The sequence below is a fragment of the Lysobacter sp. 5GHs7-4 genome, assembly GCF_021284765.1.
Classification (GTDB): Bacteria; Pseudomonadota; Gammaproteobacteria; order Xanthomonadales; family Xanthomonadaceae; genus Lysobacter.
The window spans coordinates 4,545,215-4,660,557 of record NZ_CP089924.1 but is presented as its reverse complement, the minus strand read 5'-3'; the positions used below and the strand labels follow the sequence as shown (position 1 = coordinate 4,660,557).

The 115,343-nt window shown below is 67.9% G+C and carries 93 protein-coding genes and 1 tRNA gene (2 of these 94 running past the window's edge); 48 read left to right on the top strand and 46 right to left on the bottom strand.

From position 1 onward, the window contains the following. The 9 genes from LVB77_RS21040 to LVB77_RS21000 form a co-directional block, all read right to left on the bottom strand. Window positions 1-610: the 5' portion of a DUF4124 domain-containing protein gene (locus LVB77_RS21040; RefSeq protein WP_232908143.1), read on the bottom strand. The gene continues 65 nt to the left of window position 1, outside the view; only the first 610 of its 675 coding nucleotides appear in the window; the start codon lies at window positions 608-610; its stop codon lies off the left edge, out of view. Window positions 611-684: 74 nt separating this feature from the next. Continuing rightward, window positions 685-1,251: a Sua5/YciO/YrdC/YwlC family protein gene (locus tag LVB77_RS21035; RefSeq protein ID WP_232908142.1), complete on the bottom strand. Its 567-nt coding sequence runs from the start codon at window positions 1,249-1,251 to the stop codon at window positions 685-687. 301 nt (window positions 1,252-1,552) lie between these two features. Next, window positions 1,553-2,632: a lytic polysaccharide monooxygenase gene (locus LVB77_RS21030; RefSeq protein ID WP_232910394.1), complete on the bottom strand. Its 1,080-nt coding sequence runs from the start codon at window positions 2,630-2,632 to the stop codon at window positions 1,553-1,555. 397 nt (window positions 2,633-3,029) lie between these two features. Further along, the gene (locus tag LVB77_RS21025) at window positions 3,030-5,564 is read right to left on the bottom strand and encodes a DNA topoisomerase I (protein ID WP_232908141.1); all 2,535 of its coding nucleotides are present in this window, start codon (window positions 5,562-5,564) and stop codon (window positions 3,030-3,032) included. A gap of 203 nt (window positions 5,565-5,767) precedes the next feature. Beyond that, window positions 5,768-6,700, bottom strand: a complete 933-nt coding sequence (locus tag LVB77_RS21020; protein ID WP_232908140.1) for an RDD family protein — start codon at window positions 6,698-6,700, stop codon at window positions 5,768-5,770. 6 nt (window positions 6,701-6,706) lie between these two features. Beyond that, window positions 6,707-7,498 (bottom strand): pilin, encoded by a 792-nt coding sequence (locus LVB77_RS21015; protein ID WP_232908139.1) that lies wholly within the window; start codon window positions 7,496-7,498, stop codon window positions 6,707-6,709. Between the two features lie 96 nt (window positions 7,499-7,594). Continuing rightward, window positions 7,595-8,083 (bottom strand): DUF494 family protein, encoded by a 489-nt coding sequence (locus LVB77_RS21010; RefSeq protein ID WP_232908138.1) that lies wholly within the window; start codon window positions 8,081-8,083, stop codon window positions 7,595-7,597. Between the two features lie 77 nt (window positions 8,084-8,160). Continuing rightward, window positions 8,161-9,303 (bottom strand): DNA-processing protein DprA, encoded by a 1,143-nt coding sequence (dprA, locus tag LVB77_RS21005; protein ID WP_232908137.1) that lies wholly within the window; start codon window positions 9,301-9,303, stop codon window positions 8,161-8,163. Window positions 9,304-9,398: 95 nt separating this feature from the next. Then, the gene (locus tag LVB77_RS21000; protein ID WP_232908136.1) at window positions 9,399-10,562 is read right to left on the bottom strand and encodes a LysM peptidoglycan-binding domain-containing protein; all 1,164 of its coding nucleotides are present in this window, start codon (window positions 10,560-10,562) and stop codon (window positions 9,399-9,401) included. A 161-nt stretch (window positions 10,563-10,723) separates the two neighbouring features. On the opposite strand from LVB77_RS21000, the gene def reads away from it, so the two are divergent. The 6 genes from def to LVB77_RS20970 all read left to right on the top strand — a co-directional run bounded on the left by def (window position 10,724) and on the right by LVB77_RS20970 (window position 16,866). Beyond that, the gene (gene def, locus LVB77_RS20995) at window positions 10,724-11,245 is read left to right on the top strand and encodes a peptide deformylase (RefSeq protein ID WP_232908135.1); all 522 of its coding nucleotides are present in this window, start codon (window positions 10,724-10,726) and stop codon (window positions 11,243-11,245) included. Between the two features lie 20 nt (window positions 11,246-11,265). After that, complete coding sequence (locus tag LVB77_RS20990) at window positions 11,266-11,598, top strand: hypothetical protein (RefSeq protein ID WP_232908134.1); 333 nt, start codon at window positions 11,266-11,268, stop codon at window positions 11,596-11,598. A gap of 69 nt (window positions 11,599-11,667) precedes the next feature. Next, window positions 11,668-12,591: a methionyl-tRNA formyltransferase gene (fmt, locus tag LVB77_RS20985; protein WP_232908133.1), complete on the top strand. Its 924-nt coding sequence runs from the start codon at window positions 11,668-11,670 to the stop codon at window positions 12,589-12,591. Beyond that, window positions 12,588-13,886, top strand: coding sequence for a 16S rRNA (cytosine(967)-C(5))-methyltransferase RsmB (rsmB, locus tag LVB77_RS20980; protein ID WP_232908132.1), 1,299 nt, complete (start codon window positions 12,588-12,590; stop codon window positions 13,884-13,886). The genes fmt and rsmB overlap by 4 nt, the downstream gene beginning before the upstream one ends. A 904-nt stretch (window positions 13,887-14,790) precedes the next feature. Continuing rightward, complete coding sequence (locus LVB77_RS20975; RefSeq protein WP_232908131.1) at window positions 14,791-15,000, top strand: hypothetical protein; 210 nt, start codon at window positions 14,791-14,793, stop codon at window positions 14,998-15,000. Between the two features lie 144 nt (window positions 15,001-15,144). Next, window positions 15,145-16,866 carry a glycosyltransferase family 39 protein gene (locus LVB77_RS20970; protein WP_343226213.1) on the top strand — a complete coding sequence of 574 codons (1,722 nt, stop codon included), beginning with the start codon at window positions 15,145-15,147 and terminating at the stop codon, window positions 16,864-16,866. A 168-nt stretch (window positions 16,867-17,034) separates the two neighbouring features. On the opposite strand, the gene LVB77_RS20965 is transcribed toward LVB77_RS20970, so the two are convergent. Both LVB77_RS20965 and LVB77_RS20960 read right to left on the bottom strand, forming a co-directional pair. Then, window positions 17,035-17,883, bottom strand: coding sequence for a glycosyltransferase family 2 protein (locus LVB77_RS20965; RefSeq protein WP_232908130.1), 849 nt, complete (start codon window positions 17,881-17,883; stop codon window positions 17,035-17,037). Then, window positions 17,880-18,695, bottom strand: a complete 816-nt coding sequence (locus LVB77_RS20960) for a glycosyltransferase family 2 protein (RefSeq protein ID WP_232908129.1) — start codon at window positions 18,693-18,695, stop codon at window positions 17,880-17,882. Before LVB77_RS20960 ends, LVB77_RS20965 begins: the two co-directional genes overlap by 4 nt. A 22-nt stretch (window positions 18,696-18,717) precedes the next feature. Between LVB77_RS20960 and LVB77_RS20955 the strand changes: the two genes are divergently transcribed. Next, window positions 18,718-19,773 carry a CDP-glycerol glycerophosphotransferase family protein gene (locus LVB77_RS20955; RefSeq protein WP_232908128.1) on the top strand — a complete coding sequence of 352 codons (1,056 nt, stop codon included), beginning with the start codon at window positions 18,718-18,720 and terminating at the stop codon, window positions 19,771-19,773. Window positions 19,774-19,882: 109 nt separating this feature from the next. On the opposite strand, the gene LVB77_RS20950 is transcribed toward LVB77_RS20955, so the two are convergent. From LVB77_RS20950 to LVB77_RS20935, 4 genes are all read right to left on the bottom strand, one after another. After that, on the bottom strand, window positions 19,883-21,331 hold the full coding sequence (locus LVB77_RS20950; RefSeq protein WP_232910393.1) for a PH domain-containing protein: 1,449 nt from the start codon (window positions 21,329-21,331) through the stop codon (window positions 19,883-19,885). 85 nt (window positions 21,332-21,416) lie between these two features. Then, window positions 21,417-21,947: a PH domain-containing protein gene (locus LVB77_RS20945; protein ID WP_232908127.1), complete on the bottom strand. Its 531-nt coding sequence runs from the start codon at window positions 21,945-21,947 to the stop codon at window positions 21,417-21,419. Further along, window positions 21,944-23,386 (bottom strand): tetratricopeptide repeat protein, encoded by a 1,443-nt coding sequence (locus LVB77_RS20940; RefSeq protein WP_232908126.1) that lies wholly within the window; start codon window positions 23,384-23,386, stop codon window positions 21,944-21,946. The genes LVB77_RS20945 and LVB77_RS20940 overlap by 4 nt, the downstream gene beginning before the upstream one ends. Window positions 23,387-23,466: 80 nt before the next feature. Beyond that, window positions 23,467-24,384 (bottom strand): lauroyl acyltransferase, encoded by a 918-nt coding sequence (locus LVB77_RS20935; protein WP_232908125.1) that lies wholly within the window; start codon window positions 24,382-24,384, stop codon window positions 23,467-23,469. A 154-nt stretch (window positions 24,385-24,538) separates the two neighbouring features. Between LVB77_RS20935 and dtd the strand changes: the two genes are divergently transcribed. Both dtd and rpoD read left to right on the top strand, forming a co-directional pair. Continuing rightward, on the top strand, window positions 24,539-24,979 hold the full coding sequence (gene dtd / locus LVB77_RS20930) for a D-aminoacyl-tRNA deacylase (RefSeq protein ID WP_232908124.1): 441 nt from the start codon (window positions 24,539-24,541) through the stop codon (window positions 24,977-24,979). Between the two features lie 72 nt (window positions 24,980-25,051). Further along, window positions 25,052-26,905, top strand: a complete 1,854-nt coding sequence (rpoD, locus tag LVB77_RS20925; RefSeq protein WP_232908123.1) for an RNA polymerase sigma factor RpoD — start codon at window positions 25,052-25,054, stop codon at window positions 26,903-26,905. Window positions 26,906-27,089: 184 nt separating this feature from the next. Here the strand turns inward: rpoD and LVB77_RS20920 are convergent, their stop codons facing one another. The 4 genes from LVB77_RS20920 to LVB77_RS20905 form a co-directional block, all read right to left on the bottom strand. Continuing rightward, the gene (locus tag LVB77_RS20920; protein WP_232908122.1) at window positions 27,090-27,458 is read right to left on the bottom strand and encodes a nuclear transport factor 2 family protein; all 369 of its coding nucleotides are present in this window, start codon (window positions 27,456-27,458) and stop codon (window positions 27,090-27,092) included. Between the two features lie 77 nt (window positions 27,459-27,535). After that, entirely contained in the window at window positions 27,536-28,678 is a 1,143-nt protein-coding gene (locus LVB77_RS20915; protein ID WP_232910391.1) for an AGE family epimerase/isomerase, read from the bottom strand. Between the two features lie 99 nt (window positions 28,679-28,777). Continuing rightward, window positions 28,778-29,773, bottom strand: a complete 996-nt coding sequence (locus LVB77_RS20910; protein ID WP_232908121.1) for a carbohydrate kinase — start codon at window positions 29,771-29,773, stop codon at window positions 28,778-28,780. Window positions 29,774-29,834: 61 nt separating this feature from the next. Beyond that, the gene (locus LVB77_RS20905; RefSeq protein WP_232908120.1) at window positions 29,835-30,884 is read right to left on the bottom strand and encodes a LacI family DNA-binding transcriptional regulator; all 1,050 of its coding nucleotides are present in this window, start codon (window positions 30,882-30,884) and stop codon (window positions 29,835-29,837) included. Window positions 30,885-31,095: 211 nt separating this feature from the next. Here LVB77_RS20905 and LVB77_RS20900 point away from each other — a divergent pair, with 211 nt between their 5' ends. The 6 genes from LVB77_RS20900 (at window position 31,096) to LVB77_RS20875 (ending at window position 36,115) form a co-directional block, all read left to right on the top strand. Next, on the top strand, window positions 31,096-33,477 hold the full coding sequence (locus LVB77_RS20900) for a GH92 family glycosyl hydrolase (RefSeq protein ID WP_232908119.1): 2,382 nt from the start codon (window positions 31,096-31,098) through the stop codon (window positions 33,475-33,477). 99 nt (window positions 33,478-33,576) lie between these two features. Next, window positions 33,577-33,652: transfer RNA gene (locus tag LVB77_RS20895), tRNA-Ile, on the top strand. A 433-nt stretch (window positions 33,653-34,085) separates the two neighbouring features. Beyond that, window positions 34,086-34,430: a type II toxin-antitoxin system RelE/ParE family toxin gene (locus LVB77_RS20890; RefSeq protein ID WP_232908118.1), complete on the top strand. Its 345-nt coding sequence runs from the start codon at window positions 34,086-34,088 to the stop codon at window positions 34,428-34,430. Further along, window positions 34,430-34,969, top strand: a complete 540-nt coding sequence (locus tag LVB77_RS20885; RefSeq protein ID WP_232908117.1) for a helix-turn-helix transcriptional regulator — start codon at window positions 34,430-34,432, stop codon at window positions 34,967-34,969. Before LVB77_RS20890 ends, LVB77_RS20885 begins: the two co-directional genes overlap by 1 nt. After that, window positions 34,966-35,511 carry a hypothetical protein gene (locus LVB77_RS20880; protein WP_232908116.1) on the top strand — a complete coding sequence of 182 codons (546 nt, stop codon included), beginning with the start codon at window positions 34,966-34,968 and terminating at the stop codon, window positions 35,509-35,511. Before LVB77_RS20885 ends, LVB77_RS20880 begins: the two co-directional genes overlap by 4 nt. Window positions 35,512-35,722: 211 nt before the next feature. Next, window positions 35,723-36,115, top strand: coding sequence for a hypothetical protein (locus LVB77_RS20875; RefSeq protein WP_232908115.1), 393 nt, complete (start codon window positions 35,723-35,725; stop codon window positions 36,113-36,115). A 6-nt stretch (window positions 36,116-36,121) separates the two neighbouring features. On the opposite strand, the gene LVB77_RS20870 is transcribed toward LVB77_RS20875, so the two are convergent. Beyond that, entirely contained in the window at window positions 36,122-36,541 is a 420-nt protein-coding gene (locus LVB77_RS20870) for an H-NS histone family protein (RefSeq protein ID WP_232908114.1), read from the bottom strand. A 156-nt stretch (window positions 36,542-36,697) separates the two neighbouring features. Further along, window positions 36,698-38,608: a TonB-dependent receptor gene (locus tag LVB77_RS20865; RefSeq protein WP_232908113.1), complete on the bottom strand. Its 1,911-nt coding sequence runs from the start codon at window positions 38,606-38,608 to the stop codon at window positions 36,698-36,700. Window positions 38,609-38,725: 117 nt separating this feature from the next. Here LVB77_RS20865 and LVB77_RS20860 point away from each other — a divergent pair, with 117 nt between their 5' ends. After that, window positions 38,726-39,715, top strand: coding sequence for a helix-turn-helix domain-containing protein (locus LVB77_RS20860; protein ID WP_232908112.1), 990 nt, complete (start codon window positions 38,726-38,728; stop codon window positions 39,713-39,715). A gap of 21 nt (window positions 39,716-39,736) precedes the next feature. Here the strand turns inward: LVB77_RS20860 and LVB77_RS20855 are convergent, their stop codons facing one another. The 5 genes from LVB77_RS20855 to LVB77_RS20835 form a co-directional block, all read right to left on the bottom strand. Then, window positions 39,737-40,696 (bottom strand): alpha/beta hydrolase, encoded by a 960-nt coding sequence (locus LVB77_RS20855; RefSeq protein ID WP_232908111.1) that lies wholly within the window; start codon window positions 40,694-40,696, stop codon window positions 39,737-39,739. Window positions 40,697-40,954: 258 nt separating this feature from the next. Further along, window positions 40,955-41,647 carry a LytTR family DNA-binding domain-containing protein gene (locus LVB77_RS20850; RefSeq protein WP_232908110.1) on the bottom strand — a complete coding sequence of 231 codons (693 nt, stop codon included), beginning with the start codon at window positions 41,645-41,647 and terminating at the stop codon, window positions 40,955-40,957. Window positions 41,648-41,685: 38 nt separating this feature from the next. Further along, the gene (locus LVB77_RS20845; RefSeq protein WP_232908109.1) at window positions 41,686-42,744 is read right to left on the bottom strand and encodes a histidine kinase; all 1,059 of its coding nucleotides are present in this window, start codon (window positions 42,742-42,744) and stop codon (window positions 41,686-41,688) included. A gap of 113 nt (window positions 42,745-42,857) precedes the next feature. Beyond that, window positions 42,858-43,133: a hypothetical protein gene (locus LVB77_RS20840; protein WP_232908108.1), complete on the bottom strand. Its 276-nt coding sequence runs from the start codon at window positions 43,131-43,133 to the stop codon at window positions 42,858-42,860. Between the two features lie 311 nt (window positions 43,134-43,444). Continuing rightward, on the bottom strand, window positions 43,445-44,626 hold the full coding sequence (locus LVB77_RS20835; RefSeq protein ID WP_232908107.1) for a M23 family metallopeptidase: 1,182 nt from the start codon (window positions 44,624-44,626) through the stop codon (window positions 43,445-43,447). Between the two features lie 484 nt (window positions 44,627-45,110). Between LVB77_RS20835 and LVB77_RS20830 the strand changes: the two genes are divergently transcribed. The 5 genes from LVB77_RS20830 to LVB77_RS20810 all read left to right on the top strand — a co-directional run bounded on the left by LVB77_RS20830 (window position 45,111) and on the right by LVB77_RS20810 (window position 51,312). Then, entirely contained in the window at window positions 45,111-48,254 is a 3,144-nt protein-coding gene (locus LVB77_RS20830) for a TonB-dependent receptor (protein ID WP_232908106.1), read from the top strand. Window positions 48,255-48,568: 314 nt separating this feature from the next. Next, window positions 48,569-49,072 (top strand): hypothetical protein, encoded by a 504-nt coding sequence (locus tag LVB77_RS20825; RefSeq protein ID WP_232908105.1) that lies wholly within the window; start codon window positions 48,569-48,571, stop codon window positions 49,070-49,072. Window positions 49,073-49,507: 435 nt separating this feature from the next. Then, on the top strand, window positions 49,508-50,212 hold the full coding sequence (locus LVB77_RS20820; RefSeq protein WP_232908104.1) for a hypothetical protein: 705 nt from the start codon (window positions 49,508-49,510) through the stop codon (window positions 50,210-50,212). Between the two features lie 213 nt (window positions 50,213-50,425). Further along, the gene (locus tag LVB77_RS20815; protein ID WP_232908103.1) at window positions 50,426-50,623 is read left to right on the top strand and encodes a hypothetical protein; all 198 of its coding nucleotides are present in this window, start codon (window positions 50,426-50,428) and stop codon (window positions 50,621-50,623) included. 179 nt (window positions 50,624-50,802) lie between these two features. Continuing rightward, window positions 50,803-51,312: a lipocalin-like domain-containing protein gene (locus LVB77_RS20810; RefSeq protein ID WP_232908102.1), complete on the top strand. Its 510-nt coding sequence runs from the start codon at window positions 50,803-50,805 to the stop codon at window positions 51,310-51,312. 33 nt (window positions 51,313-51,345) lie between these two features. Here the strand turns inward: LVB77_RS20810 and LVB77_RS20805 are convergent, their stop codons facing one another. The 3 genes from LVB77_RS20805 to LVB77_RS20795 form a co-directional block, all read right to left on the bottom strand. Continuing rightward, entirely contained in the window at window positions 51,346-52,230 is an 885-nt protein-coding gene (locus LVB77_RS20805; RefSeq protein ID WP_232908101.1) for an RNA polymerase sigma-70 factor, read from the bottom strand. Window positions 52,231-52,309: 79 nt separating this feature from the next. Continuing rightward, entirely contained in the window at window positions 52,310-52,720 is a 411-nt protein-coding gene (locus LVB77_RS20800; protein WP_232908100.1) for a cupin domain-containing protein, read from the bottom strand. Window positions 52,721-52,782: 62 nt separating this feature from the next. Continuing rightward, window positions 52,783-53,262, bottom strand: coding sequence for a carboxymuconolactone decarboxylase family protein (locus LVB77_RS20795; RefSeq protein WP_232908099.1), 480 nt, complete (start codon window positions 53,260-53,262; stop codon window positions 52,783-52,785). Between the two features lie 175 nt (window positions 53,263-53,437). On the opposite strand from LVB77_RS20795, the gene LVB77_RS20790 reads away from it, so the two are divergent. From LVB77_RS20790 to LVB77_RS20765, 6 genes are all read left to right on the top strand, one after another. After that, window positions 53,438-53,704: a sigma factor-like helix-turn-helix DNA-binding protein gene (locus tag LVB77_RS20790; protein ID WP_232908098.1), complete on the top strand. Its 267-nt coding sequence runs from the start codon at window positions 53,438-53,440 to the stop codon at window positions 53,702-53,704. Next, entirely contained in the window at window positions 53,701-54,732 is a 1,032-nt protein-coding gene (locus LVB77_RS20785) for a LysR family transcriptional regulator (RefSeq protein WP_232908097.1), read from the top strand. The genes LVB77_RS20790 and LVB77_RS20785 overlap by 4 nt, the downstream gene beginning before the upstream one ends. A gap of 268 nt (window positions 54,733-55,000) precedes the next feature. After that, window positions 55,001-55,771: an SDR family oxidoreductase gene (locus LVB77_RS20780; protein WP_232908096.1), complete on the top strand. Its 771-nt coding sequence runs from the start codon at window positions 55,001-55,003 to the stop codon at window positions 55,769-55,771. Window positions 55,772-56,145: 374 nt separating this feature from the next. Further along, complete coding sequence (locus LVB77_RS20775) at window positions 56,146-58,242, top strand: TonB-dependent siderophore receptor (RefSeq protein ID WP_232908095.1); 2,097 nt, start codon at window positions 56,146-56,148, stop codon at window positions 58,240-58,242. A 7-nt stretch (window positions 58,243-58,249) separates the two neighbouring features. Continuing rightward, window positions 58,250-59,407 carry a PepSY-associated TM helix domain-containing protein gene (locus LVB77_RS20770; RefSeq protein ID WP_232908094.1) on the top strand — a complete coding sequence of 386 codons (1,158 nt, stop codon included), beginning with the start codon at window positions 58,250-58,252 and terminating at the stop codon, window positions 59,405-59,407. Further along, window positions 59,404-59,592 carry a hypothetical protein gene (locus tag LVB77_RS20765; RefSeq protein ID WP_232908093.1) on the top strand — a complete coding sequence of 63 codons (189 nt, stop codon included), beginning with the start codon at window positions 59,404-59,406 and terminating at the stop codon, window positions 59,590-59,592. Before LVB77_RS20770 ends, LVB77_RS20765 begins: the two co-directional genes overlap by 4 nt. A 25-nt stretch (window positions 59,593-59,617) precedes the next feature. Here LVB77_RS20765 and LVB77_RS20760 read toward each other — a convergent pair whose 3' ends face one another. The 3 genes from LVB77_RS20760 to LVB77_RS20750 all read right to left on the bottom strand — a co-directional run bounded on the left by LVB77_RS20760 (window position 59,618) and on the right by LVB77_RS20750 (window position 63,465). Beyond that, the gene (locus LVB77_RS20760) at window positions 59,618-61,642 is read right to left on the bottom strand and encodes a serine hydrolase domain-containing protein (protein ID WP_232908092.1); all 2,025 of its coding nucleotides are present in this window, start codon (window positions 61,640-61,642) and stop codon (window positions 59,618-59,620) included. Between the two features lie 78 nt (window positions 61,643-61,720). Beyond that, window positions 61,721-63,073, bottom strand: coding sequence for a M56 family metallopeptidase (locus LVB77_RS20755; protein ID WP_232908091.1), 1,353 nt, complete (start codon window positions 63,071-63,073; stop codon window positions 61,721-61,723). Then, window positions 63,073-63,465, bottom strand: a complete 393-nt coding sequence (locus tag LVB77_RS20750; RefSeq protein ID WP_232908090.1) for a BlaI/MecI/CopY family transcriptional regulator — start codon at window positions 63,463-63,465, stop codon at window positions 63,073-63,075. Before LVB77_RS20750 ends, LVB77_RS20755 begins: the two co-directional genes overlap by 1 nt. A gap of 243 nt (window positions 63,466-63,708) precedes the next feature. Here LVB77_RS20750 and LVB77_RS20745 point away from each other — a divergent pair, with 243 nt between their 5' ends. Beyond that, window positions 63,709-66,567: a ThuA domain-containing protein gene (locus LVB77_RS20745; protein ID WP_232908089.1), complete on the top strand. Its 2,859-nt coding sequence runs from the start codon at window positions 63,709-63,711 to the stop codon at window positions 66,565-66,567. Window positions 66,568-66,579: 12 nt separating this feature from the next. Here LVB77_RS20745 and LVB77_RS20740 read toward each other — a convergent pair whose 3' ends face one another. From LVB77_RS20740 to LVB77_RS20710, 7 genes are all read right to left on the bottom strand, one after another. Further along, the gene (locus LVB77_RS20740; protein ID WP_232908088.1) at window positions 66,580-67,221 is read right to left on the bottom strand and encodes a DUF2894 domain-containing protein; all 642 of its coding nucleotides are present in this window, start codon (window positions 67,219-67,221) and stop codon (window positions 66,580-66,582) included. Further along, window positions 67,211-67,873, bottom strand: a complete 663-nt coding sequence (locus LVB77_RS20735; protein WP_232908087.1) for an OmpA family protein — start codon at window positions 67,871-67,873, stop codon at window positions 67,211-67,213. Before LVB77_RS20735 ends, LVB77_RS20740 begins: the two co-directional genes overlap by 11 nt. Further along, window positions 67,870-69,963, bottom strand: coding sequence for a DUF802 domain-containing protein (locus LVB77_RS20730; RefSeq protein ID WP_232908086.1), 2,094 nt, complete (start codon window positions 69,961-69,963; stop codon window positions 67,870-67,872). The genes LVB77_RS20735 and LVB77_RS20730 overlap by 4 nt, the downstream gene beginning before the upstream one ends. Then, on the bottom strand, window positions 69,944-70,657 hold the full coding sequence (locus LVB77_RS20725) for a DUF3348 domain-containing protein (RefSeq protein ID WP_232910390.1): 714 nt from the start codon (window positions 70,655-70,657) through the stop codon (window positions 69,944-69,946). The genes LVB77_RS20730 and LVB77_RS20725 overlap by 20 nt, the downstream gene beginning before the upstream one ends. Window positions 70,658-70,744: 87 nt before the next feature. Beyond that, the gene (locus tag LVB77_RS20720) at window positions 70,745-71,656 is read right to left on the bottom strand and encodes a LysR family transcriptional regulator (RefSeq protein ID WP_232908085.1); all 912 of its coding nucleotides are present in this window, start codon (window positions 71,654-71,656) and stop codon (window positions 70,745-70,747) included. 55 nt (window positions 71,657-71,711) lie between these two features. After that, a complete protein-coding gene (locus tag LVB77_RS20715) occupies window positions 71,712-72,377 on the bottom strand; it encodes a cysteine hydrolase (protein ID WP_343226239.1) in 666 nt (221 codons plus the stop codon). Between the two features lie 161 nt (window positions 72,378-72,538). Next, window positions 72,539-73,168 (bottom strand): NAD(P)H-binding protein, encoded by a 630-nt coding sequence (locus LVB77_RS20710; protein WP_232908083.1) that lies wholly within the window; start codon window positions 73,166-73,168, stop codon window positions 72,539-72,541. 269 nt (window positions 73,169-73,437) lie between these two features. On the opposite strand from LVB77_RS20710, the gene LVB77_RS20705 reads away from it, so the two are divergent. Then, window positions 73,438-74,463 carry a DUF5694 domain-containing protein gene (locus LVB77_RS20705; RefSeq protein ID WP_232910388.1) on the top strand — a complete coding sequence of 342 codons (1,026 nt, stop codon included), beginning with the start codon at window positions 73,438-73,440 and terminating at the stop codon, window positions 74,461-74,463. A gap of 52 nt (window positions 74,464-74,515) precedes the next feature. Here LVB77_RS20705 and LVB77_RS20700 read toward each other — a convergent pair whose 3' ends face one another. The 6 genes from LVB77_RS20700 to LVB77_RS20675 all read right to left on the bottom strand — a co-directional run bounded on the left by LVB77_RS20700 (window position 74,516) and on the right by LVB77_RS20675 (window position 81,783). Beyond that, on the bottom strand, window positions 74,516-76,321 hold the full coding sequence (locus tag LVB77_RS20700) for an MFS transporter (RefSeq protein ID WP_232908082.1): 1,806 nt from the start codon (window positions 76,319-76,321) through the stop codon (window positions 74,516-74,518). A gap of 97 nt (window positions 76,322-76,418) precedes the next feature. Next, window positions 76,419-77,531, bottom strand: a complete 1,113-nt coding sequence (locus LVB77_RS20695) for an N-acetylglucosamine-6-phosphate deacetylase (RefSeq protein WP_232908081.1) — start codon at window positions 77,529-77,531, stop codon at window positions 76,419-76,421. Further along, window positions 77,528-78,304, bottom strand: a complete 777-nt coding sequence (locus tag LVB77_RS20690) for a DeoR family transcriptional regulator (RefSeq protein ID WP_232908080.1) — start codon at window positions 78,302-78,304, stop codon at window positions 77,528-77,530. The genes LVB77_RS20695 and LVB77_RS20690 overlap by 4 nt, the downstream gene beginning before the upstream one ends. Window positions 78,305-78,345: 41 nt before the next feature. After that, on the bottom strand, window positions 78,346-79,668 hold the full coding sequence (locus tag LVB77_RS20685; RefSeq protein WP_232908079.1) for a D-tagatose-bisphosphate aldolase, class II, non-catalytic subunit: 1,323 nt from the start codon (window positions 79,666-79,668) through the stop codon (window positions 78,346-78,348). An 11-nt stretch (window positions 79,669-79,679) separates the two neighbouring features. Then, window positions 79,680-80,633, bottom strand: coding sequence for an ROK family protein (locus LVB77_RS20680; protein WP_232908078.1), 954 nt, complete (start codon window positions 80,631-80,633; stop codon window positions 79,680-79,682). After that, the gene (locus LVB77_RS20675; protein ID WP_232908077.1) at window positions 80,626-81,783 is read right to left on the bottom strand and encodes an SIS domain-containing protein; all 1,158 of its coding nucleotides are present in this window, start codon (window positions 81,781-81,783) and stop codon (window positions 80,626-80,628) included. Before LVB77_RS20675 ends, LVB77_RS20680 begins: the two co-directional genes overlap by 8 nt. Before the next feature lie 322 nt (window positions 81,784-82,105). Between LVB77_RS20675 and LVB77_RS20670 the strand changes: the two genes are divergently transcribed. From LVB77_RS20670 to LVB77_RS20620, 11 genes are all read left to right on the top strand, one after another. Continuing rightward, window positions 82,106-85,468, top strand: coding sequence for a TIM-barrel domain-containing protein (locus tag LVB77_RS20670; RefSeq protein ID WP_232908076.1), 3,363 nt, complete (start codon window positions 82,106-82,108; stop codon window positions 85,466-85,468). Between the two features lie 125 nt (window positions 85,469-85,593). Continuing rightward, window positions 85,594-88,584, top strand: a complete 2,991-nt coding sequence (locus LVB77_RS20665; protein WP_232908075.1) for a TonB-dependent receptor — start codon at window positions 85,594-85,596, stop codon at window positions 88,582-88,584. Window positions 88,585-88,669: 85 nt separating this feature from the next. Continuing rightward, complete coding sequence (locus LVB77_RS20660) at window positions 88,670-89,779, top strand: ricin-type beta-trefoil lectin domain protein (RefSeq protein WP_232908074.1); 1,110 nt, start codon at window positions 88,670-88,672, stop codon at window positions 89,777-89,779. A 105-nt stretch (window positions 89,780-89,884) separates the two neighbouring features. Continuing rightward, window positions 89,885-91,240 carry a Gfo/Idh/MocA family oxidoreductase gene (locus tag LVB77_RS20655; protein ID WP_232908073.1) on the top strand — a complete coding sequence of 452 codons (1,356 nt, stop codon included), beginning with the start codon at window positions 89,885-89,887 and terminating at the stop codon, window positions 91,238-91,240. 718 nt (window positions 91,241-91,958) lie between these two features. Then, on the top strand, window positions 91,959-96,605 hold the full coding sequence (locus tag LVB77_RS20650; protein WP_232908072.1) for an RHS repeat-associated core domain-containing protein: 4,647 nt from the start codon (window positions 91,959-91,961) through the stop codon (window positions 96,603-96,605). A gap of 16 nt (window positions 96,606-96,621) precedes the next feature. After that, the gene (locus LVB77_RS20645) at window positions 96,622-97,119 is read left to right on the top strand and encodes a hypothetical protein (protein WP_232908071.1); all 498 of its coding nucleotides are present in this window, start codon (window positions 96,622-96,624) and stop codon (window positions 97,117-97,119) included. A 143-nt stretch (window positions 97,120-97,262) separates the two neighbouring features. After that, a complete protein-coding gene (locus tag LVB77_RS20640; RefSeq protein ID WP_232908070.1) occupies window positions 97,263-97,490 on the top strand; it encodes an RHS repeat-associated core domain-containing protein in 228 nt (75 codons plus the stop codon). Between the two features lie 166 nt (window positions 97,491-97,656). Continuing rightward, on the top strand, window positions 97,657-98,226 hold the full coding sequence (locus LVB77_RS20635; protein WP_232908069.1) for a hypothetical protein: 570 nt from the start codon (window positions 97,657-97,659) through the stop codon (window positions 98,224-98,226). Window positions 98,227-98,594: 368 nt separating this feature from the next. Further along, the gene (locus tag LVB77_RS20630; RefSeq protein ID WP_232908068.1) at window positions 98,595-99,026 is read left to right on the top strand and encodes a hypothetical protein; all 432 of its coding nucleotides are present in this window, start codon (window positions 98,595-98,597) and stop codon (window positions 99,024-99,026) included. A gap of 326 nt (window positions 99,027-99,352) precedes the next feature. Then, window positions 99,353-99,508, top strand: coding sequence for an RHS repeat-associated core domain-containing protein (locus LVB77_RS20625; RefSeq protein WP_232910386.1), 156 nt, complete (start codon window positions 99,353-99,355; stop codon window positions 99,506-99,508). Window positions 99,509-99,947: 439 nt separating this feature from the next. After that, window positions 99,948-100,220, top strand: coding sequence for a hypothetical protein (locus LVB77_RS20620; RefSeq protein WP_232908067.1), 273 nt, complete (start codon window positions 99,948-99,950; stop codon window positions 100,218-100,220). Between the two features lie 424 nt (window positions 100,221-100,644). Here LVB77_RS20620 and gcvA read toward each other — a convergent pair whose 3' ends face one another. Next, the gene (gene gcvA / locus LVB77_RS20615; RefSeq protein ID WP_232908066.1) at window positions 100,645-101,601 is read right to left on the bottom strand and encodes a transcriptional regulator GcvA; all 957 of its coding nucleotides are present in this window, start codon (window positions 101,599-101,601) and stop codon (window positions 100,645-100,647) included. A gap of 294 nt (window positions 101,602-101,895) precedes the next feature. Here gcvA and acnD point away from each other — a divergent pair, with 294 nt between their 5' ends. The 8 genes from acnD to LVB77_RS20575 form a co-directional block, all read left to right on the top strand. Then, complete coding sequence (gene acnD / locus LVB77_RS20610) at window positions 101,896-104,493, top strand: Fe/S-dependent 2-methylisocitrate dehydratase AcnD (protein WP_232908065.1); 2,598 nt, start codon at window positions 101,896-101,898, stop codon at window positions 104,491-104,493. Between the two features lie 372 nt (window positions 104,494-104,865). Then, window positions 104,866-106,056 (top strand): 2-methylaconitate cis-trans isomerase PrpF, encoded by a 1,191-nt coding sequence (gene prpF / locus LVB77_RS20605; protein WP_232908064.1) that lies wholly within the window; start codon window positions 104,866-104,868, stop codon window positions 106,054-106,056. A 361-nt stretch (window positions 106,057-106,417) separates the two neighbouring features. Continuing rightward, the gene (locus tag LVB77_RS20600) at window positions 106,418-108,322 is read left to right on the top strand and encodes an XVIPCD domain-containing protein (RefSeq protein WP_232908063.1); all 1,905 of its coding nucleotides are present in this window, start codon (window positions 106,418-106,420) and stop codon (window positions 108,320-108,322) included. 88 nt (window positions 108,323-108,410) lie between these two features. Beyond that, a complete protein-coding gene (locus tag LVB77_RS20595; RefSeq protein ID WP_232908062.1) occupies window positions 108,411-109,898 on the top strand; it encodes an HNH/ENDO VII family nuclease in 1,488 nt (495 codons plus the stop codon). Window positions 109,899-110,003: 105 nt separating this feature from the next. Beyond that, the gene (locus LVB77_RS20590) at window positions 110,004-111,449 is read left to right on the top strand and encodes an XVIPCD domain-containing protein (protein ID WP_232908061.1); all 1,446 of its coding nucleotides are present in this window, start codon (window positions 110,004-110,006) and stop codon (window positions 111,447-111,449) included. Window positions 111,450-111,645: 196 nt separating this feature from the next. Further along, complete coding sequence (locus tag LVB77_RS20585; protein ID WP_232908060.1) at window positions 111,646-113,850, top strand: DUF5916 domain-containing protein; 2,205 nt, start codon at window positions 111,646-111,648, stop codon at window positions 113,848-113,850. 107 nt (window positions 113,851-113,957) lie between these two features. Beyond that, entirely contained in the window at window positions 113,958-114,512 is a 555-nt protein-coding gene (locus LVB77_RS20580) for a sigma-70 family RNA polymerase sigma factor (RefSeq protein WP_232908059.1), read from the top strand. Window positions 114,513-114,515: 3 nt separating this feature from the next. Next, window positions 114,516-115,343, top strand: the 5' portion of a protein-coding gene (locus tag LVB77_RS20575; protein WP_232908058.1) for a hypothetical protein. The gene runs 15 nt beyond the window's last position; only the first 828 of its 843 coding nucleotides appear in the window; its start codon is at window positions 114,516-114,518; its stop codon lies off the right edge, out of view.

Genomic DNA, 115,343 nt, shown 5'->3' with positions numbered 1-115,343 from the left:
GGTCGCTCTGCAACGCGCTGTTGTAGCGGCGGTCGAGTTCGTAGCGGCGATCGCTCAGCCGTGCGCAGACTTCGCTCTGCGGCAGGGCGTGGCATTCGTCGCGCACCCAGGTGCCGGCAGGGTACGCGAAAGCCGCGCCGGGCGGCAGCGGGCGCGGCGCGCCGGGACGGAACTCGGACGGCGGCGGCCGTCGCCCGCCGACGTTGTCGCCCAGCGGATTGCGGGTGGCGATCACCGGCATCAGCGTCCACAGCGGCACCCAGCGCGGATTGCCTTCGCTGGTTTCGCTGGTATAGCGCTCGCCGTCGGGCGTCACGCATTCGTACATCGGGCGTGGCGTGTTGACCACGATCACCTGCGGCCGCGGCGCCGGCGGCGCGACCGGCCTGGGTTCGGTGCGCGCGACAGGATCGGCCGCGCGCGGCGGCGGATCGCGCGGCACCGGCATCGCCCGGGTCTGCTGCTGCTCGCCGCGCGCGCAGGGCGTGTCGCGCAGGCTCAGCCGGCCCTGCGCATCGGTGCAGCGGTAGATGGTGACCTCGGCCGCCTGCGCGCCGCCGGCCAGGGCCAGCAGCGCGAACAGCAGGCAGGGGCGCGGATGCGGGAACATGCGCGCATCTTGCGCCCGCGCCGTCTAGGGCGGAAGCGCCGGCGCGCGCGGCGGCCAGCGTCGTTGACCGCCGTTCAGGCGCGCAGCACCGCGCCGCTGCGGGCGTCGCGGATCTGCGTGGGCGTGAGCAGGCCGCCGGTCTCGCCGACGCTGAGGCCGTCGGCCAGCGCCAGCACGGCCGGGTCCAGTGCGTCGCGCGCGGGCGTGGGCGGCGCGCCGGCGAGGTTGGCGCTGGTCGACACCAGCGGCCCGCCGAACGCGGCGCACAAGGCGACCACGTCGGGGTGCGCGCTCACGCGCACGGCGACGCCGTCGTGCGCGCCGGTGATCCAGCGCGGCACGCGCGCGGTGGTGGGCACGATCCAGGTGTGCGGGCCGGGCCAACTCGCCAGCACGGCACCGCGGCGGTCGATGGGCAGCGCGTCCCAGTCGAGCAGGCCGTCGAACTGCGCCAAGGCGCCGGCGATCAGGATCACGCCCTTGTCGACCGGGCGTTGTTTGATCGCGAGCAGGCGCAGCAGCGCGGCCTCGTCGAAGGGATCGCAGCCGATGCCCCAGACGGCCTCGGTGGGATAGAGCAGCACGCCGCCCCGGCGCAGCAGCGCGGCGGCGTCGGCGATGGGAAGGGGCGTGGGGGGCATGCGGCTATTGTGGCATTACGAAGGGATGTGAGCCGGGATGTGGAGCCGGCGGGTCGCGTTGGTTGCGTCGTCGTTGCGGATTCGCGGTCGCGGCTGACGCCGCTCCTACCCCAAAGCGCCGCATGCGTGTGGCGCACGACTCCGACTGCAGGAGCGGCGTGAGCCGCGACACGGAACTCGGGGGGGCGCATTGGTTTCGTCGTCGTTGCGGATTCGTGGTCGCGGCTTGCGCCGCTCATACCCCAACACATTTTGCCGCCCGATGCGGCGGCAGGGGCCGGAGCCCCTGCCGCGCAGCGGTTCAGTAGGCGATCCAGGCGTCGCGCCAGGCCCAGCCGGTGCCGGGGCGGTAGGCGTCGGCGTTGATGTTGCACCAGGAGCCTTCGGGGAAGGGCTTGCAGGCATAGAGCTTGCCGTCGCTGGCCTTGACCACGGTCTGGCCGGGCACGTACTGGCCGATGCCGTTGGGATACACGTAGTCGTACTCGGGTGTGGGGCCCGGCGGTTCCGGCGGCTGCGGCGGTTCGGGCAGGCGCACGTCGATCTGGTGCGTGCGTCCGCTGCCGTTGAGGTAGACGCGGTTGCCGGTGGCGGCGGGCACCGGCGTGATCGCGCCGTTCTGCAGCACGCCGATGCGCACGGTGCTGGCCTGCGCGTTGACGTTCTGCGCCACGCGCAGCGGCCAGGCGGCGGCCGTGGTCTGGCCGGCCATGAGCACGGTGTCGATGCGTTCGGCGTCGCTGCCGTTGGCGTTGAACACGCGCACGCTGACGGTGGTGCCGATCGGATGGTCGTTCTGCGCGGTCAGCGGGCCGGCATCGCGCCATTGCGGCAGCGGCGGATTGCCGCCGCCGGCGAACTTCACGTCCATGCAGGTGTAGAACGCTTCGGTCGAATCCGAACGCTGCCAGGTGTTGTAGATCACATGCCGGCCCGTGCGTTGCGGGATCGTGCACTGCAGCCGATAGATGCCGCCGACCACCGGCGTGTTGCCGATGCTGCAGAAATGTTCGAGGTCGTTCCAGCGCAGCGGCGTGTTCGGATCCCAGCCTTCGCGGGTGATGTAGAAGGCCCATTCGCGCGTCGCATGCGGCGCGGTGCCGCGGAACTGGAACTCGTAGCTGCCGGCGGCGATGTCGGTGGCCTGCCAGTCGTCGCGCGGCAGGTCCAGGCCGCGGAAGGTCGCGTTGTTGCCGCTGCACAGCTTGCCGTCGGGCACCACCGCGCGGTGGTTGTCGTTGGCGTTGGCCTGGTTGATGCTCATCCAGTCGTAGAACGCCTGGGTGCCGCCGACCTGGGTCGCGGCGCGACAGGCCGGATCGGTCGGATTTTCGATGTTGCCCTGCGCGCAGTAATACACGCGGCTGTAAGGATGGATCATGGTGCCGTGCGCCTGCGCGGCGCCGTGCGGCCACAAGGCGGCGACGGCGAGCGCGGCCGCGCATACGGCCTGCGTACGCGTGTTGAGGATGGTCATGTCGACTCCCGACTAGAGTGGAAGGGTGGATGGAGCCCCTCGGTCAGGAAGTCCTGCGGCGTGCGTGTCGCGGGACATGGCCGCGATCTGTTCTAGCCGTCGATAGTAGGGCGCGTGGACGCGCGAATCTGTGGCGCAGTTCGCTATGCGCTCATGCCCATTCGCATCGGAACGCGCCGATGCGGCCGCGATATGCAGCGCGCGCCATACCGCCGCGCATGTTGCGCGGATGCGTCGCGCGCATACGAAAAACCCCGGACGGGCCGGGGTTTTCGTTTGCCACGTGTCGGATCGCGCGCGATCAGGAAGCTTTCTTGACCAGCTTCTTGGCCGCGCTGATCGGCTTCTTGGGCGTCGCCACGGTCTCGACCGCCTTCACCGTCGCGGTCTTGGTCGCGGTCTTCTTGGTCGCTTTCTTCGCGGTCTTCTTCGCGGCCTTCTTGGCCACCTTCTTCGCCGCCGGCTTCTTCTCCGCGGTCTTCTTGGCGGCCGCCTTCTTGGCCGGCGCATCCTTCTTGGCCGCGGTCTTCTTGCCGAAGCGGCCGCGCATCGGCTTGCCGGTTTCCTCCATCAGCTTGACCACTTCCTCCAGCGTCAGCGACGCCGGTTCGCGGTCCTTGGGGATGCGGCCGTTGAGCTTGCCGTCGCTGATGTAGGGACCGAAGCGGCCGTTGAGCACCTGGATGTCGCTGCCGTCGAACTCCTTGATGATGCGGTTGCGCGCGATCTCTTCCTTCTCCTCGATCAGGAACACCGCGCGCGCCAGGTCGATCGTGTACGGATCGTCCTCCTTCTTCAGCGAGGCGTAGGTGCTGCCGCGCTTGGCGAAGGGGCCGAAGCGGCCGATGCCGACGCTGACTTCCTCGTCCTTGTCCTGGCCCAGCTTGCGCGGCAGCTTGAACAGCTCCAGCGCATCCTCCAGGCCGATGGTGTGCATGCTCTGGCCGGGGCGCAGCGACGCGAAGGTCGGCTTGTCCTCGTCCTCGGCGGTGCCGATCTGCGCGTACGGCCCGTAGCGGCCCAGGCGCACGCTGACCGGCTTGCCGCTCTTGGGATCGGTGCCCAGCTCGCGCGCGCCGGTGGCCTCGCTGCGATCGACCGATTCCTTCTTTTCCTCGACCAGCTTCTTGAACGGTTCCCAGAACCGTTCCATCAGCGGCACCCATTCCTCCTCGCCGCGCGACACCGCGTCCAGCTCGTCTTCGAGCTTGGCGGTGAAGTCGTAGTCGACGTACTGGGTGAAGTGGCCGGACAGGAACTTCGACACCGCGCGGCCGACGTCGCTGGGACGGAAGCTGCGGCTTTCCAGTTCGACGTACTTGCGGAACAGCAGGGTCTGGATGATCGAGGCGTAGGTCGAGGGACGGCCGATGCCGTATTCCTCCAGCGCCTTGACCAGCGCCGCTTCGGTGTAGCGCGCCGGCGGCTGGGTGAAGTGCTGGTCGGTGTGGATGCGGTCCAGCGGCACGCGGTCGCCGGTCTTCATCGCCGGCAGCTTGCGGCCTTCGTCCTCGTCCTCGGCGGCCTTGCTGTCCTTGCCCTCCTCGTACACGGCCAGGAAGCCCGGGTCGACCACGGTGGTGCCGCTGGCGCGGAAGCTGTGTTCGCTGCCCGCGGCCAGATCCACCGACACGGTGTTGAGCGTGGCCGGCACCATCTGCGAGGCGACGGTGCGCTTCCAGATCAGCTCGTACAGGCGGCGCGCGTCGTCGTCGAGGAAGCGCGACACCTGCGCGGGCGTGCGCAGCGCGGACGTCGGGCGCACCGCTTCGTGCGCTTCCTGGGCGTTCTTGGACTTGGTCTTGTAGACGTTGGGCTGGTCGGGCAGGGCGCGGGTGCCGTAGTCGCGCGCGATCACGTCGCGCAGTTCGACCAGGGCATCGGCCGACAGCGCGACCGAGTCGGTACGCATGTAGCTGATCAGGCCGACGGTGCCTTCGTCGCCGATCGCCACGCCTTCGTACAGCTTCTGCGCGACCTGCATGGTGCGCTTGGTGGTGAAGCCGAGCTTGCGCGCGGCTTCCTGCTGCAGCGTGGAGGTGGTGAACGGCGGCGCCGGACGGCGCTTGCGCTCCTTGCTGGCCACGTCGGTGACGTGCAACGCGCCGTTGGCGGCCGCGACCAGGCGCTTGCGCGCGGCCTCGGCGGTATCGCCCTCGGTGATGGTGAACTGCTCGAACTTCTTGCCGTCCAGCTTGACCAGCTTGGCGGTGAAGGTCTGGGTCGGGTGCGCGCACTCGGCCTCGATGGTCCAGTACTCGCGCGCGACGAAGGCTTCGATCTCCTCCTCGCGCTCGACGATCATGCGCAGCGCGGGCGACTGCACGCGGCCGGCGGACAGGCCGCGCTGGACCTTGCGCCACAACACCGGCGACAGATTGAAGCCGACCAGGTAGTCCAGCGCGCGGCGCGCCTGCTGGGCGTCGACCAGGGGCGCGGCGATCTGGCGCGGCGCGTTCATCGCCTCCTTGATCGCGCGCGGGGTGATCTCGGTGAACACCACGCGCTGCAGCGGCTTGCCGTCGAGCAGGCCGCGCTCGCGCAGGATCTCGCCGATGTGCCAGCTGATCGCCTCGCCTTCGCGGTCCGGGTCGGTCGCCAGAAACAGGTTGTCGGCGCTCTTGGCGGCCTTGGCGATGGCGTCGACGTGTTTTTCGTTCTTCTCGATGACCGCGTAGTCCATCGCGAAGTGGTTGTCCGGATCGACCGCGCCTTCCTTGGGCACCAGATCGCGGACGTGGCCGTAGGAGGCCAGGACGGTGAAGTCCTTGCCGAGGTACTTGTTGATCGTCTTGGCCTTGGCGGGCGACTCGACGATGAGGAGGTTCTTGGCCATTGGAGCTCCGCAGGGGCCGTTCCGGCCCGCTGCCTGTGACTAACGCAAAGAAGGCTACGCCCGCGGCAATGAAGACGCGGGCGTTCAGGGTTTCCTTTTTTATTGGGACCATGCGGCGGCCCCGGCTGTCAAGCACGGGCCGCCGCGAGTGCGACCGGGAGCCGCTTAGGACCGGGCTCCCATTCAGCTTCGCGCGTTCAGGTTCAGCGGCTCGCCAGGCCCATCGCGGCCACCATGAACAGCAGGAAGACCAGGTACAGGGCGATCAGCACGCCGAAGATCACCAGGATCACGGTCGCGACCGTGCCCAGCTCGCGGCGCTGGCGTTCCGGGTAGGCGGTGAAGGCCCAGCGGTCGACCACCAGGGTGCTGGCCATCATGTCGTGCAGGCCGCGCTTGCGGTCGGTGAAGGCGGCCATCAGCAGGCCGATGCCCAGGATCAGGCTGCTGACCATGTAGGCGAAGTAGCGGCCGACGCCGCGCGCGGTCGAGATGCGGCCGCCGTTGTCGTCGGTGACCTTGATGCCGATCGCCATCTTGCCCAGCGTGGCCTGCTTGGCCGAGGCGTGGAACATGGCGAAGTACACCACCTGCATGATCAGCGGGATCAGGTAGACCGCCACGATCATCGCGATCGCGCCGCTGCTGGCGAACAGGTTTTCCGGGCTGCCGCTCATGCCGATGCCGACGCCGAACAGCACCATCATCAGGATCATCTGAATGACCATGCCGGCCACGCCGACCACGAAGCCGTCGATCATGCTGGCGGCCACGCGCTTCCAGAAGCCGGCGTAGACGATCTCGCCGCCGTGCACGACCTGCTCGGTCTCGGCCAGCGCGGCGCGCGGCGGCGAGTACGGCGAGGCCGGTTCGGCGATGGCGTAGGGATTGGCGTCGGCGTCCGGCGCGGAATCGGCGGTGGCGGTGGCGAACGTGGCCGCGGCGACGGCGGGACGGCCGGCGCCGGGCACGATCTCGCCGATCATCTCGCGCCAGGGGCGCCAGCTTTCCATGCCTTCGCGCCAGACCAGGGTCTCGGGCGAGAGCTGGCCGTGGCTGTGCAGCTCGGCCAGGTCTTCGGCGCGCACCGGGCCGTGACGGTTGCGGTCGCTGTCGCTGTAGTACCAATCGGTCATGTCGGTTCAGCCGTTGCTGATGGAGGTGCCCGGACGGCAGGTGCCGGGGCGGTAGATCGCGGGCAGGTCGCCGCCGCTGCAATCCCAGGTGAGGATATCGCCCTGCGGAATCGCCTCGAACCAGACGGTCTTGCCGTCGACGCGCGGGCCGATGCCGCGCAGCTCGATTTCCAGCGCGCAATGCCCGTTCTGCATCGTGCCGATCTTGATCTGCGCGGTGGTGGCGGTGGCGTAGTCGCTGGGGTCGCCGAAATCCTCGTCGCCGTTGCTGGGGCAGCGGCCGTTGGCGGCGTAGTACTCGGCCACGGCCAGCTTGACGCTGTTGGCTTCGTTGAAGCTCTGCATGGTCTTGGCGCGCAAGGTGTAGTCCTGATAGGCCGGCAGCGCGATCGCCGCCAGAATGCCCACCGTCGGCACGGCCAACACCGCCAGCACGATCACCGCGATCAGGCAGCCGGACATGCCGCGCTTGGCCGGCGAGGCGGGACGCATGCCGGCGCCGTTGCCCGCGCCGGACGCGCTGCCGGCGTAGGCGCCCGCGCCCGCATAGGCGGTGCCGGCGCTGACGCCGATCGGGCCGCCCGGCGGCAACGGCGGCGGCTTGGCGGTGTCCTGCTGGATGCCGTCCAGGCCGAGTTCCTCGGAGACGCGGTCCAGCGGCTGCCATTCGCGCAGGCCGTCGCGCCACACCAGCGTGTCGCGCTGGATGCGGCGTTCGCGATAGCGGGTCTGCAGGTCTTGTTCGCTCAAAGGTCCGACGCGGCCTTGCGCCGCATCGTGGTAGTACCAATCCGCCATCTCGCTCCCCCCGGAGTCGTCCTTGATGAGGCGCTGCCGCGGGGACGGCGCCGGCACGGCGCCTCCCCAGGCGCCGCGCGCTTGATTCGTGCGAGCTTAATGTACCGGTTCGGGCTCGTCTTCGAACATCTGCGTTTCCATCCAGGCGTAGGCCGCTTCCGACCCCGGCTGGTTGAACAGCACCATCAGCACGACCCACTTCAGGTCGTCCAGATCGAGCTCGTCCTGATCCAGCGCCATCGCCCGATCCAGCACCAACTCGCGCTGGTCGGCGTCGAGGATGCCGTGCTGTTCCAGGAACATCAGGAAACCGCGGCACTCGACGTCGAGCTTGTCCAGCTCGGGGCCGAAGTAGATGCGGGTGGGGCCGTTGGCGCGCGGCGTGCTGACGCCGGGCCGTTGCTGGGCCAGCGCATCGAGCCACTCGAAGGCTTTGTTGATTTCGGCGGGGCTGAAACCGGCCTGGCCCAGTTCGTCGAACAGGGGGCCGCTGCGGAGCGAATCGCGGTCGCGGACCAGGTCCGCATCGTCGGTGAAGTAATGCTCGAACAGGTACAGCAGGACGTCCAGGATGCTCTCTTTCATTTCCCTCGGCCTGCGCCGCATGCGGCGCGGTGGGTCCGGAGTGGCTGACGACCGCTGGGCCCCTGCGCAGGGAGTACTCAGCGGTTGCGGAAGTAACGGCCGTGTTGCGCCGCTACGCGACCCTCAAGCTCCATGAGCAGCAGCATGGAGGACAGTACGGCAGGCGTCAATCCGGTTCGTTCGACCAGGCCATCCATACCGGTGGGGTCGTGGCCGAGCGCGTTCCACAAGGACTGGTAGTCGCGATCGTCGAGGCGCTCATCCTGAACGGGCCTCGTGACCGCCGTGTGGCTGCAAGGTATGGGGGCGTCCAGACGCAGTCGCAAGCTGTCGGCCAGCTCCTGCGCCAGCGGCGCCAGGGCGTCGGTCAGCTCCTGTGCGGTTTCGACCAGGGCGGCGCCGTCGCGGATCAGGCGGTGGCAGCCGCGCGCGAGCGGGTTGTGGATCGAGCCGGGCAGGGCGAACACCTCTCGCCCGGCCTCGGCCGCCAGGCGCGCGGTGATCAGCGCCCCGGAGCGCTGCGCCGCCTCGACCACCAGGGTGCCCAGGCTGAGGCCGGCGATGATGCGGTTGCGCGAGGGGAAGTGCGAGGGCCGCCCCTGCGTGCCGGGCAGGTGTTCGCTGACCACCGCGCCTTCCGCGGCCAGGCGCGCGTGCAGGGCCGCGTTGGCGCGCGGGTAGGGCACGTCCGGGCCGGTGCCCAGCACGGCCACGCTGAGCCCGCCCGCGGCCAGCGCGGCCTGATGCGCGGCGGTGTCGATGCCGGCGGCCAGGCCGCTGGTCACGCCCAGGCCGGCGCCGGCCAGCGCGCGGGCGAAGTCGGCGGCGTTGTCGCGCCCGCCCGGCGTGGGCGCGCGGCTGCCGACCACGGCCACAGCCGGGTGCCACAGCCGGACCGGATCGCCGGCCACGAACAACGCCAGCGGCGGGTTGGGCGCGCGCCGCAGCAAGGCCGGGTAGTCGGGGTGGCGCCAGTCGATGAGGTGATGGCCGGGCCGGTCCAGCCAGGCCTGCGCGTGCACCAGCTCGGCCGCGTCCGGCGCCTGCAGGGCGGCGATCTGGGCCGGGTCCAGTCCGGCCTCGCGCCAGGCCGCCGGACCGGCCGCGCGCGCGGCAGCGGCGCCTGCATGGCGTTCCAGCAGGCTGCGGCGCGGTGCGCACGGTCCGTCGGCGGCGATCAGGGCGAGCAGGGCGTGGCGGTCGGCGGCGGTGTCGGTCATGGACACAGCCTGGGCCTGAAACGACGACGGCGCCCTAGGGCGCCGTCGCATGCTGCGGTAGGAAAACCCCGGCCTGCGGCCTAGGGCAACGCCGATCAGTACGGCGCGTCCGGATGCTTGAGCTCGTAACCCACGCGGGTCGGGCGCACGCCTTCCATGACCAGGCCGTAGCTGACCTTGTCGAAGGTGCGGAAGATCATCACGTGACCGGCGTATTCGTCGGGCGCGCGGACCTTGCTGGCGCGGCCGACGGTGTCGTCGCTGCGCTCGGCGCCGACCTTGACCCGGTCGACCACGTTGCGGCCGACGCGCCAGGTCGACAGCACGGTACCGTTGTCGATGCCGTCCAGACGGCCCACCGACAGGGCAACCACGTCGCGCGCGCCGCCGCTGGTGAGCTGGTCGGCCACCGCCAGGACGCGGGCGTGTCCGTACTGGAACTCCTGCTTCGGCGGATGCGGGAAGAACTGCAGGTCGTAGGGCTGGGCTTCGACCGGGATCAGGCGGTCGCCCACCCGGACTTCGCGGCCGGCATCGTCGATCAGCAGGGTGCTGGCGCCGACGCCGCCGACTTCGCCGCGGCTCACGGTGCCGGTGGTCAGCTGCATCAGCTCGTAGCCGATGATGTCGCCACGGCCCTGGGGCAGGGTGGCGTCGGTCCACAGCGCCTGGAAGCCGGCCGGGTTACGGCCGTTGAAGTCCAGCTCGTGGCTGCGCAGGGTGGTGGCGCGGCCGGTGACGTCGCAGCACTTCTCGTTCTTGAGGCGGCTGTAGCGCTGGGTCGGGCGGACCACGGCGTAGCGCTGGCCGGCCTGGGCGCCTTGCAGGCCCTTGATGTAGGCGACCTGGCCCTGGGCGCCGCGCAGGCGGTCCTCTTCGAGGCTGACCACGTAGGGCAGGTGCTCGAAGCTGTCGACCACGCGCAGGTTCTTCAGGAACGGCTCGACCTGCTCCAGCGGGATGCCGGTGATCGGGGCTTCCTGACGCGGACCGGGCTGCACGCCCAGGCGGTCCAGGTAGGCCAGCGAGATCACGTCGCCCGGGTAGATCAGGTGCGGATTCTTGATCTGCGGGTTGGCCTGCCAGATTTCCGGCCACAGCCACGGACGCTTCAGGAAACGCCCGGCGATGTCCCACAGGGTATCGCCCCGCTTGACCACGTAGGTGTCGGGGTGACCGCCTTGCATCTCCGCCGCGAGGGCGTAGGTGGCGATCGTCAGCAACGCGGCGGTTGCAACCGCGCGGAATGGTTTAAACATGGCGGCCATCTACCTGATTCCCCTTGCAGGTTTGCCCATTGCGGGCCTCGGAACTATAGCCCAGAAGAACCCCGTGCTTGCAAGCTTTCAGGGCCCAAAACGGGGTTACAATCCCCTTCTTGCTTGTGTATGTGACCGACGCCCCCATTTTTTTCGACGCCATGTCTCTGTTGCCGATCCTCGAATTTCCCGACCCCCGCCTGCGCACCAAAGCCGTGCCGGTCGACCCTGCCCGCGTCACCGAGCCGGCGTTCCAGACGCTGCTCGACGACATGTTCGAGACCATGTACGACGCCCCGGGCATCGGTCTGGCCGCCAGTCAGGTCGACGTGCACCAGCGCTTCATGGTGATAGACGTGTCGGAGGAGCACGACCGGCCGTTGGTCTTCATCAACCCCGAAATCGTGGCCAAGGCCGGCGAGCAGGTCTACCAGGAAGGCTGTCTGTCGGTGCCAGGCATCTTCGCCGACGTGACCCGCGCCAACGAGATCACGGTGCGCGCGATCGGCCGCGACGGCCAGCCCTTCGAGCTGCAGATCGACGGCCTGCTGGCGGTGTGCATCCAGCACGAGATGGACCACCTGGACGGCAAGCTGTTCGTCGACTACCTCTCGCCGCTCAAGCGCGAGATGGTGCGCAAGAAGCTGGCCAAGCAGCGCAAGCTCGCCGGCGACGCGGCCTGAGCGCGGCGCCGCTGGCGCCGGTGCAGGCCTGGTTCGGCGCCGCCTTCGCCGCGCCCTGCCTGGCGATGCTGGCCGCCCACGGCGGCCGCTTGCTCGGCGATCGCGTGCGCCTGTACGCGCCCGACGAACTGATCGAGCGCAACCTCACCTACGAAACCCGCGAATACTGCCCCGGCTATCTCGCCATCGGCGACGACAGCGGCGGGCGCGCGATAATGATCGATCCCTGCCTGCCCGATCCGCCGGTGTACTGCGTGGATCACGGCGCGATGACGGCCGACGCGTTCGAGCGCCTGGCGCCGGGCTTGTCGGGCTGGCTGCAACGCGGCGGTCCGCTGTCGCGCGACGCCTGACGGCCGCGCGCGTCGCATCCGCCGACGCAACGCCGCCGCCGGCCTGGCACCCTTGAAGGAGTTCGCAACGTGAGAATCGTTTTCGCCGGCACCCCCGATTTCGCCGTGCCCAGCCTGCGCGCGGCCGCGCAGTACAACGAAGTCGTCGCCGTCTACACCCAGCCCGATCGTCCCGCCGGCCGCGGCCGCGAACTCACGCCCTCGCCGGTCAAGCGCGAGGCGCTGCTGCGCGGCATTCCGGTGCTGCAGCCGGAGAACTTCAAGGCCGCGATCTCGCGCAAGGCGCTGCGCGCGCTGCAGCCGGACCTGATGATCGTGGTCGCCTACGGCCTGATCCTGCCGCAGTCGGTGCTCGACATTCCCGTCCACGGCTGCTGGAACGTGCACGCGTCCTTGCTGCCGCGCTGGCGCGGCGCCGCGCCGATCCAGCGCGCTATCGAGGCCGGCGACCGCGAGACCGGCGTGTGCCTGATGCAGATGGAGAAGGGCCTGGACACCGGTCCGGTGCTGCTGGCGCAGACCACCGACATCGACGCCAACGAAACCGGCGGACAACTGCACGACCGCCTGGCCGATATCGGCGCGCAGGTGCTGCGCGACGGTCTGGGCCTGCTGCGCGCCGACCTGCGTCCGCGGCCGTGGGTGCAACCGGAGGATGGCGTGACCTACGCCCACAAGCTCGACAAGGCCGAGGCGCGGCTGGACTGGCAGCAGCCCGCGACCGCGCTGGCGGCCAAGGTGCGCGCGTTCAATCCCTGGCCGATGGCCGAGGCGGTGCTGGCCGGCGAGCGCCTGCGCCTGCACGGCGCGATCGCGCTGCCGCTGGATCACGGCGCCGCGCCGGGCACCGTGCTGCAGGCCGGCCGCGACGGCATCGACGTGGCCTGCGGCGAAGGCGCGCTGCGCATCCGCGTGCTGCAACGCGACGGCGGCAAGGCCATCACCGCGGCCGATTACCTCAACGGCCGCCGCGACCTGGCGGTCGGCGCGTGAACGCGTCCAGCGGCGCCGAAAGCCGCGCGGTCGCCGCGCGCGTGCTCGATGCGGTGCTGCACCGCGGCCGCTCGCTCAAGCCCGAACTCGGCAGCGCCTTGCCGGCGCTGAAAGATCCGCGCGATCGCGCGCTGGTGGAGGCGATCTGCTTCGCTGTGCTACGCCAGCCCGCGCGTTACGAGGCCGCGCTCAAGGCCTGGATGCCGCGCCCGTTGGGCAAGCGCGACAGCGACCTGCGCGCGCTGCTCTACGTCGGTTTCGCCCAGCTCGATCTGGCCCTGCCCGCGCACGCCGCGGTCGCGGCCACCGTCGATGCCGCGCGCAGCATCGGCCGCAGCCATCAGGCCGGTCTGGTCAACGCCCTGCTGCGGCGCGCGCTGCGCGACGGCCTGCCGGCGGTGGACGCGCATGCGCATTGGCCGGCCTGGCTGCGGACGCGTATCGCCGGCGACTGGCCGCAAGACGAGATCGCGATCCTCGACGCCAGCACCCGCGCGCCGCCGCTGTGGCTGCGCGTGAACCGGTTGCAGGGCACGCGCGACGGCTATCGCGCGCGTTTGCACGAAGCCGGCATCGACGCCGCCGTCGACGACGCGCTGCCCGACGCCCTGCGCTTGGACGAAGCGCTCGCCATCGCCTCGCTGCCGGGCTTCGCCGACGGTGCGGTCTCGGTGCAGGACGGCGCCGCGCAACGCGTCGCCGATGCGCTGGCGCCGCCGCCCGGCGCACGCGTGCTCGATGCCTGCGCCGCGCCCGGCGGCAAGGCCGCGCATCTGCTCGAACGCGACCCCGGCCTGCGCCTGACCGCGCTGGACATCGACGCGGCGCGCTTGAACACGGTGCGCAGCGGGCTGACGCGGTTGCGTCTGGACACGCATGCGCGCCTGCTCTCGGCCGACGCGTCCGACACGGCGGCCTGGTGGGACGGCACGCCTTTCGACGCGGTGTTGCTGGACGCGCCGTGCTCGGCCACGGGCATCGTGCGCCGCCAGCCCGATGTGCTGATGCACCGGCGCGAGAACGACGTGAGCGCGGTGAGTGCGTTGCAGGCGCGCCTGCTGGATGCGTTGTGGCGCACGGTGGCGCCGGGCGGGGTGCTGCTGTACGCGACGTGTTCGATCCTCAAGCAGGAGAACGAGGATCAGGTGCGCGGGTTCCTTGCGCGCGCGTCGGATGCGCGGGTCGAGGATTTGGGCGAGGGGTTCGGTCGCGATCGCGAGGTGGGTCGGCAGCGGTTGCCGGGGGAGTTGGGTTACGATGGGTTTTTCTATTCGCGCTTGCGTAAAGCGGCGTAGTTTCGCGATCCACCGGTTGCTCCGCAGTCCTCTGTAGGAGCGGCGTCCCACAGGGATTTCCTTCGGTCATGAGCCGCGACCGCGAATCCCGGCGACCGCGTCTGTCCGGTTCCGATGACGTCCAGATTCCGGCGTCGCGCTTTTTAGCTCCCTCCTTTGGCAAAGGAGGGTTGGGGAGGATTTGCTGTTGTTTCGCTTCTTCTGACCGAAGGTCAACGGCTTCCGCCTGCTGCGCATGCGGGTCACTTTCTCTTGCTCGCGCTCTCTTTAGGAGAGGCGTGAGCCGCGACCGCGAATCCCGGTTATTGCGCCTATCCGGCTCCGATGGTCTCCAGATCCCGGCGTCACGCTTTTAGCTCCCTCCTTTGACAAAGGGTGAAGCCGTGCGTTTAGGAACCGCAGGTTCGTGCACGGGTGAACGACAACAGGCTGTGCCTGTTGGCCGGGCGGGTTGGGGAGGATTTGCTTTTGTTCTTGCTCTGTTGCTTCTGACCGAAGGTCAAAGGCTTCCGCCCGCTGCGCATGCGGGTCACTTTCTCTTGCCGGTGCTCCCTGTAGGAGCGGCGTGAGCCGCGACCGCGAATCCCGGTTATTGCGCCTATCCGGCTCCGATGGTCTCCAGATCCCGGCGTCCCGCTTTTAGCTCCCTCCTTTAACAAAGGAGGGTTGGGGAGGATTTGCTTTTGCTGTTGTTTCGCTTCTTCTGACCGAAGGTCAAAGGCTTCCGCCTGCTGCGCATGCGGGTCACTTTCTCTTGCTGACCCAAGAGAAAGTAACCAAAGAGAAGGGTCTGAGCCCAGAGCTCCCGTGTGGCTTCGGTTCTGGCGCGGGGATTTTTCGATAAGACATCCTTGTCTTATCGAAAAACGGCGCGCGTCCTGCGCGCCGCCCTTCGGGTCTGGGAATGGTCGTGTGGCTTCGGTTCTATGGACTTCAATGCCGGAGCAAACTCAGCGGCAACGGCAACGGCAACGGCAACGGCAACGGCAACGGCAACGGCAACAGCAACGGCAACGGCAACGCCATCGCCATCGCCATCGCCATCGCCATCGCCATCGCCATCGCCATCGCCATCGCCATCGCCAAGGCGGCATTGGCGGGGTCGTGGCGGTGATAGGTCGGGTGGCTTATGCGTACGGCTTTCCTTTGGTTCGCGCCTTAGCGCCCGCCTGCCCGCAGCCGGGTCGGATCGGACAGTCCGGCCCGCCTGAACATTTCTCCGACATTCCCGCTCGCCTTCGCGGCTATCATCGCGCGCATGCTCAATTCGACCCGCTCCCGCGACACCTGGCTGTTCTGGATCATCGCCCTGCTGGTGCTGGGCGCAGGTTTGGGGCTGCGCGATCCTTGGCCGGCCGACGAGCCGCGGTTCGCGCTGGTCGCCCGGCAGATGGTCGAGAGCGGGGACTGGTTGTTCCCGCATCGCGGGATCGAGTTGTATTCGGACAAGCCGCCGTTGTTCATGTGGCTGCAGGCCGCGGCTTACACCGTGTTTCGCGACTGGCGGGTGGCGTTTCTGCTGCCTTCGCTGCTGGCCGCGTTGGGCACGCTGTGGTGCGTGGTCGATCTGGGCCGGCGCCTGTGGACGCGCAAGGTCGGGCTGTATGCGGGTTGGGCGCTGCTGTTCGCGTTCCAGTTCACCTGGCAGTCGAAGAAGGCGCAGATCGATCCGTTGGTGGTGTTCTGGATCACCTTGGCCAACTACGGCCTGTTGCGGCACGTGCTGAGCTGGCGCAAGGACGGCTGTGGCGATTGGAAGATGTGGACGCTGGGCTGGGCGGCCGCGGGACTGGGCACGATCAGCAAGGGCGTCGGCGCGATCGCGTTGTTGATGCTGCTGCCGGCCGGCATCGCCGCGCTGCGCGGTTGGCGCGTGCGCGTGCAGGTCGCGAATCCGAAGTTCTGGCTGGGTCCGCTCGCGTTCGTGGCCGCGGCCTGCGTGTGGCTGGTGCCGATGGTGATCGCCGCGACGGGCAACGGTTCGCCCGAGTACCGCGCCTACATGGACGACATCCTGCTGCGCCAGACCGCCAAGCGCTACGGCGCGTCGTGGGACCACGGGCAGCCGCCGTGGTACTTCGTCGAGGTCGTGCTGACCATGTGGTTGCCGACCATGCTGGCGCTGCCCTGGGCGATTCCGGCCTGGCGCCGCCGCCTGCGCCGCCGCGATCCGCGTTATCTGCTGCCGTTGGCGTGGTGGGCGCTGGTGCTGGTGTTCTTCAGCCTGCCCAACGGCAAGCGCGACATGTACATCCTGCCGGCGCTGCCGATGGTGTGCCTGGCCTTGGCGCCGCTGCTGCCGGGCATCGTGCGCAAGCTGTGGGCGCGGCGCATCGCGGCCGGTTTCAGCTGGCTGTTCGCGCTGGGCGTGTTGGGCCTGGGCGCGGCGATGTGGTTCGGCGATCCAGGCTTCGAGCGCAAGCTGGTCGCTGAGCGCGGCATCGCCGAAGGCGCGCGCGCGATGGCGGCCAGCCTGATGGCGGTCGGTGTGTGGGGATTGGCGAGCCTGTTGTGGTTCGGTCCACGGCGTCCGCTGGCGGCGATGGCGTCGCTGTTGACCGGCCTGTGGGTGGGGTTCGGATTGCTGATGGCGCCGCTGATCAACGACTCCTCGTCCGCGCGTGGACTGATGGCCCAGGTCGGCCGCGAGATCGGCCCGCAGGCGGAGCTGGCGCTGGTCGCCTGGCGCGAGCAGAACCTGCTGATGGCCGACCGTCCGGCGACGACCTTCGGCTTCAAGCTCGACTTCAAGGAGCAGATGCGCCGCGGTCTGGTCTGGCAGGCGCAGAACCCCGGCAATCGTTGGCTGCTGGTGCAGGACGTGGCGCTGGCCGATTGCATCGACGCGCGGCACAGCATCCATATGGGCAATGCGAACCGCCGCGGCTGGACGCTGGTGCCGGGTGCGGCGGCCGCGGCGTGCGGGTCGGGGCCGGTGCGGATAGAGGCTGCCGGCGATGAGGTGCAGCAGGACGAGTAGGGCGGAGAGCAAATTCCCCTTAATCCCATTTTTCAAAGGGGGAGATGCAACGCTGGCAAGGGCGGATTCGTGAGCGTGTCGGCCGCTCTATAGCCCCCTTTGAAAAAGGGGGGGCGGGCGCCTGCGCAGCAGGCGACGGGGGATTTGCTTTTTGCTCTTGCTGCCGCCTCAGCCGCGCAAATCAGGCAGCGGCCGCGCGGCGAACTCGGCCAAGTGCGGCTCCAACCCGACCAGCGCGCGCACCCGTCCGCTGGCCTTGGCCTCCGCCAGCAGCGCGTCGTTGGGGCTGTCGCCGTCGTCGTGGCGCTCGCGGTGGTACAGATGCGTGGCCAGGCCGGCGAAGCGCAGCGAGCGCCGTTCCAGGCCGGCATGGAAGGCGCGCACGGCCAGGTCCTTGTCTTCGCGGCCCCAGCCTTCGTAGCGCTCGTCGAAACCGTTCAGCGCGACCAGGTCGTCGCGCCACCAGCCCTGGTTGCAGGTCTTGATCGCGGCGGTGCTTTGCCCGCGCGTGCCGCGTAGCGACAACGCCGCCAGCGCGGGAATGCGCAGGGTGTGGCGGCGGCGGGTCAGGCCGCGGTCGAAGAAGCCCAGCGCCTGGGTTTCGCCGGACAGCAGACGGTCGCGGCCGACTTCGTCGGTGAGCACGCGCTGGCCCTGCACGAAACTGCCGCGCTGGGCCGCGTGCAGATGGTCGGCGACGAAGCGCGGGTGCGCGACCATGTCGCCGTCCAGCAGCAGCACGTAGTCGCCGGAGGTGGCGGCGATCGCGCGGTTGCGCGCCAGGGCGACACGGAAGCCGAGGTCTTCCTGCCAGCTGTGGCGCAGCGGCACCGGATAGTCGCGCGCGATCCGCGCGATCAACGCGCGCGTGGGCTCGCGCGAGCCGTCGTCGGCCACCACCACCTCGAACGGCAGCCGGCGCTGGCGCGCGAGCGCGCGCAAGGCCAGGTCCAGGGCCTCGGGCCAGTTGTAAGTGGTGATGACCACGCTCGCGCGTGGGGCAATGGAGGCGTTCATGGTTCGGACGTGGTGACGCGCTGACCGTTCTGCAACATCCACAGCATGATGGTTTTCTGACGTACGTAGTTGGCGCGCACGTAGGCGTAGACCAGGCCGTGCCAGCCGTCGAGGAAGCCGCCGCGCAGCACGTAGCCGCGCCAGAAGCGCCAGGCCGGCGCCAGCACCAGCTTGCCCAGGGTGGCGCGCTTGCCGCGCGCGTGGTCGTGTTCGGCCATCATGCGCGCGTAGCGCTGGGTCTTGGCCAGTTGCTGTTCCAGCGAACGGTAAGGGTAGTGGATCAGGTCGCCCGGCAGGGTACGCACGGGGCCGTCGACGCTGGCGGCCTCGTGCACCTCGCGCTGGCCGCGCCAGCCGCCGCGGCGGCGGTCGAACAGGCGCAGCACGCGGTCGGGATAGGCGTTGCCGTGGCGCAGGAACTTGCCGAAGTACTCCGACAGGCGGGCGAAGCGGTAGCCGGCCGCGGCGTCGAAACCGGCCGCCTGCTCGGCCTGGATCGCCACACGCAGCGCCTCGTCGACGCGTTCGTCGGCGTCCAGGCACAGCACCCAGTCGTGCGCGGCCTGTTCGATCGCGAACTGCTTCTGGCTGCGGAAGCCGTCGAACGGCCGTTGCAGCACGCGCGCGCCGGCCGCGCGCGCGATCTCGACGGTGGCGTCGGTGGAATAGGAGTCCACCACCACGATCTCGTCGCAAAACGCCAGCGAGGCCACGCAGTCGCCGATGCGGTCGGCCTCGTTGAAGGCGATGATGCAGGCCGAAAGCTGGCAAGATGCCTGCGCCGCGCGCGCTTGCGCGCCCGCGGCGGCCACGTTCGATTCAGTCCGGGATGCGTTGATGGCGGATTACCTGTTGTTCGCGAGCGAGCGCTATGCGCTGCCCATCCTGCAACCGCTGGCCGATGCGCTGCAAGCGCAGGGGCACGCGGTGCACGCCTGGTTGGTCGACGGCGCGGCCGGCGCGCGCCTGCCGGCGCCGGTGCGCAGCGTCGGCCTGCACGAGGCGGTGGCGCTGAAGCCGCGCGCCGTGTTCAGCGCCGCCAACTGGGTGCCGCCCTTCGTCGCCGGGGCCAAGGTGCAGCTGTTCCACGGCTTCAACGTCGAAAAGCGCGAAGACGCGCGCGGCCATTTCCGCGTGCGCGGCCTGTTCGACCTGTACTGCACGCAGGGGCCGGCCACCACCGCGCCGTTCCGTACCCTGGCCGCCGAAGCCGGCCATTTCGCCGTGGTCGAGACCGGTTGGCCCAAGCTGGACCCGCTGTTCCGCGACGACGACGGCAGCGCCGCGCGCCTGCGCCGGCGCGCCGGCCGGCGGCCGGTGGTGCTGTTCGCCTCGACCTTCACCGAGCGCCTGAGCGCGGCCCCGCACCTGTACGAGGCGATCGCGCAGGAGATCCGCCGCGGCGAGCGCTACTGGCTGCTGACCCTGCACCCGAAATGCCCGCCGGACCTGTTCGAGCGTTACCGCAAGCTGGCCGGTCCCAATGCCGACTTCGTCGAGACCGAGCAACTGATCGCGGCCCAGCGCGCGGCCGAGGTGCTGGTCGCCGACACCACCTCGGTGGTCTCGGAGTTCGTGGTCCAGCGCAAACCGGTGGTGACGTTCCGCAACCGCGCGCCGAAGGCGCACATGATCGACTTCCATGAGCCGGCCGAGCTGCCGGCGATGCTGGAACAGGCCTTCACGCCCACGCCGGAGCTACAGGCTTCGCTGGATGCCTACGCCGATGCGATCCATCCGTACCGCGACGGGCGTTCGTCGGAACGCGTGATCGCGGCCACCGAGGACTTGATCGAAGGCCGCCTGGGCCGGCTTGGGCCCAAGCCGTTCTCGGCGCGTCTGCGCGCGCTGCAGATTCGCCGCGAGTTGGGATATTGGGGGCGTGGCTGAGCGATTCAGCCGCTGCGATATGCGGTGCCTCATCGCGGCTTACGCCGCTCCCACAGAGGGCCAGATAGTCAGAAAGCCCGAGAGTCAGTAAGCAGGGCCGCGCTTCGCGCTACCAGCGCAGCTTGCGCGTCGCCAGCGTCGCCGACAGGCTGCGGTACAAGGCTTCGGCCTCGGCCAGCGGCAGGTAGCGGATGCGCAGCGGCGGCGCCAGCGCGCCGGCGCCGGCAGTGTCCAGCCATAGCGTCGCGGTGCCGCAGCGGCGGTCGACCGGATTGCGCACCAGCTGCAAGGCCTGCAGCTTGTCGACCTCGGCGAAGCGCCAGTAGCGCTTCCACCAACCTTCGCGCACGGCGATCAGCTCCGGGTTGAGCGCATAGCCCATGCGGTGCGCGCGCTGGCGCGCCTTGTACGCCGCCCACGGCAGCCACAGCAGCGCCAGCAGGCCCCAGGCGCCGAAACGGAAGCACAACAGGCCGACGATCGCGGCCAGCCACGGCAGGCCCGGCACGAACAGCCGCCACCAGCTCGCCATCGGCAGCGCGCGCCAGTCCAGCCGCGACCAGCCGGCCCGCGGCAGCAGATGCTCGATCAGCGACTCGCACTGCGCGGGCGTCGCCAGCGGCGCCAGCTCGCGCAATGCGCGTTCCTGTTCCTGCTCGTTGCCGACCGCGGTTTCGATCTCCAGCGTGCGCCGGCGCAGCAGCCGGTGCATCGGGCCTTCGCGCAGCGTCCAGGCCTGGATGCGGCGGCGCGAGGCGCTGGTGCGCCAGCGCGCCAGCAGGCCGCGCTCCACCGTCAGCCGGCGTCCGTGTTCGGTCAGGCGGAAGCCGTAGTACTGCAGCAGGGCCAGCAGCATCGACAGCAGCCGCACCAGGCCCACGAACACGCCGACCAGCACCAGCGCGCCCAGCAGGTACTGGACGACGCCGAAGTGGTGTTCGCTGGTCCAGCCGAACAGCGACAGCACCAGCGCGCGCAGTTGTCCGGCCATGCCGTCGGGCACCAGCTCGCGGCTGTAGGGCATGAATGCGGCGACGCCGGCGCCGACCACGAACATGCCGCGGTTGTTGACCACGCCCAGGCGCAGCACCTCGCCCAGCGACATGCTCAGCAGCGGCGCCGCGGCGGCGTCCTCGGCGGCCTGGCCGGTGGTTTCGGCCGCGCCGCGGCGACGCACCAGCGCCTCCAGCGCCAGCGCGTCGGACAGCTTGAGCACGCGCATCTCGGCTTCGGGCTTGTTGCCGCCGGCCGATTCCAGCCGCACCTCGGCCACGCCGAACACGCGGTGCAGCGCCGACTGGCGCAGCGCGACGTTGTGGATGCGCGCGAACGGAATCACCCGCAGGCTGCGCTCGAACAGGCCGCTGCGCACCACCAGACTGTCGTCGGTGGCGCCGTAGCGATAGGTGAAGTACTGCCACAGCGACAGCACCACCAGCGCGCCGACCGCGAGCAGCGACCACAGCTCGTTGCGGTCGCCGCGCCCGGCCACCACCAGGATGATCAGCGGAAAGATGAACTGGCGCAGCTGCGCCAGCAGCACGAACAGCCACGACATCGGATGCAGGCGGCGTTCGGCGCTGGCCGCCTCGCTGGCGGTCGGCGCGGCGCTCGGCGCCTCGTCGCCGGCGCCGCCGGTCGGGTCAGGATTCGTCATCGACGTCGATCTGCCGGCCCAGACGGTCGCGCAGGCGCTGCGCGTCCTGCGCATCCAGGTGCGGCACGTTGACCGAGCTGTGGCGGGTGCCGGCGGTGTGCACCACCAGGGTCGCCAGCTGGCGACGGCGCTGCCAGGGGCCGTGCTTGAGGTCCAGGTGCTGCACGCGCGTGATCGGCACGCGCGTCTCGCGCTGCCACAGACGACCGCGGCGCACCGCCAGCCCGTGCGCGTCCAGGCGCCAGTAGCAATGCTTGAACTGCTTGCTGCCGATCCAGATGCCCAACGCCACGCCGAGCAGCGCGCCGGTCGCGCCGGCCGCGATGCCCGCGGCCACGCCCAGCCACACCGTCACCGACACCACGGCCACCAGGCCGAACAGCACGCCCAGCGAGATCGCGGTGTCGAGCACGAACAAGGGGCGTGCGCGCGGCGGCAGCGCCTGCCACGGTGTTTCGGCGGCGGGCGTCGGCTCCGCGTCTGAGGTGGCTACGGGCTCGTGCGGGCTGGCGTTCATTCGATCGGCAACTCCAGGGCGTTGTAGTCCTGAACCCAGTCGCGACGCGCGCTGTAAGCCTTCAGGCGCGTGCGTGCGCGCTGCGAGGTTTGCGCTGCGCCGTCGGCGTCGAACTTGGCGATCGCACGCTTCTGGAAGTCGACCGCTTCGTCGAACTTGCCGTTGGCCGCGTAGACCGCCGCGACGGTATCCAGCTCGGAGCCGGACAGCGTGTCGGCTTGCTCGATCATGCGCTGAGCCAGCGCCAGCGCGCGCGCCGGATCGCGCTGCTCCGGGATCGGGCACACCGCCAGGTTCCATATCCGATTGTTGCGTGCCTTCGCGGCGCCGGCGTCCTCGGCGCGCGCGACCCATTCGTCGGCCTGGCGGCAGTCGCGCTTCAGACCGGCCGCGCCGTTGAAGTACAGATCGGACAGCATGCCCATCGCCGGGGCCTGGCCGCTTTCGGCCGAACGCCGAATGTGCGGCAAGGCCTTGATCAGACGTTCGGCTGGAATCGGCTTGCCTTTGGTCATGTGGCTGCGGTCCAGCAATTCGCCGAGCACCACGAACGCCGCGGTCGCGTTGCCGCCTTCGCTGGCCTGCTCCAGCAGCTTCATGCCGCGCACCTTGTCCTGCACCACCCATGCCGACGGCTGCCCGGAATAGAGCATCGCGCCCAGCCCCAGCTGCGCCAGCGAGTCGCCGTCCTCGGCCTTGCGCTCCAGCGCCAGCTGACGGGTCTTGTAGGGGGCCAGGTAGTTGGGCCAGCGATCGTTGAGGCTGGCGCGCAAACCCGAATCGTCCTGCAGCGGCTGTCCCAGGCTGGCCAGCGCCGGCGCCTCGGTGTCGTCGCCGAGCAATTGCGCCAGGATGGCCTGCGCCATGTCTTCCTCGCTCATGCCCGCCTGCGTGGCGGCCTCCAGCACTCCCGCCGATTCGTCGGGGACCAGGGACTCCGGCATCACTTTCCAGTCGCCGTCCGCGCGTACGAATTCAGGGCCGAACTGATAGTTCGCGCCGGTCGGCGGCCCCAGTTCGCCCACCGCGCGGTCGGTGCCGATCAGGGTGACGTGGCTCAGGGCCGGCAGCGACTCGCCTTTGTCCGGCGCCACCACGCCGCACCAGCCGCGGCTGAAGCACAGCCGCGCTATGCCTGGGCCGTCCAGCGCGGTCAGTTGCGCGTCGGTCTGGCTCGCGCGCAGCGCATAGACCAGCGTGCGGTCGGCGATCGGAATGCGCCGCATCTGGTCGGCGGACGCGGCGCGCGCCGCATCGCGCAGGAACAGGTAATGGCGCAGCGTCGACGGCGCGACCAGCGTCGCGCTGACGGGGTCGTCCTTGCTGCTGGTCTGCGCGTACCGGTCCCAGGCCTGGCTCACCGCGTTCATCTCGGCCAGCTCGTCGGCCGCCATTGCCGGCGCGGCCAACAGCGCCAAACACAACACCCAACCACGCATCCATCGTCCCCTTAGATTTGATTCGGCCGTGCGCGGCGGCATCGCGCACGTCGGCGTGCGCGCGCGTCGCGATCGTCGGCTCAGCGGTTCCAGTACGGGTTTTCCTCGCCCGAACCCGGCGGTCGCAGCGTATAGCGTTTGTAGGTCCACTGGTATTGCGCCGGATCGCGCCGCGCGATGCGTTCGACGCTGGCGTTGAGCGCGGCGGTGGCCACCGCCAGATCCTCGTCGCCGATGTCCGCCGGCGCCGGTTCGATGTGCAGCGCGAAGCCCGGCGCACCGTCGTGGCTGTCGATGCGTTCGCAGTACGCGAACAGCACCGTCGCGCCGGTGCGGCCGGCCAGGCGGCTCAGCAGGGTCATGGTCAGCGCCGGCACGCCGAAGAACGGCGCGAACTCGCCGTCGCCGGCCTTGGGCTGCTGGTCGGGCAGGATGCCGGTCACGCCGCCGGCGTTGAGCAGCTTCCACAGCTGGCGCACCGCCGGCCCTTCGGCGCGGATCTGGGTGACCCGGTCGGGCGCGTCGGCGCGGACCAGGTTCAAGAAGGCCTCGCCGATCTTCGACTCCGGCGGCCGGTACAGGATCGCCAGCGGCGTGCGCGCGGCCAGCCACTGGTTCAGCAGCTCCCAGTTGCCGTAGTGCGGCGCGGCCACGATCACCCCGCGCCCGGCCGCGATCGCGGCATCGAACAGCTCGGTGCCGTGGGTCTCGCGCAGCAGGGCCAGGTTCTCCTGGTGCGGACGCGTCCACAGGCGCAGGGTTTCCAGGATCTGGCGGCCGGTGGTACGCAGGATCGCCCGGTGCCACTGCTCGCGCTGCGCCGGCAGCAGCTCCGGGTAGGCCAGGGCCAGGTTGATCCGGGTCACCCGGCTCTCGCGCCCGTCGCGCCAGCGCCAGGCGGCGGCGACCGCATCGCCCAGGCGCAGCAGCCAGGACCAGGGCAGGCGCGCGAGCGCGGAGGCGAGCAGGTAGAGCAGGCGGGCGACGAAACGGGTCATCGCATCAGTCTAGCCGGCGCGGGCGGACCGCCCGGTGCGCGGTCTGGCCGCACGCGACGGGCCGGGTGCGCCGGCCGGCCCGCGCCCGTCGGCCACGCTAGTGAAACCGCCGCCCTCGGGCGACACTGTCCGGCCCGTCGCCGGACCCCCACCCGTGCTCAGCCTGATCCAGCGTGTGACCCAAGCCGCCGTCACCGTCGACGGCCAGACCGTGGGCGCGATCGGCCCCGGCCTGCTGGCCCTGGTCGGGGTCGAACCCGGCGACGGCGAGGCACAAATCGTGCGCATGACCGAACGCCTGTTGGGCTACCGGGTGTTCGCCGACGAGGCCGGGCGCATGAACCGCGGCCTGGCCGACACCGGCGGCGGCCTGCTGCTGGTCAGCCAGTTCACCCTGGCCGCCGATACCCGCAGCGGCATGCGCCCGGGCTTCAGCACCGCGGCCGCGCCGGATCTGGCTGAACCGATATTCAACCGGCTGGTCGCGGCCTGTCGCGCCGGCCACGCCGGGGGGGTGGAAACCGGGCGCTTCGGTGCCCATATGGTGATCAGCCTGGTCAACGATGGCCCGGTCACCTTCCTGCTCCGGTCCTAGACCGGGCCCTAGCCGGCCCGGCCTGCTATACTGGAACGTTCCCTAGACCTACAAGCGCGGGTGGCGCAGCCCATGGCCAACGAACGACAGCCCCCTCCGTCCGATATCAAGCTCCTGATCAGCAAGGGTTTGGAGCAGGGCTATCTGACCTATGCCGAGGTCAACGATCACCTGCCGGACGACCTGGTCGACGCCGAGCAGATCGAAGACATCATCGGCATGATCAACGGCATGGGCATCGAGGTGCACGAAGTTGCGCCCGACGCCGAGACCCTGCTGCTTGCCGACGGCAACACCGGTAACCGCGAAGTCGACGACACCGCCGCCGAAGAAGCTGCGGCCGCGCTGACCGCGCTCGACGGCGAAGGCGGCCGCACCACCGACCCCGTGCGCATGTACATGCGCGAGATGGGCACGGTCGAGCTGCTGACCCGCGAGGGCGAAATCGCGATCGCCAAGCGCATCGAGGAGGGCCTGAACCAGGTCCAGGCCTCGCTCGCTTCGTTCCCGGCGACGATCCAGCTGATCCTGGAAGATTACGAACTGCACAAGGCCGGCAAGAAGCGCCTGGCCGAGATCGTGGTCGGCTTCAACGACCACCTCGACGAAGAGCCCGAGCCGCCGGCGCCGCCGGTGGTGGCCGCCGAGGTCGAGGAAGGCGACGAGGACGAGGAAGAGACCAGCGAGGAAGAGGCCGAGGAGACCGTCAGCGGTCCCGATCCGGTCGAGGTCGCCAACCGCATGGAGGCCATGGCCGCCGACTACGCCAAGTTCCAGAAGGCGTACGCCAAGAACGGCGTGGGCCACAAGACCGTGCTGAAGGCGCGCGAGGACATGGCGGCGGTGTTCGTCACCCTCAAGCTGCCGCTGGCCCTGACCGATTCGCTGGTGCGCAACCTGCGCGACGTGGTCGGCAAGATCAAGGACCACGAGCGCAAGATCCTCGACCTGTCCACGCGCGTGGCCAAGATGCCGCGCAAGGACTTCATCCGCGCCTGGGAAGGCAACCAGACCAATCTGGAGTGGGTGGACGAGCTGCTCAAGCGCAAGCAGAAGTGGTCCTCGGGCCTGCGCGACGTCAAGGATCAGGTCATCGCCGAGCAGGAGGCGACCATCGCCATCGAGCAGGCCTCGTTCCTGACCCTGGCCGACATCAAGGAAATCAGCCGTGCGATGGCCTATGGCGAAGCCAAGGCGCGCAAGGCCAAGAAGGAGATGGTCGAGGCCAACCTGCGCCTGGTGATCTCCATCGCCAAGAAGTACACCAACCGCGGTCTGCAGTTCCTGGATCTGATCCAGGAAGGCAACATCGGTTTGATGAAGGCGGTCGACAAGTTCGAGTTCCGCCGCGGCTTCAAGTTCTCGACCTACGCCACCTGGTGGATCCGTCAGGCCATCACCCGTTCGATCGCCGATCAGGCCCGCACCATCCGTATCCCGGTGCACATGATCGAAACGATCAACAAGCTCAACCGCATCAGCCGCCAGATGCTGCAGCAGTACGGCCGCGAAGCGACTCCGGAAGAGCTGGCGAAGGAAATGGACATGCCGGAGGACAAGATCCGGAAGGTCATGAAGATCGCCAAGGAGCCCATCTCGATGGAGACTCCGATCGGCGACGACGAGGACTCGCATCTGGGCGATTTCATCGAGGACACCAACGTGGAGTCCCCGGTCGAAGCCACCACCAACATCAACCTCTCCGAGACGGTCCGCGACGTGCTCGCCGGCCTGACCCCGAGGGAGGCCAAGGTGCTGCGCATGCGTTTCGGCATCGACATGAACACCGACCACACCCTTGAGGAAGTCGGCAAGCAGTTCGATGTCACCCGCGAGCGCATCCGTCAGATCGAAGCCAAGGCGCTGCGCAAGCTGCGTCACCCGAGCCGTTCGGAACAGCTGCGCAGCTTCCTCGACATCGATTGAGGTCTGCCGCCGGCAGCGTGACGAAAAAGCCCCGCGAATGCGGGGCTTTTTCTTTTGCGCGTCGCCTGCGTCGTAGATGTGGGTTCGCTATCGCGGCTTACGCCGCTCCCGCAGACAGCAACGTGGTGCGCCTCGGCTTTCTGTGGGAGCGGCGTGAGCCGCGATTTCCCCCAGCCGCTCGCGCTCAACCCACGTCGTAGAAGAACTGCTCGTGCACGATCTTGCCGTCCTTGACCCGGTAGACGCAGATCTCCTTCATGTCGATGCGGCCCATGCCCTTCATGGTCACGTCCAGGCCCATGGACACGCTGAACCAGTTCTCGGCGATCAGCGGGTCGCTGACGCTGACGCCGTGGTAGGCCTCGATGCTTTCGGCAAACCTGCGGCCCTTCTCGCGGATCGCGTCCATGCCGTGCGCGTCGCCCATGCCGTCCGGCGCGCCCGCGGGCTCGACGCTGACGGCGTTGTCGGCGTACAACTCGTTCTGGGCCTGATCGAACTCGCCCTTGCGGCACAGCTCGACCAGGCGTTGCGCGACTTGCTCGGTGTTCATGCGGTCTCTCCTTGGTGGGAACCGGCAGCCTACTCCTGCGCTGCTGACAGCGTGTTGTCAGGGGTGGTGCCTGCGGTTCACCGCGGACGCAGCAACTCCAGCGTGTCGTAGCACGCGCCCATGGTGTGGTAGTCGGTCTTGCCGGCCGGGCTTTTCTCGTCGCCGTACTTGCGGTTCTGGCGGTCGAGGATGCGGAACCAGGCGCCGTGCCGGTGATCGACGAAGTGCTCCCAGCTGTAGACCCACAGGCGCTGGTACCAGTCCCAGTAACGCGCCTCGCCGGTGCGCTGCGCCAGCCGCGCGGCGGCGGCCAGCGATTCGGCCTGGACCCAGAAGTACTTGTCGTCGTCGCAGACCGCGCCGTCCGGGCCGAAGCCGTAGCTCAAGCCGCCATGGGTCTCGTCCCAGGCGTGGGCGACGGCGGCGTCGAACAGCTGCTGCGCCACCGGCAGCAGCCAGTCCACCGGCGCGCCGCGTTCCTGCGCGTGCTGGTCCAGGATCAGCAGCAGCTTGGCCCATTCGGTCTGGTGCCCGGGCTGGAAGCCCCAGGGCCGGAACAGGTGCTTGGGGTCGTCGCGGTGGTAGTCCCAGTCGATGTTCCAGTCGCGATCGTAGTGCTCCCACACCAGACCGTCGGCCAGCGCCGCCTGGCGCCGCGTCATCTGGCTGGCCAGGGTGCGCGCCCGGTAGTAGTAGCGCGACTCGCCGGTGGCCTCGTAGGCCGCGATCAGCGCCTCGCACAGGTGCATGTTGCTGTTCTGGCCGCGGTAGTCGGAAAAGCGCCAGCTCGCGTCGGCCTCGTCGCGGTACAGCCCGGCGTCTTCGTCCCAGAACCAGGTTTCCAGCAGCTGCCAGGTCTCGTCCAGCCAAGGCGCGGCTTCCTCGATGCCGCCCTTGAGCGCGCTGGCGTAGGCCAGCATCACGAAGGCGACGCCGTAGGCGTGGTTCGTGCGGTCCTCGGCCACGCCGTCGCGCAGGGTCCAGGCGTAGCCGCCGCTGACCGGATCGCGATGGACCTGGCGCAGGTAGCGCAGGCCATGGCGCGCAGCCTCGCGGTACTCGTCCAGGTCGAACTCGCGCGCGGCCATGGCGTAGTTGAAGACGAAGCGCGTGCTGCTGACCAGGTGCCGGTGCGAGCGGTCGTAGACGCTGCCGTCGTCGCGGAAGTAGTGGAAGTAGCCGCCGGCCGGATCGATCGCGCGCGGGTGGTAAAACGCCATGGTGTCGGCGATGTGCGCGCGCAGGAAGGCCGGGTCGCGGAAGTCCGGCGGGGCGACTTCGGGCAGCGGTGCGTCGTCACGACTCATGGGGTGGCTCCGTCAGGGCTGCTCGTCCATGAGCGACTCTACTTCCGAACGCGGCGGCATGGCAGCGAATGCGCCGTGGCGCGTGGTCGCCAGCGCGCCGGTCGCGGCGGCGTAACGCAACGCGTCCAGAAACGCCTCGTCGTGCTCCAGGAAGGTCGCGAAGTCGGCGGCCTGCACGTCCAGCGTCGCCAGACGGTGCAGCCAACCGCCAACGAAGGCATCGCCGGCCGCCGTGGTGTCGGTGGGCAGCACCTCGAAGGTCGGCAGACGGCCCTGGCGCGTGCGCGTGTACCAGCGGATCGGCTCGGCGCCGTCGGTGACCAGCACGCAGGTCGCGTAGCCGTGCCACAGGCGCTGCAGGGCCGCGGTTTCGCCGCCCAGCGGTTCGGCCAGGAAGTCGAACTCCGAGCGGCTGAGCTTGATCGTGTCGGCTTCCAGCAGCGCGCGCCACACCGTCGGCTGCGGGTCGAAGGCGTCGGCCCACAGCGCCGGTCGCAGGTTGAGGTCCATGCTGACCAGCGCGCCTGCGTGGCGCGCGCGCTGCATGCCCGACAGGGTGGCGTTGGCGATGCCGGCCTCGGTCAGGCTGTTGGAGCAGACGTGGAAGGCCAGTGCGTCGGTGAAGCAATGTTCGTGGTAGTGCTCGGCGCGGAACAGCAGGTCCGCCGCGGGCGGGCGGTAGAAACTGAAACTGCGCTCGCCGTGCGCGTCCAGCGACACGAACGCCAGCGCGGTCTTGGCGCCGGCGGTGCGCACGGTATGGCGCACGTCCACGCCGGCGTCGCGCAGCTGCTCGTAGAGGAAGTCGCCGAACATGTCCTCGCCCAGCATGCCGACGAAGCGTGCCTGTCCGCCTAGGCGCGCGATCGCCGCGGCGACGTTGGCCGGCGCGCCGCCCGCGTATTCGACGAACCGGCGCGGCTCGCCCGGCCGCTGCGGCGGACGCGCGAGGAAATCGATCAGCGCCTCGCCGAAACACACGATGGCCTGGCGTTGCATCCGTGCCATCAGCGCGTGGCCCTCGCGGGCGATACCGCGTTGAACGCGTCGTGGCGCAGGCTGCGGGCGTTCATGCGGCGTCTCCGGGTGGTGCCGATACGGTATCGCTGCTGGCGCGCACTTGCAGGCGCACCGGCGCGACGGTGCGTTCGGGTGCCGCGTCGGTGTTGTGCAAGCGCTGCAGGATCAGTTCGGCGGCCTGGCGGCCGCGCGCGCGCGGGTCCACCGCGATCGTGCTCAGCGGCGGCGCGCTGACCTGCGCTTCGGGGATGTCGTCGAACCCGACCACCGCGAAATCGTGGCCGGCACGGCGGCCGCGCGCGCTCAAGCCGTTGATCAGGCCCAGCGCGACCGCGTCGTTGTAGCAGACCGCCGCGGTCGGCGCGGGATCGCGCGCGAACAGCGCGCCGGTCTGGCCGGCCGCCTCCAGGCGCGTGGGCGCGCACTCGATCAGCCATTGCGGTTCCGGCGTCAGCCCCGCGGCGGTCATCGCCAGGCGATAGCCTTCGCGGCGTTCCCGGCAGGAGCTGGAATCGCGATGACCGCCGAAGAACGCGATACGGCGATGGCCGCGTTCGAGCAGGTGTTCGGTGGCCAGCTGCGCGCCGCGCCGGTTGTCCAGCGACAGGAAGTCCCAATCGGTGTCCAGCTCGCGGTTGAACACCAGCACCGGCGTGCGCGTGCCGACCAGCGCATGCAGGCGCGCGCCGTCGCTGCCTTCGGCCGGCGACAGGATGATGCCGGCGGGGTCGTGTTCCAGCAGCGAGTTCAGCACCGCCTGCTGGCGCTCCACCGATTCGCCGGTGCTGCCCAGCAAGGTCACGTAACCGGCGGTCGCCAGCGACTCGTCGACGCCGGCGGCGAATTCGGCGAAGAAGGGGTTGGACAGATCGTTTATCACCAGCGCCACGCCCGAGGACACCTTGCGCCGCAGATTGGCCGCGCCGCGGTGATAGACGTAGTTTTGTCGCTTGAGTTCGGCTTCCACGCGCTCGCGCGTGCGCACGTTCACCAGCGGGCTGCCGCGCAGCACCAGCGACACGGTCGCGCGCGAAACGCCGCAACCTTTGGCGATATCGGTTAGGGTCACTCGGCCTGGAGCGGCGCGGGTGGGCTTCATCGGATGGCGACCGGATCGGGCAGGGCGGGGTGCATTAGTTTAGATCGTTCTAAATGTGATGCATGCTGCGCTTCCGGCCACATCCTTGCATTCTGCGGTGCAGCATGCGGCCATCAAAACTGCGTGTTAGTTTGCCGACAATTTAGAACGATCTAAATCAACAGCGCCGTCCGGCCGGAGTCGTCCGCCCGGTCCGCCACCGGAGCCGTCCATGCCTGCCGATCCCTCGTTCCCGCATCGCTCGTTCAAGCGCCATCTGCGCTGGCCTCTGCTGCTGGCCTGGGCGATCAGCGGCCTCGCCACCGCACAGTCGCCCTCGATTGCCGACGCCGCCGCGCGCCGCGCCTACGACGCGGTCGACCCCTTCATCGGCACCGGCGGCGAAGGTCACACCTTCCCCGGCGCGGTGGTGCCGTTCGGCATGGTCCAGCTCAGCCCGGATACCCAGATCAAGCCGCGCAAGGAGGCCTACGGCTGGGCCGCGGGCTATCGCTACGACGACACCAGCATCGTCGGCTTCTCGCACACGCATTTCTCCGGCACCGGCCACTCCGACCTGGGCGACGTGCTGCTGATGCCGATCGCCGGCGAGGTGCGCCTGGAGCGCGGCGAGGACGGCAAGCCCGGCAGCGGCTACCGCTCGCGTTTCCGTCACGACGATGAAGTCGCGCAGCCCGGTTACTACGCCGTGACCCTGGACGACTACCAGGTGCGCGCCGAACTCACCGCCACCGAGCGCGTCGGCGTGCACCGCTACACCTTCCCCAAGGGCAAGCCGGCGCACGTGCTGATCGATCTGCGCACCAGCATGTACGACTATCCCGGCAAGGTGCTGTGGTCGCGGCTGCGCCTGCGTCCGGACGGCACCGTCACCGGCTTTCGCGAAACCCGCGGCTGGGCGCCCGGCCGCCAGCTCTACTTCGCGATGCGCTTCTCGCGCCCGCTCAGCGGCCACCAGTTCCACGACACCGAACAGGACGTGATCTACAAGGGCTTCCCGCCCCCGGCCGAAAAGACGCCGACCCTGCGCGCGCAGATCGAAGGCCGGCAACTGGTCGGCGCCTTCGATTTCGCCGACGCATCGGGGCAGTCGCTGGTGGTGAAAGTCGCGATCTCGCCGGTCAGCGAAGAGGGAGCGATCGCCAACCTCGACGCCGAAGTCCCCGGCTACGATTTCGACGGCGTGCGCGCCCAGGCGCGCGCACGTTGGACCGAGGCCCTGTCGGCGGTCGATCTGGACGCACCCGAACCCGCGCGCAAAAGCTTCTACACCGCGCTCTACCACACGCTGATGGGCCCCAGCCTGTTCATGGACAGCGACGGCCGTTACCGCGGCCCCGACAACGCCGTGCACCAGGCCAAGGGCTATCGCCACCACTCCACGTTCTCGCTGTGGGATACCTACCGCGCGCTGCATCCGCTGCTGACCTTGGTACAGCCCGAACAGCGCAACAGCGACTTCGTCAATTCGCTGCTGGCCTCACGCCGCGAAAGCCCCTACGGCGTGCTGCCGGTGTGGTCGTTCCACGGCCAGGAGACCTGGTGCATGATCGGCTACCACGCCGTGCCGGTGATCGCCGACGCCTACATGAAGGGCATCCGCGGGTTCGATGCCGATCAAGCCCTGCAGGCCATGGTCGCCAGCGCCAGTTACGGGCCTTACGACGGCATCGCCCAATACATGGAACTGGGCTACGTGCCGATCGACGAAGAAGGCGAGGCCGCGTCCAAGACCCTGGAATACGCCTACGACGACTGGACCATCGCACGCATGGCCCAGGCCATGGGCCGCAAGGACATCGCCGCCAAGTTCAACGAGCGCGCCGGCAACTGGAAGCACGCCTTCGACGCCAAGACCGGCTTCATGCGCGCGCGCAAGCGCGACGGCAGCTTCCGCGAACCCTTCGACGCCACCGTCAGCGGCTACGGCAGCGACTACACCGAAGGCAACGCCTGGCAGTACTCCTGGTACGTCCCGCAGGACGTCGCCGGCCTGGCCCGCGCGCACGGCGGCGACGACCAGCTGATCGGCAAGCTCGATGAGGTGTTCGACGCCAAGGTCGATCCCAAGATCTTCGCGCACATGGAAGACATCACCGGCCTGATCGGCTGGTACGCGCACGGCAACGAACCCAGCCACCACGTCGCCTACCTGTACGCGTACGCCGGCCAACCCTGGCGCACCCAGGAACGCCTCAAGCAGATCATGGCCACCCAGTACGCCCCGCGCCCCGACGGCCTGGCCGGCAACGACGACCTCGGCCAGATGTCGGCCTGGTACGTGTTCACCGCCCTGGGCTTCTATCCGGTGGCGCCGGGCAGCAACGAGTACGTGATCGGCCGCCCCTTCCTGCCGCGCGCCACCCTCAACCTGCCCAACGGCAAACGCTTCAGCGTGATCGCCGACGGCCTGGACGACGCCCACACCTACATCGGCCGCGCCACCCTCAACGGCAAACCGCTGGACCGCGCCTACCTGCGCCATGAGGAAATCCTCGCCGGCGGCGAACTGCGCTTCACCATGCAGGCCCAGCCGGACAAGGCCTGGGCGACGGATCCGAAGCAGCGGCCGTACTCGATGTCGCGGCCCTGAGCGCTAACGGCCGCCCGGCGTCTGCCGGCGCGGCCGCCTGCGGCACATCCCGCACGGCTTATGCCGCGCCGCCCGCTCCCGTAGAATTCCCCGGCGCGCGGGCCTATAGCTCAACGGTTAGAGCAGAGGACTCATAATCCTTTGGTTCCAGGTTCGAATCCTGGTGGGCCCACCAGTGAAATCAATTGGTTGCGCGCGTCGTCAGTTAGTACCTCAGTTCTCGTGTCCGCCAAGTGTCCGCAACCTCTTCGCCACGGTTCCTGGTCTGCTATGGAGCGAACTTGGTGACTTTAGGTAGCGCGCGTGGCGGCGGCGCGACACCCATTCAGCAGGGGTCGAAATCCTATTGCTAGTGGAAGGGAGCGCCCTGGCTGGCTCTGAGGCCAGTCACCACTTCAGGCTTGCAGTGCATCCAGGCGGCCGACGTCACCTGCCCATAGCCCCGTTCGTTGCCGACGAACGGTAGTTATCCACAGTCCAGCTAGCCCATGGCGCCGCTGAAATGGACCGTGAGTTAGGACACACTTCGGCGTAGGGGTGTGACGATCCGCCTACATGGCACTTATACAGAGAGTGGTATAGTCCGCTTGCCGAGGAGCAATTCGCCCATGAAGGGAATCGCGTGGTCTTGCGGGGCAAAAAAGGAATTGCTGGATTTCCCAGAGCAGTCACGCAGTGATGCTGGCCATGCGTTGTTTGTTGCTCAACAGGGCGCGAAGCACCCATCAGCGAAGCCATTGAAAGGCTTCGAGGGCGCGTCAGTTCTTGAGATCGTCCTCGATGAGGACGGGGACACCTATAGGGCCGTGTATACCGTGCAATTCAAAGATGTAGTAGTCGTCCTTCACGCTTTTCAGAAGAAGTCACACAAGCAAAAGGAAACACCGAAACGACACATCGATCTGATCGAGCGACGCTTGACCCAAGCCAGGAAGGACTTTGGAGGCAAATGATGAAGCGCAAGGACACTGTGAGCGATGATAGCTTCGTTCTAGGAAGCGACAACGTTTTTGCGGATTTGGGTCTACCCAATCCGGAGGAGCACCTCACTAAGGCGAGCCTCGCATATCGGTTAAATGAGCGCATCGACTCACTCGGCAGTTCGCAACAGGAAATTGCTGGGCGTCTTGAGATCAGTCAGCCTAATGTTTCGCTTTTGCGGAATTACAAGCTCCAAGGATTTTCTGTGGAGCGATTGCTGCAGTTCCTCGTCAAGCTAGGTCTGCAGGTGACTATCAGCGTGGGAGAAAAGCCCACTGCCAATGCCTGCCTACGCGTCGTTTGTCGGGTCGATGAGTACCTGCTTCCCAAGAGCTCAATTCCAAAAACTGGCACGTACAGTGCATGGATGTTGGGCGCCGAAGGCTCAAGTCGTGTAGGCGACCGCACGCACCACACAACGGTTCCTACCTTCAGCGTCCCTCCAGCAGACGCTGAATCCATTCGAGTGCATTCATCCTTCGGCCTCACCAGTGGGCGGCAACTTCAATGAGCAAGGTGCGCGCCAAGAAGGGAGGGGCGGCCTCCGTACCATCGGTTAATTGGGCGATCCTAGCTAAGGAAATGCTCAAAGACGGGCAAACGGGAGCGCCTTCCGCAATCAACATCGTGGAGGAGATCTACATTCCTCGATCGATCTTGGAGTCGAGGGACGGCCTTACACAAGTGGAGGCTGCTGCCCCTCTCGTGCTGTATTTCACCGTTGATTGGCGCTGGCCTAATGAATGCAACTCGACAGAACCAGTAAGGTTCGATTTGAATTGGGTTCTACCTGATGGCAGAGGTTTCTTGGCGACTGATGTTGAACCCAGCATCATCTTGAGACCAGATGTGGGAAATCGCTGTCACGTTGAGGCCTCGGTCAACGGAATGCCGTTCGATGGTGAGGGCGTCTATCATTTTCAGATCATGCTTAACGGAATTGGCACGTTCCGATATCCGATCCGCGTAATCGCGGCTCCTGATGAACCAGCCCGCGCCCGTAAGCCGCGAAAGGCCCGGGCGCCGAGCAAAGCATCGAAGAAGTTGAAGTAGAGAGCAGCTCCTCCAGGTCTCGGGCCACTATAGGAGCTCCGCATCCTCTCTAGCTGATCCCGTCACGAATGCACTCGCGTGTTCGATCTACACTGCAGAGTACGGTCTGGGCATCACCTTTCGCGGTGGATGCCGGATTTAGCGCGGCCGCCCACGTCGTACGCCGCATCAATGCGGAGCTGAGCGAAGAGGTCAAGCGGGCGGAAGCGGTGTGCGTACAGAGTTGATCGACTCGTTGGTGCCGTTGATTCAGCGTCTTGGTCCACGAGACTTTGAGGTCCTGGTCGAACTCATCTTCGGATCCAGCGGTTGGCGTCGGATCGATTCGACCGGTGGCACCAGGAAGCTGCTGGATCTCGACCTTGAGCTGCCCTCCACGGGAGAACGCGCTTTCGTGCAGGTGAAGGCGAAGACGACTCAGTCCGAGTTCGAAGCCTACGCTCAGCAAGGAAAGGACGGGGTTTTCAATCGTATGTTTTACGCCTACCACACCGGCGCCGTCACGACGGATGACGAGGCCATTACCGTGATCGAGGCGTCGAGGCTCGCACGCATGACGCTGGATGCCGGGCTCACGGATTGGGTCATCCGAAAAGCGGATTAGCAGGCGTCAGCCCTGCTTGATGAGCTTGCGTTGGCCAATCGAGCTGCTTTTGCGCGCGGTTGGTTTTGCGAGGCCGGGGATAAGAAAATCGGTGGCGCTACGGCCATGCTTGGTCTTTTGCGCCAGCCATCGTGGCATCCGTCCGCGACCCGACCAGGTATTGCGCTTGTTCTCCGGGTCGCGGTATTTGGCGGCGACCTTGCCGGTTTTCCGCCGCGGCGCCCGCTTCTTGCCGGCGGCCTCGGCTGCCGGCTGGTCCCCGTAGAGTTCCTCGATCGTGTAGCCGAGTTGAGCGGCTAGCGCGATCGCTTTCCGACGGACTACGGCAATGGGGCGACGGCTGGAAACCAGCTGCTTCCGCCGCTCCGCGGCGATCAGTAGGGAGTTCAGTTCCGGCAGGCTGAGCGCTTCGAGATCGAAATTCATGCCGCCGAGGGTCCAACCACACGTATCGGCCTGTCAAGTGACAACGCCTGTATTCCGTGCGCGGTTGGCAGATTTTGCCCGCCAGCAGCTCTGTGGCCGAGAGTGATGGCAAGGATCCGGCCTTGCCCCGGTCGGTTGGCATCGCCTTGCCCGGCCTCAGTTGCCTGCCCCAAAACTGACCGTGAGCACCGCCCGTATCGTGCGCGGCGAAACTGGAGACAGCAGCCCCGAGCGCGCGACGGTATAGCCTTCCTCGCCGGTCAGATTCGACGCCACGATGCGCAGCTCGGCAGGACGGTCGGCGAGCGTGAAGCGGTGGCGCGTACCCAGGTTGAGCGTGGTGATGGCCGGCGCCTGGATCGTATTGGCGGTGTTGGCCCAGCGTTCGCCGGTGTGGCTGAGGCTGGCGTCGAAGGACCAGTCGTCGCGCAGGCGGTACTCGATGCTGGCGGCGGCGACGAACTGGGCGACGCCCACGCCGTGCGAGCCGACCAGGCCCGCGTCCACCAACGGGCCGCTTACTTCGGAGTCGAAGCGGACGACGCCGGCGACGAGGTTGGTGCGGTCGTTGAGTTTGCCGGCGATCGAGGCTTCGATGCCGCGGTGGCGTACTTCGCCGATCAGGCCGAAGGCGCCGTCCTGGCGCAGGCCCTGGCTGGGCTTGGAGACGTCGAAGACGGCGCCGATGAAGTTCAGGCGTGGCGTCAGCGCATGACGCAGGCCCAACTCCTTTTGCACGGCCTCGCCCGGCGGCAGCACTTCGTCGCGGTTGGTCGCCGATCCGGGCGCGGCGCCGCTCTCCTCCAGGCCGGTGACCCAGCTGCCGAACAGCGCGGTGCGGTCGCTCAGATTGAACACCGCCGAGGCGTTGTGATGAGTGCTCAGGCTGACGCGTTGGGTGCGGTTACCGGAGAGCGCCTGCGAGGCCTTGTCGTAACGCACGCGGTGGAGGCCCAGACGCAGCTGAAAGCGATCGCGCCAGCTCAGGGCGTAGCTCGCCGACGCGGTGAGTTGTTCGGTCTGATCTTCGCCGCGCCGTCCCGACCACGGCAGCTCCGCCACCTCGGGCGGATCGCCGGACAGGTGGAAGGCGCCCAAGGGAATGGCTTGGCTGGAGGTGAATTCGTTGCGGGTGCGCGCGCCGCGCAGCGACAGGCTGGCGCGGTGGTCGAGCGCGCCCATGGCGAACGAGCGCGCGATCCTGGCTTCGGCCGAGGTCGCATGCTTCTCGCGCCTGGGCGTGCGCAGCGTGGTGGCGGTGGCGTTGCCGGCGGCGTCGGCCGAGATCAGGGTGAAATCGTTCTTGTCGATATCGAACGTGGAGCGGAACGCCGACAGATCGATATCGAAGCCGCCGAATCGCCCGTCGAAGAGCAGGCCGGTGTTGGTGCTCAGGCCCACGGTTTCCGCCCACGAAGGCGAGTACTGATGCAGCGCTCGCAACGGCGGCGGCAGCGCGGCGCTGGACGGGGCGACGGCATAGTCGCCGTCGTAGTGGCGGCGATAGAGCGAGGTGAAGGCGCGCAGCCGCCGGTCGCCTGCGAGCTTCCAGGTGGCGACGCCACCGGCGTTGACGCCCGAACCTCGGTAGCCCTGGTAGTGCACCTGCAGCGGGCGCCAGAGCAGGCCGCCCGCGAGACTGAAGCGCCCGACCTGCGCCGAACCGTCGGCCTGGACCACGCGCGTGCCGAAATCGCGAAAGCCCAGGCCCAGGCGAAGTTCGTTTTTCGTACCGGCCTCGCGCAATCGATAGTTCACCACGCCCGACGGCGCGGGATAGTCCAGGCGCGCCGCATTCACGCCCACACGCACGCCCACGCTGGACAGCACGGTGTCGTCCATGGCCGCGGCGCGGCCGAAGTAGGCGCCGTCGATGCGGTAGGCGCCGCTGTCGTTGAGGTCGAAGCCGCGCACCTGGCTTTCGGTGTAGAGGCCGGACTGTTCGATGCCCGCACGCTCGCCGAAGGCGTCGACCGCCGAGGTGAGCGCGTTATCTTGCGCGATCGCGGGCGTCGCGACGGCGCAGCTGATGGCAAGGCTGGTAAGGCGAAACGCGTTGCGGCGCATAGAAAGAACCCGGGCTGGAGGGGAGGCCCGGAAATTCTGTGGTTCGCGATACAAGGCGCGCGCTGACGCAAAGGCCTATCCGATTGCATTTCCTGCCACCTGGCGTAATGTGCGCGAATGCGCAATCGCACCCGTGAAGTCTGGTTCGTGGTGTTTCCGGGATCGGAGCTGCTCGATCTCAGCGGTCCCTGGTCGGTGCTGGGCTATGCGAACGAAGTGCTGGGCTGGCCCGCTTATGCGGCCAAGATCGTCGCGCCCACGCGCGGCGCGGTACCGACCCGCCACGGTGTGGTGTTGGGTGGCGCTAGCTCTCTGGAAGAGGCGGCGCGCAACGGTTTTCCCAATACCGTGGTGATCGCCGGCGCCACGCCGGCCAACGGCCGCTCCGCCGGCGAGATGCGGGTAGCGCGGTGGCTGCGCGAGCACGCGCGCCGCATTTCCCGGATCGTGTCCATCTGCACCGGTGCGTTCGTGCTCGGCGAAGCGGGCTTGCTCGATCGCCGCTCGGCGACTACGCACTGGGTCTATCGCGACGAATTGCGCGCCCGCTTTACGCGTGCGCGCGTCGACAGCGACAACCTGTTCCTACGCGACGGTCGGATCTGGACTTCGGCCGGCATCACCGCCGGGCTCGATCTGATGCTGGCGATCATCGAGGAAGATCACGGACACCGGGCGGCGCTGACGGTGGCCAAGAGCCTGGTGCTGTACCTGCGGCGCTCCGATCAGCAGGCCATGTTCTTCGACGAAAGCATCGTGCCGGTGCGCGAGCTGGACAGCAGCGTTCATATCCTGACCGCGTTGATCCAGGGGCACCTGGCCAAGCCGCTGCCGATCGCCAAGCTGGCCAAGCTCGCCGGCATGAGCACGCGTACGCTGGCGCGCGTGTGCGAGCGGGATTTCGGCCAGACGCCGTCGTCGGTGATACGCCGCATGCGCCTGGAGCAGGCGCAGCGCATGTTGGAGCACACCTCGCTGCCGCTGAAGACCATCGCGACGCGCACCGGCGTCGGCGACGAGGGCACCTTGTGGCGTTTGTTCCGTCGCCAGCTCGGGATCGCGCCGATGGAATACCGACGGCGGTTCAAACCCAACCGAGCAGATTGAACGCACGATCCGCGTACCCGTCTAGATGCCCCACAGCGACTTCGCCTCTTCGGCGATCACGTCCGGCCGCTCCTCCGGCCAGAACAGCTTGCCGCCTTCCACCAACCGCACGCCGCGCGAGCCGGGCAGGGTCCGGTCCAACCAGTTGGCCCAGGCGACGGGGAAGAGTACGTCGCCGGTGCCCCACACCATGCGCGTGGGCGTGCTCAGACGGCGCAGATCGGGTTCGATCGCGAGCAGTGGATTGGCCAGCAGCGCCGCCAGATAGCGGTTCAATTGCGATCTGCGTTTGGCCGACGCGACCAGCGGCCTGAAGTAGTACTCGATGGTGGCGTCGGCGACCGCGTCCGGCTCCATGTAGGTGGCGCCGATGATGCCTTTGTCGGAACGGGCGTAGGCCGGATCGTCCAGATGCCGCTGCATCTTCGGGTGGTAGGCGCCAGCGACGCCGGCCTGGATGGAATTCAACATCTGCGGCGGCGGACAGTTCTCGTGCACGTCGCAATTGGTGAGCAGCAGGGTGCGCACGCGCTCGGGGTGCTGCACGGCGAACAGCTGCGCGATCGCGCCGCCGCTGTCGTTGGCGACGATGTCGGCGGACGCGATACCGAGGCGATCGAGGAACGCCGCCAGCATGTCGGTCTGCGCTTGCGGCGACAGGTCCTGGCGCTCGGGCGAGTCGGTGTAGCCCATGCCCATGAAGTCCGGCGCGATGCAGCGGCGATGCGGTGAGAGCCGCTGCAACGAATCGCGCCAATGGAATCCGTTCAACGGCAGGCCATGGAGGAACAAAGCGGCCGGCCCGCTGCCGCGCTGCACATAAGCGATGCGGCCGAAGGCGGTGGGGGCATAGCGGCGAAGCGCGGCGAACGCGTTGGTCTCCGTTGTGGCGGCTTGCTTGCCGGAAGCCACACCGCAGGCGGCGAGCGCGGCGGCGCCGGCGATCGATGCGCAGGAACCCAGGAAGTCTCGTCGGTCCATGTCAGGTCCACGTGTGCCGGCCGGTCGGCAGGCGGTGCAGGCATTGATGCAGGCGTACTCCCGCCCAGGCAATGCGTCTGGGACGAACGACGAAAATCGGCCGGCGAACGTCGGCTACGTGCGGTCCGCGCATCCGCGCCAACCCGCCTGGCGCCGCTTAGCGTCTCCCCCTTTGGAAAAGGGGGATTAAGGGGGATTTGCTTTTGCTCTCCGCGACTGAACGGCTCTCTCAACTCTCAGGAGAAAGAGCACAGGCCCTCAGCTACCGCCCGCAGCCCCCAAGCCCGCCATGCCCAGCGCCTTGCGCAAATCATCGCGATAGCGACGCCCACCCGACAGCTTCTGCCCGTTGCGCAAGCGCAGCAGGTACTGCCCGGAAGGCAGCAGTTCGACATCGTGCACGGCGCCGATGCGCACCATGCGCGAGCGGTGTATGCGCACGAACTGGGTCGGGTCTAGTCTGGCCTCGATGGCGCTGAGGGTATCGCGCGCCAGGTGCCGCTCTTGCCCACAGTGGACCTCGACGTAGTTCGCGCTCGCAATCAGCGCATCGATGGTCTGCACCGGTACCAGGCGCTGTCGCGCGCCCGCCTGCAACAACAGGCGTTCGGGAAACGCGGAGCCGCGCGCCGCCACGCGCGCGCGCAGGCGTTCGAGCGTGGCATGCAGGCGTCGGGTCGTGAACGGCTTGAGCAGGTAATCGACCGCGTCGGTCTCGAACGCGTGCACCGCATGTTTGGAGTGGGCGGTGACATAGACGATGCAAGTGCCGCCCGCGGCGACATCGGCCGACACCTGCAGCCCGCTCATGCCCGGCATATGGATGTCGAGGAACGCGGCGTCCGCTGCATGCGCGCGCAGCGCCGCCAGTGCGGACGCGCCGTCCGTGCATTCGGCCAAGACCTCGACGCCGTTCTCGCGCAGCAGGCGCGCCAGGCGCGCCAGCGCCATGGGCTCGTCGTCGACCACGATCGTGCGCAGGGGCCGGTTCATGCGGCCGCCATCGAACGCAGGGGCAGGTCGATGCGGACGCAGGTGCCGCCGCCGGGTAAGGCCAACACGTCGAAGGTGAAGTCCTCGCCATACAGGTACTGCAGCCGCGCGCGCGCGCCGGCCAGGCCCACGCCTTGTCCTGGGGCCGCGGCGGCTGCGCCGTCGCCGTCGTCGCAAACTTCCAGCAGCAGCCGATGCTCCCGGCTATGGGCGGCCACCCGGATGCTGCCGGGCTGTACGCGCGGGGCCACCGCGTAGCGGATCGCGTTTTCCACCAAGGGCTGCAGCAACAGCCGCGGCACCATCGCCGAGGCCAGCGATTCGTCTACGTCGAGCTGGAAGCGCAGCCGCGGTCCCAGGCGGACCTGCTCGATGCCCACGTAGTCCTCGATCAACTCGATCTGATCGCCCAAGGTGGCCTGCTGGTCGCTTGCGCCTTCGATGCTTTGCCGCAGCAGGCCGCCCAGGCCCACCACCATGCGGTCGGCGGCCGCCACGTCGCGGTGCATCACCTCGCTGATGGAGTGCAGCGCATTGAACAGGAAGTGCGGATCGAGTCGCGCGGCGAGCGCTTCGTAGCGCGCTTGCGACAGTTGCGACTGCAACTCGGCCTGCTGTCGCTGGCGCAGCCGGTCGCGTCTTGCGAACAGCAGCGCGTGCGCTACGCCGACGATCATCCAGGCGGTAAGCAGGTTGCCCAGAAAGCTGGTGCGCAGCAGCGCGGTCCATCCAGGCAACTGCGCGTACCAGCCCACCCAGGGGTTGAGCGCGGCGGTGCATGCGGCGCGCGCCGCGATAATTGCGGCCACGCTCAGGCTCAGCCAGCCGATGGAGCGAAGCAGGGCGCCGCGCTCGATCGGGTGGCGGTCGACGCAGCGGAAAAGCAGCAGCGTGAACGGGATCCACAGCAGCGCCTTGGCCATCTCGGTGCGGAACAGATGCGGCCAGCCGACCTGACCGGAAAAGGCCTCGTGCATCTGTCCCGTCCAGATCAGCCCGGTGAGCAGCCACCAGGCACTCACCCAGGTCCAAGTCAGCAGCGTTTGCCGTTGCATCGGAGACGGCTCCTGGCGGGGCTAATGGGCCGATGAGCGGCCGGTGCTCGTGTCGCGAACCGCCGTCAGTAGAACATGTCGGCCGGGCGCCGCCATCTGCCGACAGTCGCCGGTCAGCCGCGGTCGGTGCCCGGCGCGGCCGGCGATGCCGCGGATGGATCGGCAGCGGTCAGCGCCCGCTTGAGCGCGGCCGTATCGATCAGCAGTTGTCCCAGCCGCGCGGCCTCGCTGCGGCGCCCATGCCGCAGTGCGGCAGCTTGATACGCCAGCAGGCGGGTGGCTAGCGTTCGCAGAGCATCGTTGCTCAATTTGTAGCCGTCCTCATTGGCGGCTTCGGCCCATCGCGAAGGCCATTGGCGCAAAGGCGGTGCTGGAAGCGGCTTATGCATGTTGGCGTCGGGCCTGGCGGTCGAGGGGAGCGGGCGCAAGGCGATCGGTCCAGGCCGCGGCCCTGCGGCCGATGAGCTGAAGTTTGGCTGGCCTGGGCGTGGCGGAACGCACGGTGCGGATTCCCATGACGAATCCTATCGACACCCTGACGCACGGCTTGAGACTGGGTGGGTTACCCAGAAAAAAAGCTGCTTATCGTCCCGCCCGTAGTTTCCGATGGCGCGCCGCGATCTCATGGAAAGCACAGCGCCCAGGCGCCCTGCCACCGGTGCCGACCGCTACCCATCATGCCGAGCGGCAATCGCCAGGTTCAGAAAGCCACTTCGTCTCCGGCCAATGGAAACTCCAGTGCCCGGGTGCTCCAGTGGCCCTCGGCATCCTTGGCGCGGAAGCGATCGATCGCGAACGGCAGGCCTTCGCTGGCCATGATGTCCGGGCCCGTGCTCACCTGAAAATGCAGGTGCGGCCATCGTGCGTCGCCGGAATTGCCGATGCGTGCCAACGGCTCGCCGCGCCGAACGCGCTGGCCGGCCTTTACGACGACGCTGCCGGGTTGCAGGTGCGCGTAATGCGCGAACTGACCGTCGCCCAGATCGAGTACGACGGTATTGCCCGCCAGCGTCTTCATGCTCAGCGGCACGGCGGGAGTAAAGCCGGCGGCCGTGCGCGGCACGTTGTCGGGAAGGCCGTCTATGGCCTGAATCACGGTGGCGTCCGCGACGGCGAACACCGGCTGCGCATACGCGTGATAGGTGCGCACATCCAATGGATCGCCGGCCTGGAAGTCGCCGCCGATGCGCCGCTTCCAGTCGATCGCGTATCGGCGCGAAATCTGCGCGGTGCCGCCGGCGACGAACAGGCCCGGGCGATGATGGCGGTCTAGGGCCAGGCCGTTATCCGCCAACCAATGGTCGCCCCGCACGGGGCTGGCAAGCACCCCGACGGAGCCGTGATGAACGCCGACTACAGGGCCTTCTGCGATCGCGTCCCCCAGGATCACGCGATGGCGAAGTTGGCTGGGTACCGGCGTATCGCGCTCGAATGCCAGGCACAGATAGGCGATGGCCGCGCGACCCGTTTGCAACGGGTGCGCAGCGTCGATCGCGCCGTCGCCGATCAGCCGCAATGGCGCATAGAGTGCGGCGCCGGAAAGCGACAGCAGCAGCTTATCGCTATCGGCGGTAGCGGCCATGATGTCCACGCCGGTGATGGGCATGGCTTCGTCGGACAGATTCAGCAGCCGCAGCTCGTACACCAGGTAGCGGTAGCCGCCCGCATTGAATACGGCGGGTTCGAACGGGGTGCGTACGTCCAGTTGAGGGGGCGGGAACGACGTCCCCGCGCCGTCGCTGGAGGCCTTGCTCGTGGGCGCGCGATCGGCCAGGGCGCAACCCGTCGGCAGCGGTAGTGCGTCCTTGGTCGCGGCCAGCGCGCTGGGTGTGGATGCCAGCCCGCAACACAGGGCGAGACAAAGCGACGCGTGCTTGATCACGTGGATTCCGCGGCCAGTCGATACGGTCGCCAAGTCTAGGGGCTGAGCAGGTGCGCGTAGCGCGGATGCGACGAGCGTGCGCCGAGACGAGGGGCGTCGGTGGCGTGCGTTCGGGAAATATGCCGGCGCCGATACGCGGCGTACGAACCCATGCGAGTGCTTGCGGCGAGCGTGATCGGCCGTTGTCGCTCTTCGGCGAGAACCTGCGTACGGATCGCCCCCAGCGGACCGTCCCGGCCCATGCTGCGCGGCAGCATGCATGCCGCAAAACTCTGTGCTATCTATTCCGTCGCCAAATTAGAACGATCTAAAAGCGAGGCGGTCGTTCGCCACAGGGGCAAGGCAGTTCAGGGCGGCAGAGGACGCTACCAAGGCATACGACAGATTCCGTCTGTCGGAACGGGGGTTCGTGCCTTGAGAATTTAGATCGATCTAAATTCGCTCGCGTCAGCAGCCGATTCAATCTTGGGAGAGGGTGATTGAAATGACACGCACGCCAAACGCACGCATACGCAATTCGTTGTCCGCCGCCATCGCCGTCGCGCTGGTCGCCGTGGTGGCCGCGCCGGGCAGCGCGTTCGCCCAGGAGGCGCCCGCGGCGCAGGGCGCCGACGCCGCGACCGATCTGGACAAGGTGGTGGTCACCGGCTACCGCTACTCGATCGAGAAGAGCCTGGACCAGAAGCGCAACGCCAACGCGGTGGTGGAGGTGGTCACCGCCGAGGACGTGGGCAAGTTCCCCGACAAGAACGTCGCCGACGCGCTGCAGCGCGTACCGGGCGTGGTCATCACCCGCAACGGCGGCGAAGGCAAGAACGTCAGCGTGCGCGGTCTGGCCGCCGATCTCACCCTGACGCAGTTGAACGGCAACTACATCGCCACCTCGGAGAGCAACAACGAGGCCACGCGTTCGTTCAATTACACGCTGCTGCCGTCGAACATGCTGTCCAGCGCCGAGCTGTTCAAGACGCCGGAGGCGCGCATCGACGAAGGCGGCATCGGCGGCACGGTGATCCTGCGCACGCGCCGGCCGCTGGACATGGAGTCGAACTCGGGCTTCGTCACCCTCGAGGGCACCTCGTCGGACACCAGCAGCGGCGTCGACGCGCAGGCCTCGACGCTGTATTCCTGGCACAGCCAGGACAATCGCTTTGGCGTGCTGGTCGGCGCGACTCAGCAAAAGCGCAACAACCGCACCATGGACGTCACCACCGAAGACTGGCAGTGGTACAGCGACCGCGTCGACGCCAACGGCAACATCATCAACGACTACGTCTGGAACGTTCCCGGCCGCACCCGCAATCCACCGGTCGATGCGCATGGCAATCCGCTGCCCAACGCCTCCAGCTTCTGGGGCCGCTCGGGCATCTACAACCAGAACGGCGGGCATTACTCGGGCTTCTTCATGCCGACCTCGGTCAACTTCGCGGTGCGCGACGAAGAGCGCGAGCGCAAGGGCGGGCAGCTGACGTTCCAGTTCAAGCCGATCGACAACCTGACCCTGACCGCCAACTACTTCCGCTTCGAGCTGGAGGGCGATTACACCCAGAACATGCTCAAGATTCCGGAGTGGAATCTGGCGCGCGTCGCCGGCGACGGCAATTGGACCGGCGGGCGACTGTTGAACGGGTTCACCTTCGATCCCAGCGGCACCATCGTCACCGGCGCGCAGTACGAGCGTAAGGACGGCAAGGCCTATTACTGCAGCGAGGACGAAGCCGCCGCCGCCGGCCTGCCGCCCGGCGGCTGGGGGCCGGACGACTGCACCATTCCCACGCCCCAGCTCACCGGCGGCTACAGCCGCGAGAAGGCGCTGTCGCAGAGCTTCGACCTGAGCGCGGATTGGGACATCAGCCCGTTGTGGAAGGCCTCGTTCGGCGGTGGCCGCACCTGGTCGGAAGGCGGGCCGTCGATGAACTTCCGCATGTCGGCCAAGCCGCGCCGCCAGGTCAACGGCGTGTGGCAGCCCGGCAACACCTTCAGCTCCTGGGATCTGAGCGGGACGCCGACGGCGACTTTCTCGCCGAACCTGCAGGACCAGCTGATGGCCGGCATCGCCGAGATCGACACTGGCTCGACCGATTCGTCGTGGATGGAAACCACGATCAAGCAGCGCCACTTCCAGGCCGATTTCACCAAGCTGTTCGAAACCGGCTGGCTGGATTCGATCCAGTTCGGCGCCAAATACAGCGACGGCGAGGTCCACCGCAACACCGGCAACACCTACTGGGTGTGTCAGGGCGCCGATCCCAGCGACTACAGCAAGCGCTACCAGGCCGGCTGCGATTCCACCGCGGGCGTCGCGCAGCCGGGCTTCTTCCTGTCCAAGCCGGTGGGCGACATCGCCGGCGGCTTCAACGCCAATGTGTTTCCGGGCATCGATTTCCCGGCTTACATCGACTATTTGAACAACCGCTACGGCGGCGTGCAGAACCGTCGCGAGGAGGACTTCGTCTACAACGTCGACGAGAAGGTGTCCGCCGGCTACTTCCAGGCCAACTTCCGTACCGAGCGCGTGCGCGGCAACATCGGTTTCCGCGTCGCCCGCACCAAGCAGCATGCCGAGTCCAGCGATTCGGTCGAACGCTTCACCGACTATTTCGCCGACAACGCCGGCGGCGCGCCGATGTCCTGCACCGATCCGGCCGCCGGCGCGCTGCTGAACTCCAACACCGGCTACAGCTGCGAAAGCGGCTTCGTGCGGCTGCCCAATGCGATGGCGCAGCAGAAGACCTACGAGCTGGCCTCGCTGGACAAGACCTATACCGACATCCTGCCCAGCTTCAACATCGCCTGGGACATCACCGACAACCTGGTGCTGCGCGGCGCGGCGTCGAAGGTCATCGCGCGGCCCAGCTACACCAGCATCGCCTACCCGGGCGGCCTGAGCTATTACTCCGACGAGTACAGCAACGATCGTCGCGTCGCCGGCGGCACGACCAATCCCGGCTGGTACGGTTCGGGCAGCAACAAGGGCCTGGAGCCGTTCGAGGCCAATCAGTACGACATCGGTCTGGAGTGGTACTTCAAGCCGGGCGCGGTGGCGGGCGTGGGCCTGTTCCGCAAGGACGTGAAGAACTTCACCGTGCCGGTGGTGCGCGACCTGCAGATGTCGGTCGGCGGGCAGACGGTGACGGTGCAGGACTACTCCACCCAGGCCAACGGCCAGGACGGCGTGTCGCAGGGCGTGGAGCTGTACGGCCAATACACCTTCGATTTCGGCCTGGGCATCCAGGCCAACTACACTTACAACGACACCAACCTGGCCTCGATCGTGCTCGACGGCGAGACCATCGGCGAGTCGCCGCTGGTGGGCAGCGCGAAGAACCAGGCCAACGTCACCGTGTTCTACGAGAACGACAAGTTCCTGGCGCGCGCCTCGTTCAACCGCCGCGGCGAGGTGGTCGGCGGCTTGAACAACGGCTTCACGATCTACACCGAGCCCTACCAGCAGCTGGACCTCAACGCGTCCTACAACATCAACGACAATCTCACGATCACCGGCTCGGTGCTCAACGCCACGCGCGAGGAACAGCGCACGCACCTGGGCAACGACACCAAGGCCCGGTTCTACTCCAACGGCTATTCCGGCCGCCAGTTGTATCTGGGCGTGACCTACAAGTTCTGATGGCCCGGCCCTCGTGCCGCACCGGCACGAGGGCGCCATGGCGACTGGGCGACGCCATCGTCCGGCCTCGGCCCGCCCCTTGCGCGCGGATGTTTTCCGCCGGGGCCCGCGGGACGCACTTCGATATTGCACATGCAGGCATCGTCGCGTGGGTAGGGAGACCGCGGCGGCCTCCCGTTCTCACAGTGCGGCGGCTTGCGAACAAGGACGTGTCTGTCCCGCGTTGGCGATGTCGTGGCGCATAGGGGAAAGGCGCCAGCGGAGCGGGGATTCGCTACCGGCATGGCAATCAAGGACTTCACAGGAGGTGACTCATGATCGTGCGTATGGCAATGGCGGCGGTACTGGTGGCGGGTCTGTTCGGGGTGGTGCCGGAGGCGAGCGCCCAGCGGTTCGAGGAAATCTGCCCGATCGATACCGAGTGCGGCGGCGACGGCGAAGGGGGCGGCACGGGTGGCGGCGGAACGGCGCCGACCTATGTGCTGCAGGGCGTGATCCAGAACCAGGGCTATGAGACCGGCCCCGGCGGCGGCAAGCGGGTCAAGATCCGCGGCTACTCGCGCTTCGCCGACGTCAACAACAACCGCGTCGATGCCGACTTCATCAGCGTGCGCTGCAATGCCTACGATGCCTTGGGCGGCTACACCACCGAGTACGACGACGAGAGCAACGGCGCGCTGGTCGACGTGCACTTCGCGTCCAACTTCGTCTACGGCGTGAGCAACTACCGCCGCATCACCGTGGTCTGCGTGCACAACGCCACCAACGGCGTGAACAACTACAGCGCCACCAGCACGGCCGAGATCGACATTCCGTAAGCGGCAACGCAAAGCGGCGCCCGGCAAGAGTGGCCGGGCGCCGCTGTCGCATCCGCGAGCGCGATGGCTCGCCGGCGCGGATTCGGCCAGCGACCGCGCGGTCTCGTGGATCCGGATGCCGCCGCGCTCGGTTTCCAGTGCCTGCAGCAGCAGTCCCTTGAGTTGGGTCTGGCCGTAACCGGCTTGCTTGGCCATGGCCTGACCGCTCCGTTGACGGTGAGGCTCCGAGTGGAAACCGATGGTCCGCCGCTTACGGCAAGGGCCGGATTGCGTGGCATCGGGTGAGTCCGACGTCGAATTCCTGTTGTGCGCTTCACTACAAAGATGAACCGTTCGAGTGGTCGGATCTGAACGGCGTATCACGGGCGCTGGAAACGACATCCGCTTGATGCCGCTAGGCGTATGCAGAAGTCACACGTCACAGACGCCGACCCGATGTCCATCGAATCCGCCCTGCAACTAGCGAAGCGAAACTACTATCCGCCGGTGCCGGAACTGTTGCTGCTCGCCGGGCTGGAGGCCAGGCAGCGGCCGCCGTGCATTCGGCCGGAGCGGTCGGAGCTGGACGCGCTGGCGGCCCTGCAGGCCGACATACTCGACCAGGTGTCCGCCTGCTTCTGCGATGCGGCGCACGATCATTGCCGACCCAACGAGGAGCGCGATGAGCCGCTGGCCGCCGCGGCGGGTCTGGACCGCCGTGCGGCGGCCCGCGCGGTCGAGCGCTGCTTGCGATGCTTCCTGGCCCTGCATCCTGATGAACTCTTGTCCGCCGTGCCCTTGCGCGCGTGGGCCGACTATCTGACCTGCGCGGCCCTGGCGCGCAGCGTGGTGCTGATCGGCTCGGCGTCCTACGGCGCCCACGCCGACACGGGCGGCGCGGACCGACTGCGCGCGCTGCATACGGTCACCGGCTGCTTCTGGGATACCGGTGGCGAGGATCCGGTCATCGGCATCGCCGGCTGGGTCGCGCCGCATGCGGACGATCCGGGCTTCCTGGTGTCGGCCCTGGTCGTCGGCGAACAGCCGCTGTTGAACGAGTTGCGCCTGTCCGCGATGCACGATTTCGCCCCGCTGGCGGTGGCGGGCGTGCGCGAACCCTACCGCCTGGCCCATCCTTTTCGGATCGAGGCCGCGGCGTGATCGCGACCGAGCCCGGCGCGCAAACACCGCGCATTCGGCTTGCTGCAGGACGCGTTGCGGGGCGATACGCGGTCTGCGGCATGGATCGCAAAGCGAGAGCTGAATGGGCTTTAGGCCCCGTTCGAAGGGGCGGCTCGCCAGCGCCAGGCTCATACGTACGCACGCAAGGCGCGGCCTCACGACAAGCCCACCCTCTGCGCCTATGCTGCGGACGTGGACAAAACCCGAGCCGAGCTGGCTACCGAACTGGTCGTGCTGGAAGCCGATCTCGGCGACCTGCGCCATGGCCAGGTCTACTTCGGCGATATCGAAAGCCGCATCGACGCGCTGTTGCTCGAGGCCTTGCCCGAAGACGCGGATTGGTTCCTCGATGAGTTCAGGGCGCTCATGGACCGGCGCGTGATCAAGTAGCGGTTGAATGCGCCAAAGGCGCCGCGCCGACTCGCGGCAGCATGCGTTTTCAGGGCCGTCAGCCCGAGCGTTCTTCGCTGCCGGTCGATCCGCTTAGTTCGTTCGGCGACGGCGCGCGCACCTGCGCGGGCGGGCGCGATGCTATCGTGCCCGCGCCCTGATCTTGGAGATCTGTCCGCATGCAACTGTCGCGTTCGCTATCCGTCGCATACGCGGTGTTCCTGCTGTTAGCCGGGATCACGGCAGGGCCATCACACGCGGCCGGTGCGCTCCCCAAGCTGGCCGGCACCTGGCGTGTTGAGCGCATCACGGACACCGACATCGCAACGGGCAAGGTCGTGTATCCGTATGGCGAGCAGCCCAAGGGCTACATCGTCTACGACCCGACTGGGCACCTGAGCGTGCAGATCATGCGCACGCCCGCGGTGCGGCCCTTCGCCTCCGGAGACGACGCGGCGGGCAGCGATGCCGAGGTGCGCGCCGCCTACGACGGCTATGTCGCCTACTTCGGCACCTACGAAGTCGATGCGGAGCGGGGCGTCGTCGTGCACAAGGTGGAAGGCAGTCTGATGCCCAGCTACACCGGCACCGATCAGCCGCGTCCGTTCCGTATCGAAGGCGATGTGCTCACCATCGAGGGTGACAGCGACGGCGTGCATTTCCTGCGTAGGTTGAAACGGGTGCGCTAAGTCTGGCGTTGCGGGCATCGCCGCGGCGGGATTTCAGTGCAGCGACGACGCCCTATCCGCCGCGATGCGTCGCAGCTTGTGCGGATTGCGCTGCACGTACACGCGCAGGATGCGTTCGCCGTCGGTTTCGTAGGTCTGAGCGGATTCCAGGGTGTCGCCGAAGTAGCGCAGCAGGCCCAGGTGGCCGTTGATTGAGGTCAGTTCCAGGCGCAGTTCGTGTTTGCGGCGCAGGGTGCAGGCGAACAGCAGTTGGGCGATGCGTTGGCCGCCAAGTACCGGCTTGGGCAGGCTGGTGGCGATGCCGCCGCCGTCGCCGACCAGCACGGCGGACTCGGCCATCATGTCCTTCATCGCCCTGAAGTCGGCGTTGGTCCAGGCTTCGGCGAAGCGGCGCATGAGCTGTTGGTGCGCCTGCGCGGAGACCAGGTAACGCGGGCGTTCTTCGCGCAGCTGGCTCTTGGCGCGGTGCACGATCTGGCGGCAGGCGGCCTCGCTTTTGTCCAGCGTGCTGGCGATGTCGGCGTAGTCGGCGTCGAACACTTCGCGCAGCAGAAAGGCGGCGCGCGCTTCGGGCGCCAGCCGTTCCAGCACGGTGAGGAAGGCGATGGACAGGTCGCTGGAGGCTTCCTGCAGTTCCTCGGGTGTGGTCGGGCTGTCGCTGAGGATGGGCTCGGGCAGCCAGATGCCGACGTAGTGCTCGCGGTTGCGCGCACGGCGCAGGCGATCGATCGAGCGCCGGGTGGTGGCGGTCACCAGCCAGGCCTCGGGGTCGCCGATCTGCTCCGGGACGGTGTCGTTCCAGCTCAGCCAGACGTCCTGCACGACGTCTTCCGCCTCGGCCAAGGAGCCGAGCATGCGGTAGGCCACGCCGATCAGGCGCGGCTGGAGCCGGGTAAAGGTGTGGGTTGCGCCTTCCATAAGACTCAGGTCGCAGCAGGAGGCGGGATTGTGACGGATGCAACGCCAGGCCGGGGTGCGGCCGGCCTGGCGCGGTCGTTCAGGGCGGCAACAGCGCCGGCTTGCCGGCGTCCTTCAATAGCAGGACCAGGAACTTGGCCGGACGCTCGCGGCTGGCGTTGCGGCCGACCGTGTGCAGGTCGCCCGGGCCCTCGTAGAAGCTCTGCCCGGGCGTGAGCGTGACTTCCTTGCCGCCTTCCACGCCCATCACGATCGAACCTTCGAGCACGTAGACGAAGGCGTAGGCGTCGTGGCGGTGGACCGGATCGGCGCCGCCGGGCGGGTACTCGACGGTGATCATCAGCGCTTCCTTGCCCGGGTAGTCGGCCAGCGCCTGGCTCATGACCTGGCTGACGACGGGGGGAGGGGCGTCGCTGCCGGTCTGGCCGTGGGCCGCCGCCACGCCCGAACACAGCAGGGCGAGCAGGCTCCAGGAACGGTGGATACGCATGGGGAACTCCTGTGTTGGGCGGGCGAGGGCTGGGAACGGCCGCGTTCCGCGGCCGCCGCGTCTTACGAAAGCTGCGCCTTGTCCAAGCCGAAGGCCTGGTCGTAGGTACCCGGTACGGTGCGGAAGCCGACGTTGACGCGGTTCCAGGCATTGATCGCCATCACGTCGAAGGTCAGGTCGGAGATCTCCTGTTCCGACAGTTGGCCGCGCACGCGCTCGTACAGATCGTCGGGCACGCCCAGCGGCGAGATCTGGGTGAGCGCTTCGGTCCAGGCCAGGGCGGCGCGCTCGCGCGGCGCGAACAGCTGCGATTCGCGCCAGGAGGCGACGTGGTGCAGGCGCAGCGGGCGTTCGCCGCGGATCGTGGCTTCCTTGACGTGCATGTCGAGACAGAAGGTGCAGCCGTTCAATTGCGAGGCGCGGATGCGGATCAGGTCGCGGATCGACTGTTCGATCGAGGATTTCTGCGTGGCCATGCTGAAATCGACCAGCTTCTTGAACAGCTCCGGGGATTGGCGTTGGTAATCGAGGCGTTGGCTCATGAGGGGTGCTCCATTCGGTGACGTGGGGGCGCCGGCGGTCGCCGGGCCGGCTGGCGGCCAATCTAGGCAGCGCGCGCCGGCGCCGGTAGGCCGCCGCACGGACGCGCGGTGTTGAGCCAGGCGCACCAATGCACGCGGGCTGTAACAAGCAGGGCCGCTCGCGCGTCCTTGGGTTATGAACCCTCAAAAACACGAGCGCGCCGCCGCCGCATCCGGCGCCGACCGCGTGTGGTCGGAATTCATGGCGGCGTTGAACGGCTTGGCGCCGGACATGCGCGCGGCCTTCGTGCTGCATGAGATCTTCGAGACCGGCTACGACGACATCGCGCGCTTGATCGGGCTGCCGGCGGAGACCTGCCGGCGCCATGTCGAACAGGCGCGCGGCTACACGCTGGATCGCATGCGGCCGCTGTGCCACAAGGCCGAGGGCGCCGCGTCATGAGCGCCGTGATCGCCTTGCCGTCCGCCTGTCAGGACACGTTGCCGTCGAGCTTCTCGGCCAGTTACGCGGGGGTGGTGGCGTTCATCGCGGTGGCCACCGAGGGCAGCTTCGCGCGCGCGGCCGATCGCCTGGGCGTGGGCCGCTCGGCAGTGAGCCGCAGCGTGCAGAAACTGGAGGGTCAGGTGGGCGCACGCCTGTTCTCGCGCACCACGCGATCGACCTCGCTGACCAGCGAGGGCGAGCTGTTCTTCGAGAACTGCCGGCCGGGCGTGGAACGCATCCTGCAGGCGCTGGAAGACATGCGCGATCTGCGCGAGGGCCCGCCGCGCGGGCGGCTGCGCATCGGCGCTGCCCATGGCTTCGGGCGCAGAGTGCTGGCGCCGTTGTTGCGCGAGTTCCGGTCGCGCTATCCAGGCATCGGCATCGAGTTGGCGCTGGACGAACGCGAGGCCGATCTGGCGGTGGACCGCATCGACGTGGCCTTCCGCGAGGGCCGGCTGGACGACAGCCAGGTGATCGCCAAGCAGCTGGTTCCGATGCAGATGTTCGTGTGCGCGTCGACCGAGTATGCGCGTCGCCATGGTTTGCCGACGTCGCTCGACGCACTGCAGTCGCACGCCTGCATCGGTCGCCGGCTGGCGAACGGACGGTTGCAGACCTGGGATTTCAAGGTCGAGGGCCGGCTGCAACGGGTCTCGCCGACGGGCGATCTGGTGTTCAACGACGACGAGCTGATGCTGGAGGCGGTGCTGGACGGGCAGGGCTTGGCGCAGTTGCCTGGCTACCTGGCTTGCGAGGCGCTGCGCCGAGGGGCGCTGGTGACCTGTCTGGCGCCGTACGCGCCGGACGATCGCGGGCACTACCTGTGCTATCTGAGCCGGCGCCAGTTGCCCCAGCGCATTCGGGTGTTCATCGATTTCGCGACCGCGCGGATACGCGCCTTGAACCTGGATTGTGCGGGAGCGGTGGGGCGGTCGAGTTATGGCGCGGCGAAAGCGAATGGGGTATTGGCCGTGGCTGTGGGGTAGGAGCAGCACCAGCCGCGACACGAAAGGACGCACGCCGACGCAAACACGATGGTTCAGGCCGGATCACCGTCGCGGCTCACGCCGCTCCTACCCCAAGGTTGCGCCGCGGATCGCATACAGCGTCCGACCGATTGGTGCAGGTCAGGAAACACGGTGCAGCCGGCTGCAGGTCTACTGTGGACAGAGCGCGGCTTCTAGCATCGACGGAGCACGACCGACGTCCTGTAGAGCGGGCACCGGTACCCCAGCAACTCCTGAGAGGTGGACCATGAAATTCGTCGTGATCGGTGGCACCGGCCTGATCGGCAGCAAGGTGGTGGCGCGCTTGCGCGACCAGGGCCACGAAGCGGTGGCGGCGGCGCCGTCCACGGGCGTCGACATCCTGACCGGCGCGGGGCTGGATGCGGCGATGGCGGGCGCGGAGGTGGTGGTGGACCTGGCCAACTCGCCTTCGTTCGAGGATGTCGCGGTGATGGAGTTCTTCCAGACCGCCGGGCGCCAAGTGCTGGCGGCGGAAGCGCGCGCCGGCGTGACGCATCATCTGGCGCTGTCGGTGGTCGGTACCGAGAAGCTGGGCGCAAGCGGCTACTTCCGCGCCAAGAGCGCGCAAGAGGCGCTGATCCGTGCGTCCGGCATTCCCTACACCATCGTCCACTCCACCCAGTTCTTCGAATTCCTGCCGGGCATCATCCAGTCCGGCAGCGAAGGTGAGACGGTGCGGCTGCCCACCGCGTTGGTGCAGCCGATCGCGTCGGAGGACGTGGCCGCGGCGGTCGCGCGCCTGGCCCTGCAGCCGCCTGCCAACGGCATCGTCGAGATCGCCGGACCGGTGCGCGAGCCGCTGGCGGACCTCGCGCAGCGCTTTATGAACATCGTGCAGGATCCGCGCGAAGTCGTCGGCGATGCGCATGCGCGCTACTTCGGCGCCGAGTTGCAACACGACACCCTGGTGCCCGCGCAGGCGGCCTGGCAAGGCGAGCTGAACTTCGAGCGTTGGCTGGAACAGTCCCAGTACGCGCGCTACCTGCCGCGCGCGTGAGTGCGCGGTGCGGGCTCGGCTCGCAGCATGCCGGCGCTGTCCGATGCACGTGAGCGAGGGGCGAGGTGAGCGCGTTGTCGTAGCCGCCTTGCGGCTTGTCGAATGAATGCGTCGGCGAAGAGGCGCTTGCGCTCTGCATCGGGCGTGTGGGCGAGGCCTGGTGTCCGTCGCAGGCCAGAGGTGGCCGCCGTCGCTCGGCCTGGCGCGGGTGAGCCGGCTTTGCGGAAGCGGTCGGCTCGCCGCGATCCAGCCGCGTGCGTCGCGTCATCCGGGACATAAAGGGTCGGAACAACGCAAGGCACATGAGAATCATTTGCATTTAAGGATTGCGGTTCGCATAATCCCGGCCCTGTTTCGCCGCCCGGGAATGACCGATGTTCCGTTTCGCGCCGCACCGCCGTACCGCCCTGATGCTGTCCTTGCTGGTTCCCTCCGCGCTGTCCTCGGCGATCGCGCAGGCCCAGTCCAGCGACGAAGCCCACGCGCTGGACGCGGTGACGGTGGTGGCCGAGCGCGCCACCACGGCGACCAAGACCGACACCGCGCTGACCGAAACGCCGCAGGCGATCAGTGTGGTGACTTCGGCGCTGTTCACCGATCGCGGCGCGCAGAACCTGCAGGAAACCCTGCGTTACAGCGCCGGCGTGGCTGCCGATGCCTGGGGCCTGGACACGCGCGGCGACGCCAGCACCATCCGCGGCCTGGACCCGGTGCAATACCTGGACGGCATGCGCAAGCTCTACAACTTCAGCCCGATGGCACGGCCGGAGGTCTACGGACTGGAGCGCGTGGAAGTGCTGCGCGGCCCGTCCTCGGTGCTGTACGGCGCCGGCGCTACCGGCGGCATCATCAACGCGATGAGCAAGCGCCCCAGCTTCCGCAAGGCGGGCGAGATCGGCCTGCAGCTGGGCAGCTTCGACCGCAAGCAGCTGCAGGGCGATATCACCGGCGCCTTGGGAGGCTCGGAGCAGTGGGCCGGCCGCCTGGTCGGCGTGGTGCGCGACTCGGGCATGCAGACCGATGAGATCGACGATGACCGCATCTATATCGCGCCCTCGCTGACTTGGCGCGGCGAGCGCAGCAATCTCACGCTGATGGCCAGCTACCAGCGCGACCGGACCGCCTCCAGCCAGCAGTTCCTGCCGGTCGCTGCGACCCTGAAGGCGCCGCCGGGCCGCAAGCTGGACCCGTCGACCTTCCTGGGCGACAAGGACTTCGACAAGCTCGACGCGCGCGCGGTCAGCGCCACGGTCTTGTTCGACCACAGCTTCAACGACGCCGTGAGCTGGCGCTCCAACCTGCGCTACATCGATTCCAAGACCGAGTTCCGCGAGATTTTTCCGGATACCTACTCCAATCCGACCCATCCCTTCATCGACGCCGACGGCCGCGTGCTCAATCGCCTGACCTATGGCGTGAAGCCGCACGACCGTGTGCTGACCAGCGACAACTCGCTGCAATTCTCTTTCGCCACCGGCGCGTTCCAGCACGTGCTGCTGGCGGGCGTGGACTACACCGATTTCCGCGAGGCATCGTCCAGCTTTTCCGGCGTCACCACGCCGATCGACGTCTACAACCCGGTCTCCACCGGCGTGACCGTGCCCGCCTACCAGGCGCTGCCGGATCAGCGCACCACCCAGACCGGCCTGTACGTGCAAGACCAGATCCGCTATGCCGATCGCGTCTCGCTGGTGTTGGGCGCGCGCCGCGACCATGCGGTGTCCGAAACCCAGGGACTGCCGGACCGCACCGACAACGCAACGACGTACCGCGTGGGCCTGATCGGCGACGTCGGCGCCAATGTCTCGCCTTACGTCAGCTACACCGAATCCTTCCTGCCCGTGCCGGGCCAGGACCTGTACGGCAATGCGTTCGAGCCGATGCGCGGCCATCAGGTCGAGGTGGGCGTGAAGTGGCAGCCAGTGCGCAATGCGCTGTTGACCGCCTCGGCCTACCGCATCACCGAGACCAACCGCCAGACCAACGACCCGGACAACGTGCTCAACACGGTGCAGACCGGCGAGATCCAGTCCAAGGGCATCGAGCTGGAAGGCGCCTACGTGTTCGACGGCGACTTCACCGTCACCGCCAGCTACAGCCACAACGAGGCCGAGGTCTCCAAGAGCAACTTCGCGCCCGAGGTCGGTCAGCGCTTGAACGACACCCCGCAGGACCTGGCCTCGGTCTGGGCGGCCAAGGGCTTCGCCGTCGGCGACGACAAGCGCCTGCGCGTGGGCCTGGGCGGCCGCTACGTCGGCGGCACCGTGTCGGTGGGCGCGTCCAATACCGTGCGTACGCCCAGCTACACGCTGGTCGACGCTTTGCTGGAGCTGGAACTGCCGTCGTGGACCTTCGCGGTCAACGTCAACAACCTGCTCGACAAGGAATATTTCGCGCCCTGCCGCAACTTCGGCGACTGCTTCAGCGGCAATCCGCGCAGCGTGGTCGGCACCGTGACCTACCGCTTCTGAGGGCGCCGTGCAGCGCCGCACGCTCAAGGCTTGGTTCCTGGTCCACAAGTGGACCAGCCTGGTGTGCACGCTGTTCCTGCTGCTGCTGTGCCTGACCGGACTGCCGCTGGTGTTCTGGGAGGAAATCAGCCACCTCACCGGCGCCGATCCCGAGGTCGCGCCGGCCGCGCAAGGCGCGCAGCCGGCGAACATCGACGGGCTGGTGCGCAAGGCATTGGCCCAATACCCGGGCGACGTGCCGCTGTTCTTCGGCTGGGACGATCATTCGCCCAGCGTCTACGTCAACACCGGCGCGCGGCCGGACACGCCGCCGCCGCAGATGCGCACCGCGGTGCTGCATCAGTACAGCGGCGAGCTGCTGCCGGCCGCGCAGTTCAACGAAGGCGTGATGTACTTCGTGTACCGGCTGCATACCGATCTGTTCGCCGGTCTGCCGGGCATGCTGTTCCTGGGCGCGATGGCGCTACTGTTCGCGCTGGCGATCGTGTCGGGTCTGGTCCTGTACGGGCCTTTCATGCGCAAGCTGCCGTTCGGCACGCTGCGCGCCGGGCGCAGCCGTCGCCTGGCCTGGCTGGACCTGCACAACGTGCTGGGCATCGTGACGTTGGGCTGGGCCTTGGTGGTCGGCATCACCGGCGCGATCAACACGCTGGCGCAGCCGCTGGAACAGGCGTGGCAGAGCGAACAGCTTGGCCAGTTCGCGGCGCGCTACGAAGGTCGCCCGCGCCCGCAACGGCTGGCCTCGCTGGACGCGGCGGTCGCCACCGCGCGCAAGGCCGAGCCGGACATGACGCCGGCGTTCGTGAGTTTCCCGGGCACAGGCTACAGCGGCGATCATCACTACGGCGTGTTCATGCACGGCGACACGCCGCTGACCGAGCGCCTGTACCGGCCGGTACTGATCGACGCGGAAACCGGAGAGCTGACCGCACGGCCGCAGCTGCCCGGCTACATGACCGTGTTGCTGCTATCGCAACCGCTGCACTTCGGCGACTACGGCAGCATGCCGTTGAAGCTGCTGTGGGCCTTGCTGGACCTGTTGACCATCCTGGTGCTGATCAGCGGCCTGTACCTGTGGTTCAAGCGCGGCAGCACCGAGGCGCGCGTGGCCGAGATCGAACGCGCGGGCCTGAACGGCGATGCCGCCGCGGATACTGCCGCATGAGCCGTCCCGCCCGATCCATGCGCAGTCCTTACCTGGTGCCGGCGTGGATCGCGCTGGCCAGCGTGGTCGGCCTGGTCAGCGCGTTGATCGGAGACGGCCTGTTCGACGCCGTCTCCTGGATCGTGCTCGCTGGCCTGGTCGTGCTGGCGCTGCGTGCGTGGTGGCGGCGCGACCGCAGGCGTTGAAGGGGCGGAGAGCGCTACTACGCGTTCACTTCGTATGCGGTGCGACGACGGCCGCCGGCTCTTGGGCGAGGAAGGTATAGGTCCGCTGGCCATCGGCCAGAACCAGCGCGCGGGCGCCGTGCTTCTGAGTCGGGGTGAATTGGAATCCCGCCACGCCGGGCGAGATGGATTCGAGCACCGTGCCGGCCTCCGAATCGGCTAGCGCGACTTCGGTGCGCCACAGGCCGAAGTCGAACCAGGTCTTTGCGCCATCGCGCCGCACCCGCACGGTGCCCAGCGTCGGGTGCGCATAAAGGGGCGCAAGCGTCGCCAGGGTGGTCGCGTCCAATGGCATCCGCAGCCCGGCGCGATGCTGCTGCTGTTCCTTATGCAACGAAGGCGGCAGCGCTTTCAGCGTCGCCGCAGTCTTGCGATCGACGTCGAACAGCACCTCGATGAAGCGATCGGCCATCAACCCGCGCAACTGCGCGCCCGCATCGGCATTCATCATCAGCACGTAACCCGCGCCGGCTTCCGGCAGCCAGCGCACTTCGGTCTGGTAGCCGGCCATGCTGCCGCCGTGGAACACCTGCAGGACGCCGAGCTGGCGGTCGGTCTTCAGGCCCATGCCGTACCACTGGTCCAGCCCGCCGCGCGCGACCTGGTTCTTCCAGCGTTCCTTCAAGGCGGCCGCGCCGATGTAGCGCGAGCCGTCCGGCAGCAGGCCCGACGCGAGTTCCATGCGCAGATAAGCGGCCATGTCGCGGATGTCGCTCCAGGCGCCGCCGTCGGGGCGCATCGGAATCGACGCACGGTTGTAGCCCATCGCCGCCAAGGCGACTTCGCCGTCGATGGTGGTCGCGTGCGGAGACGCGACGTTGCCGCGCAGGGCCAGATCGAAATCGAAGGTGGTCGAGCGCATGCCCAGGGGATCGAACACCCGTTCCTGCATGCTGCGATCGTAGGCCGCGCCCAACGGAAGTTCGGGGTGCGCGATATGAGCACCGAGATAGCCGGCTGCGGCGCCCATCAGGTTGGAGTACTGGTACAGCTCGCCGATATCGGCGGTGGCCTGCACGCCCGACAGCACGCGCAGCACATCCTCCGGCCCCATCTCGTCGCCGGAGAATTCCCATTCCTTGTCCTGCGGGGGGATGCCCGTGCAGGCGCATAGCAGGTTGCGTACCTGGATCCGGCGGCTCAGTGCCGGGTCGGCGAGTTTGAACGCCGGAAACAGCTGCGCCGGCGACGCATCCCAATCCAGCTTCTTCTCGTCCACCAGCTTGGCCAGCATCAGCGAAGTGAGCGGTTTGGTGGCCGATGCGGTGAGAAAGCGCGTCGACGCATCCACTTTGGCGTTGCTGCCGACTTGCCTCACCCCCAGGCCGCCGACGTACTTCACTTCGCCGTTCTGCACGATGCCGATCGCCAGGCCCGGAATGCCCAGGCCGGTGCGCGCCTCTTCCAGGAACCGCAGCAGGGCGTCGATGCGGCCGGCGTCCAGGTCGCGCGGCGCAATGCCTGCCAGCGTCTGCGGCGTATAGGTCTTGGCGCGCAGACTGGACAGCACGCGCGTGATCTGGGCTTCGCGACGGTCCATCGCGGTCTCGGGCAGGTCCATGATCGCGACGATCCAACTGCGGCCTTCGTGCAGCACCTGTGCGCGCAGGATCCGGTCCGGTCCGGCGGTTTCGTACTGATAGCTGCGCACGGAGGACCAGCCGCCGCGCAGCGGCCGATCCCCGGCGCCGCGCAGTTTCGGTGCGTTGCCGGGCGCGTACTGTTCCCATGCCGATGCGAGGGCGGCCTCGGCGCTGTCGGCGTCCACGTCGAGGATCGCAATGCGCGCGTCTTCAGCCGGCTTGGCGATGACGATCCCGGTGCCACGGCTTTCCGCCTTCCAGCCATAGGGCACGAGATAGGCGATGCCGCTGCGCGTGCGACGCCATTCGTCGCTCTGCTGCGTTGACGCCGCTTCGCTCATTGTGGGGCCGTCGGCGGCGAGCGCATGGCCGTTTTGCAGCAACAGCAACCCCATGGCGGCCGCAGGCCACCAGTCGCGTGGTTTCATCGATGTATCCCCGTGGCGGGCCGGTCGGCCTTCAGGTGGGTCCGCGTTCGCGGCGGTTCGTGCGGTGAGTGGGTCTGTTTACGGGTAACCCAGCGACGCTTGCGTTGCGAGGTAACGGCTTTCCGCTGCCTTTGTTACGGCGAGATAGTCCGATTCAGCCTTGGAGGTGGCCTGGTCGTAACGCCGGTTCACGTCGGCGATGCGTTGTTCGTAGTGGCCGGACTGCCAGTCGCGCTCGATCGCTTCCAGGCCCCGTGTGTGGGCGGACTCGATGGATTGCAGCGTGTTCGTATAACGATCCTGGGCCAGTTGGACGGCACGCGAGTATTCGTCCTGCGCGGCGGCAAGCGCCTCTTGCGCGGACTGCGACAGCGCGGTCTCGGCGCCGGATGCGGCGGCCGTTGGATGCGACGGTGCGGTCTCGCGCATCAGCTCCATGCGCGGCGCCGCCATGCCGGCCGCGAGCCACGCGGTGGCCAGGGCGCCTGCGACGAGCGCGGGCGCGGCGGCGATCCGGATCGAGGCGGGAGGCTGGCTCACGATCGCGTCGATGCGCTGTTCCAATGTGCTCAGCGAGGCCGCCGCGCACAGCCGCTGCGCGCGATCGGGACGCGGCGCAGGCGGCAGGCGCTCGATCGAGTCGAGCAGCGCGTCGGCATAATCGATACCACAGCCGTAGGCGCGCGATGCGCCCACGTCGCAGGCGATCTCGCGCGCCATGTCGAGCGCGGCGCCCATCCGGCGCAGGACCGGATTCCACCAGAACAGCGCCTCGGCGGTCCTTTGCAGCAGCAGGACCGCGAGGTCTCCGCGGCGGATGTGGCTGGCTTCGTGCAGCAGCACGGCGCGTAGCGATGGGGCCGGCAGCGCGGCGAGCATCGACGCGGGCAGTACGATCGCCGGCCGCACGAGGCCGATCGCGGCGGGTCCGAATGCGGGCGACAGGCGCACTTCGACGCCGGCTGGAATCGCATCGCGGTGCGCGCGCTCGATCGCGGGCGCGCGCTGCGATACGGCGACGATGCGCCGGGCGGCGCGGTGCGCGGCGGTCAGCCGCGCGAGCCGCCAGACCGCACCGCCCAGCCACAGCGCGATCAGCAACGCGGCCAGTTCGGGCGCTATTGTCCATGCGGCCCGGTGCGCGCCGGCGGGCGCGAGCGCAGGGGTCTGGTGGGGCGGCGTGTCCGCGCTCAGGCCCGTAGTCGCGGACATCGATGCGGCCGCGCGGATCGAATCCGGCCATGCATCGGTCGGCGTCGGAACGATGGGCCCGACAACGGCGAGGGCGAATGCCGCCAGTAGCAGACCGGCGCGCTTCTCCGGCGCGATCGCGCGCAGGCGCAGGGCGACGAACAGAATCGAGGCGACGACCAGGCTGATCAGCAGGTGCTCGATCGCGTAATCCAGCAGCCAGCGCGTCGACTCTGTCATCACGCGTTCCCCTTGTTCCTGGCGGCGCGCACCTTGGCGCGCAAGGCGTCGATCTTGCCGGGGTCGACGTTGTGATTCTCCAGCAGGTGCAGCGCCAGCGCTTCTGGCGAGCCGTCGAACAGCTGGGTCATCAACTGGCCCAGGGCGCGGTCGCGGACTTCGGCCTTGCTCAGCGCCGCGCGATAGATGAAAGCGCGGCCCTGCTGCCGGAACTCGACCAGTTCCTTCTTGTGCAAGACGCCGAGCATGGTCAGCACGGTGGTGTAGGCGACCGGCTTATGCGGTTCCAGGGCCTGCGTGACCTCGCGCACCGAGGCCTCGCCGAGTTCCCACAACACTTCGAGGATGGCTTGCTCGGCTTCGGTCACCGAGGAGGAGGGGGGCCTGGCCATGGACTGTTGCCACTAATTCTTTAGTTGATCCCAGCCTAGGCGCCGTTCCCGAAGTTGTCAACTATGGAATTAGTCGTGACCGTGGGCCGGTGGATCCCGGGGCCGGACGCCGCGGCGATCGTCCGCAAGACCGGCGACGGCAAACAAAAACTAGCGACTGAACATAGCGCGCTGCGACGCCTGAGCGCGGATGGCGCCACTAGCATGGATCGATCCGGATCCGGTGTGGCCGCAGGAGCTTCGATGAGCGAACGCGCTACGAAACCCGCCCCGCAGCGTCGCCATCTGCTGCGTGCGTGGACGCTGCTGGCCTGCCTGTGGCTGTGCGCCTGCTCCGATCCGCCGCCGCGCACCGTGGTCGTGATCGGCGGCGTCGCCAGCGAAGGTCCGGGCAAACACGACTACCCGCAAGGCGTGCGTCGTTTGCAGGCGCTGATCGAAACCTCGCCGGACGCGCGCAAGGCCTTGCGCGTGATCGCCTATCCGGACGGCTGGCCGCAGGATCCGGGCGCGCTGGACCAGGCCGACACCGTGGTCTGGTACTTCGACGGCATGGACCGGCATCCGCTGCGCGATCGGCAACGGCGTGCGCGCTTCGAGGCGCTGATGCGGCGCGGCGTCGGCCTGGTCGCCTTGCATCAGGCGTCGACGGCGCCGGCCGACGACGATCTGGGCCTGCCGCGTTGGTTGGGCGGCGTGCGCGTGGGCATGTTCGACCGCAGCACCGAATGGGCGCAGTTGGCGCCGGCGATGGGTTCGGGTCCGGTCGGCCACGGCCTGTCGTCCTTCGACTACCGCGACGAGTTCTATCCGAGCTTTCGCCTGGCCGTCGGCGGCGGCGTGCGCACGCCGGTGCTGACGACCACGCTGCATCCGCAGTTCCGCGCGGGGCGCCGTTTGATCGAGGATCGCGCCGAAGCGGCCACCGTGGCGTGGACGTTCGAGCGCGACGGCGGCGGTCGCGGTTTCGTCTACAGCGGAGCGCATTTCCTGTCCGCCTTCGAGCAACCGAAGCTGGCCGGCTTGTTGCTCAACGCGATCGTCTGGAGCGCGGGCGCCGACGTGCCGCGCGAGGGCATGCGCGTGGCCGGCGCGCGCGAGGCGCCGACGGTGGCGGCCGCGGCCCCGCCATCGCCACGGCCCGCGCGCGCGACGTTTCATGTCGATGCGGCGCGCTCGGGTTGGCGCCGCGACGAGACGGTGCTGAGCCCGGTCGCGCTGGACGCCGCCGCATTCGGCGAGGTCTGGCAGTCGTTGCCGTTGGACGGCGCCGATGGCCAGCCCGCGCGCCTGTATGCATCGCCGCTGTACCTGGATGGCGTGACCCTGAGTGCGGGGCCGCTGCGCGGCGAAACCTATTCGGTGGTGTTCGCCGCCAGCAACGCCGGCTACGTCTATGCGATCGCCGCGGCGCCGCGTGGCGACGTCGCCGCCGGACGCGTCCTGTGGCGCACGCGCCTGGGCGAGCCCTGCCGTCTGCAACCGGCGCCGCTGGACGGCGTGGCCACGGGCATCCTCAGCACGCCGGTCATCGACGCTGTGCGTGGGCGTCTGTACGTGACCCACTGCGATCCGGTGTCGCGCTGGCAGGCCTATGCGCTGGATATCGGCAGCGGCGCGTTGCTGCCGGGCTGGCCGGTGCGGTTGGACGAGGAGCGCTTCAACGCGGTGAATGCGAACGCCGGCCCGCGGCGGGTGCCGCCGAAGCGGCGTTTCGATTTCCGCGTGCAGCGCGGCGCGTTGAACTTGTCGCCGGACGGCGGGCAGTTGTACGTGGCGTTCGGCGAAAGCGAAACCGGCTGGCTGGCGGCGGTGGACACCCAGCGGGCGCGGGTCGGCAGCGCCTTTGCCGCGGTGGCGATGCCGCATCGCGGCAGTGGTGGTATCTGGGGCGCGGGCGGGCCGGCGGTCGACACCGACGGCCATGTCTATGTGGTCACCGGCAGCGGCTTCGAAGGCCATCAGGACGCCGCGCACGATTGGACGCAGTCCTTGTTGAAGCTGGCGCCGCCGGACGGGCACGGTTTCGTGTTGCGCGGCACCTACACGCCGTTCAACTACTGCCAGACGGCGCAGGCGGATATCGATCTGGGCTCCGGCGGCGCGGTGCTGCTGCCGCAGGCGTCGGCGGGCGGTTCGCGCTTGCTGGCGGTGGGCGGCAAGCAGGGCAATGTCTATCTGCTCGATCGCGATCGCCTGCCGGGTCGGTTGGACCGGCGCTCGGCTTGTTCGGAAGACGCCGCCAGCGACGGCTCGCTGCTGCCGCCGCAGCCGCAGCCGCAGTTCGGCAGGCGCGGCCCGCTCAACGTGTTCGGTCCGTACTCGGAACACGATGCCGCGCTGGATCTGGCGCGCTCGCGTTCGGTGCCGGCGACGTTCCGCGATCGGCAGGGTCTTGAGTATCTGTACGTCACCGGCAACAACAAACGCGCGCCCGGATCGGCGCAAAGCGTGCCGCCATCGCTGGTGCGGCTGCGCGTGGTGCGCGACGAGGGCGATGCGCCGTTCCTGCGGATCGACCGTCGCGAGACCACGCTGACGCTGGGTAATCCCGGTTCGCCCGTGGTCACCAGCCAAGGCGCCGAGCGCGCGGTCGTTTGGGTGTTGGACGAGAATGCGCCGCGCTCAGCGTTGTTGAGCGGCGACGACGCGCCGCGCCCGGTGCTGTATGCGTTCGACGCCGCGAGCCTGAAACCGCTGTGGCGCAGCGCCGCCGGCGAGCTGTACACCAGCGGCAAGTACAACGAGCCGGCCTTCGGCGGCGGGCGCGTGTACGTCGGCACCGATCGCGTCCAGGCCTTCGGCCTCGGCGGCCGCCGGCGCGCCGAACCGATTTCCTCCAAGAGCGCAGTGCCGATACGGGCGGCGCCAGTGGATCCCACCCTGGCCGGTATGGACGGCGCGGCGCTCTATCGTTTGCGGTGCGCGGCGTGTCACGACCACGCGCAGGGCAATATTCCGCCACGCGCGCGGATCGCGGCCTTGAAGCGCGAGCGCATCGTGCACGCATTGAGCGAAGGCCTGATGCGGCCGCAGGCCACCGGCCTGAGCGCGGAACAGGTCGGACGGCTGGCGGACTATCTGCGCCAGGGCGAACGCTAGCGGGGCGGCGCGCTACTCGCGGCGCTTGCGCGGCTTGGCGCGGGTGCGCGGTTTGCCGGTCTCGCGCGCGGGCGCGTCGCCACTTTCGAGTATGCCGCCGGTCTGCATCTGCTCCAGCCAGGACAGCGCGTCGACGTAGGCCAGCAGCTGCTGCAGATAGCCGGGCGACAGCTCGCGCATCAGGCTGAGCGCGCGGTGCACCAGGCGGCTGGAATTCAAGGGGCCGGTGTCTTCGGATGAGGGCTGCAGCGAACGCCGCAGCTGGCTGTCGCTGCGCACGTCCGACCAGATCTGGCGGAACTCGTCCAGCGCGCCGAGCTCCATCGGCGCGGCGGCCGAGGCTTCGCTATGCGTCGCGGTATCGCTACGCGCCGGCGTCGCGCGCTGCGTGAGTTGTTCGGCCAGCTCGCGCAAGGCCCCGCGTGCCGCGTTCGTGGGAGCGGTCGCGGGCGGGGTGCGTTCGAGCCGCGCGGCATACGCCAGGATGCGTTCGGACAAGCGCTGTTCCAGCCGCCGCCGCGTGTCACCGTGCTGTTCCGTCGCGCGCCGGCGCAACGCCGCCATGTAGTGGTAAGCGAACGGATCGACACGATCGGCGCCTTGCTCGCGCCAGGCGTCGAGCAGGGCGTGATCGGGCGGCGCCTTACTGCGCATCGGCGGCCACGGCGCTGCGTTGCAGGCGCGGCACCGGCGCCATTTCCACGCGACGGTTGCTCGCGCGTCCGGCCTCGTCGGTGTTCGGGCTCACCGGTTGCTGCGCGCCGAACGCGGCGGCGAACACCGAATCGGCGGGCAGGCCGGCGGCGATCAGCGCGCGGGTCACGGTGAGCGCGCGTTGCGCCGACAGTTCCCAGTTGTCGGCGAACTCGCGGTTGCTGCCGCTGACCAGGCGGTCGTCGGTGAAGCCGCTGACCATCAGGGCTTCGTTGCGCGTGCGCAGGTACTTCGCCAGCGGCGTTGCCAGGGTCTTGAGCAGTTCGCGTCCCTCCGGTTGCAGCTGGTCGGAGTTGAGCGCGAACAGTACGTTGCCGCGGATGCCGATGCGGCCGTCGACCAGGGTGATGCGGCCGGTGGCCAGCGGCACGGCCAGCGCCTGTTCCAGGGTCTGGCGGCGCTGGGTTTCCAGCTTGCGCTGCGCGATTTCCTGATTGAGCTTGATCTCCAACTGCAGTTGCACCGCGATCACGCCGACCAGGATCAGCACGAACGCGCCCAGCAGCACCGACATCAAGTCGCCGAACGCGGCCCACACCGACACCGATGCGTCGGCGTCGCCGTCGACCTCGGCGTGCAGGTCCGCGCTCATGCGGCCTGCGCGCCCGCGGCGCGGGCGCCGGACAGCTGCTGCAGATCCTCGATGATTTGCTTCTGCGTGAGCAGGCTCAGATCGACCACCTCACGCGCCTGCGCGACGTAGTAGGCCAGCTGCTCGTCGCTGCGCGCGAGCGACTTCTCCAATGCGTTCTCGATGCCTTGCAGGCGCGTGGCGAGCTGATCGTTGCTGTCGCCGAACACCTGCGCGGCGGCGGCGAAGGCCTCGCCCAGGCTGGCGACTTCGATCGCGCCGGTGCTGACCTGTTGAGCGACCGCGTCCAGCTTGCCGGTTTCGGATTCGATGTGGCCCATGAACTGCGTGCCGACGCGCTCCAGCAGTTCCGCCGAGGTCGCGACCAGCGCGTCGATGGCGCCGCGCTGTTCGGTGGAGGCGTGATTGACCGCCGTCAGCAGGGTTTCCAGTGTGCCCAGCAGTTGCACGCGCTCCTCCAGCATCGCGGTGTCGCGCACCATGCTGTCGGACAGCTGCTGGCGCAGTTCGGCGATGACGTCGGCGGCGGCCTTGGGCGCCTGCGAGGCGGTGTCGACCAGGCGCGAAATCTCGGCGATGGTGTCGCCGGCGTGCGCCTGCGTGCGCGCGCCGATCTCGTCGGCGGTGCGCGCCAGAGTGTCGCAGATGGCTTGCTGGCGGTCGGCGCTGTCCGCGCCGGCTTGCGCCCAGTCTTCGCGCAGCGCCGCGCTCATCGCCGCCAGCGACTCGGTCCAGGCGGTGAGGCGTTGCTGATCCTGCGCGGCCAGGGCGGTCCTGAGTTCGCCGTGCGATTGATCGACCGTGCGCAGCAGGGCCGCAGCCTGCTGCTCGAACGCGGCGCCGGCCGCGACCAGCGCTTCCTGGTTCCGATCGGCCAGGGCCGTGTGCTGGTCCTGCTGTTGCGCCAGCGCCTGGGTCCAGGCGTCGGCGACGTGGACGGCGGTGGCGTCCAGGCGCGCGGACACGCCGTCCAGCAGTTCGCCGGAGCGTTGCGCGAAGCCGTCGCCGAAGCCGTCCATGGTCTTGCGCAAGTCCTGCGCCAAGGCCTCGTTGGCCTGTTGCTGCTGGGCCAGGGATTGGGTCCAGATTGCGGCGACGGCGGCGGTGCTGGTTTCGAAGCCACCGGAGAGTTCGCGCAGCTGGCGTTCGATCGCCTGGTGCACGGTGTCGCGCAGTGCGGTGGTTTCGCGCGCCATCGTCGCCATGGTGGTCTGCATCACCGGTTGCAGGGCTTCGCTGGCCAGACGCACGCTGTCGGTGACGGAGCGCTGCAGGGACTGTTCCACCGACGCCGCCAGTTGCGCGTAGACGGCTTCGGTGCGGACGTGGAACGCGTCCTGCTGGGCGAGCTGGCGCTCGCCGCTGGTCAGGCTCTGGCGTTCCAGATTCGCCATCATCGTTCGCAGGCCGTCGATCAGCGCCGGCATCAGTTCGGTCTGGCGTTGCAGCAGGGCGTAGGTTTCCTCGCGCTGGTGCGCGGGCGTGTGCACGCGCAGCGGGCCGGCGATCTTGGCGTCCAGCCGCTGCACCACGTGCAGACGGTCGCGCCGGCACAGTGCCGACAGCAGGCCCAGCATCGCCGAGGTGGCGACGCCGGCGATCGAGGTGCCGAAGGCGAAGCCCAGGCCCTTCACCGGCGCGGCCAGCGAATCGCGGATCGCCTGCAGATCGGTCGCGGTTTCCAGCGCCAGGCCGGTGCCGCGCAGCATCGCCATCATGCCCAGCAGGGTGCCCAGCATGCCCAGCAGCACCAGCAGGCCGACCAGATAGGGCGTCAGCGCCGGGCCCGGCAGCGCCGTGCGTTGGCCTTCGATGCGTTGGCGCGTGGCGTTGCGCAGCGAGGCATCCAGCGGGGCCAGCCAGTCGTCCAGGCGCGCGGGCGGCGCGCTCAGTTCGGCCAGGCCGCGTTGCAGCGTGGCGGTGGCCTGCCGATAGCGCCACAGCTCCCAGGCGCCGGCCAGGTAACCCGCGCCGATCAGCAGGGTGACGGCCAGGCCCATGGGATTCGAGAGCAGGTAGCCGGAGCCGACCCAGCACACGGCGACCAGGCCGAGCAGGAACACGAAGAGATCAAGCGGATGTCTGAACATGGGTACCCAATGCGTGACTGCGCAGGGCCGCGAGCAGCCCTTCCAACGGTAGAAAACGGACATCCAGCTCGGCCAACAGCACGCCGTGCATGTCCTTGCGAAACACCTCGAGCCAGGCGCCCGGCGTCGCGCCGTCGCTCGCCTGCGCGGCCAAGCGCAGGCGTTCGAAATGCGTGCCCAGCAGCTGCGGCACCTGCGCCAACAAGGCGTGCTCGCGCGGGCTCAGCACGCCCTCCATCAGCGCGTCCAATTCGGCCAGGCGGGCCAGCGGCGGCGTCGTGCCGGCGAGCATGTCGCGCAAACGTCCGCGCCAGCGGCCGGTGGCCGTCAGCATCGCCCGCTGCATGGCGAGGTAGTGCTGGCGAAACGCGGCGTAGTCGGGCGGTGCACCGTCGGCGGACGGCCCGCAAGCGGCCGAGGCCAGGCCCGCCGCGATCGCGCCGGTCAGGGACGCGCGTGCGCCGGTGCAGGCCGCTTCCTCGGTGCCGTCGAAGACCGGCGCGCCGAATTCCGGCGCCGGCGCCCTGCGATCCAGCACCCGCGACAGCGCGACCGCGCGCGTCCAGTCGATCCATTCGCTCAAGCGATCGGATAGCGAGGCGGGTTGCGGCGGAACGTCGGCGTCGCTGAGGCGTGCGAGCAGGCGTATGAACGTCGGGCCTCGGACCAGGGCCCGTTGTGTAGCTTCCAAAATAACGAATGGCCAAAAAACGACCAGTTTACAGGCTGCCGGCGGCCCCTGGGCGCCGCAGGTGGGCCCGGCGCGAACCTAAACGGCTGTTCAGCTCGCGCCGGCGGCGGCGTAGTGGGCGCGCATGAATTCGCTGTAGGCGCGGACTTTGGGTGCCAACTGGCGCGCATTCGGGTAAAGCGCGAAATAACGGCGGCGGCCGGCGCGGTACTGCGGCAGCACCCGGATCAGGCGCCCGGCCGCGAGGTCTTCGCGCACGGTGAACTCGGTGAAGGCGCCGATGCCCAGCGAGGCCAGGACCGCCGCGTGCAAGCTAAGAATGGAGTCCAGGCGCAGGCGGCCATCGCATTCGACGCGGTCTTCTTCCGGTTGTGGCGTGCCCGCGTCCAGCCTGCTCAATGCCAGCGCGGTGCCGTCGCCCGAGTAAGCGAGCAGGCGGTGTTGGCGCAGATCGTCGGGGGTGCGCGGCAAGCCCCGCTGGGCGAGGTAGTGCGGCGCGGCCACCAGCACGCGGTCGGACACCGCCAGCTCGCGCGCGACCAGGTCGCTGTCGGGCAGCGCGGCGGAGATGCGGATCGCCATGTCGTAGCCGCCCTTGACCAGATCGACGCGGCGGTCGTCGCAGCACAGGTCCAGGTCGATGTGCGGGTAGCGTTGCTCGAACGCGGGCAGCCAGGCCTTGAGTTCGAGCGCGCCGATCGCATGCGGCAGGCTGAGCCGCAGCGTGCCCGAGGGCTGGCGCGGGTTGGCGCTGGCGCGTTGTTCGGCGGCTTGCGTGCGTTCGAGGATGTCGACGCAGTCGCGGTAATAGCGCGCGCCGGCTTCGGTGAGGCTGAGGTTGCGGCTGTCGCGGTGGAGCAGGCGCGCGCCCAGGTGGGTTTCCAGTTGCCGCAGCAGGCGCGACACCGTGCTGTGGCTGGTGCCCAGGCGTTCGGCGGCGCGGGTGAAACTGCCCGATTCGACGATCGCGCGATAGGCGCGCATGGCGGACCACTGATCCATGAAAACTCTCCTGCCGACGGCATCCGCGTTGCGCGGATGCCGTGCGTGCAGGGTATCAGCGCACCGGCAGGGCCAGTATCTGCGCGCTGGTCATGACGTCGCCGAAGGTGTCCTCGATTTCGGCCAGCGCCGCGGCGTGCAGCGGCCGGTGTCCGATGCGGCTGCCGTCGCGCAGGCTCAGATCGCGGGTGGCGCTGGCGTCGGAGGCGACGAGCACCCGATAGCCGCGCGCGGCCGCGTCGCGCGCGGCGCCGGCGACGCAGGCGTGGGTCTGCAAACCGGCGACGATCACGGTGTCGGCGCCGGCGTCCTTCAGCACGCGGTCGATGGTGGCGGCGGAGCGGCCGGCGAAGACGCTGACCGCATCCTTCTGCACCACCGTGTCCGAGGCGCGCGGCTGCAGATCGGGGTGGAACTTCACCGTGTCGCCGCCTTCGGCGAACAAGGGCGCGCCCGCCGGCAGCACATGCTGGACATGGACCACGCGGATGCGGTGGCGGTCGGCGAAGTCCAGCAGCCGGCGCGCGTTGCGCAGTGCCGCGTCGCCGTCGGGGATGGGCATGCGGCCGCCGGCGTAGTACTCGTTCTGGAAGTCGATCATCAGCACGACGGTCTTGTCGGCTTGCAGCGACGACAGCGGTTCGGCGCCGGCCATGCTGCGGATGGTGGGGTGGGCAGCGGGCGGTGTGGCGGCGGCGTCGAGCGGGCCGGCGCCGGCCATGCCGAATGCGGCGATTCCGATCAGGGTGGCGATACGCATCTGTGTGCCTCGGTGTGGGAGGGCGCCATGATGCGAGCTGCGAAACGCGTATCCGAGAGGCCTGGGCGAACAGCGGCTGTGCGCAAATTGCACAGGTCCGGCTGGGCCGTGGCGCGGCCGCCTCAGGTCAGCCGTTCGGAACCGACGACATGGCGCCCGGGCACGGCATCGATGGTCGCGTCCAACAGCGCCTGGGCGATGCGCTCGGCGGGGTTGATGCGCCAGCGTCGCGGCAGCAGCGGCGCCAGCAGGCCCAAACCCACGGTGGCGACGCGTTCGCCGAAGCGGTGCTCGTCGCGCTGGCCGCCGATCAATCCGGGCCGGACCAGCGTCAGCGAACGAAAGCCCAGCTCGCCCAGATCGCGTTCGAGTTCGCCTTTCACCCGGTTGTAGAACAAGCGCGAGTCCGGATCGGCGCCCAGCGCCGAGTTCAGCGCGTAGGTTGGCACCCCGTGCTCGCGCGCGAGCCGCGCCACCGCCAGCGGGTAGTCGTGGTCGACACGGCGGAACGCCGGCTGCGAACCGGCCACGCGTATCGTCGTGCCCAAGGTGCAGATCACGGCGTCGGCCCGCCACCAGGACGCCTGCGCCGGCAGCGCGTCGAAGTCGACGACCGGCGCCAGCAGCTTGGGTTGCGCGTCCAGCGCACGGCGCGCGGGCGCGGTCACGGCTTCGACGGCCGGATGCGCCAAGGCCAGGGCGAGGACGTGACGGCCGACCAAGCCGGTCGCTCCGACGAGTAGCAGTTTCATGCGCGGCGGCTCACGGTTGGCGGGCGGTGTCGGGAGAAGATCGTCGGAGTGTCGCATGCGCGCGATCCGGTGCCGCAGATGGCACCCGGTCAGCATTAAACCGTCGAGCGCCTGCTGCATCTAAGCACTGCGCGGGTCATGGGGCCGTGCGCACTGGCGGCGGTTGCGCCGGACATCGACACTCGGCCGTAGCGCCCGCCATGCGGGCCGCGATCATAAGGAGCGATACCTTGCTTAGGACATTGGCGGTATTGGGATTGTGCTGGGGCATGGCGGGCACGGCCGCGGCGCAGGTGGATCTGTCGACGCTGGACCAGGGCATGAAGGGGCCGCGCACGCAGCTGTTGGTGTTGGGCACGGTGCACCTGAGCCAGATGCCGGCGGACTTCGACCGCGATTCGTTGGCGCCGGTGCTGGACCGGCTGGCCGCGTTCAAGCCGGACATCATCACCATCGAGGCCCTGTCGGGCGAGCAATGCGACCTGATCGCGCGGCATCCGGTGGTCTACGGCGGCAGCAGCGGTCCGGGTTCGTACTGCCCGAACCTGGAGGCGGTCCAGGCCGCGACCGGCCTGAGCGTGCCGGCGGCGATCGGCGAGGTGCGCAAGACGCTGCGGCAATGGCCGTCGGCGCCCACGCCCGCGCAACGGCGGCGCCTGGCTTCGTTGTTCATGGCCGCCAACGACGGCACCTCGGCGCTGGTGCAATGGTGGCAACTCCCCGAACCGGAGCGGCGCGCGGGCGACGGCCTGACCGAGGCGCTGGTGGCGCTGCTGGAGAAGGCGACCACGCGCAACAACGAGAACGCGTCGATCGCCGCGCGACTGGCGGCGCGATTGGGCCTGCAGCGCGTGTATGCGGTCGACGACCACACCGGCGACAACATCGAAGTCGCCGACGAAGCGGCCTACGGCAAGGCGGTGCAGGCGGCCTGGGACGCCGCCGCGCCCGCGGCCAAGCCGATGCGCGATCGCGAGGACGCGATCAGCCGATCGGGCGACATGCTGGCGCTGTACCGCTACATCAACGATCCCGGCGTGCTGCGCATCGCGATCGACAGCGATTTCGCCGCCGCCCTGAAGGATCCCTCGCCCCAGCACTACGGACAGCTCTACTTCGCCGGCTGGGAAACCCGCAACCTGCGCATGGTCGCCAACATCCGCGAGGTCTTTCGCGAGCGCCCGGGCGCGCGCGTGCTGTCGGTGGTCGGCGCCTCGCACAAGCCGTGGTTCGATAGCTACCTCGGCCAGATGGGCGGCGTGGAGCTGGTCGACGTGCAGCAGGTGCTGAAGTAAGTCCGATCCCGTCCACGCGTGGGCCCATCCCACGCGTGGATACGCGGCGCGCTCAGCGGAAGTGCGCCTCGATCTGCTCCAGCGACTTGCCCTTGGTTTCCGGCAGCAGGAAGGCCGCGACCAGGAAATACACCACGGTGCAGCCGGCCCAGAAGAAGAACATGCTGGCGTAGCCGTAATGGCCGACGGTGGGCAGGAAGATGGCCGCGATCACCGTCGACACGAACTGGTTGATCAGCAGGGCGATGCTCATGCCGTTGGAGCGAATGCGCGTGGGCATCAGCTCCGACAGCGCCAGCCACACGCATACGCCCGGGCCTACCGCGAAGAAGGCCACGAACACCAGGATGCACACCGCCACCGCCCAGCCATGCGCGGGCGACGGCACCGGGCCCAGGCTGGCGCGTTCGATGGTCAGCGGCGCCTGCGCGGCGGCGGCCGGATCGGGGAAGGGGTTGAGGTGCAGGCGGCGGAAGAACGCGCCGATCACGCTGTCGGCCTGCACGCTGTCCTGGCGGCGCAGGACGAGTTCGGCATCGCCCAGGGCATCGCTGCGCAGCGAGCGCACGTTGCTGAAACCGCCGTAGGCGTAGGCCACGGTCAGCTGCTGCGGCTGCGCGGCCGGGTCTACGCCCAGGCGGCGCCATTGTTCGCCGTCGAAGCGCAGCGACAGCGCATCGCCGGCGATCTGCTGTTGCAAGGGCTGGCGCACGTCCTGCAGATCGCGTTCGGCACGCACGAACAGCAGCGCCGCCGCCAGCAGGGCCACCGCGATGCCGCCGCTGCCGAGCATGAGCAGGAACTTGCGGCCCTTGCGGTCGACCAGCACCAGCGCCACCACGGTCATCACCGCATTGAGCAGCTTGATCGAGACGTCCGCCCAGTTGGCCGCCGCGCCGGGCAGGCCGGCCTGATTGAGGATGTTGACCGCATAGGCCAGCACCGAGTTGATGCCGGTGGCCTGGGTGAAGGCGAGCACGGCGCAGGCCAGCAGGAACGGCCACACGTAGCGCCGGCTCAGCAGCCGGTCACGCGCCTGTGTCGGATCGGCGGTGGCGGCCATCGGCGCCTGCATGCTGCGCAGGGTGGTTTCGACCTCGGCCGCCGGCACCGTGCGCTGCAGGGCTACGCGCGCGCGGTCGATGCGGCCGCGCCGCACCAGCCAGCGCGGCGATTCGTTCAACAGCAGCACGCCCGCGCTGAAGATCAGGCCCGGTAGCAGGCAGCTCCAGAAGATCGTGCGCCAGGCGTGGTCCTTGACCGCGAACAGTACGCGCTGCTGTTCGGCGGCGGCCAGCGACTGCACCGATGCAGTTGCCGCATCGACGGCGTGCGCGTGGTACAGCCCGATCACCGCCGCCAGCACCAGGCCGACGGTCAGCAGCAGCTGGAACATCGCCGCGCCGCGGCCGCGGCGTTCCGGGCTCAGCACCTCGGCCAGATACAGGGGCACGACCACGCCGATCAAGCCGCCGCTGATGCCTTGCAGCAGGCGCCCCAGCAGCAGCGGCACGTAGCCCGAGGCCAGGGCCATCACCGGAATGCTGACGGTGAACAGCACGCCGCTGAGCAGCATCGCGCCGCGCCGGCCGATCAGGTCGGCGACGGCGCCGGCGAACAGCGAGGACAGCACGCTGCCCAACAGCACCGCGGCGACCACGAAGCCCAGCTGCTGGCTGCTCAGGTGCCAGCTGGCGGTGGCGGTGGCCTCCAGATACGGCAGCGCGCCGGCGATGATGCCGATGTCGATGCCGTAGAGCAGGCCGCCCATGCCGGCGATGAACAGCAGGTAGCGGATGCGCCAGCGCGGCGTGTCGGCGCGCGCGGGCAGGGGCGTGGCGGCGGTAGCGTCGTTCATCGTGCCGATCCTGTGTGCGAAGGGTGGCCGTGCGGTGCGCGGGTGCGCGATTCGAACGGTGGTGCGTGCGGCGGCCTTGCCGCGAAGCGGGCGGAACTCAGTCCAGCGCGATCTGATCGCCTTCGACGAAGACCTGGCGCAGCTGCAGTTGCGGATCCATCACCACCAAGTCGGCCCAGGCGTCTTCCTGCAGGCGGCCGCGGTCGTGCAGCGCGAGGTACTCGGCCGGGTACAGCGACAGGCGATGCGAGGCGTCGGCCAGGTCCAGGCCCAGCGCCACCAGATTGCGCAGGGCCTGGTCCATGGTCAGCGCGCTGCCGGCCAGCGAACCGGTCGACAGGCGCACGCAGCCCAGGCATTTGTGCACGCGCTGCGAACCCAGCGCGTATTCGCCGTCGGGCATGCCGGTGGCGGCGGTGGCGTCGGTCACGCAGTACAGGCGCGGGATCGCGCGCAGCGCGGTGCGGATCGCACCCGGATGCACGTGCTGCAGGTCGGGGATCAGTTCGGCGTATTGCGCATGGGCGAGCGCGGCGGCGGCGATGCCGGGGCGGTAGTGGTCCAGGCCGGTCATGCCGTTGAACAGATGGGTGAAGCCGGCCGCGCCGGCTTCCAGCGCGGCCACGCCATCCTCGTAGCTGCCGGCGCTGTGACCGAGCTGGACGCGGATGCCCAGCGCCGCGAGCTGCGGGATCAGCTGCCGGTGTTCGCCGACCTCCGGCGCCAGCGTGAGCACGCGGATCGGCGCCAGCGCGTGCAGGCGTCGGACCTGCGCCAGGGTCGCCTCGACCACCAGCGGCGGCTGCGCGCCCAAACGCTCCAGGCTGATGTAGGGGCCTTCCAGATGCACGCCCAGCACCCGCGCCATGTCCGGCGTGCGCGCGTCGATCGCCGACGCCAGGCCGTGCAGGGCGTGGACGATCTCGTCCTCATGCGCGGTCATGGTGGTGCCCAGCAGGGCGGTGGTGCCGTGGCGGGCGTGGGTGCGCGCCACCGTGCGCGCCGCGTCGCCGCCTTGCATGATGTCGACGCCTGCGCCGCCGTGCACGTGCAGGTCGATGAAGCCGGGCAGGATCAGCGGCGCGTCGTCGCTGCCGCCGTCCTCTTGCGTGGCGCGGATGCGGCGCACGCGTCGGTCGAATTCGATGGTGCCCCGCACCCATCCCGTCGCGGTGAGGATGCGGCCGTGCAATACGCGTGGCGTGGTCAAGGCGGTGGCTCGGCGATGATCACCTCGATGCCCAGCCGCTGCAGTCCCTCGCGGTACTCGCTGCTGATGCCGTCGTCGGTGATGACGGTGTGGATCTGGTCGAGGCGGGCGATGCGGTGCAGGCTCACGCGTCCGAACTTGGAGGCGTCGGTCAGCACCACGACGCGGCGCGCGTGGTCGACCATGCGGTGGTTGAGGCTGGCCTCGGCTTCGTGATGGGTGGTCAGCCCGAACTGCAGGTCCAGACCGTCCACGCCCAGGTACACGGCGTCGAAGCTGTAGGGATTGAGGCTGGCCTCGGCCTGGCTGCCTTGCAGCGACAGCGACTGCTTGCGCAGCAGGCCGCCGGTGAGCAGCAGCTCCACGCCGGGCGCGTTGGCCAGCTCCCAGGCGATGTTGAGGCCGTTGGTCATCACCGTGACGTCGCGGTGCTGGCGCAGGTGGCGCGCCAGGGTCATCGTGGTCGAGCCCGAGTCGATGATGATGTTGTCGCCGGGCTTGACCAGCCGCGCCGCGTGCGCGCCGATGGATTCCTTCAGCGGCAGGTTCAGGGTGTCCTTCTCATGGATGTCCTGCTCCTGCGGCGGCGTGCGCACCAGGGTGGCGCCGCCGTGGTTGCGCGTGGCCAGGCCCTGCGATTCGATATGGGTCAGGTCGGCGCGGATCGTCACCGAGGACACGCCGTAGCGTTCCACCAGGTCCGCGACCTGCACGTTGCCGTGCTGGACCAGCAGCTGCAGGATCTGTTGCCGGCGTTGGCGGGTGTTTCGCATGACGGGCCTGATGAGGTCGGAACGGAACCGAAAGCTTAGCCTTACGAAAGGGACTTGGCTGCGGAGGTTTCGTTTTCGCTGCCGATGCCGTTGCGGGCGCAGGCGCGGGCGTACTCGGCCAGGCGGCCGTGGATGCGGTGGCGGATCAGCGCCAGCGGCTCGGCCTGCAGGCGGCCGGCTTCTACGTCGCGTTGCTGTTCGGGCATGAACTGGCTGAGCAGGATCGTCGGCGGCGGCGTGCGCCGCAGGTTGTCGATCAGGCGCTGCAACGCGGCCTGCACCTCCGGCTCGCCCCAGTAGTAGCGGCTGCGGTCGCTGAGCGCGTAGGCGCGCAGCAGGCGCAACTGACGTTCGTCGCCGTGGTAGTGCTTGTTCCAGTACGCGGGGCGCTCGCGCATGCAGCGGTCCAGCACCTCGACCAGGTCCGAGCATTGCTCGGCGGGCAACAGCTCGCGTTCGATCGCCGCCAGCGCGAACACGGCCTCGCGGTAGGCGTAGGTCGCGGCTGGGCCGACCTTGAGGATGGCGTAGTGGTCGCGCACCAGCGCGTGCAGCGCGTCCTCGCTCTGGTAATCGGTGGAGTGCGCCTCGAAGACGATGCGCGGCTGGCCTTCGACGAAGGCCGACAAGGCGCGCGCGGCCTGTGGGTCGTAACGCTGCACCAGGCTGTGGTCGAAGTCGACGCCGGGCTGCACCACCATCGCGATCACGCGCTCCCAGGCCGGCGCCAGGTCCGGGGCCAGGAAGGCCAGGCGATGAATTTCCAGCGTGTGCGCGGCCGCGTCGGGTGCGGTGACCGCGACGCCGCCGCCCAGCGAGGCTTCGCCGCCCGGCACGGGCACTTCGGTGCCGATCACGTACACCGGCGGCGGCAGGCCGGCATCGGCGGCGGCGCGTTCGGCCACGCGCGCCAGCTCAGCCGAGCGTGCGGCCACGATCTCGTCGGGCAGCGGCGTGGGGTCGTCGGCGCAGGCCATGCTGCAGTCGAGGTGGATCTTGTGGAAGCCGGCGGCGACGTAGGCGGCGATCAGCTCGCGCGCCAGCGCCATGGCTTCGGCGGCCGGGCGCTGCTGCCAGGCATTGGGGCCGAGATGGTCGCCGCCCAGGATCAGGCGCTCGCGCGGAAAGTCCTGTTCGCGCGCCAGCTGCAGCACGAAATCGCGGTACTGCGCCGGCGTCATGCCGGTGTAGCCGCCGAACTGGTCGACCTGGTTGGACGTCGCCTCGATCAGCAGCACGGTGTCGTAGCGTTGCGCGACCTGCATCGCCGCGCACAGCACCTGTTCGTTGCTGCAGCACACGCTGTAGAGACCGACGCGTTCGCCGCGGCGATGGGCGGCGATCAGGCTTTGCACCAGGGACATGGAGATTCTCGTCAGGGTCGGGCGGCCTGATGGCGCTGACGCGCCAGCAGGGCGGCGCCGCGTGCGCCGCCGGCGTCGCCGAACAGCGGCGGCAGGATCGGCGGCACGCGCGGGCCGCGGAACAGATGCGCGGCGACCGCCGCGGGCAGGTCTCGGTAGAGGGCGTCGAGCTTGGACAGTCCGCCGCCGAGCACGATCACGTGCGGGTCCAGCGTGAGCACCAGCCCGGCCAGGCCGTAGCCGAGCAGGTCGCGGTGGATGCGCATGGCCTGCGAGGCCTGCGCGTCGCCCTGTTCGGCGCGCTGCGCGATGGCGCTGGCGTCGAGGACGTCGCCGCCGACGTGTTGGTGGATCAAGGCCAGGCCGCTGCCGGAGACGTAGCGCTCCATGCAGCCGCGCAGGCCGCAGGCGCAGTCCAGCACCGGCAGGCCGTGGCGCTGCAGCAGCGCGGCCGGCACGCTCCAATGGCCCCACTCGCCGGCGATGCCGTTGTGGCCGGCGATCAGGCGACCGTCGAGGCAGTAGCCGCCGCCGGCGCCGGTGCCGAGGATCGCGCCGAACATGCTGGCGTAGCCCTCCGCCGCGCCGCCCTGTGCTTCCGACAGGGCGAAACATTGGCAGTCGTTGCCCAGATACCAGGGGCGCGACAGGCGCGCCTGCAGATCCGGTCCCACGCGCTGTCCGGTCAGCGCCGGCACGTTGGAGCTGAGCTGGCGTCCGCTGTCGCGATCGACCACGCCGGGCACGCCCAGGCCGACGGCGAGGCCGGCGCTGCCGATGTCGGCGTCCGCGTGGGTGACCAGATCGATCACCGCCTGCAGAAACGCGTCGTAGTCGTGGGTGGGCGTGGCCACGCGGCGCCGGTAGCGCACCTGCATGTTCTGGTCGCAGGCGACCAGCTCGATCTTGGTCCCGCCGATGTCCAGGCCGTAGTAGGTCTGCGCGCTGGCGACGGACTCAGCCATGGCGGTGGATGGTCACGCCCTGCACGACACGGTTGACGGTGCCGTCGGGGAAGGGGTTGTCGGGGGTCAGGCCGAGCGCGGCCGAGCGCTGCAACGCGTAGCGCTGGGCCATGCTCAGCCACAACGGCGCCAGCCACGGATCGGGCAGGGCGGGCGCATCCAGGGCGAAATCGTCGTCGGCCTGATCGCGCGCGCGCGGCCCCACCGACAGCACGCGGCCGGCGATGCCGTCGCGGCGCAATTCGTCCAGCAGGTCCTGATCGTAACGGCGCGCGACCGCGTCGGCGCTGCGCAGCAGCACCACCAGGGTGTCGCCGTCGACGGTGGACTTGGGGCCGTGGCGGAAGCCCAGCGGTGTGTTGGCCAGCGCCAGCACGCGGCCGGCGGTGAGTTCCAGCAGCTTGAGCGCGGCTTCGCGCGCCAGCGATTCCAGCGGGCCGCTGCCCAGGTAGATCACGCGGCGGTAAGGCTGCTGCGCCAGCGCGGTCACGTCCGCGTCCCATTCGGTCAGCGCGCGCTGCGCGTGCGCGGCCAGCACGTGCAGGCGTTGCAGCCGCTGCGGCCACGGCGCGGCGTCGAACACCGCCAGCGCGGCCAGCAGCATGCAGCTCAGGCTGCTGGTCATGGCGAAGGCGCGGTCGCAACTGGCCGGCGGCATCAGCAGGGTCAGGGTGTCGGCGCGGTCGCGGCCGCGGCGCGCGAGTTCGCCTTCGCCGTTGCAGGTGATGTCGAGGAAGCGCGCGTGCTCGACCAGGTCGCGCACCAGCTCCACCGCCGCCATGCTTTCGGGGCTGGAACCGCTGCGCGCGAACGACACCAGCAGGGTCGGGCGGTCGTGTTGCAGATACAGCGAGGGATGGGTGAGCAGGCTGGTGGTGTGCAAGGCGCGCACGTCCGCCGGCCACTGCGCATTGATCTGGTCGGCGACCATTTCGGCGATGAAGCCCGAGCTGCCGGCGCCGGTGAAGATCACCCGGTGCCCGGGCTGGCGCAGCCAATCGCCGAGGAAGGCGTCGATGCGCTCGCGCGACTGCTCCAGCACCTGCGCCAGTTCGCCCCACAGCGCGGGCTGCTGGGCGATCTCTTCGGCGGTGTGGGCCCCGCCCAGGCGCTGCCAGGCGGACAAATCGGGTAGCAGGGGAGCGTCCATTCACGGTTCCTGTTGGGCGCGCTCACGATCTGCGTTTTCTTTCGAAATGTCAAACATCGAAAGCTAATAGAAAGATTATGGCCGTTTCGTCGATTCGCCACGGAGTTCCTGCCCGGACGTGCCGCAGTGCAGCAAATACGCGGTTTGAGCGAAAGATCCAGGCCCGTGCCATTTCGAACAGTAAGTTGTGCTTTGCACAATCTTTCGATATTCAGAAAATATCCTTCTTTTTACTTTGCAATTTGTTGACATATTTCGACACGCTGCCCTAGAGTCGGTCGCAAGCGTTTCGGATCCCCGCATCGGCGGGCTTGGGGGCAAGGTGGACACCAGCGCACGAGGCCTCGGCCGTCTGCTGATCGCAGCGCTCTTCGCGCTGTGCGCGGCCAGCGCGTCGCTGTCGGCCGCGCCCGTGGGCAATCTGCGCGCGGTCTCGCCGAGCGCGGCCGCGTCGGGCCAGGGCCGCGCGCCGGTGTGGGAGCTGAGCACCGACAGCGGCGCGCGCCTGCGCATCGAACTGTTGCGCGCCGATCTGCTGCGCGTGCAGGCCGCGCGCGGCGGCAAGTTCGCCGCCAGCGGCGACAAGGCCACGCCGATCGTGCTCGCGCAGCCGGCGGCCGAGGTGAAGTACAGCGTCGAAGAAGACGCCAGCGAAGTGCGCATCCGCACCGATGCCCTGGTGCTGCACATCCAGCGCCAACCGTTGCGGCTGGCGCTGGAGCGCATCGAAGCCGGTCGCGCGATTCCGCTGTGGCGCGAACTGCAACCGCTGGACCTGGACGCCAAACAGAGCGTGCAAGTGCTGTCCAGCGACGCCGGCGAACACTATTACGGCGGCGGCCAGCAGAACGGCCGCTACGAGTTCAAGGGCCGTGAGCTGGAGATTTCCTATTCCGGCGGCTGGGAAGACGGCGACCGCCCGAGCCCGGCGCCGATGCTGCTCAGCTCGCGCGGCTGGGGCATGCTGCGCAACACCTGGAGCGACGGCAGCTACGACCTGCGCGAACCCGAGGCGGCGACCTTGCTGCATCGCGAGGACCGCTTCGACGCCTACTACTTCGTCGGCGCCGGCCTGCCGCAGCTGCTGGACCGCTACACCGCGCTCACTGGCCGTGCCGGCCTGCTGCCGCGCTGGGCGCTGTCCTACGGCGACGCCGATTGCTACAACGACGGCGACAACGTCAAGAAGCCGGGCACCGTGCCCGAAGGTTGGAGCGACGGCCCCAGCGGACACACGCCGGACGTGGTCGACAGCGTCGCGCGGCAGTACCGCGAACACGACATGCCCGGCGGCTGGATCCTGCCCAACGACGGTTACGGTTGCGGCTACAAGGAGCTGCCCAACGTGGTGCAGGGGCTGGCGCGTTACGGCTTCCGCACCGGCCTGTGGACCGAGGACGGCGTCGACAAGATCGCCTGGGAAGTCGGCAGCGCCGGCAGCCGCGTGCAGAAGCTGGACGTGGCCTGGACCGGCAAGGGCTACCAGTTCGCGATGGACGCCAACCATGCCGCCTACGACGGCATCTTGAATAACGCCGACTCGCGCCCGTTCCTGTGGACGGTGATGGGCTGGGCCGGCATCCAGCGCTATGCGGTGGCCTGGACCGGCGACCAGAGCGGCAGCTGGGACTACATCCGCTGGCATATCCCGACACTGATCGGTTCGGGCCTGTCGGGCATGGCCTACGCCACCGGCGACGTCGACGGCATTTTCGGCGGCAGCGCCGAAACCTACACCCGCGACCTGCAATGGAAGGCCTTCACCCCGGTGCTGATGGGCATGTCGGGCTGGTCCTCGGGTGGGCGCAAGCATCCGTGGTGGTACGACGAGCCCTACCGCAGCATCAACCGCGACTACTTGAAGCTGAAGATGCGTCTGACGCCGTACATGTACGGCCTGACCCGCGAAGCCGAGCTTAGCGGCGCGCCGCCGTTGCGCGCGCTGATGTGGGACTACCCGCAGGATCCGCAGGCCTACACCGAGGCGCACAAGTACCAGTTCCTGCTCGGTCGCGAGCTGCTGGTGGCGCCGGTGTATCGCAGCCAGGCCGCGAGCCGCGGCTGGCGGCGCGACATTCACCTGCCGCCGGGCCGCTGGATCGACTATTGGGACGGCCGCCAGCTGCAGGCCGGCGCGCAGGGCCGCCAGCTCGATCGCCAGGTCGAACTGGCCACGCTGCCGGTGTTCGTGCGCGCCGGCGCGATCCTGCCGATGTATCCGGCGATGCTGTACGACGGCGAGAAGCCGTTGGACGAGCTGACGCTGGATCTGTATCCGCAGGGCGAGTCCAGCTACACCCTGTACGAGGACGACGGCAATACGCGCCGCTATCAGAAGGGCGAGTTCAGCGAACAGACGATCGCGGTGCAGGCGCCCGCGCAGGGCGGCGGCGAAGTGCGCGTGCGCATCGAGGCGCAACGCGGCCAGTACGCCGGCCAGCTGCCGCAGCGCCGCTATGCCTTGCGCGTGCTCAGCCGCGAGCGTCCGCGCGCGGTCGAGCTGGACGGACGCCCGCTGCCGGCCGTCGCCGACGCCGCGGCGCTGCAGACGGCCGCCGAAGGCTGGTACTTCGACGCCGCCGAACGTCGCGGCACCTTGCATGTGCGCACCGCGGCGATCGACATCCGCCGCGCCGTCGCGTTCCGCCTGGATCTTCCCGTCAGTGGCGTGGTCGCCGACGACGCATTCCCGGCCGCGCCCGCACAGGGCCGCGCGTTGCCGCCCGACAGCCTGCTGGTGGTCAACCGTCCGGCCGAGGAGCCCGGCCATGCGCTGGAGAACGCGTTCGACGACGATCCGGCCACCTGGTTCCGCAGCGTGCGCAACCAGGCCGTGCGCACCGGCGCGCACGAATGGACGATCGGCTTCGGCGAACGCAGCCTGATCGACGGCATCGAGATCGCGCCGCGCAACGATCAGCACTGGAAGCACGGCCAGGTCCGCGATTACGAAATCTATCTGGCCGACAGCAACGGCGAGTGGGGCGAGCCGATCGCGCGCGGGCATCTGAAGTTGCAGCAGGAACTGCAGCGCATCGACTTCGCGCCGCGTGCCGGCCGCTTGCTGCGCTTCCGCGTGCTCAGCACCCAGAATCCCGACGGCGACGCCGCCAGCGGCAGCGATCCGATGGTGTCGGCGGCGCAGGGCGGCGCGGCGCGCGCGGTGGATGCGCTGCGCCCGCGCGACGTCGGCCCGATCGCGCTGTCGACCTTCCGCGTGCTGGAACATCGCGTGCCGGAGCGGCCCGCGCAGCATCGCTATCTGTCCGAACTGCCGTTGGCGACCGACATCGCGCGCGACAAAGCGCACGGCGGCCAGAACGAGATGCGCATGAACGGCCTGCTGTTCCGCCGCGGGCTGGGCGTGGGCGCCGACAGCCGCATCGACCTGCAACTGCAGGGCGACTGGCGCCTGTTGCGCGCCGACCTGGGCATCGACGACAGCTGCCGCGATGCCGGCGGCCTGCAATTCCAGGTTTGGGGCGACCAGCGGCTGCTGTTCGACAGCGGCCTGGTGCGCGCGCCGGGCGTGGTCAAACCCGAACTGGACATCCGCGGCCTCAAGCATCTGAGCCTGCGCACCCTGGGTGCGCAGGGCGCCCGGCCGGCGCAGGTCTGCGCCAACTGGGCCAATGCCGTGCTGATCGGACAGGAGGGCGACACCGCCGCCATCGCCAGACCCTAGCCAGCGTCACCCCAGCTCTCGCCTTCCGACTGCGGCCGCCGGCCGCGGCACCGGAGCTTTGTTGCCCAACGCAAGCCAACCCGCCCGCGCAGCGCCGAGCGCTGCCGATCGATCTGGAGCCGAAGATGTTGCATTCAAGCCAACGCTGTCGCCATCGCCGCTTTCCCGTTTCCGCGCTGTCCATGGCGCTGGTCGCCGCGCTGGCCGCCGGTCCCGTCTACGCGCAGACCGCCGACGCCGCCGCGCCCGACGAAGGCGCCAAGGAAAAGGCCACCGAACTGGAGCGCATCCAGGTCACCGGCTCCAACATCAAGCGCAGCGATGTGGAAACCGCATCGCCGGTGCAGGTGATCAGCAAGCAGGATATCGAAAACATGGGTGCCCGCACTTTGCTGCAGGTGCTCGATAACTTGCCCGCGGCCCGCCCGGCGCAGGTGGATTCCAAGTCGCTGTTCACCGGTTCCGACGGCGCCTCGCAGGCCAACCTGCGCGGCCTGGGCGCGCAAGGCACGCTGGTGCTATTGAACGGCCGCCGGTTGTCCTACTACGGCGCGCCGGCCGGCTTCCAGACCCAGTTCGTCAACATCGACGCGATTCCCGCCGCGGCGATCGAGCGCATGGAAGTGCTGACCGACGGCGCCTCGGCCGTGTACGGCACCGACGCGGTCGCCGGCGTGATCAACGTGATCACCAAGCGCGAGTACCAGGGCGCCGAGATCAACCTCACCACCGATTTCGCGCCGCGCTTCGACTCCTACGGCGAGCACCAGCTCAGCCTGACCGGCGGCTTCGGCGATCTCGACGAGGATCGCTACAACGTCTACGCCTCGGTCAATCTGTACCGTCGCGACCCGATTCCGCTGTCGGAGTGGTACGACAAGAAGCCCGAGCAGTTCTACGTCAACAACCCGAACTACATCAACAATCTGCGCCTGGGCACCGGCAGCGCGCCGGGCGCGTTCAATCCCGGCAGCTACTTCGCGATCAACCCGGTCACCGGCCGGCGCACGCAGGAAGCCGCGCCGGGTTGCCAGAACGTCGTCGTCGAAGCGGCCGGTCCGCGCTGCATCTGGCAGACCTGGCTGAACAACGAGATCGACGGCGGCGCCCAGTCCGAGCGCGCCACCGCCTACGTCAGCGCGCGCTTCCTGCTGGGCGACACCACCGAAGCCTTCGCCGAAGCCACCTACACCGACATCGACCTGCGCGCCAACGGCGGCACGCCGCGCAGCTACGGCACCACCACCGGCAACCCGACCAGCTGGTTCTCGCGCAACACCGGCAACACCGTCAACCAATTCCTGTATCCGTATCTCGGCCCCAACAACGTCTACAACAAGGCCAGCCCGGCGTTGCGCGCGATCAACGGCGGCGTGGTCGGCCTGCAGTACCTGTTGCAGGACGTGGGCGGCGACTACTTCGGCCAGCGCAACACCGACAAGAGCTACCGCGGCATGTTCGGCCTGCGCGGCGCCTGGGGCGACTGGAGCTGGGAAAGCGCCTTCACCACCGCCGGCTCGCATTCGGTCACCTACCAGACGGTCAACGTCAACCTGGAGGGCTTCGAGCGCGCCTTCGGTCCGTTCACGGTCGACCCGGGCACGGGCCGGGTGATCATCTCCGACAATCCGGCCTACAAGTTCGGCGAGATCAGCGAGGCCAACGCCAAGCTGCTGCGCGAGGCCTATCCGACCTTCGACATCGAGTCGTGGACGCGCCTGCACACGCTGGACGGCAAGATCGAGGGGCCGCTGTTCTCGCTGCCCGCGGGCGAGGTGCGCGCGGCGTTCGGCTTCAACCTCAGCCGCGAGACCTTCTTCACGCCCGGCAACGCGGATGCGGCCAACGGCCTGATCACCCAGCAGGGCGGCTCCTGGTTCGACGGCAAGCGCACCACCTACGCGCTGTTCGGCGAGGCGGTGGCCCCGATCACCGACAAGCTGGAGCTGGAACTGGCCGCGCGCGTGGACAAGTACCCGAACTTCAACGCCAACTTCGCGCCCAAGATCGGCCTGAAGTACCAGGCGTTCGAGCAACTGATGTTGCGCGGCACCTATTCGGAAGGCTTCCGCGCGCCCAGCCTGGCCGAGGCCGGCGAAGGCGGCGTGTTCGCGCAGATCGGCGGCTATCGCGACGAGGTGCGCTGCAACGAGACCAACGCCATCGCCAATCTGCTGCTGCAGTCCGCGCGTCCCGGCGACGTGGACCTGGGCCGCACGCTGCGCAACTCCGACTGCAGTCGCAACGTCGCGCGCCTGACCCAGCCCAACCAGAGCCTGGAGCCGGAGAAGGCCAAGATCGCCACGCTGGGCTTCGTCTACGAGCCGACCAACTGGCTGTCGGTGTCGGCCGATTACTGGTTCATCTACCGCCGCAACGAGATCGTCGCCCCGGACTACAGCAAGCCCGAGGACATCCTGGCGATGACGCGTTTCGGCATCACCGACGCCGACCGCGCCAACCTGGCCGCGCTGGCGGCGATGTGCGCCGATCCGGCCAGCGGCGTGACCTGTCCGGGCACGCTGCCGGGCTACAGCATCGGCAACATTTCCAGCGTCATCGGCCAGTACCGCAACCGCGGCCGTACCCTGGTCGACGGCTTCGACATCGACGCGCGCAGCCGCTTCGACCTGGGCGAATGGGGTCGCCTGAACGTCGGCGTGGCCGCAACCATCGCGCGCCGCAACATGTACCACGCCGGCGACGATTCGGGCTGGCTGTACGGCAACACCGTGGGCTACTACAACAACCCGCGTCTGCGCGCGACCTTCAACGTCGACTGGAACTACGGCGACTGGAACACCAGCTTCTACGTCAACTACGTCGGCAAGACCAAGTGGGCCTACGACCGCATCGACGCGCAGGACAACAACGAAGAGACCTGCACCGGCAGCTTCGTCTCGGTGCAGCCCAGCAAGTGCGACGGCGCGCCGGCCTGGTGGACGGCCAACCTGGGCGTGACCTGGAAGCCGACCGACAAGCTCACCGTCGGCGCCACCGTCAAGAACCTGTTCGACCGCCATCCGTTCTACGACCCCAACGACTGGATGACCTTCCCGGGCTACACCAACAACTTCGGCCGGGTCTTCAGCTTCTCGGTCGGCTACAAGTTCTGATCGCAGCGCACCGCGGCCGCTCCTGACCGGGGCGGCCGCCGTGCGCGACCACGTCACGACGACACGTCTTTACCAGGAGGGTTCCATGCGCGCCATCCGCCATGCCGTGCTGTTGCTGTGTCTTTCGCTGTCGTCCAACGCCTACGCCCTGGTCGCCGGCGGCATGGTCGCCATCGACCGCCAGTGGCCCGCCACCGATGTGGGCTATCTGCACATGAACTTCCCCACCACCGTCACCGACGAGCCCGGCAAGGACGGCTACACCTACTGGGCGCACCAGTTCTGGTTCAAGGGCGGCGACGGCGGCTACGTCGGCCTGCAACAGCGCGACGGCCACAACAAGGCGCTGAACTTCTCGATCTGGAAGGCCACCGGCTGGACCGCCGAGCCCGGCACCCAATGCGCCTACTTCGATCACGAGGGCAGCGGCGTGCAGTGCTGGGTCGCCTACGACTGGCGGCAGCGCGCGACTTACGACATCCGCATCGTCGCTGAGGCGCCCGCGCGCTGGGCGGCCTACATCGTCGACACCGGCAGCGGCGGCCAGCGCAAGGTCGCGACCATCCAGGTGCCGGCGGCCTGGGGCGGGCTGACCAACCGCACCAACACCTTTCTTGAGGACTACGCGCAAGGCAGCCAGGAACGCGCGAGCTGCGCGGCCGTGCCGGCCAGCAGCGCGGTGTTGCATGCGCCCAGCGCGGAGCAGGGCAGCGTGGCGCCGGTGACCAGCACCGCCACCACCTACGGCATCTGCGCCACCATCGCCCGCGCCGCCTGCACGGCCGAGCAGGACTGCACCGCCGCGGCCAACGTCTACGGCACCCTCGGCAGTCCGCAGCGGCTGCTCAACGAACACAGCGGCTACTGCCTGGACACCTTATCCGGCAGCGCCCGGGCCGGCCTGTGGGACTGCGCGGCCAACGCCAACCAGCAGATCGAACGCGACGACAACTTCCGCCTGCTGATGCGTTCGCGCAGCAAGTGCCTGCAGGCCGACACCGACGGCAAGGTGCGGCTGGCCGACTGCGGCAACGGCTCGCGCCAGCGCTGGCTGCCGATCCCTGGCTCCAACGAGGTCTACAACGTCGGCACGCGGCAGTGCCTGGACCCGATGAACGGCGCGGTGCGCGGCGCGTACCTGCGTACTTACGCCTGCCTGGCCAACGGCTATCAGCGTTGGCGCCTGAAACCTTGACCTATTTCGGCGGATCGGACGGTTTCGCGCCGTCCGCCCGCTTTCATTCGAACCGCGCGTGGCAAGCTGATGGCAGAGCCGGCCGCGGATGCACAGGAGCACAGCATGAACCGTAGAGATTTCATCATCGCCAGCGCCGCGATCGGCGCCAGCGCCCTGCTGCCGAACACGCCGGCCTGGGCCGCGAACCGGCGCATCCGCCTGGGCCTGATCGGCACCGGCATGCGCGGTCAGGTGCTGCTGAAAGAACTGCTGCGGCGCGACGACGTCGAGGTGGCGGCGCTGTGCGACATAGAGCCGATCATGCTGCAGCGTGCGCTGGACATGGCCGCCAAGGCCGGCAAGCCCGCGCCCAAGGCCTACGGCCAGGACCGCGACACGCACGCCTACCGTCGCCTGCTGCAGCAGCGCGGGCTGGACGCGGTGATCATCGCTACGCCCTGGGAATGGCATGCGCCGATGGCGATCGATGCGATGGAGGCCAAGATCGCGGTGGGCTGCGAGGTGGTGGCCGGTGTGACCCTGGACGATCACTGGCAGGTGCTGCGCACGCAGCTGCGCACCGGCACGCCCTACATGCTGTTGGAGAACGTGTGCTACCGCCGCGACGTGATGGCGGCGCTGCAGATGGTGCGCGCGGGCCTGTTCGGCGAGCTGGTGCACCTGCAGGGCGGCTACCAGCACGACCTGCGCGCGGTGAAGTTCAACTCCGGCGATCCCGACCAACCCTACGGCAGCGGCGTGGAGTTCGGCGCCAAAGGCTGGTCGGAGGCGCGTTGGCGCACCGAGCATTCGGTGCAGCGCAACGGCGAGCTCTATCCCAGCCACGGCATCGGTCCCTGCGCCATGTACACCGGCATCAACCGCGGCAACCGCTTCACCCACATCAACAGCTTCGCCACCAAGGCGCGCGGCCTGCACGAATACACCGTGGCCAAAAGCGGCGGCACCACGCACCCCAGCACGCAGGCCAAGTTCAAGCTCGGCGACGTGGTCACCACCACCCTGGCCTGCGAAAACGGCGAAACCATCCTGCTGCAGCACGACACCTCGCTGCCGCGCCCGTACTCGCTGGGCTTCCGCGTGCAGGGCACCAAGGGTTTGTGGATGGACCTGAACCACTCGATCCATATCGAAGGCCGCAGCCCCGCGCACAAGTGGGAAGACTTCCAGGCCTACCAGGACCAGTACGACCATCCGCTGTGGCGCAAATACGCCAAGGACGCCGAGGGCGCCGGCCACGGCGGCATGGACTACTTCGTCATCCATGCCTTTGTCGAGGCGGTGAAGGCGCAGGCGCCGATGCCGATCGACATCTACGACGCGGTGGCCTGGAGCGCGATCACGCCGCTGTCGGAGCAGTCGATCGCCGAGAGCTACAAGACCCTGGAGTTCCCCGACTTCACCCAGGGCCTGTGGAAGACGCGCAAGCCGATCTTCGCGTTCGACGCGACGTACTGAGGCGGGCCGAGTTCGATCGCATCGCGGCCCGCCGCGATGCGATGCGATGCCCGAGCCTCGAGCTCAGGGTCCGTTCGTGGAACGGCAGACGGACCCTGATGCCATTTCTGAGTCTCACTCAAAAGCTCGTCAACCAGGGCGCAGGCTCACGGGCGTTGGTGCAGGCGCTTGGCCACTGGCGACGATACTCATATCCGGCGACAAAATTCAGTGTGCAGTCGTGCGCCAATGGTCGCCGTGCGGCGCTGCGCCTGCGTCGATTTCACGCCTTTGCGCGCCAGTAAATACTTACTAAATAGGTTGTTTATGCGCCTACTTCGTGCTGAATAAGCGCACTAAAAAAGCCAGCTTCGACGCGCTATTTCGCGCCGCTTGACGCCGTTCAAGCCAGCGTAGAAACATGCCCGTGCACTGCGTTTGGAATGTTACAGACGCGGGATTGCGAAGGACACGCTGCAGCCACTCGGAGCACGGCAGTGAGGCACAAAGGAAGTGAGTCGGTCCGCGCCAGTTCGCCGATCTCTTGCAGGTATCCGTCGCGCGCCATTGTCGGCGCCGCCCGAATTTGCATTCGCGATGACCGTTGCATCAGGGCCGCCAGCTCAGAAATCGTCTTCGGGTCTTTGGGGCCCACGCGCGCTGCTCTTGGATTGCTTGTGCCACTAAGCGGAAGCGCGACCGCCATGGCGCCAGGCGCCACAACTAGAGAAGGGGTGGTATGGGTCACGATGAAATGAACCGCCAGCGCGCCAACGCCATACGGCTGCGCGCACCGACGATCCTCTTGTGGTCGCTGTTCTGGTTTAGCGGCGCCGCCACCGCGCAGGAAATCGGCTCGGTCTGGGCCAGCGAGTGGGCCTTCAACGGTCCGCACTACACCGAACGCGCCGTGCAGCAGGATATGGAAAGCCTCCATTCGGCTTCGTTGCCTCATGGCCCCTTCAGTTTCGAAATCACCAAGCAGACCGTGCTGGACGATCGCACGATCTATCAATACGAGTTCGAGCGCGTGCCACCCGTGGTAGGGGAGTGGAGCCACAAAAGCCTGCTCGACCCTCCGCAGCCGAATGCGACCCTGCAGACGGTGATGAATCAGATCAAGCAGCGCCTGGACGGGCAAAGCACGGGGCAAGGGTGCCCGGCCTCGACGGTGGTGACCGTCTCGCCCAATTGGCAGGTGGATAGCAGCTGGGACAACGGCCAAAGCATCAACGAATCGACCAGCTACACGGCCACTTACTCGGTCGGCTCGCCCGGCAACTGCAGCAGCACCAGCGAAAACAGCTCGATCCTCCGCAATCGCTCGATCCAGTGCCCCAACGTCACGGTGCACGCCTGGAGCAACGCCAAGCAAGCCTGTGCGGGCGTGCCGGGATCGGAGATGACCTACTTCAGCGCGCCGGCGCGCGCTTGTCCTTCGGAGGAAGGTTGCCAGCCCAGCAGTGGCGCCAAGAACGAAGCCACGCTCGATTTCGACCTGGGCTGGGTCTCCTTTCAGCGCAGCTATCATTCGGGTGGCTCCGCTGCCGGCGGCGGCTTCGGCGGCGGCTGGACGCATTCGCATAACATCCGTCTGGCCATCGGCACACATCCGGCTAGCGGCAACGCGACGCTGCACTACGGCCTGATCGAGGGCAGCGGTGCCCACATCGCCTTCAAGCCCGCGGGCGCGGTCTACGAGGCCGCAGATGGCAGCGGCGATCGCCTGGTCGCCAACGGTACGCAATGGACGCTCTATCGCGGCGATCGCGTACTGGCCTTCGACAGCGAGGGCAGGTTGCTGTCGCAGCGCTACGACGACGGCACTGCCTTGAGCTACGGCTACGACACGCTCAAGCGGCTGGCGACGATCACGCATAGCAACGGGCGAGCCCTCGATTTCGCCTACGCCTCCGGCAAGGGCGCGGCCCCCGTGGCTTCGATCAGCTCCGGCGGCACGGTGCTGGCCAGCTACGGTTACACCTCGCTGGGACAGGTGCAAACGGCGACTTACGCCGGCGGCGCGCAGTTGGTTTACCACTACGGCATGAACAACGCGCCGATGCTGCTGACCGGCGTGACCGCTGAGGACGGTCGCCGCCACAGCACCTACACCTACGACGCCAAGGGCCGCGTGGAATACAGCGAGCTGCAAGGCGCCGGCGCGGGCTTGCTGCTGGAATACACGCCCACCGGCACGGCCAAGGCCACCAATGCGCTAGGCCGGCTGAATACCTATGCGCTCACGTCCACGCCGGCCAGCGGCGCCCCGCGCAAGGTCGCGTCGGTGGCTAACAGCGCCGGCACGCTCAGCTACACCTACTACCCCGAGAGCACGGACTTCCGTCGCCGCCTCGACACCGTCACCGACCGCAACGGCACGGTCACCAAACACACTTACCTGGACACCACCGATACCGCCAGCGGCTTGCTGGTGCGCGTGCAGACCACGGTCGAGGCGCAGGGCACGGCGCAGGCACGCACGACCGAGCAGCGCTACGAGCGCGATGCCAACCGTCTGATCATGGCCCGGGTCGGCAGCCGCGAAACCCGCATCGCCCGTAACAGCCGTCAGCAGCCCACCAGCGTGACCGAGCGCGATGCCGTCACCAACGCCACCCGCATCACGACCTACGCTTACTGCGAAGCCGCCGACGTGGCCGTCAGCAACAGCACCTGCCCGTTGCTGGGCCTGCCTAAATCGGTGAATGGCCCGCGCACGGATGTCAGCGACGTCACCACCTACACCTACTACTCCGGCAACGCCGCCGGCTGCGCCAGTTCGCCCAGCACGTGTACCTATCGTAAAGGCGACTTGTGGAAGACCAGCAATGCCTTGGGGCAGGTGACCGAGGTGCTGGCTTACGACGCCCAAGGCCGCGCGCTGTCGGTGAAGGACGCCAACGGCGTGGTCACCGACTATGAGTACCACCCGCGCGGCTGGCTGACCGCCACCAAGGTGCGTGGAACCAACAACGCGGTCGAAACCGACGATCTGATCACCCGCGTCGACTACTTCCCCACCGGCCTCGTCCAGAAGATCACGCAGCCCGACGGCAACTGGACGGGTTATGAGTACGACGCGGCGCAGCGGCTAACCGTGGTCACGGACCGCTCGGGTTGGAACATCCGCTACACCCTGGACGCGGCCGGCAACCGCACCGTAGAGGATTACAAGAAGAGCGACGGCGTGATGTACGCCACGCGCTCGCGGGTTTACAACGCCTTGGGCCAGTTGCAAACCGACAAGGACGGCCTGAACAACGCCACCGGCTATGTCTACGATGCAGACGGGCGTGCGGACACCGTGACCGATGCGCTCGGCCGCGTGACCGACCCGCAGTACGACCCGCTGGGCCGCCTGGCCAGGACGATCGAGGATGTCGGCGCGGGCCGCATCAATGCCGACACCCACTACCTGCACAACGACCTGGATCTGGTCACCCAGGTTATCGACCCGAAGGGCCTGAACACCGTCTACGCCTACAACGGCTTTGGCGACCTGACGCAGCTGACCAGTCCGGATACCGGCATCACCAGCTATACCTATGACAGCGCCGGCAACCGCGCCAGTCAGACCGACGCCCGCAGCATCACCGCGACCTACAGCTACGATGCCTTGGGGCGGATCACCCAGCAGAGCTATCCCACCGCGGCCCTGGGCAGCACTTATACCTACGACACCACCGCAACCGGTTGTCCGGCCGGCGAGACCTTCGCCCAGGGCCGGCTAAGCCAGACCAGCGGCACCGGAGGCACCACCCGTTATTGCTACGACCGCTTCGGCCGCATGGTGCGCAAGACGGTGCAGACCACCGGCCCCGCGCTGGTCTCGCTGTACGCCTACACCCCGGCCGGTGCCTTGAAGTCCGTCACTTACCCCGACGGCACCCTGGTCGACTACGTGCGTAGCACCCACGGCCAGATCACCCAGGTGGGCGTGACCCGCCCAGGCCAGGCCCGCGAAATCCTGGTCACCGCGGTCGGCTACTTCCCCTACAGCCCGCCGGCCGGCTGGGTCTACGGCAACGGCCGGCCGATGACCCGCAACATTAATCGCAACTACGACACCTACCGCTTGCAAGGCGATGCGCAGGATGGAATTTCCCTGTTCCTGCACCGCGATGCGGTCGGCAATGTAATCCGTCAGAGCACAGGCGACCAAGCCACCGTGTTCGCCCGCTACCAATACGACGCCCTGAACCGACTGTTGCAGACCCAGGACGGCCCCAGCGCGGTGCCGATCGAAACCTACGGCTACGATGCCACCGGCAACCGCACCAGCCTGCTGCACGCGGGCGTGACCACGAACTACACCTATCCGGCGGGCAACCATCGCCTGGCCGCGGTCGGCACGGTGGCTCGCACCTATGACGCCGCGGGCAACACCACCGCCATCGGCGGCGTCGCCAAAGAGCTCGTCTACAACGACTTGAACCGCCTAAGCCAGGTCAAGGCCAATGGCGTGGCGCAGATGAACTACGCCTACAACGGCCAGGGCCAGCAGGTGCGCCGCTACAACGGCAGCGTCATCCGCCATGCGATGTATTTGGAGGACGGGCGCTGGCTGGGCGAGTACGACAACGCCGGTGTCGCGCTACAGCAGGTGGTCTGGCTGGACGACCTGCCGGTGGGTCTGCTCAACGGCGCGGGCACGTCGCAGAAACTGCTGTACATCGAGCCCGATCATTTGGGCAGCCCGCGCATCGTCATCGATCCGTCGCGCAACAAGGCGATCTGGAAGTGGCAGCTCAAGGGTGAAGCGTTCGGCAATAGCCCGCCGGAGCAAGACCCGGACCAGGACGGCGTCGCCTTCGTGTTCGATATGCGGTTCCCCGGGCAGCGCTACGACAGCGCCAGCGGGCTGAACTACAACTACTTCCGGGATTACGATGCGGGGAGTGGGCGGTATGTGCAGAGTGATCCGATTGGATTGGCTGGTGGTATAGGCACTTATATTTATGTTGACGGAAGCCCGAATTCTTGGGTCGACCCGTTGGGGCTTCAGGGTGTTCTCGTTCGCCCTTCGGTTGGGAGGCTCGGAAGGCTTGGTCGCGGTGTGGGGTATATGTCTGATGCGACCAGAGTACCGTGGTCTCAACAGCCACAAGTTCGCGTTCCCGTTCGTGGATCTAAACCAAAGAACGACGTTCCGTCTTGGGCAAGAGGCAGTGTTCCAAGAAATGGCGAAAAGCCATCGCAATTTGCGCGACGGGTCTGCGAAGAGGCCGGGCAGAGTACGAAGGAAGGGCCAGGAACTCCATTCAACCAGATAAAGAAGTACGCAGAAACGCATTTCCGGCCGGATGGGAAGCCGCCTAGCTTGATTGGTGAAATATTATTTGGAGAGGGGGTGGAGTATTACATCATTGACGACCCAACCTAGTAACGAAATTTTTCCAGTGGGTTTCGTCTTTCAGTCGCACAGCGTCTGGATCGGCTGGATATCGACTGACGAAGCGGGAGCAGCCGTCGTCAAAAGCGATGGGTTGATCTTATGGGGCGCGACTCAAGACGATTTGGTGATAAGTTGCACGGAAATCTATAGTGATGCCGTGATCGAAAGCGCGACAGTTTTTGATTTGGATAAGATATTAGAAAGCTTGTGCAATAGAGGTGATATCTCCAGCAATGACTTAATCAATTGTTGGAATATGTTAAAGGACGTGAGGCTAGCGCTTGGAGCGCGTGGTGCTGTCTATAAGTTCGAAGGTGTTGCGGAGGATCAAGCGTACATGACGTTTTTCTCGACAGCATCGGGAGGTGGATTGTTGGATCTGGTGGAAAGCTATCCTGTTGATCGAGATTTCGAAGTGGCTCGAGAGGTGGTTAGCACAGGAATTTTGATGCTTTTGGATGCAACGGCGAATGTGAGTAAGCGTGAGAGAGAAGAGAACTAGGACACCCACAGTTCCGTAGTTCTCTCACCCCAGCATCAGAAGTCTCTGGCTGTGCGCAGAGAGCCCTGGCGCGATGCTGGGGCCATGCCCAAGCACGTGCACCGCCGATTCCACCCGGCCAAGCCGGAACGTTCTATTTCGATATGCGGTTCCCGGGGCAGCGGCATGACGCGGCGACGAGGCTGAATTACAACTACTTCCGGGATTACGATGCGGGGAGTGGGTGGTATGTGCAGTCGGATCCGATTGGGCTAAGTGGCGGCATCAGCACCTATTCTTACGTTGACGGAAGTCCATTGGGTTCGGTTGATCCAAGTGGCCTTGCGGGCTTCGGGGTAACGGCTGGCGCCTCCGCCGAAATATGCAATTGACGATTACCGGCGGTAGCGAGGGCGAGCCTCAGCACTCGGGCAAGAATCACCCCGGGGATACGGCATGCGATTTCGGGTGCAATTCAAATCGAAAGCCTATGTCGGAGGCCGAATCAGACGGTTAAGGATTGCGCAGCAGGTTGTGGATTTACGAACGGACTTCGTCATGCGCCGGATCATTGGCATCTTTCAACGAACCCTGGTGATGGGGCCCCTCATTGAGGCGATAGGTATGTTTAGGAAAAATGTACTGGCCGTCCCGCTTGTGCTGACTGCGCTTGTTGCCGTGGGTGCGCATGCAAGCGGGAATGAGGGGCTCTCCTCGCAATCAATTCTGAGGAACGATTTTAGCGAGCAGAAGTACTGGCCAAAATATGAAGTGCCCCGAAGTATCGAGTTCTGCGGCGGAGATTGGTGCCAAGAAGTGACTGTCAAGACGAAGCGGACTACGGCAGCTTGGGATGCCGTTTTTCTGATGTTCTACTATTTCGACGCGAATGATCAGTATAGAGAGCGCAGAGATGAGTGGGCGACCGTTCTACTGAGCAAGCATGGAAAGAAGTGTGTTGGTACGTCTGAGGCCAAAGCGGCGTGTGCGTTGGGTAAATTAAAAGAGCTTCACGGCTTTGAGTACAGAAGGGTGCAGTACGATGTTGGGAGTCGCTGTTCCAGCAACTTTGAGGTAAAGCTTCCGTACTTTGGAAATAAGGGCAGCTGCGTTCGCCTCAGGAAGTAGCGGAAAGCGAGGACACCCTGGAGCGAACCGGGTCTTTCGGGCAGTGGGCCTAGGGCACATACCCTGCGCAGATGAACTACGCCTACAACCGTCCGGGGCAGCAGGTGCGACGCTACAACGGCTGCCTCATCCGCCATGCGAAATAGGAGCCAGGTTACTTTTCCGCTGCCGATACGACGGACGCAGGAGTGCCTGGAGCAGGTTCGGAATTCGCAGGAGCCGGAAATACGTGGCTACCTAGATCACTTAAAAGCTGGTGGTGGCTTGTACAACGCTCTAAGGGGCCTGATGAGAGGGGCGTCGCCAGGTATTCTTTTGTGTGCGATGTGCATTCCACCGACGATGGAAGTTAATGATGGCCCGACCTGATGCATACGGACGACTTTGATTTTGTGCAGTCTATTTATAACGGCGGCTTAGCTCAAAAGGCAGGTGAGCTGGGCGTCGCAGCATTGTCTACGCCAGAGCGTAGCGTTGTGCTTGCTTTGTGGGCGAAGGGGATCTTGGACAACGGCGGTTTCGCTTATCTCCACGAGGCTGGAGCGGACATACGTGTCATTCGTGATGCGTTTGCTGAAGTGGGTTTAGATGAGGCATCCCGGGCGTGTGACCTTTCAGTGATAGCGCTGGAAGCACCAAGGCGCGAGCAATTGCCTGCTAATGTCACGCGCATTGATCGTATTGATGACGGTGAAGAAAGATGGAGCGAGTGCGACAAAATGATATGGAGGCTGGGCGACAGATTTGACTCTGCCGTCGCCAGCTACATTAGACGAAATAAAGCGATCTTCGGGGTCTAGTGCCATATGGTGCCAATCGATAAGGCAAGCGTCGTGAAACTTGATGAAGCGCTGGCGACGCTAGTGGGTCTATCCGAGGACGAGGTCGTCTTTGCACGACCTCCTTTCTCCCTTGGTTCAACAGCAATAATTGGGTTCCTGGGTTCTGAATTTCAGGTGCCCACTGAAGTTAAGGCGGACGGATTTGAGTATTTCCTCGACGCCGCTACGTCATCGATCCGGCGCGTAACAAGGCGATCTGGAAGTGGCAGCTCAAGGGTGAAGCGTTCGGCAACAGCCCGCCGGAACAAGACCCGGACCAGGACGGCGTGGCTTTCGTGTTCGATATGCGGTTCCCGGGGCAGCGGTATGACGCGGCGACGGGGCTGAATTACAACTACTTCCGGGATTACGATTCGGGGAGTGGGCGGTATGTGCAGAGTGATCCTGCAGGGCTGCAGGGGGGATTGGTTCATTTTTGTATGCGGACGGCGATCCCTTAAGTGCATTCGATACGAAGGGTTTCTTCACTATTAGGGCGATGCATCGTAGCGACTTGACGCGATCCGTAGTGTGGAAATTCGCATTCGAATTTAATCCAATAACCGCCAAAAACATCCCTGGTTGGGATGGCAAGGTTAGGAAGGTTGTTGAAAAGTGGAATCTGCTATAGACGCGATGAAGCCTGACTCAGTTGGTCCAAAGCGCCCGTATACCGACTACCTTGAGTGTGGGCTACTTGACTCGAAGTTATTAAGGGGCTATGAGGCTGCCGCTTTCGTCGGAGAGAATTGACCTATGGTCAAGCTCTAAAATATTTGAATGAAATGTACCTTAAATACTCAGAGATGCGATCGCTCTATCATCTGCCTAACGTAATGCTTGATGGGGCTATATTGGAAGCGCAAAGTCACCTTTTTAACGGGGTTAGGGAGTACATACATGGACCAGCAGGTAGAGAGCGGCAGTTACCTTGCCAGATTCGTTCGGGCCGCCAGTATAACTTGGCTCATACTGGCTTTTTACAGTCTATCCATGAGGGCGGTTGGCAGGCTTGACGCGGAGTTGGCTTTAATAATCGTGGGTATAGCTTTGTTAGCGGCGCTAGTGTCTGGTGCGATTGCGGCGGCGTTTATTCGGCAGCGCCCAGTTGCTTTGGTGGTTGTTAGTCAATTAATAGGTATGACTATAGTTGCTGTCGCTGCGGCGCGTTGAATGGTGGATCATGGTTGTCGACAGATCGACGGGTTTAAACCGCTGGTCGAAGGCGAATGCGATGTCAGGCCGGCCTCTCGGCCGTCGGGAATGACCCAGTTGGACAGTACAACTGGGCGCTGATCTACATGGATCCATCTAAAGACAAGCATGCACCCGCTCGTGCGAAGTTCTGGCTTGAGAAGGCAGCTAGTCGAGGACATGCACTGGCGCAGAGGCGACTTAGCGCGAGGGCGGCGGGGCAATAAATCTGGGACTACGATGGCTCTGCTAACAGCACCGTCATCGGGGCGCCGCCAAGCGGTCGTCTGCAACGACTTGAACCGCCTAAACCAGGTCAAGGCGCTGAGATATTTTCCAGGTTCCTCCGAAGGTCGGAGGTCGAGCTTGCGCGCACCGTTCGAAGATTGAAGGCGCAGGAACCTCATCGCGACGGGTTCTTTGGAAAACGATGGAAGGGCAAGCGGGAGACTAAGGCCGCTTGCTTCAACAACCAGTCGCGAAACGCGACGATGCGCGGATCGTCGCGGCTGCGCAGCGGATAGACCAGGTGGTAGGCGTAATCCGCTGCCGCCGGCACGCCGATGTCGAACAGCCGTACCAGGCGGCCTTGGGCGAGGTCGCTGCCTATCATCTCCAGGTCGGCTAGGCCAATGCCGTCGCCGTCGATCACCGCCTGGACGACGTGGCTGGAATCCGGGAAGCCGACGCAGCGGCTGTCGTCGAAATCCTCGACACCGGCCGCGGCCATCCACATACGCCAGTTCGGCCAGACCATGCCGTCGGTCTTCCAGTCGACGTAGTAGAGCGTGTGCGCCGACAGGTCGCGCGGCTGCAGCGACGTCGCGCTGGCGGTCAGCAGCCGCGGGCTGCACACGGGCACGATGACGGTATCGAACAGGCGGTCGGCGCAGGCGTCGGCGACGCGGCCGGTGCCGAAGCGGATTGCCAGGTCGATGTCGTCGCTGTCGAAATCGCGCAGCTCGTCGCTGATGTCGAAGCTCAACGTCAGCTGCGGATGCGCGGCCTGGAACGAGGGCAGCCGCGGCAGCAGCCAGTTGGTGGCGAAGCGCGCGCTCAGCGACAGGCGCAGTTGGCTGGCGCCGCGCGCCATGCCGCGTGCGCGCGCCAGCGCCTGCTGCAGCGATTGCAGGGCGGCCTGTGCGGCCTCGAACATCACCATGCCAGCCGGGGTCAGCTGCAGATGGCGGCCGCCGCGCGCGAACAGCACCAGATCCAGCTGGTCCTCCAGCTCCTTGATCTGGTGGCTGACCGCGGCCGGCGTGAGCCCCAGTTCCTCGGCGGCGCGGGTGAAGTTCAGATGTCGGGCGGCCGCGGCGAAGGTTCGCAATGCGCGCGTGCCCGGCAGCATGCGGTTCATCGGTGAGGCGCCCGCGTCGGAGAGGGGGCGAGGATTGCGCGTTCGGTCGCCGCCGGTCAACGCCGGACGGGCCGCCGCGCGCCTGCGCACGGCGCTCCGGCCCGGTCCTGCACAGCGCGTCGCCCCGGGTTCGGGGCGTTTGCGGGATAATCGCGGCTGCCGGTGACTCCCGGCCTCGGCATCGCCGCCTTCCTGGCCATCGTCTGCCCGCATGCGGCGGGTCCGGGTTTGCGCGCCGCGCCGGCGCCCGTGAGCACCGTCCCACGCCCCCCGCATCGAAGCCAGCCGCCAGCCATGAACACTGAATACCGCAAGCCGCTACCGGGCACCGCACTCGACTACTACGACGCGCGTGCCGCGGTCGAGGCCATCGCGCCCGGCGCCTACGACCGTCTGCCCTACACCTCGCGCGTGCATGCGGAGAACCTGGTGCGGCGCGCCGAGCCGGCGATGCTGGCGGCGTACCTGACCCAGCTGGTGGAGCGCCGCAGCGACCTGGACTTCCCCTGGTTCCCGGCGCGCGTGGTCTGCCACGACATCCTGGGCCAGACCGCGCTGGTCGACCTGGCCGGCCTGCGCGACGCCATCGCCGAGCGCGGCGGCGACCCGTCGCAGATCAATCCGGTGGTGCCGACCCAGCTGATCGTGGACCACTCGCTGGCGGTGGAGCACGGCGGTTTCGAGAAGGACGCGTTCGCCAAGAACCGCGCCGTCGAGGACCGCCGCAACGAGGACCGCTTCCACTTCATCAACTGGACCAAGCGCGCGTTCCGCAACGTCGATGTGATCCCGCCGGGCAACGGCATCATGCATCAGATCAATCTGGAGCGGATGTCGCCGGTGGTGCACGCGCGCGACGGCGTGGCGTTTCCCGACACCCTGGTCGGCACCGACAGCCACACCCCGCACGTGGACGCGCTGGGCGTGATCGCGATCGGCGTCGGCGGCCTGGAAGCCGAAAGCGTGATGCTGGGCCGCGCCTCGTGGATGCGCCTGCCGGAAATCGTCGGCGTGCACCTCACCGGCAAGCCGCAGCCGGGCATCACCGCCACCGACATCGTGCTGGCGCTGACCGAGTTCCTGCGTCAGTCCAAGGTGGTCGGCGCGTATCTGGAGTTCTACGGCGAGGGCGCGTCGGCGCTGACTCTGGGCGATCGCGCCACGATCTCCAACATGGCGCCCGAGTACGGCGCCACCGCGGCGATGTTCTACATCGACGACAAGACCATCGACTACCTGCGTCTGACCGGCCGCGAGGATGCCCAGGTCAAACTGGTGGAAACCTACGCGCGGCAGACCGGCCTGTGGGCCGATGCGCTGGTCGATGCGCGGTACGAGCGCGTGCTCACGTTCGATCTGTCGTCGGTGGTGCGCAACATGGCCGGCCCGTCCAACCCGCACAAGCGCCTGCCGACCTCCGAACTGGCCGCGCGCGGCATCGCCGGCGAATGGCAGGACGTGCCCGGGCAGATGCCCGACGGCGCGGTGATCATCGCCGCCATCACCAGCTGCACCAACACCAGCAACCCGCGCAACGTGATCGCCGCCGGCCTGCTGGCGCGCAACGCCAACGCGCGCGGCCTGGTGCGCCGGCCGTGGGTGAAGAGTTCGCTGGCGCCCGGTTCCAAGGCGGTGCAGCTGTACCTGCAGGATTCCGGCCTGCTGCCGGAGCTGGAAAAACTGGGCTTCGGCATCGTCGCCTTCGCCTGCACCACCTGCAACGGCATGAGCGGCGCGCTGGACCCGGCGATCCAGCAGGAAGTGATCGAGCGCGACCTGTACGCGACCGCGGTGCTGTCGGGCAACCGCAACTTCGACGGCCGCATCCATCCCTACGCCAAGCAGGCGTTCCTGGCTTCGCCGCCGCTGGTGGTGGCCTACGCCATCGCCGGCACGGTGCGCTTCGACATCGAGAAGGACGCGCTGGGCTTCGATGCCGACGGCCAGCCGATCACGCTCAAGGACATCTGGCCCAGCGACGAGGAGATCGACGCGATCGTCGCCCAGAGCGTGAAGCCCGAGCAGTTCCGCCAGGTCTACGAGCCGATGTTCCGCTTCGACGGCGCCGGCGGCGGCAGTATCGATCCGCTGTACGCGTGGCGCCCGCAGAGCACCTACATCCGCCGTCCGCCGTACTGGGAAGGCGCGCTGGCCGGCGAGCGCACGCTGACCGGCATGCGTCCGCTGGCGGTGCTGGGCGACAACATCACCACCGACCATCTCTCGCCGTCCAACGCGATCATGCTGGACAGCGCGGCCGGCGAGTACCTGGCCAAGATGGGCGTGCCGGAAGAGGACTTCAATTCCTACGCCACCCACCGCGGCGATCACCTCACCGCGCAGCGCGCGACCTTCGCCAATCCCAAGCTGCTCAACGAAATGGTCCGCGACGAGGCCGGTAAGGTGCGCCAGGGTTCGCTGGCGCGGATCGAGCCGGAGGGCCAGGTCACGCGCATGTGGGAGGCGATCGAAACCTACATGGAGCGTCGCCAGCCGCTGATCATCGTGGCCGGCGCCGACTACGGCCAGGGTTCCTCGCGCGACTGGGCGGCCAAGGGCGTGCGCCTGGCGGGCGTGGAGGCGATCGCGGCCGAGGGCTTCGAGCGCATCCACCGCACCAACCTGATCGGCATGGGCGTGCTGCCGCTGGAATTCCAGGCCGGCACCGACCGCAACACCCTGGGCCTGGACGGCACCGAAACCTACGACGTGGTCGGCGCACGCACGCCGCGCGCGACGCTGACGCTGGTGATCCACCGTCGCAACGGCGAGTGCGTCGAGGTGCCGGTGACCTGCCGCCTGGATACTGCCGAGGAAGTGTCGATCTACGAGGCCGGTGGCGTGCTGCAGCGGTTCGCCAACGACTTCTTGGAATCGGCGCAGGCGGCGTGAACTTGAACGCCGAGGCGGCCCGGATCGTCATCCCCGCGAAGGCGGGGATGCAGGGCTGCAGCCAGGTATGACGCTGAAGTCACTGGATTCCCGCTTTCGCGGGAATGACGAGCTAAAGCGATCGAGCATGACGCTGAAGTCACTGGATTCCCGCTTTCGCGGGAATGACGAGCTAGAGCGACCAAGCATGACGCTGAAGTCACTGGATTCCCGCTTTCGCGGGAATGACGGGCTAGAGCGACCAGGCATGACGCTTAAGTCACTGGGTTCCCGCCTTCGCGGGAACGACGAGCCAAAGCGAACGCGGGCATGACGAGCCAAAAGCACTACCGCACCCGCCAGCTTCCCAATCCCTAACCGAGCCCGACCCCCATGGCCCATCTCCCGCAAATCCGCATCCCCGCCACCTACATGCGCGGCGGCACCAGCAAGGGCGTGTTCTTCCGCCTGCAGGATCTGCCGCCGTCGGCGCAGACGCCCGGCGCGGCGCGCGACGCCCTGCTGATGCGGGTGATCGGTTCGCCCGATCCCTACGGCAAGCACACCGACGGCATGGGCGGCGCCACCTCCAGCACCAGCAAGTGCGTGATCATCGCCAAGTCCGAGGTGCCCGATCACGACGTCGACTATCTGTACGGCCAGGTCGCGATCGCCCAGGCCTTCGTCGACTGGAGCGGCAACTGCGGCAATCTCAGCTCCGCGGTCGGTCCCTTCGCGATCGCCGCGGGCCTGATCGACCCCGCGCGCGTGCCGCACGACGGCGTTGCGACCGTGCGCATCTGGCAGGCCAACATCGGCAAGACCATCATCGCCCGCGTGCCGGTCAGCAACGGTCAGGTGCAGGAAACCGGCGACTTCGAACTCGACGGCGTGACCTTCCCCGCGGCCGAGATCGAGCTGGAGTTCCTCGACCCGGCCGACGAAGGCGAGGGCGGCGGCGCGATGTTCCCCACCGGCAACATCGTCGACGAGCTGGACGTGCCCGGCGTGGGCCGCCTGCGCGCGACCATGATCAACGCCGGCGTGCCGACGATCTTCCTCGACGCCGCCGACCTGGGCTACACCGGCGCCGAGCTGCAGGATGCGATCAACGGCGACCCGGCCGCACTGGCGAAGTTCGAGACCATCCGCGCCCACGGCGCGGTGCGCATGGGCCTGATCGCCGACGTCGAGGCCGCCGCGCAGCGCCAGCACACGCCCAAGGTCGCGTTCGTCGCGCCGCCGCGCGACTACACCGCCTCCGGCGGCAAGCCTATCGCCGCCGGCGACATCGACCTGCTCGCGCGTGCGCTGTCGATGGGCAAGCTGCACCACGCGATGATGGGCACCGCCGCGGTCGCGATCGCCACCGCCGCGTCGGTGCCGGGCACCCTGGTCAATCGGGCCGCGGGCGGCGGCAACGACCGCTCGGCGGTGCGCTTCGGCCACCCCTCCGGCACCCTGCGCGTGGGCGTGGAAGCGCGTCAGATCGACGGCGAATGGACCGTGACCAAGGCGGCGATGAGCCGCAGCGCGCGCGTGCTGATGGAAGGCTGGGTGCGGGTGCCGGCCGACGCGTTCTAAGAACGCCGCCGCGGTGCCGGAGCCGGCGCCGTATCCAGCGCCGTGGCCGCCTGCGGCCGCGCGCGCCGTTTGACTCGCGGCCGTAGCAGGCCGCACGGCCGCGCCCCAGTTGCACCCGCCGGGGCGCGACGAGCTGCGACCCAGTTGCACCCGCCGGGGCGCGACGAGCTGCGACCGTCCGTCGTCTGCTGCCACCTAATATGTGTACTAAAAGTGTCGCAAGGGTGCCGGGTAGCGGTATCCTCGCGGCCGTGCCCGCCTTGAGCTTCGCTCGGCCGGGCCGGACCGGCGCCCCGCGGTGGGCGTTCGTCGCAGCCCGATTACAAGGAAGTCGAAGCGTCATCGCCAGGGAGGTGCGGTTATGGGCTACGAATTCGAGAAACAGACCTTCGCCAGCGGCCAGCAGGTGACTCTGGTCAGCTGGGAGGACGAATCGCCGACCCAGCACGGCGCGAAACTGCAGAACAAGCCCTGGAAAGCCACCGACGCGCGCGCTAGCGTCGGTTTCTACGATTCCACCGTCGAGTACATGCGCAACGACTGGGCCGCCAAGCACATGGCGCCGAAACCGGTCGTGACCGCGCATGGCAACGTGATGCTGTATCACAACGCATCCACCAACACCTGGCATTCCACCGACGCCCTCGACATCGATCACGTCGTGCCGTGGAAGCAGCACTTCGCCAACAAGGGCGTGCGCAGCCATGCCGAGGCGCACATGGCCTACAACGACGTGGCCAACCTGCGCATGCTGCCGGCGGTGGTGAACCGCGCGCGCGACAGTGCCGACAATGTGCTCAGCACCTACGGCAAGGACTCCAAGCAATGGAAGGAGTGGGTGGACGAGCGCTTCGGGTTCGACGCCAAGGCCAGCCCTTCGGCATTCGATCCGGACAAGGATCTCGCGCGCCGCACCGTCGCCACCACCAGCAAGGACTGGGCGCCGGACGACGGCCGCAAGGGCCTGAGTTTCGACGCGGCGGTGGTCGGGAAATGGTATGAGGCGCAGCTGCACAAGCAGTACGCGACCACGGTGGAGATGAGCCATCCGACCACGGGCGCGAAACAGAACGTACCGCTGTTCTATTGCGCCGCCTCCAAGCAACTGTGCACCCGCGACGCCCTGGATATCGATCACGAACTGCCGTTCGAGATCCTGGCCAAGGAAATGATGAAGCACACCGCCGGCGGCACCGCCACCAAGGCCAATGCGCTGGACGCCTACAACGAGACCAGCAACCTGCGCCTGGTCAGTCGCGGCGCCAACAGTTCGCACGAGTGGGAACTCAATGCGGAAATGACCTACCGCGACGACGATGGCCCGGCCCGTCCCGGCGATCGCGCGTACGCGTCGGCGACGCTGTCCAGCAGCATCCGCGACCAGGTCCGCGAGGCGATGGGTCACGGCCGCGGCACCATCTTCGGCATGCAGGACTACTCGTTCCCCTCGGCCCCGCAGGCCAGCCCCGCGCTGCCGACCTTCTCCTCCTCTGCGCTGGCCAGCCCCGCCGTGGCGACGGTTCCGTCGGCCACGCCGGCCAGTCCCTTCATGCCGATGTTCCAGTCGGCCCCGTCGGCCGGGCCTTCCCCGCTCGCGCCTCCATCGGCTCCTACCGCCAGCGCCGCCGTGTCGATGGGCAGTTCTTTCATGCCGATGTTCCAGTCGGCGCCGCCGACCGGTCCGTCCCCGCTTGCGCCGCGGCCGGTTCCCAACGCCAGCACCGCGGCGTCGATGGGCGGCCCGTTCATGCCGATGTTCCCATCGGCCCCGCAGGCCAGTCCTTCCGCGCCTACGTTTGCGTCGACGCCGGCGGCCAGTGCGGCGGTGGCGACGCAAGCACCGGCCAAGCAGGCCGGCACCGGTGCGCCCACGCCATCGTCGGTGGCGCCCAGTCAGAGCAGTCCTATCCTGCTCAACGACGCGCGGCATCCGGACAACAAGCTCTACCTCAGCGCGCTGGCCGGCGTGCAGAAGGAATACGCCGACAAGTTGTCGACGCCGCAGCGCGAGAGCGTCGCTTCGTCCGTGACCCTGATCGCCAAGTCCAACCAGATGCCGACCGTCAGCCGGGTGGTGAGCAACGAAGGCACGCTCTACACGGTGTGCGATTTCGGACCGTTCAATCGCAAGGTCATTCCGGTCGAGGAAAGTCAACTGAAGGGCCGGACCATGGAGCAGAACACCCGCGATGTCGCCGCTCTGCCGGCTGCGACGCAAGCCGCCACCCCGCCCGCGCAGACGCGCAGCCCGACCATCGGCCATTGAAGCGCGCGCCAACCGATCACTCAGCGACGGTTCCACCCGCCGCACCCCCACACAGGACGCCGATGCGTCGCCGCCAAGGAGTTCAGCCATGCATTTCGACGACGTAACCCTGCAGGGCGGACACCACGTCACCCTGGTCAGCACGGACGATCTGGCGCCGCCCCAGCACGGCGCCCGACTGCAAAACACGCGCTGGACCAGCAACGACACGCGCGATTCGCTGGCCTTCTACGACTCCACCATCGAGTACATGCGCAACGATTGGGCGTTCAAGAACATGCACGGGCAGAACATCGACACGCCGCACGGGCGGGTCGCGCTGTTCCACAACGCCACCACCGACACCTGGCACAGCACCGACGCGCTGGACATCGACCACGCCACGCCGTGGAAGCAGCACTGCGTCAACAAGGGCGTGACCAACCAGGCCGACGCCATGCGCGCCTACAACGACGTCGGCAACCTGCGCATGCTGCCGGCGGTGGTCAATCGCGCGCGCGACAGCGCCGACTTGGTCTACAACACGCACGGGCCCAACTCGCCGCAATGGCAGAAATGGGTCGACGATCGCCTGGGTTTCGATCCCAGCGTCAACCGCCCCGGCTTCGACGAGGACCGCGACCTGGCGCGCCGCCACAAGACCACCATGGAAACGCCGTGGTCGCCGGACGAAGGCCGCAAGGGCCTGAGCTTCGATGCGCGCGTCGCCGGCAAGTGGTACGAAGCGCAGCTGGAGCAGGCCTATGCCTGCTCGGTGCAGGTCAAGAGCCCCACCACCGGCAAGATCAGCGAGGTGCCGCTGTTCAAATGCGACGCCTCCGGCCAGTTGCTCACGCGCGACGCCCTGGACATCGATCATCGCGTGCCGTTCGAGATCCTGTCCAAGGAGATGATGCAGTACGCGCCCGACAGCGGCGCCACCAAGGCCCATGCGCTGGACGCCTACAACGAAACCACCAACCTGCGCCTGGTCGGCCGCAGCGCGAACAGCGGTCACGAGTGGGAGCTCAACCGCGAGGGCCAGTTCCGCGACGACGTAGTGCTCAAGCCCTTGCCCGGCGACTACCGCGAGGACCAACTGGTGGCGTCCAGCAGCATCAGCGCCCAGGTCCGCGCGACCATGCAGCAGACCTACGGCCGCACCGCCACCATGGTCGAGGGCGGCTTCGGCGGGCTGCCACCGTTCGTGCCGCCGCAGCAGCCGCAGCAACAGGCGCCGTTGCTCAACGACGCGCGCCATCCCGACCATCCGCTGTACTGCAACGCGCTCAAGTGCGTGCAGGACGAGTACACGCGTCTGCCGCAGCAGCAACAGGAGGTGCTGGCCTCGTCGGTGGCGCTGTTGGCCAAGCAGAACCATATGCCGGACATCTCGCGCGTGGTCAGCCACGAAGGCAGCCTGTACGCGGTGCGCGACCATGGCTTCAGCGGCGCGCGCGACGTGGTCCACCATCCCGAGCAGGCGCTGCTCAACCGCACCGTGCAGCAGAACACGCAGGACATCGCCAGCGTGGCCACGCCGACCCAGCAGAGCTGGCAGCAGGCGCAGCAGCAACATCGCGGTCTGGTGCAGTGATCCGCGCCGCCCGGTCGCGGTCGCCACGATCGCGATACCGGGACGGCCAGCCATCGGATCGGTTCGACGCACGCGGCCGGACGTCATCGACAAGGAGAGGCGGTAATGGGACATAGCTTCGAAAAGGAAACGCTGGGCAGCGGCAAGCAGGTCACCCTGGTGACCTGGGAAGACGAGTCGCCGACCGAGCACGGCGCCAAGCTGCAGCGCAAGCCGTGGAAGGATTCGGACACCCGCGCCAGCGTGGGTTTCTACGATTCCACGGTCGAGTACATGCGCAACGACTGGGCGGCCAAGTTCATGCGCCCGCAGGGTTTCGAAACCCCGCAGGGCAACGTGCTGCTGTACCACAACAAAAGCAGCAACACCTGGCACAGCACCGACGCGCTGGACATCGACCACGTCACGCCGTGGAAGGAGCACTTCAACGCGCTGGGCGTGAAGACCCATGCCGAGGCGCACATGGCCTACAACGACGTCAGCAACCTGCGCATGCTGCCGGCGGTGGTGAACCGCGCGCGCGACAGCGCCGACAATGTCCTGACCACCTACGGCGTCAACTCCCCGCAGTGGCAGGAGTGGGTGGGCGAGCGTTTCGGCTTCGACGCCAAGGCCGACCATCCCAAGTTCGACGACGAACGCGATCTGGCCCGGCGCACCAAGACCACGATGGAAAAGGAGTGGTCGCCGGACGAGGGCCGAAAGGGCCTGAGCTTCGACGCGGGCGTGGTCGGCAAATGGTACGAATCGCAGCTGCAGAAGCAGTACGCCTGCACCGTGGAGGCGTCCAATCCGGACACCGGCCAGAAGCAGCAGGTGCACCTGTTCCGCTGCGCCGCGTCCGGCCAGCTGTGCACGCGCGACGCCCTGGACATCGACCACGAGCTGCCGTTCGAAATCCTGGCCAAGGAAATGATGAAGCACACCCAGGACGGCACGGCCACCAAGGCCAATGCGCTGGACGCCTACAACGAAACCAGCAACCTGCGGCTGGTCGGTCGCAGCGTCAACAGCTCGCACGAGTTCGAGCTCAACGCCGAGATGGAGTTCCGCGACAAGGAAAAGCCGATGAAGCGCGGCGAGTTCGACGGCTGGCTGGTCGACGACGGCGGCCAGCTCAGCCCGGAAATGCGCAAGCAGATCCGCGAGCTGGCGCGCAGCTACGAGCCCGGCCGGCCGATGCTGATCAAGGACGCCGAGCATCCGGACCACAACCTGTACAAGCTGTCCATGACCGGCCTGTCCAACACCGACATCGGCAAGCGCATGAACGGCCAGGAGCTGGAGAACGCGGCCGGCGCGCTGGCGGTGTCGGCCAAGGCCGCCAAGCTGACCTCGATCGACGTGATCGCGCGCAGCGGCGACGGCAGCTCGCTGTTCGCGATCCAGGGCGATCCGCGCGGCGTGCACAGCTTCGGCCAGGTGTCCACGCAGGTCGCGGTGAAGCAGTCGATCGCCGACAGCACCCAGGAAGCGGCGCGGCTCAGCCATGTGCAGCAGCAGGGCCAGCAACAGGGGCAGCAGCAGGTCAAGCATCCGTTTACGCACTGATTGCATCGGTCACTTCGTTGAACGACTCCGCGCCAGGCCCTCACCGGCCTGGCGCATTCGTTTGCGCCGGATCGAATCGCACCTAACCGCCGCGTCGCTGCCGCGTCCAATCCCTTAGGTCGACGATCCGATCGACGCAGGGTCAGCAATGCAAACGCGAGTCATCAAAACGCATGCGCGCGCATGCGGCGGGATAGTGTTGTCGCTGGGTTTGTGCGCGAGCGCGCAGGCGGCGATCGTGGTCGACGGCAAGCTCGACGAGCCCGAGTGGGAGCAGGCGCGCCGTTACCGCGACTTCAAGGTCACCGAGCCGTTCCGTCTGGACGCGCCGGCGCCGGGTTCCTCCACCCAGGCGCGGCTGCTGTCCACGCCCGACGGCATCGCGGTGGCGTTCGAGCTGGAGCAGTCGGCGGCGTTCGCGCGGGTCAAGCCGCGCCTGGAACGCGACCAGAACCGCGTCGCCGACCGCGTCAACGTGAGCATCGATTTCGACGGCGACGGCCGCGGCGCCTACAGCTTCAGCGTCGACCTGTCCGGCTCGGTGCAGGATGGCGTGATCGCCAACGAGAATCTGACCAACCTGGACTGGGACACCGACTGGTCCTGGGCGGTCAGCGAAAGCGCGGACGGTTGGCAGGCCGAACTGCTGATCCCGTGGTCGGTGGCGACCATGCGCGGCACCGACACCGCCACGCGCAAGGTCAACGTCTATTTCAGCCGCACCCTGGGCAGCAACGGCGAGCGTCAGGCTTATCCGGCGCTGTCGCCCTCGCGCGGGCGCTTCGTGTCCGGCTTCGAGACCATCGAGATTCCGCAGTACCGCAAATCGCTGCTGCATATCTGGCCTTACCTGACCGCCAACCACGACCTGATCGGCCAGCGCACACGCTACAACGCCGGCGTCGACGTGTTCTGGAAGCCGTCGCCGGGTTTCCAGCTCAGCGCCACGGTCAATCCGGATTTCGGCCAGGTCGAATCCGACGATCTGGTGATCAACTTCGACGCGGTGGAAACCTTCTACAGCGACCGCCGCCCGTTCTTCACCGAGAACCAGAGCATCTTCGACCTGACCACGCCCGACTCGGGCCGCTTGATCCACACCCGCCGCATCGGCGCGGAGGCCGACGACGGTTCCGGCGCCAGCGACATCGACGTCGCGCTCAAGCTCAACGGCTCCGTCGGCGCATTGGGTTACGGACTGCTCGCCGCCAGCGAGGATGGCGAAGCCGGCCGCGACTTCTACGCCGCGCGCCTGCAGTATCCGCTGCGGCCCGGCCTCAACCTGGGCTGGCTGGGCAGCCTGGTGCAGCGGCCTTATCGCGATCGCGAGGCGCAGGTGCAGGCGCTGGACCTGAGCTGGAAACCCAACCCGCGCCTGATCGTCAACGCGCAGGCGTTGGGCAGTTTCATCGAGCAGGCCGGCCGGCGCAGCGACGACAGCGGCGCCTGGCTGCGCGTCAACTGGACGCCGTCGGACCGCTGGCGCTACGAACTGGAGGCCACCCATTTCGGCCGCCGCCTGGACTTCAACGACCTGGGCTTCCAGCGCCGCGCCAGCCTCAACGAACTGGAACTGACCGCGGTCTACCTGCACCGCATCCAGGACGCGGCCTCGCGCCTGGGCAGCACGCGCTGGACGGCCGAGCTGCAGGCGCGCGGCAACGACAGCGGCGACCGCCTGCCGACCTACCTGCTGCTGGGCGCCGACCTCAACTTCCGCAGCGGCGACCTGGTGTACCTGGAAGCCAGCCTGATCGGCGCCGGCTGGGACGATCTAATCTCGCGCGGCAACGGCCTGTGGCGGCGGTCGGGCCGTTACGATGCCGAGGCTGGCTACGTCAGCCGCCGCTACGGCGACTGGTCGCTGACCGCATCGGCGTCGTTGGTGCCGCGCGGGCTGAGCGCGCGGCCGACGCAGGAGTGGGTGCTGGGCGCGAACTGGTATCCCGACGAGGCCTTCAACGCCTCGTTCGAATTCGGTCCCGACCGCGGCGAGGACTGGCTGATCTGGGAGGGCGGGCGCGACTTCGGCCGCTACGCCCGGCGCGGCGACTTCGCCAGCCTGGGCCTGAGCTGGTTCCCGGGCCGTCGCCACGAGCTGCGCCTGAAGTCGGAATGGGTGGCGGTGCGCGGCAGCCGCGGCCAGCGCTACCGCCTGCAGCCCAATGGGCAGCTGAGCGCCAGCGGCGAGGCGCGGCCGGATTTCGACGTCAACAACTTCGGCCTGCAGCTGCGCTACCGCTACCTGCTGGGGCCGCAGTCGGACGTGTTCCTGGCGTACTCGCGCGGTGGCTACCGGCGCCAGGAACGCGACGGCGTCGGCGGCGGCGAGCTGTTCGACGACGCCCTGGGCCTGCGCGACGCCGACCAGCTGCTGGCCAAGATCCGCTACCGGTTCTAGGCCGTCGCCGCTGGCGGCAAAATCGCGGCTAACCGAATCCGGGCAGCGTGCATCCTATGGGGATGGACGGCGGCGACCCACCTTTGGACAGTGCAGCGCAATCGGCGGTGGCCAGGGCGCGCGCGGGCGACGAGCGCGCGTTCCGCGGGCTGGTCGAGGCGCATGCGCGGCCGCTGTTCCAGCTGTGTTTCCGCATCACCCGCGACGCCGCCCTGGCCGAGGACGCGGTGCAGGAGGCGTTCTACAAGGCCTGGCGCGGGCTGGCCGGCTACGACGGCCGCGCCGCGTTCTCGACCTGGCTGCACCGGATCGCGGTCAACGCCGCGCTGGAGCAACTGCGCCGCGACGCCCGCCACCGCCAGGACGCCAACGCGACCCTGGCGGCCGCCGACGAGGACGAGGGCGCGGATGTGCTGGCGGCGCTGCCCGACGACGCGCCCGATCCTGAAGCGCGCGCGTCCGGCGTGCAGATCGGTCTGCGCATCGACCGCCAGATGCAGCGCCTGAGTCCGTCCGAACGCGCCGCGTTCGTCCTGCGCCACTGGGAGGGCGAGCCGCTGGAGCGGATCGCCGAGACCCTGGGCATGAACACCGGCCAGTGCAAGCAGGCCATCTTCCGCGCCGTGCGCAAGTTGCGCGACGCGCTGGAAACCTTGAGGTAAGCCATGTCCATCCGCGACGACGACCTGATCCTGTACCACTACCGCGACGGCCTGGCGCCGGAGCGCGTGCGCGAGATCGCCGCGGCGCTGGCGGCCACGCCGGCCCTGGCCGCGCGCTATCAGACGCTGCGCCAGATCCTGGCCGCGGCCGATGCCGACGCGCTGCCGCCGTACGATCCCGACCTGGAAAAGCGCCTGTGGCAACGCCTGCAGCCGCGCCTGCACGAAACGCCGGCCGCGGCGACGGCGACAGTCCCGGCCGCGCGCCCGCATGCGCACGCGCGCCCGCGCCGCCGCTGGCGCGCCTGGGGCGCGGGCCTGGCGGCGACCGCGGTGCTGGGCCTGGCGGTGACCTGGTCGCTGCGGCCGCGCGATGCGGTGCAGCCGGCGGCACCGGTCGCGGTGCAGCCCGCGCTGCAACCCGCCGCGCCGGCTCCCGATGCGGCCGCCGATCCGGCCACAGGCAGCGCCGACCGCGTGCTCGACGCCTACGTCGCCGGCCATCTGCGCAGCACCGAAGGCCTGCTGCTGAGCGTGGTCAACAACGACGGCGGCGCGCTGGCGCCGATGGATCCGCAATACGTGCGCGAACTGGTCGACGACAACCGTCTCTACGCCGCCGCGGCCAGCGAACGCGGCGACCGCGCGCTGGCCGGGTTCCTGCACTCGCTGGAACCGACCCTGATCGAACTGGCTAACCGCAGCCCCGCTGCGGGCATCGAAAAAGAAAACGCGTTGCGCGACTACGTCGACGGCAGCGATCTGGTGTTCCAGGTGCGCGCGGTGCAGGCGCGTTTGCAACAGCGCAGCGGCGCCGCCGCGACGCAGGAA

What these genes read in the sequence shown, in the direction of transcription:
- LVB77_RS21035 (WP_232908142.1), bottom strand. Translation starts at nt 1,251, where the DNA reads ATGCCCCCCACGCCCCTTCCCATCGCCGACGCCGCCGCGCTGCTGCGC.
- LVB77_RS20665 (WP_232908075.1), top strand. Translation starts at nt 85,594, where the DNA reads ATGTTGCATTCAAGCCAACGCTGTCGCCATCGCCGCTTTCCCGTTTCC.
- LVB77_RS20765 (WP_232908093.1), top strand. Translation starts at nt 59,404, where the DNA reads ATGAGCCGTCCCGCCCGATCCATGCGCAGTCCTTACCTGGTGCCGGCG.
- LVB77_RS20650 (WP_232908072.1), top strand. Translation starts at nt 91,959, where the DNA reads ATGGGTCACGATGAAATGAACCGCCAGCGCGCCAACGCCATACGGCTG.
- LVB77_RS20950 (WP_232910393.1), bottom strand. Translation starts at nt 21,331, where the DNA reads ATGTCGTGGCTGTTCGTGCTGCTGGCGCAGCTGCGCCAGTTCATCTTT.
- LVB77_RS20825 (WP_232908105.1), top strand. Translation starts at nt 48,569, where the DNA reads ATGATCGTGCGTATGGCAATGGCGGCGGTACTGGTGGCGGGTCTGTTC.
- gcvA (WP_232908066.1), bottom strand. Translation starts at nt 101,601, where the DNA reads ATGAACCGCATGCTGCCGGGCACGCGCGCATTGCGAACCTTCGCCGCG.
- LVB77_RS20600 (WP_232908063.1), top strand. Translation starts at nt 106,418, where the DNA reads ATGGGCTACGAATTCGAGAAACAGACCTTCGCCAGCGGCCAGCAGGTG.
- LVB77_RS20900 (WP_232908119.1), top strand. Translation starts at nt 31,096, where the DNA reads ATGCCTGCCGATCCCTCGTTCCCGCATCGCTCGTTCAAGCGCCATCTG.
- acnD (WP_232908065.1), top strand. Translation starts at nt 101,896, where the DNA reads ATGAACACTGAATACCGCAAGCCGCTACCGGGCACCGCACTCGACTAC.
- LVB77_RS21010 (WP_232908138.1), bottom strand. Translation starts at nt 8,083, where the DNA reads ATGAAAGAGAGCATCCTGGACGTCCTGCTGTACCTGTTCGAGCATTAC.
- rpoD (WP_232908123.1), top strand. Translation starts at nt 25,052, where the DNA reads ATGGCCAACGAACGACAGCCCCCTCCGTCCGATATCAAGCTCCTGATC.
- LVB77_RS20820 (WP_232908104.1), top strand. Translation starts at nt 49,508, where the DNA reads ATGTCCATCGAATCCGCCCTGCAACTAGCGAAGCGAAACTACTATCCG.
- LVB77_RS20845 (WP_232908109.1), bottom strand. Translation starts at nt 42,744, where the DNA reads ATGCAACGGCAAACGCTGCTGACTTGGACCTGGGTGAGTGCCTGGTGG.
- LVB77_RS20745 (WP_232908089.1), top strand. Translation starts at nt 63,709, where the DNA reads ATGAGCGAACGCGCTACGAAACCCGCCCCGCAGCGTCGCCATCTGCTG.
- LVB77_RS20860 (WP_232908112.1), top strand. Translation starts at nt 38,726, where the DNA reads ATGCGCAATCGCACCCGTGAAGTCTGGTTCGTGGTGTTTCCGGGATCG.
- LVB77_RS20655 (WP_232908073.1), top strand. Translation starts at nt 89,885, where the DNA reads ATGAACCGTAGAGATTTCATCATCGCCAGCGCCGCGATCGGCGCCAGC.
- LVB77_RS20620 (WP_232908067.1), top strand. Translation starts at nt 99,948, where the DNA reads ATGGACCAGCAGGTAGAGAGCGGCAGTTACCTTGCCAGATTCGTTCGG.
- LVB77_RS20800 (WP_232908100.1), bottom strand. Translation starts at nt 52,720, where the DNA reads ATGCGTATCCACCGTTCCTGGAGCCTGCTCGCCCTGCTGTGTTCGGGC.
- LVB77_RS20785 (WP_232908097.1), top strand. Translation starts at nt 53,701, where the DNA reads ATGAGCGCCGTGATCGCCTTGCCGTCCGCCTGTCAGGACACGTTGCCG.
- LVB77_RS20830 (WP_232908106.1), top strand. Translation starts at nt 45,111, where the DNA reads ATGACACGCACGCCAAACGCACGCATACGCAATTCGTTGTCCGCCGCC.
- LVB77_RS20730 (WP_232908086.1), bottom strand. Translation starts at nt 69,963, where the DNA reads ATGTTCAGACATCCGCTTGATCTCTTCGTGTTCCTGCTCGGCCTGGTC.
- LVB77_RS20890 (WP_232908118.1), top strand. Translation starts at nt 34,086, where the DNA reads ATGAAGGGAATCGCGTGGTCTTGCGGGGCAAAAAAGGAATTGCTGGAT.
- dprA (WP_232908137.1), bottom strand. Translation starts at nt 9,303, where the DNA reads ATGACCGACACCGCCGCCGACCGCCACGCCCTGCTCGCCCTGATCGCC.
- LVB77_RS20755 (WP_232908091.1), bottom strand. Translation starts at nt 63,073, where the DNA reads ATGACAGAGTCGACGCGCTGGCTGCTGGATTACGCGATCGAGCACCTG.
- LVB77_RS20940 (WP_232908126.1), bottom strand. Translation starts at nt 23,386, where the DNA reads ATGCGTGGTTGGGTGTTGTGTTTGGCGCTGTTGGCCGCGCCGGCAATG.
- LVB77_RS20635 (WP_232908069.1), top strand. Translation starts at nt 97,657, where the DNA reads ATGCGCCGGATCATTGGCATCTTTCAACGAACCCTGGTGATGGGGCCC.
- LVB77_RS20625 (WP_232910386.1), top strand. Translation starts at nt 99,353, where the DNA reads ATGCGGTTCCCGGGGCAGCGGTATGACGCGGCGACGGGGCTGAATTAC.
- LVB77_RS20680 (WP_232908078.1), bottom strand. Translation starts at nt 80,633, where the DNA reads ATGGCTGAGTCCGTCGCCAGCGCGCAGACCTACTACGGCCTGGACATC.
- LVB77_RS20700 (WP_232908082.1), bottom strand. Translation starts at nt 76,321, where the DNA reads ATGAACGACGCTACCGCCGCCACGCCCCTGCCCGCGCGCGCCGACACG.
- LVB77_RS20590 (WP_232908061.1), top strand. Translation starts at nt 110,004, where the DNA reads ATGGGACATAGCTTCGAAAAGGAAACGCTGGGCAGCGGCAAGCAGGTC.
- LVB77_RS20865 (WP_232908113.1), bottom strand. Translation starts at nt 38,608, where the DNA reads ATGCGCCGCAACGCGTTTCGCCTTACCAGCCTTGCCATCAGCTGCGCC.
- LVB77_RS20595 (WP_232908062.1), top strand. Translation starts at nt 108,411, where the DNA reads ATGCATTTCGACGACGTAACCCTGCAGGGCGGACACCACGTCACCCTG.
- LVB77_RS20685 (WP_232908079.1), bottom strand. Translation starts at nt 79,668, where the DNA reads ATGTCCCTGGTGCAAAGCCTGATCGCCGCCCATCGCCGCGGCGAACGC.
- LVB77_RS20965 (WP_232908130.1), bottom strand. Translation starts at nt 17,883, where the DNA reads ATGAACGCCTCCATTGCCCCACGCGCGAGCGTGGTCATCACCACTTAC.
- LVB77_RS21020 (WP_232908140.1), bottom strand. Translation starts at nt 6,700, where the DNA reads ATGACCGATTGGTACTACAGCGACAGCGACCGCAACCGTCACGGCCCG.
- LVB77_RS21000 (WP_232908136.1), bottom strand. Translation starts at nt 10,562, where the DNA reads ATGTTTAAACCATTCCGCGCGGTTGCAACCGCCGCGTTGCTGACGATC.
- LVB77_RS20850 (WP_232908110.1), bottom strand. Translation starts at nt 41,647, where the DNA reads ATGGCGCTGGCGCGCCTGGCGCGCCTGCTGCGCGAGAACGGCGTCGAG.
- LVB77_RS20910 (WP_232908121.1), bottom strand. Translation starts at nt 29,773, where the DNA reads ATGGCACGGATGCAACGCCAGGCCATCGTGTGTTTCGGCGAGGCGCTG.
- LVB77_RS20775 (WP_232908095.1), top strand. Translation starts at nt 56,146, where the DNA reads ATGTTCCGTTTCGCGCCGCACCGCCGTACCGCCCTGATGCTGTCCTTG.
- LVB77_RS20735 (WP_232908087.1), bottom strand. Translation starts at nt 67,873, where the DNA reads ATGAGCGCGGACCTGCACGCCGAGGTCGACGGCGACGCCGACGCATCG.
- LVB77_RS20975 (WP_232908131.1), top strand. Translation starts at nt 14,791, where the DNA reads ATGGTCGTGTGGCTTCGGTTCTATGGACTTCAATGCCGGAGCAAACTC.
- LVB77_RS20885 (WP_232908117.1), top strand. Translation starts at nt 34,430, where the DNA reads ATGAAGCGCAAGGACACTGTGAGCGATGATAGCTTCGTTCTAGGAAGC.
- LVB77_RS20740 (WP_232908088.1), bottom strand. Translation starts at nt 67,221, where the DNA reads ATGCGCAGTAAGGCGCCGCCCGATCACGCCCTGCTCGACGCCTGGCGC.
- prpF (WP_232908064.1), top strand. Translation starts at nt 104,866, where the DNA reads ATGGCCCATCTCCCGCAAATCCGCATCCCCGCCACCTACATGCGCGGC.
- LVB77_RS20840 (WP_232908108.1), bottom strand. Translation starts at nt 43,133, where the DNA reads ATGCATAAGCCGCTTCCAGCACCGCCTTTGCGCCAATGGCCTTCGCGA.
- LVB77_RS20880 (WP_232908116.1), top strand. Translation starts at nt 34,966, where the DNA reads ATGAGCAAGGTGCGCGCCAAGAAGGGAGGGGCGGCCTCCGTACCATCG.
- LVB77_RS20905 (WP_232908120.1), bottom strand. Translation starts at nt 30,884, where the DNA reads ATGAAGCCCACCCGCGCCGCTCCAGGCCGAGTGACCCTAACCGATATC.
- LVB77_RS20870 (WP_232908114.1), bottom strand. Translation starts at nt 36,541, where the DNA reads ATGAATTTCGATCTCGAAGCGCTCAGCCTGCCGGAACTGAACTCCCTA.
- LVB77_RS20970 (WP_343226213.1), top strand. Translation starts at nt 15,145, where the DNA reads ATGCTCAATTCGACCCGCTCCCGCGACACCTGGCTGTTCTGGATCATC.
- LVB77_RS20675 (WP_232908077.1), bottom strand. Translation starts at nt 81,783, where the DNA reads ATGGACGCTCCCCTGCTACCCGATTTGTCCGCCTGGCAGCGCCTGGGC.
- LVB77_RS21025 (WP_232908141.1), bottom strand. Translation starts at nt 5,564, where the DNA reads ATGGCCAAGAACCTCCTCATCGTCGAGTCGCCCGCCAAGGCCAAGACG.
- LVB77_RS20945 (WP_232908127.1), bottom strand. Translation starts at nt 21,947, where the DNA reads ATGAACGCCAGCCCGCACGAGCCCGTAGCCACCTCAGACGCGGAGCCG.
- LVB77_RS20855 (WP_232908111.1), bottom strand. Translation starts at nt 40,696, where the DNA reads ATGGACCGACGAGACTTCCTGGGTTCCTGCGCATCGATCGCCGGCGCC.
- LVB77_RS20760 (WP_232908092.1), bottom strand. Translation starts at nt 61,642, where the DNA reads ATGAAACCACGCGACTGGTGGCCTGCGGCCGCCATGGGGTTGCTGTTG.
- LVB77_RS20780 (WP_232908096.1), top strand. Translation starts at nt 55,001, where the DNA reads ATGAAATTCGTCGTGATCGGTGGCACCGGCCTGATCGGCAGCAAGGTG.
- LVB77_RS20790 (WP_232908098.1), top strand. Translation starts at nt 53,438, where the DNA reads ATGAACCCTCAAAAACACGAGCGCGCCGCCGCCGCATCCGGCGCCGAC.
- LVB77_RS20660 (WP_232908074.1), top strand. Translation starts at nt 88,670, where the DNA reads ATGCGCGCCATCCGCCATGCCGTGCTGTTGCTGTGTCTTTCGCTGTCG.
- LVB77_RS20710 (WP_232908083.1), bottom strand. Translation starts at nt 73,168, where the DNA reads ATGAAACTGCTACTCGTCGGAGCGACCGGCTTGGTCGGCCGTCACGTC.
- LVB77_RS21030 (WP_232910394.1), bottom strand. Translation starts at nt 2,632, where the DNA reads ATGATCCATCCTTACAGCCGCGTGTATTACTGCGCGCAGGGCAACATC.
- LVB77_RS20750 (WP_232908090.1), bottom strand. Translation starts at nt 63,465, where the DNA reads ATGGCCAGGCCCCCCTCCTCCTCGGTGACCGAAGCCGAGCAAGCCATC.
- LVB77_RS20805 (WP_232908101.1), bottom strand. Translation starts at nt 52,230, where the DNA reads ATGGAAGGCGCAACCCACACCTTTACCCGGCTCCAGCCGCGCCTGATC.
- LVB77_RS20915 (WP_232910391.1), bottom strand. Translation starts at nt 28,678, where the DNA reads ATGGCGTTTTACCACCCGCGCGCGATCGATCCGGCCGGCGGCTACTTC.
- LVB77_RS20705 (WP_232910388.1), top strand. Translation starts at nt 73,438, where the DNA reads ATGGCGGGCACGGCCGCGGCGCAGGTGGATCTGTCGACGCTGGACCAG.
- LVB77_RS20920 (WP_232908122.1), bottom strand. Translation starts at nt 27,458, where the DNA reads ATGAACACCGAGCAAGTCGCGCAACGCCTGGTCGAGCTGTGCCGCAAG.
- LVB77_RS20640 (WP_232908070.1), top strand. Translation starts at nt 97,263, where the DNA reads ATGCGGTTCCCGGGGCAGCGGCATGACGCGGCGACGAGGCTGAATTAC.
- LVB77_RS20795 (WP_232908099.1), bottom strand. Translation starts at nt 53,262, where the DNA reads ATGAGCCAACGCCTCGATTACCAACGCCAATCCCCGGAGCTGTTCAAG.
- def (WP_232908135.1), top strand. Translation starts at nt 10,724, where the DNA reads ATGTCTCTGTTGCCGATCCTCGAATTTCCCGACCCCCGCCTGCGCACC.
- LVB77_RS20715 (WP_343226239.1), bottom strand. Translation starts at nt 72,377, where the DNA reads ATGGCCGGCGCCGGCCCGCTCGACGCCGCCGCCACACCGCCCGCTGCC.
- LVB77_RS20935 (WP_232908125.1), bottom strand. Translation starts at nt 24,384, where the DNA reads ATGACCCGTTTCGTCGCCCGCCTGCTCTACCTGCTCGCCTCCGCGCTC.
- LVB77_RS20720 (WP_232908085.1), bottom strand. Translation starts at nt 71,656, where the DNA reads ATGGATCAGTGGTCCGCCATGCGCGCCTATCGCGCGATCGTCGAATCG.
- LVB77_RS20690 (WP_232908080.1), bottom strand. Translation starts at nt 78,304, where the DNA reads ATGCGAAACACCCGCCAACGCCGGCAACAGATCCTGCAGCTGCTGGTC.
- LVB77_RS21015 (WP_232908139.1), bottom strand. Translation starts at nt 7,498, where the DNA reads ATGGCGGATTGGTACTACCACGATGCGGCGCAAGGCCGCGTCGGACCT.
- LVB77_RS20810 (WP_232908102.1), top strand. Translation starts at nt 50,803, where the DNA reads ATGCAACTGTCGCGTTCGCTATCCGTCGCATACGCGGTGTTCCTGCTG.
- LVB77_RS20630 (WP_232908068.1), top strand. Translation starts at nt 98,595, where the DNA reads ATGCATACGGACGACTTTGATTTTGTGCAGTCTATTTATAACGGCGGC.